Below are 89,928 nucleotides of genomic sequence, written 5' to 3'. Positions count from 1 at the left end.
AGGTCGGCCAACCGGTATGATGAGAGGTTTCCTTTGAAAGGATTCCTTATACTATCGGATTGACCGGCCTCTTTTTTTTGCACTTCGTTTTATGTCAATTTAAAAAAACTGGATCATCGAGTTATAGGAACTTTTTTTCTCAATTTATCGTATCCGGGTTTTTCGGGATTTAGCTTTCAAGGCCCAAATTTTTTGACATACCCATAAAATTGCCGTAAATTTAAACCAGATACGTTAAAAATTCCTTCCGGTAGATTTTATTCTCACGCAAAGGCGCAATGGCGCAAAAAAAGATTAAAGATCGTTAACGTCACCTTCTGCTGCCGAGTTTTAGAATTCTTCGGCAAGGGGCTTGTTTGAATGGTCTTTTTATAAATATGGTACGCCACATCAACAGCTACTTTGGCAGTCTCATTCTCAGTCATAAATCATCTTTGCGCCTTTGCGTGAGACTTTTAATAAAACCAGCTGATTGAAATTCGACTTCTGTCATCTGTCATCTGACCTCTGAACACAGGGAGAGCCTATGGAAAAGCAGCATAAATTTTCAATGTGGTACGTACTGCTCGGTATCTGGGTCGTGCTGATCATCCAGAACCTTTTATTTACCGCGATGTCCATTGAAACCATCCCCTACAGCCGGTTTCTGGAACTGCTGCGGACCCATGCGGTGACCGAGGTGGCGGTGACTGAAAACCAGATTCAGGGGAAAATGAGAACGGCCGATGATCCGGACGGCAAGGGGAAGCTGTTTAAGACCATCCGGGTGGACCCGGAAGTGTCCAGGCTCCTGCAGGAGTATAATGTAACCTTTAAAGGGGAGGTCGAGTCCACCTTTTTCCGGGATCTTTTTTCCTGGGTGTTTCCCATATTCGTGTTTGTCGGCATATGGTATTTTATGATCAAGCGCATGCAGGGCCAGCAGCCAGGGTTTATGATGATCGGCAAAAACAAGTCAAAAATTTACATGCAGGATGAAATCGGGGTCACGTTTGATGATGCCGCCGGGGTCGATGAGTCCAAACAGGAACTCATGGAGGTGATTGAATTTTTACAGGAACCGGGAAAGTTTACAGCGCTCGGGGGAAAAATTCCCCGGGGGATTTTGCTGGTGGGCCCTCCCGGCACCGGAAAGACCCTGCTGGCAAAGGCCGTAGCCGGTGAAAGCCATGTGCCCTTTTTCAGCATGAGCGGGTCGGAATTTGTGGAAATGTTTGTGGGACTGGGCGCGGCCCGGGTGAGGGATCTGTTTAACCAGGCCAAGGAAAAAGCCCCCTGCATCATCTTTATCGATGAACTGGATGCGCTGGGCAAGGCCCGGGGCCTTGGAATGAGCGGCGGCCATGATGAGCGGGAGCAGACCCTGAACCAGCTGCTGGTGGAGATGGACGGGTTTGATCCGCAGGTGGGCGTGATTTTGATGGCCGCAACCAACCGGCCGGAAATACTGGACCCGGCCCTGCTCCGGCCAGGGCGTTTTGACCGCCAGATTCTGGTGGACCGGCCCGATAAAAAGGGCAGGGAGGATATCCTGAAGGTTCACTTAAAAAATGTAAAAGCCGTACCGGATCTGGATATCGAAAAACTTTCGGCAATGACCTCGGGTATGGTGGGCGCGGATCTGGCCAATCTGGTCAATGAGGCCACCCTGCTGGCGGTCCGGAGAAAAAAGACGGTGGTCGAGATGCCCGAGTTTGAAGAATCCATTGAGCGGGTCATGGGCGGGCTTGAGAAAAAGAACCGCCTGATCAACCCGGAAGAAAAAAAGATCGTGGCCTATCATGAACTGGGCCATGCCATTGTGTCCCTGTCGCTGCCGGGTACGGACCCGGTGCAGAAAATTTCCATCATCCCCAGGGGGATTGCGGCGCTGGGCTATACCATGCAGGTGCCGACCGAGGACCGGTTTCTGATGAAAAAGACCGAACTGCTCAATAAAATCGCGGGCCTTCTGGGAGGCCGTGCCGCTGAAGAGATCATTTTCGAAGATATTTCCACCGGCGCGCATAACGATTTATCCAAAGCCACGGACATCGCCCGGAGCATGGTCAGAGAATATGGAATGAGCACAAAACTGGGGCAGGTCTATTTTGCCCATGAGAAAAGAGGGCCGTTTTTCAACACGCCCATGGAAGGCCCATCGGAGTACAGCGAAGCCACCGCCCGGCAGATCGATGATGAGATCCAGGATATTATCAGCGGCCAATACGCCGTAGCCCTGGATATATTGAAACAACGGCGGGACGTTCTCGAAAAAGCGGTCAAACTGCTGCTGGAAAAAGAAAAAATTGAAGGAGACGAGCTTCGGGAGATTATGGGGGAAGGAGCTGGGAGTAGGGAGTAGGGAGCTTAAAAAAACAGAGGTCAGAGGTCAGAGGTCGGAGGGCGGATTTTTAATAACTGGTTTATAAAATGTCTCACGCAAAGGCGCAAAGGCGCAAAAAAAGAAGTTGCACCGTCCGCTTTGTTCGAGACGCAATGAACGCAGAGCACAGAGGACGGGGAAATTGGTTATGTCAAACACCGGGGTGTTAAACGGAATTGATAGCAACAGGAACCCCGACAGGGGTTGAGTCGTATAGCCGGTGGTTTCAACCACCGGTTGAATTGATTAACGGGCATGAGTCCTGAAAGGACGACGTTAAGGAATATGTTACAATCATGGAAAGCTTTTACGCGCGCGACGCGTGAGAATGAAATAGTCAGAAGTCAGAGGTCGATAACCCTCACCCCTCGACCCTCAACCCTTTTTTACCCTGCACCCTACTGCGTACTGACTACTCACTACGCTCCCCAACCTCATCCCTCAGTCCTTCCCCCCTTCAAGATAACCAGCGTGATATCATCTTCCTGTTTCTCAGTCCGTCTGAATTCATCCAGAGCCCGGGTGACGGCGTCAATTATTTTATCGGGACGCTCCTGATGCTGCTGTCGGATAATCCGGCGAAGGCGGTCTTTGCCGAAAATTTCCTGCTCGGGATTCCGGGTTTCCCAGATTCCGTCCGTTCCGATCAGGATGATCCTGTTGCTGAGCCATTTTTCATACGTATATTCCTTATATTTCCAGGTATGATCGACCCCCAGCACGATACCCTCGCCGCGAAGTTCGGAGAATGTGTCCGAAGATATATCATATACGATCGCCGGATCATGGCCTGCCCGGACCCAGCGCAGCCGGTTTTGTTCCGAATCGATCAGGATGAAAAACAGCGACATGAAACTGCCGGTGGCGGTCGTATCCAGGTACAGGAGCCGGTTTACATCCGTGATGATATGGGACAGGCCGCCCGGTTGTGTGACTCTGCATCTGAGCAATGCCCGGATGGTTGTCATCAGAAGCGCGGCTTCAATTCCATGGCCCACGACATCGCCAACCGCAATGCCGATCCGCCCCCTGCCCATTTCGGAAAATTGAAGCAGATCGAAATAATCCCCGCCGGTTTGATCGCAATAAATGGATTTGCCGAAAATTTCAAGATTTTCAAATTTGATGGCTTTGGGTGGAAGCAGATTCTGCTGCACTTCCATGGCCAGATCCATGGCTTCCTTGAGCCGGAGCCGTTCCTCCAGCTGACCCAGCATGGTATTGAAGCTGATGGTCAGCTCCCCGACCTCATCCCGGGATTTAACCGGCAGCGGGGGGCCGAATCGGCCCTGTGCGATTTGTTCCGCGGCTCTGGACACGGTTTTGATCGATGACACCGTCCGATGGGTAACCATTCGGATCAACAAGAGAATCAAAAGGATAAAACCGGTCGAGGTGATAAAGTAGAAGGTCCGTAACCGCAGGATCGGGGACAGAATTTTTTCACCCGGCGCGATGATGACAATACTCCAGGGCGCCTCGATCAGTCTGCAGAATCCGCTGACCTCCCGGGGAGGATGGCCCGGGCCGAGCACGGTTCCATACGGGTTTTCTTTCATGGCCCGGAACGTTTCGTGCTCAATGGCGGTCTCGCAAAACTGGGTTCTTCCTCCGGGTACCGTACAGGTGAGGATTCTTCCCTTGCTGTCCACCAGAAACGCCTTATCCCCCTGCCACCAGCTGGAAGTGAGAATATGTTCAAATAAATAGGCGAAATCCAATACCACCTCAAGTCTTCCGATGGACTGTCCGGTCTCATCGACCAGGTCTGAAACAAGCGAGACGGTTTCGTGGTCCAGGATTGAATCATAGACCGGCGGGGTGATATCCAATTTGCCGGGTTTTTCCGGTGTCCCTGATTCGTCTGATTTTTCTGGACGGAAATTTTCCGGTTTTCCTGAAAGGGTTTCGTACAGACTGAATTTTACCTGCTCAACGCCCGGAGAATCTTTGAGCTGATTGATAATCGATTGCTGAATGATCAGCGCATGCGGGCTGCCCGATAATTTATGGAACATCTGCATCCATTCCTTCGGGCGTGCCAGGCGCATATCAACCTGATGCGCGGCTCGCTGGAGCTTTAAAACCGCGGCTTCCTTCCACTGGGCGATCAGACTGCTCCTTGCGTACAGAAAACCCATCGTTCCCATGGCAAACAACAATATGGCAATGGGAAACAGCAGAAAAAAATCCAGCCGTTGCTGCAGGCTTTTGGGCTGTATCATTACACCGATTCCTCATCCCCCGAGCATTACCCCGGCGTTTCAAAAGCCGGGAATGTTGCAGTTCCAGGCCGTTCAGGGGGGAAGCTGCCGTCTGCAATGCAAGCTCCCGACAACGTTGGGCAATTAAACAGTGTCCATCCAGAAATGGCTATTTTTCCCAATTTCTGCGTCAGGCTCAGATTTTAATCCTCGAAATGCTCAATGTATTCCTCCGGTTAAAATCTTCGCCTTCCTTGAACTTGAAAAAACTATCTCATTTCTGGACGGACATTAAATGGTATGGGAATTTCCATTTTTGCCTCAAACGAAGTGCTCCTCAAGCGATAGCGGTCCTCAACCCGCCCGCAAGGGCGCTATTTTAATGTGGTATCTTCAACAATAAACGGCGTGCATCGAACCCCGACTTTCAGCTTGTGTACCCATACCCGGGCCATGATAACGGTATTGCCGTCAATGTCCACAATATTAGGCAGTTCTTCCACAAAAGAGATATCTTCTGTTTTGAATTCATACCAAAATGTATTGGTACTGTATGGGTCCGCAATCAAAATGACTTTGTCATTGTCATAGGGATGTTTTATCGGGGAACCGGAAAACGGAACATGGGTTTTCCGAAGGATTTTTATATCTGTCGGTTTTCTGTAGGACTGGAGTTCAAATTTTTCGGATTCCTGAAGCAATTGAGTGATCGGCATAGGTTCGTCTCCTTGATTCTCAACGGGGGAAAATGGTCCGGCTGAGCAAGATCTCCGGGAAAAATACAATCTTCGGACAAATATTATTTTCCGCGACGCTGCTTTTTTGTGTTAAATTTATCGGGCTTGATCATAACAGCGACAGCGGCCCTCAGTCCGTCCGCAGGGCGCTGATTCAATAAAAGCTATTATCAAATTACACATTTCGAAATGTATTGTAAAGAAAAGGATGGATTGTCACAGGGGGGTTGAATCCTGAATATTTAAATCCGGAAAGAGCTGATATCAGCGTGCGGTTCATCCGGAAGGTATTTTTATTGACAAAAAATCCGTTTGAATAGTATGGTAACCCGTTAAAATGAGACATTTAATCCGTATATGGCGTGAATCGGCTCAACAGCCAGCCGGATCGGGCGGGCAACAGAACGGTTGTTCCCTCTGTTGTATGTTCAATGGATATAAAAACCATGATTCGATTCTACTTATGATAATTACAGATACCGGGTCGTTATTCAGAAAAAGAAACCGTGGTTTTATTTATTCTTAATTTCATGCCCTTTGTTCGATATTATTCGAAAATCCCCGATAGTCCGTCCTCAGGCGTTACTCATTATTCAGATAACATTAATAATTCAGCAAGATAATCGCTGAAGAAATTCGTATTCGATATAAAACGTTGAGACGCTGACTGTTGCGGCCCGTATTTGCGGTTGAATTTGCTTGTTAAATTCCGACGGGGGGTTACGATGCCCTTAATCTTTCTAAATCAGACGATCAAACAGTTAATAAACCCCTTTCAGGGCGACGGGAAATCAGGTGATGTGCCAGGGCACATGGTTTCCGAACTGCCGGTGGACGTCTGCGTTACCGATGGTGAACATGTCCATGAGCGGTTAGCACGGATTAAAGGGGACTGGCTCGTTTTATGCCATGAATGTTCTTCAAGCCTGGATGTGGCCTGGTATCTTCAAAAACAGGGGCTTTTTCCTGACTGGGCCTCTGTTCTATGCGGCTCCCAGTGGGCCGGCAGAGGCCGGATGGAGCGGGGTTGGATTTCTCCTCCGGGGAATCTTTACGCCGCCCTGAGCTGGCCTGAAACTTACGGTCCATGGGAAAATCTGATTCCCATAATGGCCGGGTATCTGATGATACGGTTTATGGCCGGGAGGGGTGTTTTTTTAAGGTTGAAATGGCCGAATGACCTGTTGCTGGAGGGGAAAAAAGTCGGCGGCATCCTTGCGGAGAAGAAAAAAGGCAAAACGATCGTAGGCATCGGGCTGAATACATTTTCCAGTCCGGAAACAGACCGGATGCGAAAAGAAAATGTATTCGCAAGTGCAAATTTAAGAGGGATAATACCCTCCGGACCTGTTGCGGGATTATGGCAGGAATTTATCAGCCATGGCCGGATTGCCTGCAATCATATAACGGAGAGGCAGGATACGTCAGATTTTTTAAGTCAGGTTGAACCGCTTCTGGCATTTAAAGACTCTCCGGTCCGGGTAATCGACAGCGAAGCGCCATTGACCGGGTATATTACAGGCCTGGCGGGTGACGGCGGCTTACGGCTTTCCCGCGGAAAATCGGAAAAGATCATTTATTCGGGCAGTATAATACCCGTGACGGACGGGTAATCGGAGGTCAGAGACCGGAGATCGGAGACCAGGAAAACCGATGCCTGACCGTGATATGTGTCAAGGCCACGCCATCATCGATGGCCCATACCCGATAAAAAATCTATGATACTAAATTAATGGAGAATATGAATTGATGGTAAAGAAAACATTTGAGCAGGTTGTTGAAGAAATCAGGGATCAGAAGATCCTGGTCGCGAACAGGGGGATACCGGCCCGACGGATTATTCGATCTATTTGTGAGGTGCTGCAGGCGGTTCCGGTATTGACGGCAACCGATATTGACAAAACCGCCCCGTTTACCAATGGCGCATATGATTTGCTGTTGCTGGGAGAAAATCACCGGGCCTATCTGGATATCGACATGATTATCTCCAAGGCAAAGGCCATGGGGATCATTGCCATTCATCCCGGCTGGGGCTTTGCTTCGGAGGATGATTCGTTTCCTGCCAAATGCGAGGAGGCCGGAATTATCTTTATCGGACCCGGGTATGATGCCATGCGGTTTCTCGGCAATAAAGTGGCGGTCCGGAATCTGGCCAGGAAGCTGGATATTCCGATCGTGCCCGGCTCGGATGGCGCCGTGACGTTTGAAGAAGCCGGAAAAATTGCGCGTGAGATGGGTTTTCCGGTCATGCTCAAGGCCGAGGGGGGAGGCGGCGGTCGGGGGATTTATGAAATATTTCGTGAAGATCAGCTTGAAGATGCGTTTTCCAAAGCGGCTGTATTTGCTCAGGCTTCCTTTGGAAACCCCAGGCTGTTCGTGGAAAAACTGCTGACATCGATCCGGCACATTGAAATCCAGGTTATTGCAGACAAATACGGCAATGTATTCGCGTTTGATGAAAGGGATTGTACGGTTCAGCGGAACCATCAGAAGCTGGTGGAAATCACCCCCTCTCCATGGCCTAAAATGACGCCGGAGCTTCGGCAGCGGCTTAAAGACTATTCTATCAAGCTTGTTAAAGCCGTGGGATATCATTCTCTGGGAACCGTTGAATTCCTGGTGGACCGGGACGGCAACCCGTATCTGATTGAAGTCAACACGCGGCTGCAGGTGGAGCACGGCATTACTGAATGCCGCTATGGCCTGGATCTGGTGGAGGAGCAGATTGCCATCTCGTTTGGATCCGAGCTCCGGTTTAATGAAGAAAATACCAGACCCTTTCTCAATGCCATGCAGGTCAGAGTCAACTGTGAAGATCCTCAGAACAATTTTTCTCCCAATGCGGGGCTCATTACCCGGTACCAGTCTTCAGTGGGCCAGGGGGTTCGGGTGGACTCCTGCATCATGGCAGGGTATGAATTCCCCTCCCAGTATGATTCGGCCGCGTCGCTGTTGATCACATACGGGAAAAGCTGGCCCAAAGTCCTTGGCATCATGGACCGGGCACTGAGGGAATATACGCTTGCCGGCCTTAAAACCACAATTCCCTTTCATCAGCAGATCATTCATCATCCCCGGTTTCGGAGCGGCGACTATGATACCAATTTTGTGGCCAATACACCGGAATTGATGAACTACCTGGATAAAGAGCCGGAACCTTTGCGCCTGGCTCACCTGGTGGCGGATTTATCTGCAAGAGGGTACAACCCGTATATTCAGCTCGGCAAATATCGTGACCGTAACGATAAGCGTATGGACGGATTTGAACCGGTCCTGCCCCGGATGGATCCGCTGGAATATGTCAGTCCCTATCCCCGGGGAAACCGGGACGAGATGCTGGATTTTGTCAGGGACTCCGGGTACGTCCATTTTACGGACACCACCACACGGGATATTACCCAGTCAAACAGCGGGAACCGCTTTCGGCTGGCTGAAGACCGGCTCATCGGCCCTTATCTGGACAACTGCGGATTTTTCTCGCTGGAGACCGGTGGCGGGGCGCATTTTCATGTGGCGATGATGGCCAATATGACCTATCCGTTTTCCGAAGCCAGGGAATGGAATCAGTTTGCTCCAAAAACCTCAAAGCAGATACTGGTCCGGTCTACCAATGTGCTGGGGTACAAACCCCAGCCCGCCAATCTGATGCGCCTGACCGGTGAGATGATCTGTGAGTACTATGATGTGATCCGGTGCTTTGACTTTTTAAATCATATCGAAAACATGAGGCCCTTTGCCGAGGTGGTTTTGAATTCAAGGGCAAATATTTTTGAGCCGGCGATAGCCGTATCTTATGCGCCCGGATTTGATGTGGCACATTATATGAAAGTTGTGGAAGAAATTATCGACATGGTGTCGAAGGTCAGCGGAGTTTCTGAAAAAAAAGCCGAAAAGATCGTAATTCTGGGTCTCAAAGATATGGCCGGAGTCTGTCCCCCGCGATTTATCCGGGAGCTGGTGAAGACGATTCGAAAAGCTTATCCTGCGCTGGTGATTCATTATCACCGGCATTCGACAGACGGGCTTTTTGTTCCGGCAGTCGGAGCCGCTGCCCAGGCGGGCGCAAATATAGTGGATACGGCAATTGGCGCCGCCGTCAGATGGTACGGTCAGGGCGAGGTGCTCTCAACGGCCGCTTACATGGAGCAGGAGCTGGGGCTCAAGACCAATCTGAACAAGGAGATGATTCAAAACTGCGGTTTTGTGCTGAAACAGATCATGCCGTATTATGACCGGTATGTGGCGCCGTATTTTCAGGGGATTGATTATGAAGTGGTCGAACACGGCATGCCGGGCGGTGCTGCCTCATCATCCCAGGAAGGGGCCATGAAACAGGGCTATATTCATCTGCTGCCCTATATGCTGAAGTTCCTGGAAGGTACCCGCAAAATTGTCCGGTATCATGACGTGACACCGGGCTCTCAGATTACTTGGAATACCGCATTTCTGGCCGTAACCAGCGTTTACAAACAGGGCGGTGAAAAAGCGGTTCGACGCATGCTCAATGTGCTGGCTACCGTTGTCAGCACGCCGGAAGCGGATCTGCCGGAGGAAATGAAACAGGAACGACTGGATTTGTACAAAGACAGCAACGATGCATTCCGGCAGCTGCTGCTGGGCCGGTTCGGCCGCCTGCCGCTTGGATTTCCGTCAGACTGGGTATATGAAAGCGCATTCGGCCCGGAATATAAAACCGCCCTGCTCACACGCATTGAAGCCTCCCCCCTGGCGGCACTGGTGGACATCGATGTTGAAGCAGAACGGAGAAACCTGGCGGATCATTTAGAACGCGACCCCAGTCGTGAAGAACTGGTCATGTACCTGAACCATCCGGCGGATGCGTTAAAAACGATCGAATTTAAAAGAAAATTCGGTGATCAGAACTGCCTGCCTCCGGAGGTGTGGTTTGAAGGGTTGAAGCGGGGGGGGGAATTGTATTTCAGAGACCTTCACGGTAAACTTCATTATTTCGTGTTGCTGCATTTGTCCCGGCCCGATGAACAGGGCATCAGCCTGGTCCGATATTCTCTGGATTCGGAAGTGTTTACCCAGTCGGTCAAGGTCGCGGAGGCGACCGGAAAAGGTGAGTCGTTGTTTGAAAAGGCTGACCCGGATAATCCCTATCATATCGGTGCCCCCGGCAACGGTGACCTGTGGATCATGTATGTGAAGGCCGGTGATATGGTCAAGGCCGGTGAGGATTTATTTAACATCTCCATCATGAAACAGGAAAAAGCGGTTCATTCACGAGTGAATGCCGTTGTAAAGCGGGTGTTAAAATTTGCCGATTATCCCGAAGATAAAAAAATGGTTCCGGTCCGTGAAGGTGAACTCCTTGTGGAACTGATGCCGACCCCCAAAGTCTGCCCGACGTGCAAACATCCCATTACTCTGGAAGAAAGCAGGTTCTGCCCCTATTGCGGACAAAAAGTCGAATCGGACCTGTAGAATTGTAGAATGAAGAAACGTATAGTCCGTCGGGGATGCCTCGGCGGGCTGGGCGACAGATGACTGATAGAGTAGGGCGTAAGCAGTAGGGAGTAAGCAGTAGGCAGTAAGCAGTAGGCAGTAAGCAGTAGGGAGCGTAAAAAAGCTGATAGCTGATGGTCAGAGATCGTTTGCCAGCGCCGCTTTGCTCTTAACTGTTTCCCGATCTCAGTATTTGATCGATCTGTTTTTCCCCTCTGTTCACTGCTTACTTCCTACTCCCTACTCCCTACTCCCCTAAGAACGCCGCCATTGCTTCTTCCTGAAGCAGTTCCCCCTGGTCGGTGTACCGGGGTGAAAAATGGAATATGGAAAATTGTCTGGCGCCTGCTTTTTTTGCGAGTGTGCCTGCCTGCCTGGCGGTCAGGTGAAATTTATCCCTGGCGATATTTTCGTGTTGATGAAGAAATGCCGCTTCGATAAACAGGTGATCCGAATCTTTCGCAAATTCGATGATTTTTTTCATATTGGATGGGGTGCCGCCTACATCCGTGATATACGTCACTTTCTGGCCAGGGGTAATCAGGGCAATCCGCTCGGTCAGGTCTTTAAGCACAAAGCGTTCAACCCGGTGAAGACCGGCGGGACCGGTTTTACAGGTTATTTCAAAAGTCGATTCGGGGTCCTGGTGGCTGTACAGCGCCTGCTTAAATTCCCTCAGCCATGGACCGATCGCCAGACCCAGCTCATCGACTTTGTCTTTCATGATATTGACATGGAATCGTTCTTTGAGAGAAAATCCCAGGCAGGGGGTACCGTGATTCAGTATGATCGAGGAAACGGCCAGTACGGGTTCTTTCAGCAGGGTCCCGTTAAATGGATGTTTTTCTTCCGGAAGGATCGGGATAAATTTGTTTCTGCACGGATATTGCTTTGAGATGATATACGCCGGATGAATTTCAGTGGCATGCAATATCAGCCGGGTATCATAATGGTCGACCAGATTCCAGCAGTAGCCGGCAAGTTTTCCTTCCAGATTGGATAAAAACCCCTGAGGGCCATAGATATAAAGGGTCTTTTCCCGACCCAGAAACAGCCGGATCAGCTGGTCAAACCCGATAAAATGGTCCATGTGGGTATGGCTGATAAATACATGACTGATTTTCAATGCGTCCCGGGCTGAAAGTGAACCGACATCCCCCAAATCGAAAAGAAAGGCCCGTTTTTCGAAAGAAAGGCTTACAAATAGTCCGGGGTCATCAAACGGTGAATTGATCAGCCGGGGATGAAGCAACGGATTCATTCCTGGGGCATGAGTTTGTTGACTTGCTTGTTTATGGTAAAGTATATTTCTTCATCCGATCCGAAAATGTCAATGACGTATTTATTATCCAGGAGCTTTTCCACTACAAATGCAGTTACATAAAGGCTGACGACATGAGGATTGGGTACCAGATTTCTCAAGGGGGCGATCTGATAATCAATATCAAAATCTTCCGCACGGGTCAGTTTGTCCAGACAGATCTGGATCTGCTCTTCAACCCCCTGCTTATTGGTTGTTTCTATGAATTTGTTTTCAATCAGCTTTGTGGCGATTGAATTGCTCAACGTCTCCATACAGTCTTTGACGTTATGGATTGCCGTTCGTCTGGCATGTTCTTTTGAAGATTCAATTTTTGACAGTATCGATGATTCTCTGTTGCTTGTGCGAAATACCTTTGCCATAAGTGCTCACCTTTTCGATATAGTTCTTTCTGACAAGTTGTAATATTTATTATTATTCTTTTTGATTATCATAATTTTAACCCATATTGATTGCAAGGGAAATGTTGAGGCACCTTTTTAAACCAGAAGGATGATTTTTTCAATAACATTATGGTTCCAGGGCCTCTTCAATGACCAGCTGAATGCTTTTTTGGCCTTTAAACTGGTTCCAGCGCAGGTGAAATGCGATCTTGTCTAAATGATCGGGAAACGGTCTGCTGATATCGGCATTGAAATAGATCGTGTTAAATGGTTTGCTTTCGGAATTTCCGGCTTTTTTCAACATTATTTTCAAATGCTTGCCCCCCACTATTCTGCTTGATAATACATCGATATGGGTTGCCATGAACAGCGGTTCCGGGTTGCCTTCGCCAAATGGTTTCAACCGCTCCAGCTCATTCATTAACGTGTCGCTGATATCTTCGAAGTCAAGGTCATAATCGATGATAATCTCCCGGGTAAAGTCTTCCGGGCAGGTCATTTCCCGGACGGTACGTTCAAAGTCCTGAGCAAACAGGTCGATATTTTCCGGTTTAATCCTAAGACCTGCCGCCATGGGATGACCCCCATATTGTTCCAGCCGGCTGGCGCACAGTGACAACATCTGATGTAAATTCACACCGGGTATGCTTCGTGCCGAGCTTTTTCCGATCCCGCTTTTGGTCGAAATCAATACGGTCGGGCGGAAAAACCGGTTGGCTAATCGAGAGGCGACAATCCCCAGGATGCCTTCATGCCAGTGAGCATCAGATAAAACCAGCGTATGCATTTTGACAAGATGGGGATTGGCATCCAGATGGTCGAGAATCTGCTGGTAGACTTTTTTTTCGGTTGTCTGCCGCTTCTCGTTCAGTCTGTCGAGCTGATGAGCGATTTGCCGTGCGGTCTCAGCCTGAAGGGTTGTGAGCAGTTCAACCGCCATGGTCGCATGATCAAGCCTGCCGGCAGCATTCAGCCGGGGGGCAAGCTTGTAGCCGATATCATCACAGTCGGCAGAATTTATTCCGATACGGCAGCATTCAATGAGGGCCTTAATCCCGCAACGGTGCTCCGAATGGATGATATCCAGACCTGATTTTGCCATGATGCGGTTTTCTTTTACCAGAGGAACTACATCGGCTACCGTACCCAGAGCGACAAGATCCATATACTGCCTCAGGTTTGGCTCCGGCCGGGTATGCCAGAAGTTGATGTCCCGTAATTTTTTTCTCAGACAGATCAACAGATAAAAGGCGACGCCAACTCCGGCAAGGTGTTCAAAACCGGCTGTGCAGTCAGATCGCTTCGGGTTGACAACTGCCAGTGCAGGAGGAAGGTCGTCTGCAATTTGATGATGGTCGGTGATGATGACATCAATTCCGTTACGATTTGCCGCAATGACCGATGCGTGGCTGCTCGATCCGCAATCTACGGTAATGATCAGATCAATGTGATGTGGCAGCGCATAATTGAAAATATGCTGTTCCTGAAGGCCGTAGCCTTCATGAATCCGGTGCGGTATGTAATATGAAACGTCAGTGCCCGTATGCCGGAAAAAATCGAGAAGCACGGCCGTGGATGTAACGCCGTCCACGTCATAGTCTCCGAAGATCAGGATATGTTCTCTGCCCAGAATTGCCTTGACAATACGCTCGGTGGCTTTATTTATATCCTTAATGGGAAAAGGCGGCCGCAGATGATTCAGGTCGGCGTTCAGATAGCGCCATGCGTGCGCTTCGTTCATTATATGTCGATTTGCAAGAATCGCAGCTGTGACGGGGCTGAAATGCAGTGTTTCACACAGTTTTTGAGTCGATTGTCTGTCAGGTTCCAATATGCGCCACTTGGTTTTCATCCTTGCGCAATATACTATTATCAGGTTCAGGACAATACTTAATTTCAGTATGTTTAAAAACATGGGGCTGGATGGATTCTCAGAATCTTCAAGGCTTCCATGCCGTGAAACCGGGAATTTGGTATTGCTATATCAAGAGGTAAAATGATATTTTACCCCTCAACGAAAAATATTTGTGGCGTGAGCTTCAGGCTTCAGTCTTAAGCTTTGAGCCGGATTCTTCCACGGTTGAAAAAAGTTCACACCGCATCCGGATAAACTGAAAGGAACCAGAAAACTTTGGAGATGATACGGAAATATTATCGCGTTGACCGGAGAGAGATATGCCTGCTGCGGTTTATTCTGGAAGGCTATGATGGTATGGCCATAATGACGACAATTGATTCCCGGCGGGGAATCGTTGTGATCCGCATTGCATCGGGATGCGAAGATGATGTGGAGATGATTCTCGAAGGCCTTGGGAAAGATATTTTAATTGAAACCCTTCATTCACAGGGAATGCCATGTTTAAAAAATGGATCTGCGGATTTATTCTACTGACGGCTTTTTTTACGCTCGGGATGGGGAATATGGGCGACAACGCGTTGCTGAACATTCCTGATCCGGGGGAAAATTATTCTGTTACGATGATCGACCAGTCCGATGTCTCAATTGATCTTGAAAAATTTTCTATGGACGGTCATACTTATGTTACGGGTAAGTTCGGCAAGGCAGACATATCCGTTGATTTTGACAGGATCGATTCGATATCGTTTTTTTCCGGCGATCAAACCCTCAAGTGCCGGCTATCTCTGAAAGACGCAAAATCGATTGAAATTTTGATGGAAAAACATACCGTATGCTTTGGCACATCTGCATTTGGTAATATCAGAATCGAACTCCGGGATATTAAACAGCTTCAAATTCATGGAAAGGTGTTGACGTCAGATTAATGAAAAATCGAAATTTGTATATCCATACTATCGGATGTCAGATGAACGTCTATGACTCCGGGCAAATGGTTAAGCAGTTGGCTTTGCAAGGTTACCGGCAGGTTTCATCTCCGGAACAGGCTGATTTGATAATATCCAATACCTGCGCGATTCGTGAAAAGGCTGAGCAGAAAGTATTCAGTTTTCTGGGCCGGCTGGCAAGTTTGAAACGGAGAAAACCTTCCCTGATCATCGCTGTGGGAGGGTGTGTGGCACAGCAGGAGGGTAAAAAAATTCTGGAGCGAATGCCGCATGTCGATCTTGTGTTCGGCACACATGCCATAAGCCGTTTGTCCGGGCTGATCCGGCAGGTTGAATTACTACGGGAGCCGGTTGTGGCTGTTGAGATGTCAGATGTGATCGATGAAAGCCACCTGGTGCTGGCTGCCGGGGATAACGAAGGGGTATCCCGGTTTGTCACCATCATGCAGGGGTGTGATAATTTCTGTACGTACTGTGTTGTGCCCTATGTGAGGGGCAGAGAAAACAGCCGGAAGCCGGATAATATTGTCAAAGAGATCCGGCAGGCAGTTGCCTCCGGAGCCAGAGAGGTGACGCTGCTGGGACAGAATGTCAACAGCTACGGCAAAAAAGAACATCTGTGCTCTTTTCCTGAGTTGCTGGAACGCGTCTGTCATATCGAGGGCCTGTCAAGGGTCAGATTCACCACCTCTCACCCGAAGGATTTATCGGCGGAGCTGATTTGTGCGTTCAGGGATCTTGACAGGTTGTGTAAACACTTTCATTTGCCGGTGCAGTCCGGCTCCAATCAGATTTTAAAGCGGATGAACCGAAAATACACCCGGGAAACATATCTTGAAAAAGTGCAAAAATTACGGGCGGTATGTCCGGATATCGCTATTTCATCGGATTTTATCGTTGGTTTTCCGGGTGAAAGCCGTGACGATTTTGAGCAGACGCTGGATTTGGTAAGAACCGTTGAATATGACAGCCTGTTTGTCTTTAAATATTCAGATCGCCCCAATGCCCCGGCTGCTGATTATCCGGATAAAATCCCGGATGACGAAAAAAATGAAAGACTGCATCGACTGCTTGAATTGCAGGAGGAGATCACGGTACGGAAACATGAAGCACTGGTCGGGACAATTCAGCAGGTACTTGTCGAAGGGCTGAGTAAAAAACAACCCCTTTCGAATTTGAAAGAGGAATTTCAGGATATTCAATGGTCGGGCCGTTCATCCGGCAACAAGATTGTCAATTTTTCGGTAAAGGACAGTTGCCGTGCCGCCGATGAAGACCTAACCGGTAAATTGATGTATATCCGTATTCAAAAGGCGTGTTCCCATTCGCTGTGGGGACAGCCGGTTGAAGAAGAACTTAAACTGACGGAAGTGGAAGGAGAAGACGGTTATTATGCTGCATAAAGCGAGCATCGCGGGGATGACCATAGATCCTGCCTCCAATACGCCGATTATCATTTTAAAACTGGACGATCAGGATGTTTCCATTCCCATCTGGATCGGACTGTTCGAAGCCACATCCATTGCAACGGTTCTTCAGAATATAAAGTTTGATCGCCCCATGACCCACGATTTGTTTAAAAATTTGATGGACAGGGTCCATATGAATGTGGACAGGGTCGAAGTCTGTGATCTTGCGGATAACACCTACTATGCGAGGATCCATTTTATGTCCGGCGAGGAGTCTTTCAGTATGGATGCCCGTCCCAGCGATGCCATCGCCATTGCCCTTCGGTTTGAAGCCCCCATTTATGTGGACGATACAGTCGTTGAGAAATCCGCATCTGAAAATAATAAAGGGGAAATCGCTGATAAAAGCGAGGAAGGGAAAAAATGGGCCGAGTACCTTTCAACCATGTCTTCAGACGATTTCGGGAAATATAAGATTTGATGGCTGACAGCCGACAGCTGTAACCGTTTTGAACGGAAAAGGGTTTTCGATATTATGATTGATCTTCATACACATTCAATTTTCAGCGATGGGGTGTTAATTCCGTCGGAGCTGGTCAGAAGAGCGCAGGTTAAGGGGATAACGATCATTGGAATTACCGATCATGGGGATCTGTCCAATATGGATTTTATTATTCCGAGAATGAGGGCAGTGGCTGAAGAACTCAACAGCGTTTTGCCGATAAAGGTCATTGCCGGTATCGAGATAACCCATGTTCCTCCCCCCCTGATTTCAAATGCTGTCCAAAAGGCCCGGCAGCTCGGGGCGTCGATAGTTGTCGTTCACGGCGAAACCATTGCGGAACCTGTGGCCCCGGGCACCAATCGTGCTGCGCTGGATGCCGGGGTCGATATATTGGCTCATCCGGGGCTGATTACCGAAGAAGAAATGGTTCTTGCCAGGGATAAAGGAATTTTTCTGGAGATATCCGCCAGAAAGGGCCATTCATTGACCAACGGGCATGTTGCCGGTCTTGCCCGAAAAGTCGGGGCAAAACTGTTAATCAATACAGATTCCCATGAACCGGGAGATCTGATCGATGACAGCCAGGCAAAACGAATCGTGCGCGGGGCAGGACTGACCGAGGATGATTTTTACCGGATGCAGAAAAATGCCGCTTTGCTCTGCGAATGACGCATGAAAACAGTAGGGAGTAGGCAGTGGGCAGTAAATAGTAAGCAGTAAGCAGTAAGCAGTAAGCAGTAGGCAGTAAGCAGTAAGCAGTAAGCAGTAGGCAGTAAGCAGTAAGCAGTAAGCAGTAAGCAGTAAGCAGTAGGCAGAAAACAGAAAACAGAAAACAGAAAACAGAAAACAGAAAACAGAAAACAGAAAGTAAGTGGCCTTTCAGCAGAACTAGTGTATCAGCTATTTACACCCTATACCCTACACCCTACACCCTACACCCTACACCTTACACCTTACACCCTACACCCTACACCCTACACCCTACACCTTGCACCCTACACCCTACACCTTACACCCTACACCTTGCACCCTACACCCTACACCCTACACCTTGCACCCTACACCTTGCACCCTACACCTTACACCCTACACCTTACACCCTTTTACTCCCTTATCGTTCCTTTTCCTCTGTAATAAGTGATCACGTTCTTCAGGATGGACTCCAAGCCGTTTTCGGGTTTGAATCCGATGGCGGCTTCAAGTTTTTCTATGTCTGGCACCCGTCGCTGCATGTCTTCAAAATCTTTGTCAAAGACATCTTCATAGGGGATCAACTGTACAGCGGATGCCGATCCGGTCATCTGAATGATTTTTTCGGCAAGGGCAGCAATCGTAATTTCTTCGGTTCCCCCGATGTTGAACACCTGCCCAAATGCAGTGTCGGTTTTCATAAGGGCCATGAACGATTTGACCACATCTTTGACATCGGTAAACGTCCGGCTTTGACGGCCGTCACCATATACGGTCAGGGGCTCATTGTTTATCGCCTGGGAAACCAGTCGGGGGATGACCATGCCGTATGCGCCGGTCTGTCTGGGGCCTACGGTATTAAACAACCTGGAGATGATCACCTGCAATCCTTTGGTACGGTAATAGGCCAGTGCGGTAAATTCATCCATCAGTTTGGAAGCGGCATAACTCCATCGGAATTTACTGGAGGGTCCGTAAATAATATTGTCTGTTTCCACTAACGGGGCATGAAGATGTTTTCCATAAACCTCGGATGAAGAAGCGATTAGCACCTTTTTTTTGAATTTTGAGCATATCTCCAATACTTTTTCTGTACCTTGAATATTCGTGGTAATCGATTCAAGCGGATGCTCCAGGATATAGCGCACACCCACGGCGGCAGCCATATGAAATACGATATCGCAAATGCCGGTCAGCTCCAGCAGGAGGTCCTGGTTGAAAATGGTGTCGATATGAACGAAAAACCGTTGATTGAAGCGCGGGTTTTTCTGGATGTGGCTGATATTATCAAGAGATCCGGTTGAAAGATCATCGATAACATACACTTCATGACCATTTTCCAGATATGCTTCGGCCAGATGCGAACCGATAAAGCCTGCCCCTCCGGTGATTAAAACTCTCATATAATATAGCCGCCTTTCAATAAAATTAAATTGCATGAATTATTTTAAAAACAGTGAATTCGGGCCAAGTGGATCGGTTGGCTGGTATGTCCTGTCCCGAGTTGGTTTTTTTGAAAAGTATTTTTTATACGATAGATGAATGATAAGCAACTTATTATTTAAATCCCTGCCCCGGAGACGGCCAGGAATATGTCTTGACAATATTAGACCGCAAAAGGTAGTTTTTAATTGTGGTCTCATCCGGTTTTCATCTTAAGGGTACAATCACAGATTGATCTTCCTGCCTTTTCCAGCAGCTAAGTTTCGCTGCTTAGTGTCCGCCCATAAATTCTGTTTTCATCGGATGGAAATTATATCAGCTCCGGGGGAATGTGGCCGGTGTAATTTGACAGTATGAAAATTTCCATTTTTTGATTAAATTTATGTCAAAGGAGGTTGCCATGGAACAAAAAAAAGAGAAAAAGGTACAGAAGAAAAAAAAAGAATCTAAAGAAGAACCCGCAAACAAACTTGATATCTGCAAAAAAGCACCTGAATGGGCGGAGCATGAACGGCTTAGCGATAAAGATGAGCCGTGTGACGATTTCAGAGGCGGGACCGACTAGCGGTTGCGGGCATGAGACGGATGGGGATCAGTTGATCAGGCATTGCTGATTAACTGATCCCCGTTTTTACCGGCTCCCTTAATACTGAAATTGTCCGTTTTCATAGATGGTGATGTTTTCCCCGGTAGCCAGATGCGCCACGACACGTTTGTTTTCCGTGTTGACCAGATCCCAGTGAAGCGCTGAATCATTAAAGCCCAGCTGCTTTTTAAGGTCTGGCGTCAGTTCCCGGGGATTGCCGTTGTAAGTGTCCGAATATGATGACCCCACGGCGATGTGGCAATTACCGTATTGGCCGCCGTAATTTTCATCATAGAGGGTATTGGCCATAAATGCGTTGATATGGGAGAAACGGTTGTCTGTCAAAGAAAATTCTCCGATTTTCTTTGCGCCGCTGTCCATGGCCAGTTGCTGCCGCACGAATTCCTCTCCTGTTCTGGCCTCGATGTTGACCGCAGATCCTTTTTTAAATTCCAGTCTCACATCCTCTACATAATTTCCGCTTCGATATGACGGCTGATTTGAAAAAAAGATACCCCTGGTTCCTCTCCAGTCCGGGGAGAGAAAAATTTCAAAACTGGGAATATTGTGACCTGAAATGCCGATCCATTGTCGTTTAGCTCCCGGTGTGATGATAAGATCGATGGTTTCGGATTCAATGTGCAGCGTGTCAATGTCCATGCGGTTTAACCATTTTTTTATGGTGACAGCCCGTTTATATATATCCCGCCATTCATCAACCGGTGAGGGTTTGTCCAGAAAGCAGGCTTGAATAATTTGAAGTGTATAATCATCTAAGGACAGTCTGGCATGATCAGCCAGTTCCTGAGTGGGACACAGACACAACGTCCATCCAAAATCACCCCGATCCTCACGCTGATCCAAAATGTCACGTATATATTTTCTGGCAATGGTTGCTTTTCCGATTTTGCGCGGATCAACCGTGCTCAGATGGGTGATGGAGTCCGGTGCATGCAGGAAAATGCTGCCGTTTAGATGACTGTATAATTCCTTGTCTCCCGGCGTCTGATAGACCAGCTGGCTGGGGGTTGCCAGGTTGAAGAAGTTTTTTTCCATTTCGGGAGTGGTGTTGAGTCGCTGTACGGAATTAAACCCCTTTGTGAGTAATTTTTCATGCAGAATTTCAGCAAACCGGAGTGCTGCAAGGTCATATCGGATCAGTATCAGGTCATTTTTTTTATAGCGTTGCGTCCGTGCGGTATTCAGTCCCCACAGGAGAACATCCGCGTAGTTGTGCAGTTGGATTTCTGTGAGCATCAGCGTACTCCTTTACTGGATGTCTTTGTCCTTTAAAAAAAGGCGGTGATATTCGGGTTCGGTAAGATGCCGCTTGAGAAGCTGACTGATCGTGTCGAAAATGTTTTCCAGCTCTTCATGCGAAAGTCGTTTGATCAGCTCCTGCAGGAGTTTGTCATCTGAAATTTTCTGGAGATAATACATGACCGTAAGCTCATCGGTCTTCCGGTCCATTCCAAATCCCACCATACCGGTGTATGTCTCGATAAATTCATGTGAATGCTTTTTCATGGCGTTAAAAAATACATTGACTTTCATTAAGGGTTCGCACATGAATAACTTCATGTTTTAAGCGCGCCCTAAGGGTTTCGGTAAAATTACCCCCGACGTTTCATCCGTCAGGGGTAAATGAAATTGACTACTCCGATCAGCTTAATGGAAAAGCCTCTTGAAATCAAGCATGATAAGTCAGAAGTCAGGGGTCGGGGAGAGTGATGAGCAGGCAGCGAAAATGCCAGGGCATGGGCGCGGGGTGCAGGCAGAGATCAGAGCATTTTTTCTCTTTCCTGATAACAGATAACAGATAATTGATAAACCCATGACTTCAGACGGTTACGGATATCTTCGCGTTGATGATAATATTTTTTTACGGTATGGATTCTGGCCTGCTGATAATTCATGTTACCGCGGCAGTATCATGGTTCTCCATGGCAGGAGAGACTTTCTTGAAAAATATGATGAGACAGTCAGAAAACTGACCCTGAGAGGTTTTGACGTATACAGTTTTGACTGGCGGGGCCAGGGATTGTCAACACGGCTTCTGCCCAACCGTCATAAGGGGCATATAAAGACTTTCGAGGATTATATCCAGGACTTGTCATGTGTTATCCGGCACGTGGTGATTGAGCATCAGGCAAGGCTTCCTCTGTTCATCCTTGCGCATTCAATGGGGGCGAACATCGCACTCAGATACATTCATGATTGTCCGGACGTTGTCAGCAAAGCGGTGTTGGTGGCCCCCATGATTGATATAGTGACATTTCCGTTTCCCAGATGGTTTGTTCGCTGCCTGGCCCGGATCAGAATAAAAACCGGCCATGAAGATGCATGGGTGCCGGGTTCGGGAGGGGGGTGCCCTGGTCATCGATTTGAAGGAAACCGGATGACATCCGATCGCTTACGGTTTATGAAAGAGAAAACCGTTATTTTACAAAATCCGGCGCTTGCCGTTTATGGCGTTACATATGCATGGCTTCAGGCAGGTTTGGATTCAATCGATATTCTCCGGAGACGTGGCTATGCGAAAGCCATTCAGGTCCCGGTTCTGGTGGCAGGGGCAGAACATGATAAAATCGTATCTGTCAGAGCCCAGAAATTGTTATGTGCTGGCAGCCGTTATTTGACATTTGTCGAAATCCCGGGAGCCCGTCACGAAATTCTGAGGGAAACCGATTCGATTCAGCAGGTGTTCTGGAATGAATTTGACAGCTTTATAGATTAATTTCCATGCCTTCCCTTGCAAAAAAAATCTCTGTGGAACCCGTGTCAGTCGGGTTGCAATATCTGCGGGTGAGTTCATCGATTTGACGGTCAGTACGGACCGGATCATGATGAAACAGCGCTACCTGTTTGACCTTGTTGCGTATTGATGATGAGATGGCATATTCAATCGAGGTGTGTCCCCAGCCGACTTTTGACGATTCATATTCATTCCGTGTATATTGCACGTCATAGACGATCAGATCGGCGTTAGAAAAAAACGCTTCCACCAGGCTGTTCGCCAGATCCGCAGCTTCCTGGCCTTCACGGGCGATAGCCTCATCATAAGAAGGATCAGCAGGGTCAGTGCAGAAAATATTTTGAAACGGTTCCGTGTCGTAAACCGTACAGAACACTTTTCCCTGGTATTCAAACCGGTAACCCAGACACAGCACCGGATGATTCAGATATTTGGCCGTCAGTTTTATACCATCGCCCAAATCGTAACAGCCTTCTTTGAGATCAATATAGGTTATATCGGAAGACAGCTCGGATTGCCGGACTGGAAAATATCGATAAGTGAACTGCCCCCCGATGACTTCTTTAATCGTGTCTTCGTATGTGACGGGGCCATAGACTCTGAGCTTTGTTGTCGGGATATAAATCGGTCCGAAAAACGGGAAGCCCATAATATGATCCCAGTGGGAGTGGCTCAGAAAAATGTCTGCGTTTACGGGGGAGTTAGAAGCCGGGTCAGACAGAAGATAATTGCCCAGTTCTCTTATTCCTGAACCGGCATCGATGATGATCCGTCTGTTGATGTCAGCAAAATAAATTTCAATGCAGGCTGTATTCCCCCCATACTTTACCGTGTTTGGACCCGGACAGGGAATAGACCCTCTTACCCCCCAGAATTTTATTTTCATTTGCCTAACCTTTTTGAATGATATCTAAAAATATTTTTGCTTTTTCGATTTCTTCAGAGACAATTCGTTTCAGGTCGGAAAATACCAGCTGGTGAACGCCTGCCTGATTTAATAACCCGTTCGGTATTTGTATTTCGAAAAAATTACCTTCAGATAAATTCTGTTTAAAAGCAATAGAAAAAATGTTGGCTATGGCTACGAAGGATACTATTGTCCGGGTTTTTTCATCTGCCTGATCCGGATCATGATGAAAAGCAAGTGAATCACTCAGCTTTTTTCCCAGTGCCCATTTGTCTGCGATGATCTGGCCAATCGTGCAGTGATGTATTCCAAATGTGGTCGTTTCATCATGACAGATTCGGGCCTGCCCGGCGATGTCGTATTCGGATAGCCGGCCATATGCTTCCGGTGAAGCTGCATGAAGAGGGATTTTCCCAAGGTCATGGAGCAATCCGGCGACAAAAAACTGCTCCCGGCTGGCGATCGGGATTTGATTCATGGCAGCCAGCGTCTTGGCGGTTACTCCGACATTCAGGGAATGAGCCCAGAATCTGTCCATAAATGCTTTGTCCGATAAATGCTTCTGCCCGGTATTTTTCAGGATGACGGAACTCAGGGCGATATTTTTTACCGTGTTGACTCCGAGCATTATAATAGCTCTTGTAAGCGATGTTGCCTCGCTTCGGAGGCCGTAGTATGCAGAATTGATCAGTTTCAGGACCTGACCGGTCAGAACCGGATCGAGTGAAATAACACGGTTCAGATCATTGGCTGAAGTTTCGGAATTGTTACAAATGGCCACCACTTTTGCCATAGTGGTGGAAAGCCTCGGCATTCGGGCAATATAATGTTCTACGGATAACGGAATGCTTTGATCTTGATGCGAAGAGGCCTGTGTCATCGTTTATATCCAATAAAAAGTACTGAGTGCTGAGGGCAGAGTAAAATATGATTGAAGATTTAATCTTATCTTTAGCCTTCATCTTTTATCTTTAGCCTTCATCTTTTATCTGTAACTTTAAAGTATCCAGTATAATATATTTGGTCCGTTCAATGATTTTTTCATAAGAAAAAGAATTGCGTTGAACATAATAGCTGATCATCATCCGGTTTCGATCCGTACAATTCGTATTTAAAAACGAATCGAGTTTAAAAGGGGAGGCAAACCGTTTGACAAAAAGTTCACCCCAGTTGTTCAGATAGACGACTCCAAAATCGTTAATATCTTTATCCCACGGTGCTTTTTCGAAGCTTACGATTACCAGTATTTTTGGGATGGATTCTTTTTTGAGAAAATTCGAGTACTCGATGGAGACGGTGTCAAAGGTGCCAAAAAAATCTCTGATGCGTTTGGACAGATTGATAATTTCCTGCAGCGTAACGCTTGACGGATTGGGATCCATATGGACTTTGTTTGAATCAAACAGATTGTTCCATACGATAAAGGCGATGGTATAGATAATGTCAGTGCCTGAGGCCAGGGGCTTTGCGTCCCGGTTGCCAACAAATACCTGCCATGTGTCCTTTTCCAGGCTCAGATGGATGGCTGACAGGTTCAACACGTCTGTGGGCTTGAGAATGGTGGGGATTTTGTCCTTTTTTTTCTGGTAAACAACTGAAAGCTTTCTGCCGATGATCGTAAGGTCCTGCTGATCTATAATGCCGGTTTCTCCCGAATGGGCAGTGGCAATTTCTTTGTAGATCCGAAGCAGCAGCTTGAAAATGCGTTTGCCCAGGTCGATCTGAGTTTCCAAATCCCACGAGGCATACTCGCTGAGAGTTTGTTTGGTTTTGGAATCAATTGGATACCGGGTGAACAGATCCTCCGCGATCTTTTTTTTCAATGTCTGACTTTTATCGTTTTCCTTGATTTTACAGCGAAGATAGGTGCAATTTTTTAAAAATGGCAGCGTGCTCTTTCGATAATGTTTGTAATAATTGAAAATGGAGACGATAGTGAACACCAGCGGGTCAGGGAACATCGGTTTATCGTGAACAGAGAGAACCTGTTTTCGAAATTCGTGGCACATCAAATGCTCCTGGGAAGCATCCAGCAGCATTTTCAACAAAATCATTTTAATGATTGATTTTAAAGGTTTTGTCAGGGCTTTATGCAGCTGCCACAGGGCAGCGCCAAAGTATTCCCGGCTTTCAATCACTTCCAGATTCCCGAAGTCAATCAGGTCGCATCCGTCATACATTTTGGCTTTTATGGCTGCCACTGTCTGATCATAATCCATATAGACTTTGTCGGTGTAGCACAACCACCATAATGGAATTTTGCCGCATATCAAAATACAGGTCCGGTAAAATTCCTCTTTCAGGACATTTTTTTGTGTGCTTCCGCAGCTTTCAGAGTCCACACTGCCAAATCGGCTGTTTTTGATGTCGCCGATATCGGATATGAAAAAATAAACCGGTATTTTATAGTTGATATCCAGCCAGTCTTTAATCAGATTGAGTTTTTGATGCAGATGCTTCAATGTGGTTTTGTTATACAGGGCTTTGTCGTAGCATACCCAGATGTCACAGTCTGATTCCGAAGTCTGGTTGATCGTTCCGATACTTCCGATGGTATACAACCCCTCTATTACGAGATAGGCTCTGGGGGGGGCTATCAGTGATTCCTGGCGGGCGATGCCGAACATGTGTTTGAATACGGGTTCGCGTTTGATGATTTCCGGCTCGTTATCGATATTGAATACCCGGAACACTTTTTTCAGATCCGGAACATATCCGGGGCAGGTAAAATGGTTGATGCTTAACAGCCAGGGAAGCAGATACAGAACCGCTTCACTTTCTTTGGGGGCCAGTTCGGAAAAAATCTGTTTTCTGAACCGGTTATATTTATAGTACGTTTTTTTGTTATAATTCAGAATTTTATTGATCATTATCTGGTTTGCAGTTTTTGAGCCTGTGTCCGTTCATAAAATCGGTTTTCACCGGATGGGTAGTAACGTGTGTTTCCAGCCCGGAACTGATCGTCTTGTAAAAGTACCCACATGCGTCATTCCCGCGGGAATGACAAATAAGGGCTGAAAACTCTGATCCTGCATAAACAGCAGGGCGCATCGTAACCGGCAGTGCAGATACACCCATTCAGCCGGCCGCTGAAAAGCGTACAATATATGATAGAAAGTGTGAATATTAGTCAAGAAAAATTTCTGTATATGAAGAATTCCCGAAGAAAACAAATGTATCATACCTGTCTCGACATGGTTCCGAAACAAAGGATATTCCGGCCCGCAGTGCCGCTTGTTTGGCATGTAATTGATTCGCGGAGGCTTTAAGCGGATGTTTTTCCGTTGAACTTATCATATCATTTGATATGTATAATAAAAACGAATTATACGCGTGCGGGTTTGACGGCTTCGTAAAAGTCCTGCCCATTTCTTACAAGCTCATCAGGCCTGGAACGAGCCCGGGTCTGAATCACAATGAATTCAGAGGTGATGTCATGCAATGGAAAGGCGTTGATGATGATGATCATGTAAATGTTGATGATGATGATCATGTAAATCTTGAATCAGACAGGGATGATTATTTTTATGAAAAAAAACGATCAGTCTGGCATAAATTCAATATCGGCAATTGGCCTTTGAGACTGGGCGGCAGGCCGGAGAGGCCGTTTATACTCATTGGTGCCGGCCTGATCGTCCTGATTATTGTGTTTATTGCGTTGATAATGAAAAATCCGGGAAAAGAGGAAAATCCATTTGAAGCGTATAAGACAAAAGTTAAATTTATCGAGGAAAAAATAGCCCGGTTGGATAAAAGTGTTGACAGAATAGCTGCGCTGGACGAAAGAGCAAAAACGATGGAGCAGCTTATTCAGCAATTGAATCGATCCAATGTGGCCGTTTCGGCACGTATAGATGCCATCGCCGGTGATATAAGACAGATGAATAAGCAGATTCCGACAGGAAAAAATGTAAAAACCGCGGCCGTGAAATCTGGGCCGGTTGCGAAAAAACAAGCCGCAACCCGGTACCATACGGTACGTTCCGGAGAGACCCTGTATCGTATCAGCCGCCGGTATAATATCGGTCTGAATGAATTAAAACTGCTGAATAAACTGGGCGCGAAAGCGCTCATTCATCCGGGGCAGAAACTGATTGTAGGGGAAAGCCTGTAAACGCAGGCAGTATGGAGCAGGCAGCCGGCAGCAAATCAAGAACCTTTCATCACCTTGGCTTTTATTACCGCTGCCTGCTGCTTACCCTCTTTTTTCTCAGTCCCCGGCACTCAGCACGGCTCTTCTTCCTTAACTCGGCACTCAGCTCTGTACTTTTCTCCCCCTGCTTCGGTCTTTACAAATTTGCGGTAACCTGTTAGCGTGTTAATCATAGATCAGCAAGGTCAGCCTCATTCCCATCCATCTTTTTGTCCATCATAAAAAAATGTTCCGGTCCGGTTCATTTTGAAATTGTATTTCATGCTATTTCGTATCCGGTCGGATCGTCCACGGAAAATATCAGATGAATGATAGTTTGAAAGAAGATTACTCAACGCTGGATCATCCGGAAATTGCCGTGTGCATGTTTTATCCCCGGCCGGAAAGTAAAATGGCTGACACCTCCGTTTTTGCACAGGATGTGTTGATTCCTGTGGATAAGGGGATCAACATCGGCGCCCGGTTTCATATGTCGAAATCCGCTGGCGGCAACGTTGTTTTTTTCCATGGCAATGGCGAAATCGTGGCGGATTATGATGAACTCGGTCCCGTCTACAACCGGATGGGGATCAACTTCATTGCGGTGGATTACCGGGGTTACGGACGATCGAACGGCACTCCCGGCGTCAGCTGGATGCTCAATGACAGTCATGCGATTTTCAGGTTTATACGGCAATGGCTGAAGACCAATGGATATACCGGGCCATTGATCATTATGGGCAGATCCATGGGAAGCGCATCAGCCCTTGAACTGGCCGCATGCTATAACCGTGATATCGGCGGGCTGATCATCGAAAGCGGATTTGCTTATACCCTTGCACTGTTGAAGGTGCTCGGTGTTCGGGTTGCATCCCTCAAATTGACGGAAGAAAACGGATTTCATCACCTGGAAAAAATTCGGGTAGTTGACAGACCCGTGTTGATTATTCATGCAGAGTGGGATCATATCATCCCGTTTCGTGATGCTCAGGCATTATATGATGCCTGCGGCGCTGAAGATAAACAATTACTTAAAATCCCCGAAGCGAATCATAATGATATTTTATCTTGCGGATTTACAGCGTATATGGGGGCCGTAAAAAAAATAACGGATAAAGCGATACATCCATAAACGGGTACTCTCATGAGAAATGAAACGAATTTGTCTGCCTTTGAAAAACAAATTCCATAAACTGATCGGTTTGCCCCTGGCAGACATTCTCAAGTTCCTTGCAGCTGCCGGTTTCATCATCTGGCTGATGTACCGCGGTACGGAGAAAACAGGTTACAACTGGCAGTGGTATCGTGTTTTCCGGTATGTCTGCTCATTTGATGATGGCCGATTTGTCATCGGACCCCTTCTTGACGGACTGATCGTAACCGTCCGCATCACGGTATATAGTTTAGTCGCAATGTTTTTTTTTGGTCTGTTATCGGCGCTGTTTCGACTCTCCGATTCGTTTCTGGCAAAAATTCTGGCCAGGGGATACATCGAACTTATCCGCAATACGCCGCTTCTGGTTCAACTGTTTTTCATTTATTTCGTCATATCACCGGTCCTCGATATCGGTCGGTTTACCTCCGCTGTGCTGGCATTGAGTCTGTTTGAGGGGGCATATGCATCTGAAATTTTTCGGGCCGGCATTGTTTCAATTCATAAAAGCCAGTGGGAGGCGGCTTACAGCCAGGGTTTTACAGGTTTTCAGACCTGCCGATTCATTATTTTTCCTCAAGCCGTTCGCAGAATTCTTCCCCCCCTGACCGGACAGAGCATATCCCTGCTTAAAGATTCTGCGCTGGTAAGTACCATTGCCATATATGACCTGACCATGCAGGGGCAGGCAATTATTTCCGAAACCTATCTGACGTTTGAAATCTGGTTTGTGCTTGCGGGAATTTATCTGGTCCTGGCCATGGTAATTTCGATGGGCGTCCAGAGGTTGGAAAAACGTTTCAAAGTCGAGACGTGACCGGTCGAGTGAAATCACATTATTTGCTTTTACCTCGACCCTAACCATCAATATATGCATACAAGGGAGGTGCCGGATGCAATCCGGGCGACAACTATCTGTGATGTTATTGATTATAGCGTTGATGGGCTGCTTTTCGGGCTGCTCGAATGAGCCAACGCCTACCGCGCCGCAAGCGGAGAGTGCGCTGGAGCGGGTGATGAAACAGGGGGTGCTTCGGGTGGGGATGTCCACGTTTGTGCCATGGGCCATGAAGGATAAAACCGGCAGGCTGATCGGGTTTGAAATCGATGTGGCTACACGACTTGCTCAGGATATGGGGGTGAATGTAGAATTCGTTCCGACCAAATGGGCCGGGATTATCCCGGCCTTGATTACCGGCAAATTTGATATCATTATCGGCGGAATGGGAATTCTCCCCAACCGTAACCTGAAGGTGAATTTCAGCATCCCTTATGATTATACCGGCATGTCTATCGTCGCCCATAAGAAGCTTGCAGAGGGATTTAATTCGCTGGAGGATTTTAATAAACCGGGCGTATCGCTGGCAGCGAGACTGGGCTCTACAGCGGTGACAGCGGCCAGACGGTTCATGCCGGATGCTACCCTGAGTCTGTTTGACGATGAGTCCCAGGCCTATCAGGAGCTTTTGAACGGCAGGGTTTACGGTGTAGTCGGATCAGCTCCCACGCCCGGTTTCCAGGCGCTCAAGTATCCGGATAAACTGTTTTTGCCCCTGTCCGATACCTTTACCAGAGAGCCCATTGGATTTGCCTTGAGAAAAGGAGATGTAGATACACTGAATTTTGTCGACAGCTGGATTCGTGTTGTTGAGGAGGAAGGCTGGTTAAAGGAACGAAAACGCTACTGGTTTGACACCCGATTGTGGGAGCCCATGATTCAATAGGCCGGATGCCCGGCAAACTCAATGAATCCAATAACCCGAATTTGCCTCCAGGACCGCTTTTGAGATACCGTAAGTATTTAATTTCAAGATTAGATATATTCATTGCGCTGCTGCTGATCGCCGCCGTGTTATATATTGGTTACAGAATCAACGTGGGACTTCATTATAAATGGAACTGGAAGATTATCCCCCAGTATTTGTTCCGGTATGATGCGGAAAATGAAAAGTGGGTGGCAAATCTGCTGATGCAGGGGCTGTTTACCACGATTCGTCTGAGTGCCTGGGGCACGGTCCTTGCGATGTTCATCGGAACGGTGATGGGATTGTGCCGTATCAGCCAAAGTCTGTTCAAAAGACTGGTGTCCGGAACCTATGTGGAGCTGATGCGAAACATTCCGCCGCTGGTTCTGATTTTTATTTTTTATTTTTTCGTCAGCGAACAGTTCCTCCCGGTGCTGGGTGTCGAAGAATTTGTCCGAAACAGTTCCTGGCCGGTTCAGTGGGTCATGGCTGTTTTATTTGCACCGCCCACGCTGCTCAATGAGTTTTTATCGGCAACCGTTACCCTGGCGGTTTTTGAGGGGGCATATATTACGGAAATTGTCAGGGCCGGCATCCAGTCTGTTGAAAAAGGGCAATGGGAAGCGGCTTGCGCTATGGGGCTGTCAAAATGGCAGCAGATGCGATACGTGGTCTTACCGCAGGCGTTTGGACGTGTTCTGCCGCCCCTGACCGGTCAGTTCATCTCGACAATTAAAGATTCGGCTATCGTTTCGGTCATCTCCATTCAGGAGCTCACTTTCCAGGGAATGGAACTGATATCGGCAACGTATTTGACATTTGAAATATGGATCACCGTAGCCCTTTTGTATCTCATGTTGACCCTGCCATGTTCGATGATCGTCGGCCGAATTGAAACGTATGTGAATCGGTTCCTTTCGGTGGGCCTGCATGATTTTGTCCGGCGAGGATGATATGTCCGGTTCCAGATACCATCACACAGAAGGCGCCGAATACAACGGCGCCATCCAATAACTTGAAGAAAGAATTCGCGGATTTAATCGAAGGGGTTTCTAAAGTCCGAACTCGGCTTTAATTTTAAACACATTTGTTGCAGGAAGATTCAGAATTTCTGTTATTCCGGTCTCCCGGGAAATATCATTCAGATATTGGTCAATTTTTTCCATGGATGATGCAATAAAAGTAAACCAGATATTAAATTCATTTTCTCTGAGATAATGGTGAGTTACCCCCGTGTAGCGGTTTACTGTCTGAGCAAAAAATTCGATTCTGTGTTCCGGGACTTTTGCTGCGCACAGTGTGCTCACATACCCCAGCTTTGCCGGAACAAAATTGGCGCCGATCCGGCGAATAATACCGCTGGCTTTCAACTGGCCGATTCGATCTAAAACTTCATTTTCAGAAAGACCGATATCGTCCGCAATCGTCTGAAAGGGCCTTGATGTGATGGGAAAATCAGACTGTATCCGATTGAGAAGTCGTTTGTCCGTATCATCCAAAGCTGACATACATGCTTCCTTCCTTTATGATGCGGGTATCAGGCGCACATGCAATTTTCTGGTGCGAGGGCCGTCAAACTCGCAAAAAAATATACCCTGCCAGGTACCTAATACCAGTTTGTTTTCTGCGATTTCAATGAGTTCGGATGCACCGACAAGGGTGGACTTTACATGCGCCGGCGAGTTTCCTTCCGCATGTCGATAGGCAGCCTTCCAGGGAACCAGCTGATTTAATACCATCAGCATATCAGACGTTACGTCCGGGTCGGCATTTTCGTTAATCGTTACAGCGGCGGTTGTGTGGGGTGTAAACAGGAAACAGATCCCGTCACGAATCCGGCTGCTTTGAATCAGATTCTGAATATCGGATGTGATATCGATCAGTTCGGTCTGATGAGCGGATTTTACAGTAAGAATCATCATTGCCCCCGCTTTATTCTAAAAAGAAAAACCCGTACCGCAGGCAGGGTTTATGTGAAGTCATGTACAGATGTTATGCGCCGGGTAAAGATCAGAGGTGCTCAGCCGTTACACACAACCGGTAGGTTTTGGCAAGCCTGCCATTTTGCACGCCCCCTTGCCGGGTCCGGAAGGGAAAAGCTCATAGATATGTTTTAATTTGAATCCGGTCACTTTCGACAATATACGAACCATCGGGGCGATACCATTTTTTTGATAATAATCCTGAAGGGTATTGATCACTTTCCAGTGATCTTCAGAAAGATCATCGATTCCTTCTTCCTTTTTTACAAATTGAACCCACTCCATGCACCAGGCCTCATAAGAATTGATAAATCCGTCTTCATCGGTGATGAATGTTTTACCTTGAAATTCAACCACTGGCATCTAAGCCCCTCCTTCTTATGTATTCCGCATAGACTTTATCAATTTAATAAACATTTAAAAAAATCTATCTTAATGATACCATGTTGTCAATAATATTTCCTGAGTGTGTGCCAGGATTGATGATTGAATATAATATAAAACCGGATAGTTAAATGATAATCACATTGTGATGGGCTGTTTGCTGCAATTCACGGGACGATGAAGAGGAACATGGACGCTGTTTTTGAAAAAATTAAAGTTGTTGTTATCTGCGGCCCCACGGGTTCCGGGAAAACGTCTTTGGCGGTTCACCTGGCGCAGGAGCTTCGTGGCGAAATAATCAGCGCCGATTCCATGCAGATCTATCGGTATATGGATATTGGAACTGCAAAACCAACGCCTTCTGAGCAGTCTCTCGTATCGCACCATTTGATAGATGTGGTGGACCCGGATGCGGCATTTGATGCGGCAAAATTTGTAAACATGGCCACAGCGATAATCCGGGAACTTGACGACAGCCGGAAAGTTCCGCTTATAGTCGGGGGGACAGGGCTTTATATCAAGGCGCTTATCCACGGCCTGTTTATGGAAGGTTTATCAAATGCAACGATTCGAAACCGCTTGAAACGGATTGCCCTCGATAAAGGTGCCGGGTTTCTTTATGACCGGCTGTGCGAATGCGATCCGGTTGCGGCAGAGAGAATACATCCGAATGATACAATAAGGATTGTCAGGGCGCTTGAGATATATGAACATACCGGTAAGACCATTTCGCAGTATCACAGAGAACATGGGTTTTCAGAGTGTCCGTTTCATGCCTTGAAAATTGGATTGACAATGCCCAGAGAGCGGCTGTATTCCAGAATCGATGACAGGGTTGATGCGATGATTGAAGCCGGGCTCCTGGACGAAGTCAAGCGCCTTCTTGATCAGGGTTACAGCCAAGCGAACAAATCCATGCTGTCGATCGGCTACCGGCATATGACCGATTATATCGGGGGGCGTGTTTCCTGGGATGAAACGATTCGAATTATGAAACGGGATACCCGTCGATATGCTAAACGCCAGATGACATGGTTTAAAGCCGATCCGGAGATTACATGGTTTGAACCCGAGCAGAAGGGATCCGTGAAACAAATGGTTCTGAATTTTTTACAGTCCGCCTGAAAATGGGGAATAGCGAAAACGCAATGGGGGGTACAGAGAAATCGAAATGCCGGCGGGGCCTGTTTTCAAGGTCCCGCCGGTTTTTTCCGAGGCCCTGACACGCAGGCCTGTGATTTTTTCCCGTCCGACTTTATGGTAACCGGCGGGGTGAATTCAGCGATTCTAAGAAATTGGGATTCTCTTTTAAACGGCAGGGACAGCAGCCAGTCCCAGTCGATAAAATCATTTTCCGAATCCGATATGCTGATATAACTGATCCCGTGTGATGTGATATTGTGAAAGAAATGAGAGCCTTGAGAGGGTTCAGCTCTCAGTGATCCGGTTTTTGTTTCAACAATGGCGGCTACGGCCGAAATGTCATTCCATTTCACGGGGATTCCAAGATGCGGGTCTGCCGAGCCCCAGCGGCCAGGTCCGATCAGTAGATATTTTTGTTTCTTCATCTGGAAGGTATGGTTTATTTTAGAGATTTCGGCCGCCATGTCGATCGTCCGGGCCGTGTCGAATTTGTCAGGTTTCACAAAGACGATGGCCGATACGGTTTGTATGCCATTGCCCAGGCTATGAGTTGAAAAACAGAGCGCCTGTGAGATGTCCTCATCTTTGATGGAAACGCGGGTATTTGTTTTTCCGGACGCCATCGGCCTGATCTGAAGCAGAGAAAATTCGGGTTTTTGGTCGGTTGGGAATGCAATATTGACCGCGAATTCGATTTCAATGGCAGATCCCATTCCCTCTTGTCCTATCTTCAGAATTTCTGATAATATTTCCGGAAGTGGCAGCACATTATATTTCAAGATGTTGGCAAAGGTGATGATGTGATGCCCCTTACTGATAAAAGAATCCCGGATTCGACGGTCTTCCGGGAAATAAGTGCTGCTGGCAAATTTAACGGCATCGTGATCTGACGCATCATGGGTATCGATTTTTTTCAGAGTAAAATCAGCGGGGGATTTGAACGAAGACGCCGATGGCCTGAGATCGAGTGCATAAAAAAACCGTTGTGAATTGTCCAGGATGTCGTTCACCAGAGAAAACTGCGGGAGTACCAGCGGATAGGCCGGGCAGAATCTTAAGCCAAATGCGTTTTCGACAACAATTGTCCCGAGTCCCAGGGCAATCTGAGCGATTCCATCTTCAGGTTTCATGTGGGATATCGGGTAAAAATTGTATGAGCGGGCCACTCCAGATATCGCCGGATAAAAACAGTCGCCGAATGGTTTGCCGACCAGCTGCTGAACGATAACGGCCATTTTTTCATCTTCTGTTCGATGGACCGTGGATTGGGACAGTAACCTGGGAATGTTCAGATAGGTCGAAGCGTAAACCAGTTTAATCGCGCTGGTTAACTGCTTCATCCGGACTTGCAGATTCTCGTGATTGTTTGGGATCATGTAGGTACTGTAGATGCCCGCGGAAGGATGAAACTGGTCATCTTCCAGAAGGCTCGAAGACCGTATGGCCAGAGGATAACAGGTTGCCTTGAGAAACAGCTCCAACTGGTTGCAAAGCCATTGCGGAAGCTCTGCGTTTAAAAAAAACAGTTTGATTTGCGCATCACTGTGGCTGCTTGTGCAAAGTGATTTTAAATTGTTTTCCGTAATAAACGAATCAAATCCTTCGGTTGAAATGACCAGGCTCCTGGGGACATTGATCGTGACATCCTGAAATTTACGTTTCAGGTCCGGGTTCTGTTTCAGCAGTGACAGCATAAATGCAAGCCCTCTGGCTTTCCCGCCCAAAGAGCCTTTCCCGACCTTTATAAAATCCGTATCCGTATCAAAGGTTAAAAAAGAAAAATCCGTTATAACGCCTGCCTGTAAATTTTTTCGCCTGTGCCTGAGACACGTGATCAGATGCTCTTTAATCGTTTGTGAGTCGGCAAAATCGTTGACATTGACATGCCGCAGTTCCGAAGCCAGCTGGATTTCAGATCTGGCCATAAACCACGTTGAAAAATGATGTCTCGAGGCATGATGATGAATGGAGTCGAGCGGGATAGACGGGAGAACTTTTTCCATCTCTCTGAGATTGGCCGCGGTAGTAATGACATTGCCGTTCGGAAGGCGAAAGATAAAATCGCCAAATCCGAGATGCTTGATTAAAAAAGAAGAAATTTCCATGTGAAGGGAAGGCGAGCTTTTGTTTAAAAACAAGGCGGGTATTTCCAGCGCTTTTTTGCGGTTGGCCTCTTCTGCACTGAAGATTAGCAACGGTATATCCGGTGATTTTTCCTTTATTTTCGAGAGAAGTGAAAAGCCGGCCTGATCGTCGATGCCGCCGTTTTTCCTGAAACGGATGTCCGATATGATGCAGAGCAAATGCTGCTTATATCCTTTGTAAAGCGACAACGCTTCCTCATAACTCTGGGCGAGAAGAATTTTGGGCCGTGCCTGCATTTTCAGAATCCGATGTTCCTCATTCAGCGAATCTTCCATCACGGCTTGTGTCTGTGCCACGATTTCTCTATACAATAACGGCAGAACCGAAGAGCAGTAATATGGAGAATCCTCGACCATGATAATCACCCTTACACTTGCTCTCCGGGTATCGAATGAGACATTCATCCGGTCTTCGACGCTCTTGATGAGCGCAATCATCAGATCGGTATTGCCGCACCATATGAAGGTTTTATCGACAAAGGGTGTATATGAATATTTTGGATCAAACAGCAGGTCCGAGGTCGCGTGAGCCAGAAGAAATAAAGGAAGATCTTTATGTTTTGATTTTAATTGTTTTCCGAATTGACGGGGTGTCATGTCCCCTTCACGGGGCATAAAGATAACCAGGTCGAATTTTTTATCAGAAAGCGCTCTGAACGCTTCCCGGCTATCAGGGACCCACGTCAGCCGCGGAGGATTGATCAGGTTGAGTCCACGATATTCATGGATGATTTTTTCTGTCAGCCGGCCGTCTTCTTCCATGATAAAGAAAAAATAGGGGCTGGACACAAGCAGGATTTCCCGGACCCGATAAGGCATCAGCTCATAATATATTTTGAATGGAACGTCCGGAATCGCCCGGTAATGATCGGTGAATGATGTCATGAATACCTCGGATATAATACTGGCCGGGGCAGTTAACGGTTGCACGGCCCAGTTTTTGAAATCAGGTGCATCTGCTGATTAAAAAGAATATATCACTGACGCATGAATGGCAAGTGGTCTTGGATTGGTGCCCATCCATAAATTGTGTATTCGAAATATGGGGGATAGCCTGAGTATCGGATCAGGTGGCTGAAATATATTTTTTCTTGACAGGAAATGAACGGCTTCGGTATCATTCAGTTATCAGCCTAACAAAAGGCAGATCGTGGCCTGCCTGATTCAGCCCTGTCTTATTATGCCATGGATCGAAGCGTTGCCTGATTCATGAAAATTTCAGCTTGAATACCATATTCGGATTCAAATTCCCAACCTTTGCCGTGTTGCATCAGAGACTGTTTTACTTGAAATTGATTCCGCCTCATTTGTCTTTTTCCAGCTTTCAGATCATCCGCATATTGTAATTGCGATGAATGCTGCCTGATACAGAAATTGTCCCTCAAGCGGTTATAATTTAAAAAAAACGGTTGGTTGATCCATCATTCCGATGCCAGGAATAATGCATTCGTAAAAAGTCATCAAAATTGAGACGGCAACGTAAAAGGTTCAAGTCCAAGGCGTCGCGAATTTCGTGGAATGATGCGTACAGATGTCCGGCGCAGTGAACACAAAATGAAGTGCAATGCACATGGACTGTTTATGAAGCCGTCAGTCAAGGACTGTTTTGCTAAAAGGAGGTGCCAATGCTGGATAAAAAACTGTTGACAGAAATCAATCTTTTTTCCCGGTTGCCTATGGACAGGCTTGAAAGGATTGCACAGGAAAGTGAGATTGTACACTTTAAAAAGGATGAGCTGGTTTTCAGTCAGGATGGGGCTGCGATCAATCTTTACGGGGTGCTGGACGGGGAAGTTGAATTAAGTCTCAATTTTAAGGACATGGTGCTGAAGGCCGATATTCGCTATGAAGAGACCAATTTTTCAAGGTTCGAATACATGGAAAGACCCATCGTCGTGGAAGTTGTCGGTGCCGGAGAGATTTTCGGATGGTCGTCCGTGATGAGTGCCGCCCGGGAAACTACAACCGCAAGGTGTTCAAAAGCCAGCAGGATTGTTTCAGTTCCGGCGGCATATCTGAAGGCGATGTTTCATAATGATCCGTCTTTGGGCTTTATTGTCATGTCCGGGATCAGTGAAATTATTTCCCGCCGGCTGCGCACTCGAACAGATAAGCTCGTTGAGGCCTGGGGGCAGGCGTTCGGAACCACTGAAATCTAAAGAAAAAGGAGGGCCTTCGGCTTTTGCCGGTTAACACAGCAAGCATACCGTACGATTTCACGGCGGGGTCGTGATCGCCGGAGATGCAGCATCTTGAAATTGACATTTAACGGTGTTTCGTGACTGAACTCAATTGATAAAAAGCCGGAGCCATTGCTTCCGGCTTTTTTATTTGGCAAAAAATTTTCCCTGCCAGGAATCCCGGGCCATCAGGATGCTGTTGATGAGTGTCAGCGTCTCTGATTTCCGCATGGACCACAGGGGCGCTATCAGCTCATCCGGATGAGGATCTCCTGTCAGTCTCTGGATAATCATATCCGGCGGGAGAAGCTCCAGCATGTCGCAAATCAATTCGGCATATTCATGCTGCTCAAGACAGGTATAGTTGTTTTGTCTGTACAACGTCTCGAGTTTTGTTCCCTTTACAACATAGAGCAGATGCAGTTTCACACCGTCAATACCCAGATCGGAAATGGCTTTTATGGTATCTAACATGTCCCGTCTGGTTTCATGGGGAAGGCCCAGTATGATGTGGGCACAAATACGAATATTCCTGTTTCGGGTTCGATTAACGGCGTCCTTGAAGCAGTTGAACGTGTGGCCGCGGTTGATAAATTCAAGCGTACGGTCATGCGCTGACTGGAGTCCGTATTCGACCCATATAAGATATTGCCGTGCATAATGTTCAAGCAGCTCCAGAACGGGTGTGCTGATGCAATCGGGTCGTGTTCCGATTGAAAGGCCTACAATATCATCGATGGATAAGGCTTCTTCATAGATGCTTCTCAGTGTGTCGATCGGCGCATAGGTGTTTGTAAACGACTGAAAATATGCTATGAATTTTTTCGCCTTATAACGTCTTTGCAGACCGCGTTTCCCCTGAAGGAGCTGGTCGGATACGGACAGCCCTTTTCCATGGGCGCCGGTCCCGGATCCGTTGCCATTGCAGAAAATGCATCCGCCGGTAGAAATGGTGCCGTCCCGGTTGGGGCAGGTCAATCCGGCATCTACTGAGATTTTCTGTACCCGGCAGTTGAATATGCCACGCAGATATGTGTTAAGATCGTTATACCTTTTTTTCATATTTCAATAACCTGTTCTTGACCTGATATTAAACGGTTTATATACTGAAAAACTTTAAATCATGCAATTTAATATGTAAAGGCAATTTGATATGACGTGTTATTCAAAAAAGTACGATGTCGTGGTGGTGGGGGCAGGGCATGCCGGTTGCGAGGCAGCACTGGCATGTGCCAGAATGGGTTGCAGTGTGCTGTTGATGACCATCGATCTGGATAAGATTGCATCGATGCCATGCAGTCCGTCTATCGGGGGAATGGCCAAAGGCCAGCTTGTCAAGGAAATAGATGCCCTGGGCGGTGAAATGGCCCGGCTGGCGGATAAGACAGCGATACAGTATAAAACGCTCAATACCAGAAAAGGCCCTGCGGTTCATTCTACACGAACGCAAAATGATAAAATCCGATATCATATGGCCATGAAGTCAGTTCTTGAGCATCAGTCAAATCTTGATCTGAAGCAGGCAATGATTGAACGCCTGGTGATTGAGGACGGCAAGGTCGCCGGGGTGGTGGATCATACCGGATTCGAATATCAGACGGATGCGGTTGTGCTGGCAACAGGAACATTTCTGAGCGGGCTGGTTCATATCGGATTTAAGTCGATTCAGGCCGGAAGGGCCGGTGAATTTGCTTCGTATTCTTTGCCCGCTCACCTGAGAGCGCTCGGGTTTGAAATCGGCAGAATGAAAACGGGAACACCGCCAAGGCTCAATAAAACGACTATTGACTTTACAAAATTTGAAAAGAATATGTCGGAAGCAGAGCCGACGCCATTTTCTTATTTTACAAAAATCATTTCTCTGCCCCAGGTTCCCAGCTATGTCGGTTTTACCAATCTCGGAAGCCACAGGATCATTCGGGACAATTTAAAAAATTCTGCATTATATGGCGGAATTGTCAAAGGGATTTCCGCAAGGTATTGCCCTTCGTTTGAAGACAAAATCGTTAAGTACCCGCTTAAGGATCGACATCAGGTGATTCTCCAGCATGAAGGTCTGGATACGGAAGAAATTTATGCCAGCGGCCTTGGAAACAGTATGCCGATGGAGATACAGATTCAGTTTGCCCGATCCATTGAGGGCCTGGAAGAGGTCGAAATTATGCGGCCTGCCTATGCCATTGAATATGATTACATCAATCCGGTTCAGCTCAACTCCACGCTTGAAACAAAACGGATTTCCGGATTATATGCGGCCGGGCAAATCAACGGAACTTCCGGCTATGAAGAGGCGGCAGCGCAGGGACTATGGGCCGGCATCAATGCGGCATGCAAGGTTCAGAAACGGCCTGAATTTATCCTGGACCGATCGCAGGCCTATATGGCGGTTATGGTCGATGACCTGGTAACCAGGGGGACCCGCGAGCCTTATCGGATATTTACTTCAAGAGCTGAATATCGGCTGATGCTGCGTGAAGATAACGCGGATTTAAGATTGATGGAGATCGGCCATGCGCTTGGATTGATCGACAACGATACGGTCAGGGATGTTAAAGAACGTAAAGAAATGATCTCCGGGGAAATAAAGAGAATAAAATCAACGGTGATGAAACCTTCATCAGAATTGAATGAATATCTGATGTCACGGGGAACGAAGCCGGTCAATGACGGGGTTTTTCTGGATCAGCTGCTAAAGCGTTCGGAGCTGGATTATGACGTCGTGGAAAAACTGGGTAAAAGTGTACATGGCATTCCTTCGAGGATTTCGCGGCAGGTGGAAATTGAGATTAAATATGAAGGCTATATAAAAAAGCAGCGTAATGAAATAGAAAAATTCAGGAACATAGAGCGGATAAAGATACCCCAAACCATAGATTACAGGGCGATACACGGCCTTTCCAACGAAATGAAGGAAAAACTGTCAGCAATCCGTCCGTCTTCTCTGGGACAAGCGTCAAGAATTGACGGGATGACCCCCGCTGCGCTTTCCGTAGTGATGGTAAGCATCCGGTCGTTAGAAAAAAACAGACAGCTTGAAGGCGTCTGAGATTGTCGAGCTTTATCAATTCAACGCGGCATCGCCTTCTGTGTTTTATCAACAAAACCCGGTCTGACATCGCAGTCTTTTGCCGAGGCCCTGAGACGTTGGCCTTGACATGGTTTGCCAGACAGATTAATTTTGAAGTATTAATGTGAGATTTATTATACCCCTGCGGGGAACGGTTTTGTCCGTCTTGACCCCGGATAGATATTCGTGATTTCGTTCGAGGCCTGACACTGCAGGTGATCCCATAGCGGTAAGGAAATAATAACTATGTCCGAGAAGGATTATTATAAAACACTTGGCGTCAAGAAGGATGCGACGGATGACGAGATTAAAAAGGCGTACCGAAAACTCGCCTTAAAGTATCATCCGGATCATGCAAAAGATGATAAAGGTGCTGAGGATAAATTTAAAGAAATCAGCGAGGCATATGCCGTTTTAAGTGATAAGGAAAAACGGAAACAATATGACGACTTTGGCTCAACCGGTTTCCAGCAGCGATATTCACAGGAAGATATTTTCAAGGGGTTTGATTTTGAAAATATATTTAAAGAGTTTGGCTTTGGCGGTCGAAGACCCTTTTCGGGCGGATATAATGAGTCATTCGGGTATCAGGGCCGGCAGCAGGCTCAGGTAAAGGGTTCTGATCTGGTATATGAATTGCCGCTGACCATTCAGGAGGTGGCGACCGGAATCACCAAAACAATTTCGTTTCAGAGCCATGGTCGCATTGAAAAACTGACCGTCAAAATTCCTGTGGGTATGATTTCCGGTAAGAAAATAAGGCTTCCGGGTAAGGGGGAGCCCAGCGCCTTTGGCGGGCCGGCAGGAGATTTGTATATTCGGTCAAAAGTAATGAATGATCCCATATACGTTGTGGATGAGTATGATTTGCATGTGAACAGAAAAATAAAGTTAACGGAGGCTGTTCTCGGAACGACAGTCAAGGTTCCTACCATCGAGGGGAAAAAATTAAATTTGAAAATTCCTCCCGGAACCAGTCACAGGACGAAAATGCGTCTTGCCGGATATGGAATTCCCCATATGAAGGGGGATAGAAAAGGGGACCTTTATGTGGAAATACTCGTATTGATGCCGGGGGCTCTTTCTGAAAAGCAGAAGGAACTGGTTGATAAATTAGCTGAAACCGGTTTGTAACAGATATAATCTATTGACATGGAATAACGATCTATGTACTTATAAAAATTAAATTTTTGTCATTCAAAACCCTGAAACGGCAATACGATTATGGTCCAGTTAATTCCTTATCTGAAAAAAGAAGAAATCGAGAATCAGATCGTCTCGATTGCAAAAAAGATTTCAGCGGATTACTCACACGGTGACCTTGTAATCGTTGGTATCTTAAAAGGGTGCTTTATATTTATATCTGATCTGGTACGTCATTTGACGGTGCCAGTGCAAATCGATTTTATATCAGTTTCAAGTTACGGCTCCGAAACAGACTCGTCCGGGGAAATCAGGATGAACAAAGAACTCCAGCTGGATATAAAAAATAAGGACGTGCTGCTGATTGATGATATTGTGGATACCGGACTGACTTTGTCGTCAATTTCGGAATATATTCGCTCTTTTGGCCCGAAATCCGTCAGGAGATGCGCTTTGATCGACAAGTCGGAACGGAGGGAGAAATCCATAGCGCTCGATTATGTCTGCTATAAGATAAAAGAGGGCTTTCTGGTAGGGTATGGGCTTGATTATGCTGAAAAATACAGAAACCTGCCGGGAATCTATCAACTGAAATTATAATTCCAATTACGGTGGAGTATGATCGTTACTTGTGAAAAATGTAAGCTCCGTTTTGAATTAAAAGACGGACTTGTTAAACCGAGTGGATCAAAAGTCCGGTGTTCAAAATGTAAACATGTATTTATGGTTTTTCCTTCTTTTTCGGAGGAGATGCAAACAAGTCCTGCCCCGGACGAAGTATCAATGCAAAGCGGTTTTGTTTCCGAATTCGGTCCGGAGGAAAAATCCGGCGGAGCTGAAGTGACAGCGGGTGATCTCGGTTTTGAACTGGACGAGGCGGCACCGGAAGGGCCAGCCGGCCCCGAGACGCCGGAAGACGATCTGGAGTTAGAGCTGGACTTTGATCTGGGTGAAGAGCAAGGGCCATCGACAGAGGTGCTTGCGAAAACCGGAGAACCTGAGTTATCGGATCTGGATCTGGATCTTGAACTGGACGAGGCGGCGCCGGAAGAGCCAGCCGGCCCCGAGACGCCGGAAGGCGATCTGGAGTTAGAGCTGGACTTTGATCTGGGTGAAGAGCAAGAAGGGCCATCGACAGAGGTGCTTGCGAAAACCGGAGAACCTGAGCTATCGGATCTGGATCTTGATCTGGATCTGGATCTTGAACTGGACGAGGCGGCACCGGAAGAGCCAGCCGGCCCCGAGACGCCGGAAGACGATTTGAAGTTAGAGCTGGACGAGCCTGTTGATGATCTTGAGCTGAATTTTGATATCGAAGGCTTTGCAAAAGATACGGATCAGACGGATCAGATGGATGAGCTTAAAGCACAAACTCTATCCGGAACTGAAGACACAAACCTGGCTTTTGAAATGGAAAGTCAGGACAAATTCGATATGGGTGTTATAGGGTCTGCCTCAGAAGATCATTCGGCCGCTTTTGGGGTTGAGGGCGATCGGAATTTTGAGGAAATGATCCGGGATAACCCTGAAAATTCCGATGCTCAGGAAGAAGAGAAACCGGAATCCGGAATATTCCTGCCGCCACGACAAAAACGCGTCGGTACGCCTGTGATCATTCTGTTGATTGTGGTGCTATTGGGTGCGGGAGTTTACGGCGGGTGGACGATGCTTGAAAAGTCAGGAATCAATGTTCCGTTTATCAGCGATTTTTTTAAACCGGATGTTCCGGATGCGGGTAACCTTAAGATGAGCACGGTGAATATAGCCAGTAAATTTTTGGAAAATTCAAAAAGTGGCAGGATATTTGTCATTACCGGGGAAGCAAAAAATGAATACCCGGGGCCTGTAGGTTTAATCCGGATTACCGGAAAGCTGTTTACGAAAGGCAAGGTGATTGCAAAATCCCAGACGGTTTATTGTGGCAATGTTCTCTCGGATCTGGATCTGTCCAATTTAGAAGTGGACGTTATTCAAAATCGGCTCTCAAACCGGTTTGGCGATAATCGTTCCAATGTCAAGCTCGAGCCGGGCAGTCTGATTCCATTTATGATCGTTTTTCCTGAACTGCCGGAAAACCTCGATGAGTTTTCTGTTGAAGTCCAGGAATCGGTACCCTATAAAGGGTGAAATTAAAAGTGAAATTAAAAAATGATATTTGAACTTGACTAACGAATGCCGACCTGCTAATTAAGGTCGGCGTTTGAGTCTGACAAAATAAGCTCTTGAATCGGGTCGGATAACAAACACATGATTTACATCATGGCGATGTAGCTCAGTTGGTCAGAGCATGCGGCTCATATCCGCAGCGTCCGGGGTTCAAATCCCTGCATCGCCACCACCGCACAATCCAGTATCATCTGATACTGTCCATGAAGGCCTGAAAAATCAGGCCTTTTCGTTTTTCTGTTGTCCAATAGAATCCAGTAATATATGATAAAATCCTAAAGGTTTGGGGGTATGTATAGGGGTATTCGGCCCTTCCCCCAACAGAGATACCCCCAAAAAAACCAAAAAAGGAGGGAAACCCTATGCCTAAAAGGATTACGCCACTTTCCGACACCAAGGTTAGAACGATCAAGCCGGCAGGAAAACCCCAGAAATTTTTTGACGGCGGGGGGCTTTTTCTTCTGGTCACTCCGACTGGCGGCAAGCTTTGGCGGCTCAAGTATCGTTTTGGGGGTACGGAGAAGCTCCTGTCCATTGGCGCATACCCCCAAACATCGCTTGCCGATGCCAGACAGAAGCGTGAGCAGGCAAGCGCCATGATCTGCAATGGTGTTGACCCCAGCGACAACAAGAAAGCACAGAAGGCGGCAGGCGCCCAAGAGACTGAGACCTTCGAGGTCATCGCCCGGGAGTGGCATGCTAAGTTTTCGGCGTCCTGGGCTGCCAGTCACAGCAACAAAATTATCCGGCGGTTCGAACTCTATGTCTTTCCCTGGTTGGGAGACAGACCGATCAAGTCCATCACGGCACTGGATCTGCTGACGGTACTTCGGAGAATTGAGGCCAAGGGCACCCTTGAGACGGCGCACCGGACCCAACAAATCTGCGGGCAGGTCTTCCGTTATGCCGTAGCCACCGGCAGGGCTGAGCGTGATCCATCCGGCGACCTTCGTGGCGCTATCCCCCCGGCCTCTGGTAAACACATGGCCACCATGACCGATCCGAAGGAAATTGCCGGCCTGCTGCGCTCCATTGACGATTACCGGGGCAGTATCGTTATCCGATGCGCACTGCAATTGGCGCCATTGTTTTTTGTTCGACCGGGTGAACTGCGGCATGCCGAGTGGTCAGAGTTCAATCTTGATGAGGCAGAATGGAGGATTCCGGCGGAGAAGATGAAGGCGGGCGTTATGCACATTGTCCCGTTATCAAGGCAAGTGCTGGATGTCCTGCGGGAGATTCACCCCTTGACCGGCCATGGCCGGTATGTCTTTCCAAGCCCCCGGACCGATTCCAGGCCGATGAGCAGCAACGCCATATTATCCGCTCTGCGGCGTATGGGATTTGCCAAGGATGAGATGAGCGGCCATGGATTCAGGAGCATGGCCAGCACGTTATTGAATGAACAGGGTTGGAACCGGGACGCAATCGAGCGGCAGCTCGCCCATGCTGAAAGAAACAGTGTGCGGGCGGCGTATAACTACGCAGAGTTCATGCCGGAGCGTAAAAAGATGATGCAGGCCTGGGCCGACTACCTGGAAGGGATTAAGTCCGGGGCCAAGATCATACAAATAAGGTCGGCGGCTGGGTGATCTGAATGTCTCCTGAGGAACGGCTCTGTTTAGTGGCCTTTTGAGAACTGATATCTCTGCTGCCAGGATAGCTGAAAAAGACGTTATGAAAAGATGGGGACTGTGTGCATCGCCGCCCTTGACGGAGCAATCGGTTAAGAAAATCTTTTGCGATGATAGGGGGTTATGTGGTATCAGTTCTCGTGTATCGAAAACTATCAAGATTATCGGATAACTAAATAGTATAGTGATTTCAGTTTTTTGATTGATTTTTCAGTAGGTTATAGGCTGAGGGTTGTTGCGATTGAGGGCGGAAGCTTTGCTGCCTTGAGGATGTTATAAGATAAAACTTTTTTGCTTCTTGTCCTTTACCTCAAACGAAGTGCCCTCTATCGATAGCGCTCCTCAGTCCGGCCGCAGGGCGCTAAGTCATTTTGGGAAAAGATGGACCGGCAATCCTTACGCATGCCAGAATATTTTTAATCTCAGGCCATTCTTCTTTTGAAGTGCCCTTCAGCCACATCTCGTAAAAGTATTAAGGAAAGACATGTCTGAACTGACCGAACAAGAGCGTAACGAATTGATCCGCCTGCTGCAGGCCGGAGAGCAGATACCCGCACAGTGGCGGGCAAAGCTGTTTCCCGGTGAATCGCAGCACGTGGAGATCGGCAAGGAATACCGGCTGGAGTATGCCGGTAAGATGAAGCGGGAGCAGGTGCTGGCGGAGACGCCGGCCGCGCCGTGGCAGCTGGTGCGCCGTTTTGCCGAGAACCGGCCTCATGACGACGGATGGCGCAATCTGCTGGTCTGGGGCGATAACCTCTTGGCACTGCGCGAACTGTTGGCCGACCAGCAGGGGCAGAACCGCTTCGGCACCCGAGGCAAGATCAAACTCATCTACATCGACCCCCCCTTTGCCACAAAACAGGATTTCATGAAGGACAAGGAGAAGGCGTATCGGGACAAGGTTATAGGGGCGCAGTTTATTGAGTTTTTGCGAAAACGGTTGGTCTTGCTTCGTGAATTGTTGGCTGATGATGGGGCAATTTATGTCCATTTGGATCAGAAGAAGGGGCATTACCTAAAAGCGGTATTGGACGAAGTTTTCGGTGAAGTATATTTCCAAAACGAAATTGTATGGAAGAGAACGCCTTTTGCAGGGAGCAGCAAAGCTCGGGCCGCAAAATATCCGATAAATCACGACAGCATATTTTTTTACACCAAGGGCGAGAACTACTTTTTCAAACATCAATATGAAGAGTATTCAACAGAATACAAGGCAAGATTTAAGTATAAGGACGATTATGGTTTTTATCGTAAAACCTCATTAAAAACATATTCAGCAGAAACAGAGGCTCGACTGCGTGAAGAAAATAAGTTTATAGAGCCTATAAAAAAAGGCGCCTACCCTTCCTATAAACAGTATTTACACGAGTCTAAAGGGAAACAAATTGAGGACATATGGATAGAACTTAATATTGACAATCCAATGGCATCAACACGTTCTATGTTTGATTATCCAACCATAAAACCAGAGCGGCTTTTAGAAAGAATAATATCAGCTTCATCTCAGAAAAATGACATCGTTTTAGACTGCTTTGCTGGCAGTGGAACTACACCGATCGTTGCAGAAAAACTTGGAAGGCGCTGGATTGCAATGGATTGCGGGAAATTGTCGATTTACATCATAGAGAAACGGCTTTTTTACCTCACAAATACTGTTGGTTCTCCAAAAACAGATAAGCGTTTATGTCATGAGCGAGTGGAAGACTGGAACGACCACCTAAAAAACCACCCCGGCCTCCTCCTCATTACCGAAAAAGCCAAAAAAGGCGAATGCGAGGTTACGCTTGAGCTGCTGGCTGACCTTGCCGCACTGATCGCAAAACACAATCTGTTCAAGAATGGCGCTCCCCTTTCCATTGCCTGCCCGGAAAAAAAGCTTCACATCCCACCCGCTCGGCTGGAAGAGGCTGACCCGGACAGCGGCCCCGGTGAAAAGTCCGTCATAGTTGATGGGCAGGAGTTCCGAATTTCCCTGATCGCGCCGAAAGAGAAGGCTGAAAAGGCCAAACCCCTGCCGCCTAAAGAATTCGCCCTTTACCGTGTCGGCCTTTACGATATGGAGGCCTTGCGGAATATGTCCTGGCAGGAATACCGCCCCTTTGTCCTCAAACTCTTTGGTGCCCGTGAAGATATCCACAGCCGCTATGGCATGCAGCTGGACGGCTACATCGGCACCCACTCGGCCCTTGTCTGGAACTACCCGGATCATCCCGCCTTGACCCTTGATTACGGCTATGCGGAAAACCTGCAGCAGATTCTGCGCGGCAGGAAGGGGGAACGGTTTTATGTTATTGCGCCGACGGTTGCCATGGATTTTGCCGAGGATGAGATCGAGCTTGGCGGTGCGACCTATGTCTTTCTCAAGGTGCCGATCTCCGTCATCATGCGGCTGATCCAGCAGCACGAGCCGGGTGCTCTCAAGCAGCCGATGCGAGAGGCGGACGTGAACGAGGTGATCGACGCCATAGGTTTTGACTTTATCTCCCAGCCGCTGGTGCAACACAAGTCACGGAAGGGGAGCCGGGACGGGGGGATGTTTCCTGAACTTGTGGTGGAGTTGAGCGAATTTCGTTCCAGGACCTTGACCACCGATCCGGAGGATTTTGCTAATTTCGAGACCTTCTCCATGGCCATGGTTGACTGCAATTATGACGGTGATGTCTTCCGCCTTGATCAGGTTTTCTGGGGCGAGGAACTGTTGAAAGAGGCGGGGGGGCTGGAAAAAGCCAAGGCACTGGAGATCCGTATTCCGGAGAAGGCGCTGAAAGGAGAGAAAATGATGCTCATCCTCTGTGATCGTTACGGGAATGAAAAGACGCTGGTTTTTGACAAGGGGGATTTTCAATGAGTGTTACGTACCGCATCAGTGATCAGATCCTGAAACTGGATGATGCCACTACCGCCCCCGAGGAGGTGGTGCATAAGTACGATGCTTTCCTGAACCTGCTTGCCACGGAAGATTATGCATATCAGCGCAGCGCCCTCCGCGAAATCCTCCGGTTTTTTGTTTCTGCAAAGTATCCGGATCTGGAGCGGCTGGCACGGGAAAACTGGAACAGCAGACCGGTGCTGGCTCAGCGCCATGCCTCTATTGACGCTTTGCTGGGAAAAATGCCCCTGCGTGATCGGAAAGCGGCCAGTATTGATATTGCCACCGGTGGTGGGAAAAGTTTTTTGATGTATGGCCTTGCCGCCATTGCCCTGGCTGAAGGGCTGGTGGACCGGGTGCTGGTGCTCTGCCCGTCCCTGACCATTGAAGAAGGTCTGCTGGAAAAGTTTAACACGCTCGCCGGCAATCAGAATCTGACGGCGATCATGAAGGAGCTGGGCGCTGTCGTGGCCATACCCGGGATCAAGCGGGGGAATGAAACGATCCAGTCGGGTGATATCTGCATTGAAAATATCCATGCGGTCTATAGCAATGCCGGTTCTTCCATTGCCGACAGCTTCAAGGGGCACGGGGCGCGGACATTGGTGTTGAACGATGAGGCGCACCATTTGTTCAGCCCCGACGACAGTGACGAATCGTCCATGAAAAAGTGGCTGCAGTTCCTGGTCAGCCCTGAGTACGGTTTCCGCTATGTGATCAATGTCACAGGCACGCCTTACATCGGAAACGACTATTTCCCGGACGTAATCTATCGGTTCGGGTTGAAGCAGGCCATTGAGGCGAAGGTCATCAAAAAGCCTGATTATGTGCTGACAGAAACCCATAAAAAACAGAGCTGGGACAAGATATACGCTGTTCATGAAAAAAACAGGCAGGAGTATGGCGCCAAACTTCGCCCCATTTCCATCGTCATCACCAGGGATATTGCCGAATGCGTGGAGCAGTGGAAGCTGCTGGTGGATTATCTGGTAAAGAAGGAGGGTGTTACCCGCGCCGAGGCGGAGAAGAAGGCAATCTGGGTTACTTCCGGCATTCCTTCGGCCAAGGCGTCCAAGGCGCGAGTGGAAGCGGCCTACCGTCCGCGAGACAGCAAGGACTCTCCCGAAAAAAGGCGCAAGGAAAATCTGGCGACGTTAAAAAACGTGGACGATCCGGTCAGCCCGGTGGAGTGGATCGTTTCTGTCAGCATGCTGACCGAGGGGTGGGATGTAAAAAATGTTTTTCAGATTGTGCCCCATGATTCACGGGCCTTCGGCTCCAAGCTTCTCATTGCCCAGGTTCTCGGGCGCGGTCTGCGCGTACCCTCGTCTCTGGAGACGCAACCGCTGGTGAAGGTGACAAACCACGAGGCATGGACCGATGAAATCGCCAACCTGCTCAAAGATGTGCTTGAGGTGGACAATACCTTGTCCTGGGGGTTTGACAATAGAAGGGAGGCGTTCGTTTTTCCACTCCACAACCTGAGCTATGAGCTGACCGAACAGACGGTGGAAACCAAGCGGCAGAAGGCTGTTGCAATCAAACTGGTTCTCAAGCCCCAGAGCCGCAAGAGCACCGAATATGTCACCTTTTCCGAAAGCGGCATGCTATCAATGGATGTGCTGCATAACGATATTGTTGAAATCGACTACGCGGCAAGTATGCTGCATGATTTTATCTCAGCCAAGGACAAGTACATCGGAGAACAATGGTCGATCAGCCGGATCAGAAAGCTGATCAAGGAGGCGCTCCAGGCAGGCGGTTACGATGACACCTTTTTAAGCCGGGAAAACCTCACCCTGGTACAGCAAGCCTTTGGTCCCTTGTTTCGTGACGTTGACAAGGAACATCCGCGCATGGCTCAAAAGGCGAAGGAGCTCGTTCGCGTCGATTACCGCGAGGCCATGCATCAATCTTTCTCGGAAAGCAAGGTCAGGGAGAGCGGCGCGATCTACTATGTGGACGGAGACGCCAACCCGTTCGACAAGGAAGAAACACATCTCTGGGATCAGTACTGCAAGTGGGTGAAGGCAGCCAAGGAATTGGGAGATGACACACCTGTTAACATCCTCGAGATCGTCCGGTGCTTACATACAGTCGATGTTACCAAATTCAAGACTCCCATTAACGCGCTGTATGCCAGCCATAAGCCAGAGCGGCAGTTCTGCGACCTGTTGTTCGTGAACAGCGAGTTTATCGAGGCATTCATCAAACCGCCGGATCGGGGGTGCTACTCCTTCCCCTACTCTTATAAGCCTGCCAGGACCGGCAAAAGCCACCCGGTCAATGAATTCTTCAATCCAGACTTTTTTATTCGCGTCAAGGAATCCGATGATGTGCTGGTTGTGGAGATCAAACAGGACGGCGACGATTCCAACCGAAACAAGGCCAAGTTTCGTGATGGCAAGGCCCACTTCGAGCGGTTGAATGTTGCTTTGAAAGAGTCGGGCGAACCGTGGAGGTATCACTTCTACTTTCTTTCTCCAGAGGATTATACGGGATTTTTCGACCGGATAAGGGACCGGAAATACACGGGATGGATTTCGAGCTTAATGGTTGAGTTAGGGGCTTGATTCTTCTTAAACCTTGGAGGGCACATGATGCAAGCGCAATTTATCCAACAGAGGCGGGGGCCGACGGGTGCGATGACCGAAGACGGCCAGCCGAAATGGTTTAATTCGTCGGTGAGTTTTCATAAGGGCAACTTGCAGCAGATCCGTTCCTTTGTGCCGGAATTTGAACGGCGGGCCTTTGCCCTTACCCAGCCGGGCAATGAACGTTCCCGGATAAATGAGCGGCTCGATACGATTGTCCGCAGACCGTTCGGGGATGACCACAGCTTCATCCCTGTCGGCGTGGTCTCCAAGGGATACGCCCTGGTGCCGCATCTGGCCGTGCTTGACGTGGCGGAAAAGGCTCTTGATGAAGCGAAGATTGCTCCCGAGGAAGTAAAGGCAGAACTGAACATCACCGAATACGGTGAGCGGATGGCCCTGAGTCTTTATTTGCCGGAGAAGTTTTCTTTCGATCCAGGTGACAACCATCCGCTTTCGATGCGCCTGGAGTGTTTTAATTCTGTGGACGGCAGCACCCGGTTCCGGGCATTGATGGGCTGGTTCCGCTTTGTTTGCAGCAATGGCATGGTTATCGGCGTCACCCGTTCCGATGTGCGGCGGCGGCATGTAGGGGATTTGGGCCTTGATGACGTGCAGGCGGTGTTGACTTCGGGTATTCAGGAATCGGAAAAAGAGCAGCAAAATTTTGAGCAATGGCGCAAGAAACCAATCACCCCGAATGGCCTTGTCCCCTGGGTCAACAAAGAGCTGAAAAAGGGCTGGGGTTTCAAGGCGGCGGCTCGGGTGTATCATATTTCCCGTACCGGGCATGATGCGGAAATTGTCGGACCTTACAAGGATAATACCCCGGCCACTATCCCAGTTTGTATGGCGAAAAGAGTGCCTGGAGCGCCGTCGGAATGCCGTAATCTTTATGATGTGAGCCAGTCGCTGGCCTGGCTGGCCAAGGAAAGAAGGGATGTGCAGGAACAGCTTGCCTGGCGGGAAGGCATTCATGATTTGCTCACGCCGCTGGTGCAGTGAATAAATACTTGAGACAGGAAAGACTATAATCATAATCAACCTTTCTGGAACGAAGTTGACAAGGTGACGCCGGATTTTTTTAGCAGGCGGACTGGCTCAAACGGTATGGTGCAGTGCAGGGTTAATGGATTATGCCAAAGTGGGCTTTGCCTGAACGGCTGGAACCAAAAGGATCGATCCTGATGGTTTGATTTTGTTGCATAAGGAGGGAAAACATGGCGCGGCACTATTTTTCCAAAGACTTTTTCCGTCAGATACCGAATGCCCTGCTTGCCCGCTACTTCCAGGGGCGGGGATTGTTTGTGGATATGGACTTTTCCACCATGAAGGAAACCAAGCCGGATGAGCTGTTTGCCGCCTGGCTGATTCTGCCTGATGACCTGCGCAATGGGATGGATGCGGAGTTTCGGGACATTTTCGACATGAGCTGCGAAAAGGGATTTCGGGCCATTATTGACGAGGCGAGCTGGCAGTTGCGGGAAACCCCGGACGCACTTACCTCTTTTGTTGAAATGCTGTCGGCTTTGCCCAATCATTATGAACGGGCGATGAACACCTTCCTGGATTACAATACTTTCTGGAGAGGGGCGACCCGTTTCTACCATGCGGATACGCTGCCATACTGGCGTAAGCGTAAAAATTTGTCGCATCAGACAGCAGCGGTGGACGAGGCCAGCATTCATCAGCTTGCAGAACTAGTCCGCAACTACTTTCATCACACCGAGGGCCGGGGCAAAAACTGCGTGGTGGAGCCTTTTTGCAGGGGCGATCTGGATTATTTTTTTGCTTATCCTGAAGACTATTCACAGCAAAGCATCGAATGGGTGAATGGCGAGTTTGACCGGCGGCCGCATAATCCCGCCTTTGAGGTTATTTATGTTTACTCGAAAACGGAGGGCTCGCTCGATCTGAACTTTCGCGGTTCCCATAAGGCCATTGAGCCCCTGCAGGGGATGTTCACAACGGCGATTCTCAAACTCGAAGAACTGCCGCCTGATCCAAAGGATGCGCGCATCTACGATCTGGCTCCGCTGCTTCAGAAGAGTTTTAATTTCCTCCCTGCGGTTGGCAGCGGTATCGAAAACGTGACCGTGAAGAAACTTCGGCTTTCTTCGCGGATGAAAAAAGGCGACCGCATTACGCTGGAAGCCGATGCGTCCGAAAATCCTGATGCCGTCTATGATTTGCTCGACCAGGTCCGAAAATCCATGCCGCTGAATATGTACAACGTCACCCAGGTGGAGCTTGCGGCTTCGATTGTGGTGGACGCGGACAAGCCGGCAAAGCGGGTGACGATCCGCATTACCCATCCCAACTCCTGCTCGCTCAAGTACGACGAGATAGGTCTGAAACTGCGCGACATGCTGGAAGCATCCGGAATCGAACCCAAGGAACTGGAAGAAAGTGCCGAGGCACTTGTGCCGGTTGAAGCGTGATGCCTCAAGCCGCACTGATCGAGCTATTGGGGCGCGTGGGTGCCAGCCAGGGCGGTGCGGTTCTGGTCAATGGCGAAGAGTTGAGCCAATGGCCGAGCGAAGCTGTTAAGGCCATGAAATCACAGCGGCTGATTGCGAAGGCGCGCCCGGCCGCCAGCGTTATATGCCCAGGGTGCGAGCGCGATTGTGTGATGCCGGTGCACACCCTGCCCGCAACGGCAGGTGCCCCGGCATCGTTCATCGTCTGTGACAAGCGGTGTGATATCAACCGGGTTCAGGTTCCCATCGAACGGTTGAACCAGTGGCAGTGTAGCCCAGATTCCGTGTGCGGGTTTGTGTCGGCCAGCCTTGGGTTACGCCGCAGCGACAAGCAAGGGGATAGCGCTGGTTTGTGGGAGATTGGAATTGCCTTCGGAAACAAGCGAAGCCAGATGCTCTGTCTGCAAGGCAACGGCGTGTTGGTCTTGGTCGCTGGAAGCAATATGGTGCCCTTGGCTGAGTTGATTAAATATCACGACGGCGCATATTCTCTTGATGGCGCCATGATCCGCCGGCTGGTAGATGCCGCGACCACGGCAGATAACCGCTATACGCCAAGCAACGCCAAGCGCGAAGTGCGCAAACTGGATACACAAGCTATGTACGAAAGTTGGAAAAAAGCCTACCGCAACCTGAGGAAAAAACGCCGGGACATGTCCGATGTCTGGTACTCGCAACAGATTGCCAGGACGGACGTTGCCCATGGCCGTGATGCTGAAACCATCCGTAAACATATGAAGAAATAAAAAAGTTGGGCGGAATTTTTTCGCCCAAATCCACCACCTGACAACCGTTCGATTTTTAGCGATCCTCCGCGCTCTAACCTGCGTTTCACCAACCCCGGCGTAGCCGTCCCCAAAAAACTCAACAATCTGAATTATATGGAAATATCTCAGTAAACCTGAGCCTTGTCCGGGTATTGTACCGCCCAAATCGCCCAATTATGCTTCGTCTTAACAATCCACTACCATTTAAGGAGATTTTAAGATGACGCATACCATGCTGAGGATTCCTACCGTTAAAATTCAATCCGGGCTTTCCCGTTCCACGATCTATCTGCGCATTGCTCAAGGGCTATGGACAAAGCCGGTGAGCCTCGGGGCGCGGGCGGTGGGGTGGCCCTCCGACGAAGTAGCGGCGATCAACGCGGCACGCATTGCCGGGAAAACCGACGAAGAAGTTCGAGCCCTGGTTGCGAAGCTGGAAGCGGCTCGCAAAGCAGCGAAATAAGGGGGTGGCAATGAACGTGTCTGAGACAGTTTTTCCGCACGGTGCGGTGAAAACCGACATAACCGATGAAACCTACCTTGTCGGCAATGGTGAATTTCTGCTGGCAGTTTTTGGTGAAGATCTTGAAGCGGCGAGGCCGTTGGTGGTCAGCTTCACGGGCAACCCCGCAAGCGTACCCGGAAAGAAATGGTCCGGCAGACCGTGGCAGGGCAGTGCCGACATGACAGCCGCCCTGCGGGCGGACGCCAATAATTATTTCAGCCTGGCGGTATTCAAGTCTGACGAGTCTGGGCAATATCGACGGCTGAAGACTCGCTTTCATGCCCTCCATGCGGTGATGCTTGATGATGTGGGCAGTAAGGTTTCCATGGAGCGACTGACTTTGCGGCCGTCATGGTTGTTGGAAACATCTTCGGGGAACTGTCAGGCTGGGTATCTGCTTCGTGAACCCCTCACCGACGGACTTATTGCGGACCGCCTGATGAATGCCATTATCGCTGCCGGCTTGTGCGATCCTGGTGCCAATGGGCCAAGGGCACGGCTGGCAAGGCTGCCGGTGGCGGCTAACGGCAAACATACACCGCCGTTTGCATGCCGAATGCTGGCGTGGTCTCCCGAGTTACGTTATTCGGTTGAGGATCTGGTGGATGGCCTTCAACTCGAAATGGCGCGGGCGGAGCGATCCAGGCGGCAGGGAATGTGTCCGGCGCAGGAGCGCCCGGCCGATGGCGATCCTGTGTGGATTCCGCGCCCGGACGAAAATGCGGTCCTGGTCGCACTGCGCAACCGTGGCCTTTATAAGGTGCCTTTGGGTGAGGGTAAACACGACATCACCTGTCCCTGGGTAAAAGAGCACACGGGGCAAACGGACGGTGGCACGGCCTACTTCGAGCCAGACGACCGCTGGCCTGTCGGTGGCTTCAAGTGTCAACACGGCCACTGTGTCGACCGGCATATCCGCGATTTATTGAGGGTGCTCGACATCGAGGCCAGTGCGGCGCGTATGAAGCCGACTATTCGCGTCATGGCGGGGGAAATGAATCGTGTGGTGGATGCGGCCGAGCGAGAACTGGCACACTCGGGCAGACACTACCAGCGCGGCGGGCTGATTGTGATCGTGGTGACAGACCCCGGCACCCGCGAAACCCGTGTGGATAACATCAGCCAACCGGCCTTGGTGCGGGCGTTGTCGGGTGCTGTGACCTGGGAACGCTTTGATGGCCGTAGCAAGGATTGGGTGCGTAGCGACCCTCCAGCCCGTCATACCTCCGTGCTGTTCGATTCGGCCAGCTATCCGCATTTGCCGGTATTAAACGGCCTGGCGCGTCAGCCGTATTTGCGACCCGATGGCAGCTTGATGACAGCGGCGGGTTATGATCCGGCTACCGGCATGTTCGGTGTTTTCGATGCGCGGGCGTTCTGTGTCCCTGAGACCCCGACTCGTTCACAGGCCAAAGCGGCACTGACGCTATTGAAAGATTTGCTCGTGGAGTTCAGTTTCGCCAGTGAATCTGATCTGGCGGCCTCCCTGGTGGCGATGCTTTCCGCCACCATCCGGCCCAGCCTCGCCCATGCGCCGATGTTCCATGTCCGGGCGCACATGGTCGGCTCCGGCAAGTCCTACTTATGTGAATTGATTGCGGCCTTTGCAACCCCACAGCGCAGTACTCCATCCACCTTTCCGGCTGACGACGAGGAGTGCAGAAAGATGCTGCTCGCCGGGCTGATGCTGTCGCCGGCCGTGGTCGAGTTCGACAATCTTACCGGCGATCTGCTGGCACACAAGAGCCTGTGTACGGTGCTGACTTCGGAGTTCATGAGCGGCCGCATTCTGGGTGTTTCCAAGACCGCCACCGTCAGTACGCGCACTTTGTTTCTTTCCAGCGGCAATAACGTCGGACCGGTTCAGGATATGACACGGCGCTGTATATCAATCCTCCTTAATCCTGGCTGCGAGACACCGGCGGCCCGAAGTTTCACGCGACCTGATCTGGTGCGCGAAGTATTGCGGGAACGAGGGCGCTATGTTTCGGCAGCCTTGACCATTGTGCGCGCATGGATCGTCGCTGGCAGGCCGAAGACCATCTGCAAGTCGCTTGCGGGGTATGGCGACTGGTCGGACCTTTGCCGGCAGCCGCTTTTGTGGCTTAACTGCGCCGACCCGACCGTATCTGTGTTTGAGGCAATGTCAGATGACCCGGATCGGGAGACGTTAGGACGCCTGCTGACGGCCTGGCAATCGGTATTCGGTAAGACACCGGCCATGGTGCGAGACGCCGTGAAGCAGGCGTTGGAATCCTATGATGAGCATGTTGATTTGCGTGAGGTTCTTCGCGACATTGCCGACGAGCGGGGTGAAATGAACCGCCGGAAGTTGGGGTGGTGGATCAGGCGACACTCTGGCCGCATTGTCGAAGGCCGGCGTTTTGTCCGCGCCAGCGGTAACCGTTCGGCGGAGGCATGGCAGGTGGAGGTTGTGGAATCGGTTTTGCCGGTTTCATCGGTTTCCATTCTGTCGAACGGGAAAAGTGTCAACGGAGTTCGGGGAGGTAAACGATGAGAAAACGCCATCCCAACCACCGCCTTGTTAAAATTCACCGCAGCTACACGGTAGAAGAAATCGCTAATTTATTCGGTATTCATAAAAATACCGTCCGCCGATGGGTCAAGACCGGACTTGCAACCAGCGATGACAAACGCCCCATGCTGATTCTCGGTCATGAGCTGGCGGCATTTCTTCAGGCTCGCCGGGTAAAAAATAAGCAACCCTGCAGGCCGGGGGAAATCTATTGCGTTCGATGTCGCGCTCCGAAATTTCCTGCGGGCGACATGGCAGAATATTCACCCATTACCGAGAAGTTTGGCAATCTGATAGCGATTTGTCCGGACTGCAATTCCATCATGAACCGGCGTGTCAGTCTGGCCAAAATCTGGCAAGTCCGGGGAAAAATGGACATCACGTTTCCGCAAGCAATACAACACATAGTCAGTAGCCCGAGGCAGGACGTTCAGGACCTTCAGTCCACCATCGGGCAAGTCGGGGCGCAGGCAAAAGAGAACCGTGGTATTCAGGAGAAAAAACAACTCTCAGAGGCAGCTTATAAATTGTATCAGAGCAATAATTTTACCCCTGAAGGTTTACAGCAGTTCGCGCAGGCCAACGGATACGATAACAATGTGATGATGAAGCTGGTCCCCCTGATCCGTGAGTTTAAAACTTGGAAGGATAAAGGGGCGCTGGATAAACTTGACGCTACCCAAAAGGCACGGACGTTTGAATCTGATCAAGCTTTGAATGCCTTACGGATGGAAAATGCAAAGCTTCAGCAGGAGACAGTGAAGCTCAACCAGATTGCGGCAGAGCGCGAGGCAAAAGGTATTTTGACCAAGGCTGAACAGGCAAAAATCGACCGGGACATTGCCGAACATAAAAAGAAAATTGCCTATTATGATTCATTGATTGCCAAGTCTCAGAATGGCGGTACAGCCAATACCCCTACCGCAGCAGAAAAAAAGCTCACAGAGACCAACGCCAGAAAAGACCTCGAGGCAAAGCTCACAGCAGCAGGCTTTCCGCTGGATGAATTTGGAACAACCATAATCCCGTCGGATAAAGACGGGGTTATTGATCCGAAGTTTAAAGCTATTTTAAACAGCAGCGGGTTTAATATTTATCCAAGTGATGCACAAAAAACCGAATCAAATTTGTTCTTCAAGGATAAGTGGGGCCGGGGGTATACCATCGGTAGCTATAAGGGGCAGGACGCGCAACCGGCCGATAGTGCAGCCGCAAACGAGGCAGCCACAAAAACCGACCCGGCCCTTATATTGGATAAAAACCAACTCGACAGCCTGACAGTCACGCCAGAGCAGACGCAAACCCCGGCTAAAACCGGCGCACTGTCAAACTTGAAGACTGAACCTACTGTCGAAACTCAGCAGCAGGACGCGGCGGTAAAAGCTAAAGACATGACCGGAAAGCGAATAAACCCGGAAACTCGAAAGCCTTATTCTTATGAGGAAAATCTGGAGTATGTCATGCAGGAGATGGGGATTTGGGACAAGGTGGCAGCGGCCAGAGAGCGGCTCAAGGCAAGGCAGAAATCCGGCATGGACAGGGTTAAGGCGCGGGCGATGACAGAAAAAGAGTTCGGGGTTAAACTTTAAAGAGGAGTAATTAATGGCGTTTTCATTCGCTCAGTTCAGGGCCGCAAATCCGCAGTTTGCCGATATGGATACTAACACTCTGGCGCAGGAGATCTACCGGAATAATCCAAGTATCGGGCAGCGGGGAATCAGTTTTGAGGGGTTTCTTGCTCAGACCGATTATCAGGAAGACGCAAAGGCAACAGCACCCCCGAGAGAGTCCCCGGGTTTTGGTGGTTCCGCTGTGCGCGGATTAGATGAGTTGCAGGGAACCGGGTACGGCATGTTAGGGCTCTTAGGTTCAGCAGCAGAGAAGACTATAGGAGTTGGCGCGGGCCTTCGTGATTGGGGGATGAAGGGCTATCAAAGGAACATGGCCGAGGCGCAGGAAAACGCGGCTACTGTTTCCTTTAAGGATCTGGCTGATGATTTTACTCTCGGCAAGTTTGGCACATGGTTAACTGAAACCGGCGGCTCTCTGGTTCCCTCAATGGTGGAGGCGGCAGTTGGCGTAGCAACCGGAACGGGCCTTGCAGGGATAGCCTTAAAAAAAGGTATTGCCAAAGGCAGCCAGAAATATTTGACCGAATCCGTTTTAAAAAAGAGCATCGAGAAAACCCTTGAAAAAGGAATTGCTACCGAAGCCGGTAAAAAGCTGGTCAGTGAAGTTGGCAAAGCTGAAGCCAAGAAACAGCTCAGAGACGAAGTAACCAAGGGTGTTATCAAGCGTTTCGGCGGGCAGGTCGGCATGGGTGCGGCAGTTCTCCCGATGGAGGCAGGCGGGAATTATGGTCAGCTCATGGATGAACATGGCGTAGATGCCCCATTCTCCTCTCTGGCTACAGGAACAGTTTCAACCGCCCTTGAATATCTTGGCGGTAATATCGGCTGGCTGGATAAGGTGATCCCCGGTGCAGGCGGCAAGATCATGCGGGCTATCAGCTCCAAAAACGGGAATCTGCTCAAACGTACCGCAAAAGAGATCGCTACAAGCATGCCTGCTGAAATGGGCCAGGAAGCTGGCCAGGGCCTTATGTCCATCCTGAATACCGTTGCCAATACCGACGAGAAGCTTTTCACAGAAAAGAATATGTGGGAGGTTCTTGAGAATGCGGCAGCCGGTGGCGTGGGCGGCGGCTTTGGTGGTGTGGCACAAGGGCTTACTTCTTCCCGGCAAACGGCAGAACCTAAAATAGATCCAGTGCAACCCGCAACCGAACCCGTTCCGCTACGTCCGTCTGGTTCAACGGCCTCCAGCCCAACAGGTAAACTATTTTCTTTAAATGCCATTGCCCGGAAAATAGCCAACGAGGACGCCGGTATCCGTCCAAGAAGCGAGATAGCCGAATATGGTCAAGCCAGCGGTGAACTCGGCCTTGAGCCAAATATGCCAAACGCACCGGGGCAATTTGGCTATCCCGAGATTGAAGGCCAGCAAAACAAAGCTATGCCCCAACGTCCCACAGCATTCAAAGCTATGCCCCAACGTCCCACAGCATTTCATGGCGAAGTTGATCGTCTGGCGCAGATGCCAACTCCCGCCTTTATTCAGGACGCCAGGGCTAAGATAGATCTCGAAGAGGAACAAGCCGGATACAGAGACCGACGCTCAGAAGACCGGATGACCGTTGAAAAACTTCGAGATATTAAGCTTACGGCCATTGATGCGGCAAGACGGTTGAATATTGCCAAGATTCCGTATCGTAACACGCAACTGACCGAACAGGAAACCGCAGAGCTTGAACAGATTATCAAAGCGGCGGAACAAGCAGAGGCGGATTTTCTCCGGGCTCCGGGCAGTCAGACGCCGCACGAAGAACAAAACCGTGGATTTGCTCAAGATATCCTAAACCCGCTTAAAAGGGCCGGCTCTTGGGAGATGCCCACTGTAGAGATGTCAACGATAGGCCAAGCTCAACCCGGCCTATTAAACACCCTGCAAACCGCACCAAACCAAGGGGCCACTATCCCGATGTCCCCTTCAGCACCCCAAGCCCCATATGATCCATTGATTGACGAGGCCCGGCCTTCAGTGGTTGAAATGCCACTGGAAGAACCGGCACAAACCCAACAACCAGTAAAAGCAGAACCCACTCAAACCAAAAAACAAAAAGCCGAGGCAGACTACAACACATTCGTAGGCACCCTTTCAGATGAACAAATCCAGTCCGTAAAAGGCCTGATCGTTGAAAATCCATCGTCACCCGGTAGCCAAAAGCTCAAAATCCAAAAGGCACTGGCGAAGGTCAAAACCAAACCCTCAGTAGAGGAAAGATTCACCAAGGCCATTTCCGCCCTTCAGACCAAAGAGGGCAAAGTCGATCTAAAAAAACTTCATGCAAAGGCGTTTATTCCGAAAGAGGATTTTACCAGACTTGTTTCAACCCTCACCGCAGAGGGCAAAATCGTTTCGGTAGACAAAAACACTGTCACCTACCAACCTGAAGGCTCTAAACCCGCTGATACCAAGGCTTTACAGGCCGACTCTCTGAGAGGCTCTACATTGGACGATCAGGGGGCGGGTAAGGTGGTAGGTCGGGTGGAAAATGCTGTAGAGGCTGAAATTACTCCGAAAACCGAACCAGCCACAAAAGCACCGGAGAAAAGTTCCGACCCTTGGGAGATGACGCGAGAGGAGATCCTTCAAGAGGCCATGGCCCATAATGAGGCATTTCTTGGCGGCGGTTTATCGAGCGAGGAGTTTAGCAGCAGAGGCGAAAGAAAATCTTTGCTTAGGAAGGAATGGGCCAAACGGTTTGAAGACGAAAGTCTTGATGAGGCAGCAAAAAAATATGCCCCTGTTCGGCGCGTAAAAGAAATACAAAAAGATATAGCTGCACTGCAAAAACGAATTGATAAGATAAACGAAAATAGAAAAGCCCCTCTCAGCGGCGGGACAAGAGCCAAAACGACAACCGCGAATGCAAATGCAGGCAAGCTGATAGATAATTTGAAGGTGTTGAAACAAGAGCTTCTGGAAGCTGAGAATCAGCTCAAATCCGATCAGCCAAGCGACGATAGACAGGCCAAGAAAATTGACCAACAACCAATGCTCAACTCCCTAAATCCCACTGGAGGTATTTTTGAGGGGTATACTCCACAGGTAAGAATGACCGCTAAGCTTGGAGATAATATTACGACGCTTGATAAAACGTCGGGAAAATCTCCAGATGAAATGATAACGATTTATAGGGGCGCTCCAAAAACACAAAAGAGTATAAATGCTGGTGATTATGTTACTACAAATTTGCAGCTTGCCAAAGATTATGGTGGCGGAAAAGTAATATCCCTAAAAGTAAAAATGTCTGATGTTCTTGACGATAGAACAGAACCATTGGGAGAAGAATATATTTACAGACCTGTTTCAGCCAAAACGGAGACGGCTGAGACGCCTTCAGCTAAACCTGGCAAGATAACAACTCTCCCGACCGAATCATTAAGCGTCGATCCGGAACGGTTCCAATATAAACGGTATATGGGTCAGGGTGGGGCCGGGTCTAAATTGCGGGAAGTGAAAAAATATAATCCTGAGTTGGGCGGGATTATATCGGTGTGGAAAGATCCTGCTGACGGTAAAACCTATGTTGTAAACGGGCATCATCGGTATGAATTGGCCTCAAGAGCTGGATACCCGGAGCTTGTTGTCAGATATTTGGATGCGAAAACGGCAGAACAGGCAAAGCTCAAGGGCGCACTGATTAACATCGCTGAAGGGCAGGGAAGTCCAGAGGATGCGGCGGTTGTATTCCGTAAATCCGATATGACTCCGGAAAAACTTCAACAAAAATATGGCGTATCAGTTAAGGGTGAGATTGCAAAGCAGGGAATGGGCCTGTCTCAGCTGGACGAGTCTATCTTTAAAAAGGTTGAAGTTGGAGATTTGCCCCGCGCCTGGGGAGTTATTATCGGGGAGAAGTTGCCGGATCACGAGGCACAAAAGGCATTGGTTCAACTACTTGAAAAGGAATCCAAGCGTCGAAAGAATATCAGCACAAGTCTTATTGAGCAGTTGATTAACGATGTGGCGGGAGTTGAAACAAAGGCAGAGGTGCAGGCTTCATTGTTTGGCGATGTGATAAAAACAAGGCCACTGCTTATGGAACGTGCCGAACTCAGGGACTATGCAATTAAAACCCTGTCAGCAGATAAGCGATTGTTTGGCGTGGCTGGCGATTCCTCAAAAGGAAAGCGTTTACAACAGGCGGGAAATAGGCTAAACTTAAAAAAAAATAAACAAATATCAGAAAACGCCGGGAAAACTGCCGACATTATAAACCGACTGTCCGGGCACAAAGGGCCGGTAAGCGATGCGCTGAACCAGCACGCAAAGGAGTTGTCAGATGCAAAATCAATCTCAGAAAAAAACGCCGTCAAATCCAGATTCCTCGAAGCGGTCAGAGGCGCCGCCGAGATGGAAATCGGAGGAAGAACAGGACGAGTTTCTGAAGGAAATAACCGATATGATAGAGGACGGGAGTTTGATTCCGGAACCCCCGAAGGACTTGCCGAACCAATAGACCTGTTCGGGAATACTGCCCCGGGCCAGCAGAATTTATTCGGAGATGAGAGTGGAAAACAGCAAAAACCAAAACAAGCCAGTGCCAGGCGGGGAGGGAAACAGCCTCTCCGCCAAAAGCAACGTAGTTTATTTGTCGAACCGGCAGAAGCGATCCAACCGGAATTGTTCCCGGCCTTCTTTGAAAAACGGAAGCCAGTGTTCAAGCCTGCTCCGGTTCCCCGTAATTTACAGGCTCCCGGCAGAACCCGAATGGCTACTACCGGATACATCGGACATAACAGCCTTGTGGCAAAAAACGCCGCCGAAGTCGCCTCTCTCTTAGCTCACATCCGTAAATCCGCACAAGAACACGTTTTTACCGTCACCACAGATAAAAACGGAACCATCCTTGAAATCCATAGATATTCAAAGGGGCTGAGAAATAGTTCACAGATCAGTCCGATTGAACTTGCTGGACATGTTTTGAATGTGCCAGGGGCAAGCAAGACTTATTTTGTCCATAACCATCCGTCAGAAAATCCGAAGCCGAGTAACGAAGATGTGTCTATGGTGGATAAAATCGGGCATATCTTAAAGACGCGGGATATCGAGCTTGAGGCACTTGTTATTGCTGGGCAAAAATACAGAGACATCACGTCATGGATGAACAACTCAGATGAGGCCATCCCTCCAAACGCTCGTACCGTAAAGCTCCCGGTTAAAGAACGGTTTTTGGTCAGCAAGAAAAACAATATATCTATAAACAACCCCGATAAAGCCACCGCCGCATTTCAGAAGCATGAGGCTAAAGACGGGATTTTGTTTTTAGACTCACAGCTTCACGAGGTGGGTTTTATGCCGTGGCCTGCCGGGGAATCCAAAAAAACTGCAACCGGGGATATCATCGCAGCGTTAGAAAAAGCCAACGCCCATACATATATTTTAAAATCCGACAAGCCGTTAACCTCAACCGATAGAGGCGCGTATGTTGAAAATCTTATTGCAGATTTAAGGGTAATGGGGATCAACCCTCTTGATATTGTTGAGCAAGGGATCTCATTTCAGGACAGCGGCAGGATAGACTTTATCGGCAGAGAGCGTAACGCGAATTTTGACGGATTGCTGTCTGAGGATATTCTTTATTCCTATGTAGGCCAAAAATCCAAAACCGCTGATAAATCCGCCCTTGCCCAGGCTGTTGAGATGGAACAGGCCGGGGAGGATATGGAGGCTATCCGGCAGGAGACCGGATGGTTTTTGGGTATGGATGATTTTTGGCGGTACGAAATAGATGATTCTAAAATGAAGATAGATTTTGGAATTAAACCGCATGGTGGGTATGCTATTGGCGTAGGGCTTGAGGCTAAACGTCAGAAGCTTGACCGCCCCTTGAAGCTGCCGGATATTTTAGAGCATAAGGAGCTTTTTAAGGCATATCCGTTCTTATCTGATGTCGGTGTTTCGGATCGGCAGATGACGGACAGGTCTGGCGAATGGAATGAAAAGGGCAACGGAATAATATGGTTAAATACAGATCTACATTATTACGAAAATGCAGAAGCGGTACTGCTCCATGAAATCCAGCACGCCATTCAGGGTTATGAAGGGTTTGCTTCTGGGGGGAGCCCAGAGGAAGCGTATCAAGGCACGGAGCGGGCAGATTATATCCAAGAGACTTTTAAAAGGCTAAGAAAAAATCCAGGCAATAAAGAATATTCAGACAGCGAAGTAAGAAAGCATGCTGAAAAAATAGTTGATTCAGAGCATGGTAGAATGAAGCATTACAAGCATCTTGCCGGAGAAATAGAATCAAGAGACACATCTGCAAGGATGGGTTTAACCGCAGAGCAACGAAAGCAAACCGCCCCGTATTCGTCTCAAGGTATCTCAAAACAAGACGCCATCATCAAATTTAAATCTGACGGCACCTCAATGTCAACTCAACTGACCGCCGCAATAACCAAAGCAGCCATAAAATCCATGCCAATAGCCAAAACATGGAAGATCACCGAGAAAGACGGCAAGCTCTACATCCAAACCCGAAAAGGCTACGGTTTCACCATCGAGGCCGTGGATTCAGTAACAGAAAACAAAATCGCCTTTCGTGCCGGTTACGGACGCGCCAAACGAGCCGATGAGGTCATAGAAGGCGCTTATCAACACGACAATAGAAGCATAAGCATTGTAAAGGGAGTAGGCGACAAATGGACAGTGGGCCATGAATTTACCCATTTTCTTGAGAAGTCCGGTATTTTATCCCCGTTCGACGTAAAAGCGTTGGAACAGCGCATTAAAGCCCTGACCAAGCAAGGCAAATTCAAACCCGAATCAGAAACGAATATCGGCGGTGAAGAAGACCGGGCGCGGTTTGTTGCATCGGCATTGTATGACCGTGGGCAGCCGGGTGTAATCCGAAACATCATGCGGCGGATCGCTGATATTATTGACGGGTTTGTTAATCTGTTCAAGAGGACTTCGCGCGGGGTGATTCGAGATATTGAATCTGGACGGATCATGGATTCCAAGGGCGGTGTAGCTGTGGGCGGTACTGCTGTGGCATATCAAGTCTCCGGCTGGCATGGAAGCCCAAACGATATAACCAAATCCAAAGAGGGCAAGTTCTCTACCAATCATATTGGAGAAGGTGAGGGCAATCAGGCTTTCGGATGGGGATTATATTATACGGAGTCCGAAGCTGTTGCTCGTGGGTATGCGGATACGCTTGGTGGGAACAAATATTATTTTGATAATAAGGAGCTTAAAGCTATTGTCCGAAAATATATACCGGGTGCAACAACAAGCGATGTGGCTCAAATAGCCAGTGTTTTTAAAGACGGCATACCCCGAAAGCATATAGCCTATAGGAGCACAGCTGCAAGGCAGGCGTTAAGTAATGCCGAGATAAATAAAATGGCAGATGAAATAGAGGCGCTTCCTGGCGCCCGTAACCTCTACAAAGTCACCATCAACAAAGGCAAGCAGGAGAGTGAATATACTTTTTTGGATTGGGATAAGCCGTTTCCTGCTGATAAAATAGACGCCGTAAAAAGCGAGTTGCAGAAAGCCGATCTACCGCCTGAAATGCACGGGGTATGGACGTCTAAAAGTTTTAACACCGGGAGGGCGATTTATCATAAAATTACGGGGCTTTTTATGGACGGGGAAACGTCTGAAACTGAGGCCGAGAAGCAAGCGTCATTGCTCCTGCTAAGAGCAGGCATAGACGGAATCCGCTACCCAGTAGGCTCCCTTTCCGGCATGAAATCAGACAAGCACAATTATGTGGTGTTTGACGAAAATGCGGTTACTGTTGAGGAGCATATCCAATACTCAACAAGAAACATAACCCCAGCCCTAAGCCTGCTATCCGACCTGAAAGCCAAACACCCATCAAGCCGGGTAATCCAGATCGTACAAGGTCATATCGACAACGGCGGGATGCGATACCTCAAGCGTGACGTTCAAGAGGGTGCCTTTGACGGCCTGCTTCGACCTGAAGAAATCAAGATTCTAACCTCCGTGGCCGATTCAGACAAAGACCTTGCCAAGTATCGGGCGATGGACCCGGTTCAGTATTCAGTCCGGGCGCTGGAAAAAGAGCGGATGGGGGAGGATAAAATTGGATGGTGGGATATGGTAAAAGGCATATTCACCGATACCGCAGACCGATACCAAGAGGGCAAAACAGACTTTTCAGCAGCTTCAAAGATTTTCTCTCCCCCGCTTCATCACTTTGACAAGATTGAGGCGGGCGGCCGGATGTATAAGCACACTGTCGGCTCCAAGGATGATTTTTACCTTAAAACTGATGAGATGTTTGCTGACGGGCAGGGCGGTTCATACTATGGAGATATGGAAGCCCTTGCCAAGGCCAATCCTAAAGAGTTTAAAAAGCTCAATCAGCGTTGGGTGGACGATGATATGAACGGTAACGGGTACGGAATGCGGTACTCTGACGGCAAATGGCGCGTGTTTGGCAAGAATAAAAAACAGGTAGCCGAGTTTGACTCTGAAGAAGAAGCCCACTCCTTCCGCCGCGGCAAAGAGCTTGAAGACCTTCGAGAGGAAGGCTATTCAGAGGATGCTATTAAAGTCCATGCCGGGAAGAACACTATTCTTGACCGCGGCTTTGAAACCCTGATGAAACCCATGCGGGATCTGATCGCCAGAGCCAAAGAGGAACTTGCAGAAAAACACCTGGGCGTTAAAAAAGGCGTCAATGGTAAATGGGTGGTTTACAACACGATGAACGGACAGCTCCAGGGCGGCAGTTTCGATTCTGAAGCCGAGGCGTGGGATTCGGTTCTGGATATGCCGGCAGTCATTGAGGAGGATAAAACCACCGGCCAGAAACGAGTCGGCTTTTCCGTGGCACTGGCTCAGATGGGCGATTTAAGGGGGCATTACTTCCCCAGGGTCAGAAAATCAGGGGCCTACGTTTTGACGGCTACCAAGAAAGGGGCAAACACTGAACGACATCATTTTGACATACCGGCAGGCGTGAAAATCGGCAACAGAATGATAAATCTTCCCGCACCGATGCAGATTAAAACCCGTCAGCTTGAAGCTAAAGGGTACAAGGTTACATGGAAGAAATCCGAGTCCATGCCTGAATCCATTTTTGATTTGATCGGACAGCGGTTGGGATTCTTTGAAATGATTAGCAAGGGTCTTGAGGGTGTGGGCGTGGATGCCATATCAACATTGCGGGATATGGGCCTTCAAGGGAAGTGGGTGGATAAGGAAGATTCGAGAGATTATATTTTAACCGGCGAATCTGCTTACCGGGAGCGGTATCTTGATATTTTTCAGGAGTTCGGGGGCAAGTTCCGCTATGTCGAGAGGCATATCCGAAACGGTAAAATCGGATACGGTGAATGGACCTTTGAGGATGCCAAAGGCGATATTGAGCAGAAAATCGCACAACGGATCTTCGAAGTTGAGGCAATCAACCCGGACTTTGTAGCGAAGTTTCAGACCGAAATAGCTACTCAAATCGGAAACATCTTCAAGGCCCGAGGCGCACGAAGTCACATGATACAGCGTTCTGAAGCTACCGGGAAAGATGTCGTTATCGGTTATGAGACTGATGCCATTCAATCTATCGGGCAATATATCCGGGGCATTGCGGCAGGTGAGGCAAAGCGGGATCTGGCTATTAACCTAATTAAGGATTTTACCGGCACTTGGGAAAGCTGGACTGAATACAAGGAACGAGCCGGAGAGGGCGCAGATTGGAACGATTACAAAGAGCTTTGCAATGAACGAAGGATTGACCCAACCCGGCAGAAAAACGCTCATAATGAGTTGTTGACGTTCATGAAAGACGTGTTAAGGAATCAGGAGCAGGTTGACCGGATCGTTGGAACTATGACCGGCGCGGCTGTACTGAAATACTTGGCCGGCAGAGTGGCGGCTCCCTTGGTGAACTTAACGGCGCTGCCAACGGCTCTGGTTGGAACCATGCACGGAATCGCTAATGTGCCCTTTGCTAAATCATTTGCAAACATCACACGGGCTATCAAGTTTTATCGCACCTATCGGTGGGGTGATAAAGAAACGCTCCCCGCAGATATTAAGCGGCTGTTTGAAGACATCGACAAAAAAGGCTGGTTGGTTGCGCAGTATGACCGGGAAGCCTTGACCGTACTCCACAGCAAAGTCGGCAGGGGATATAATAAACTCATTGATTTGGGCATGTCCATGTTCGCCGTCACTGAGCAAATCAACCGGGCGGCTTCCATTGCAGGAACCTATCTTTCTGTAAAAGATCAGATGGGCCATGACGAAGCGCTTGAACTTTCAAAGGAAGTTTCTGACAAGGCCAATGGTGAGTACTCCAAAGGTAATAGAATGCACTGGACCCGAGGCGGAGGGCTTGCGGCAAATAGTTGAGAGCACCAAACCCACCGTAAACAGTGTCTTGAGATAGGGGCTATAAAACCATGAAAAAGCACAGTGCAGATAATGAACGTATCAAGCGTAAATATTTTGCCTATTTAAAGGAAGCCAAGCGGCATAGTGAGCCAACCGTTGATGCGGCAGTCATATTTTGTAAATCCGGCATGACTCAGGAAAGGCTTCAGCAGAAATATGGCATATCGGTGAAAGGAGATATTGCAAAACAGGGCCTCGGGCTGTCCCGATTGGATGAGTTTATCTCAGCAAAAGGAAAGCGTTTACAGCAAGAAGGAAATGTATTAGCCTTAGAAAGAAATAAAAAGATATCAGAAAATGCTGGAAAAATTGCTGATATTATCAACCGCCTGGCCGGCCATATGGGGCCGATCAGCGATGCACTGAACCAGTACGCAAAGGAGTTGTCGGATGCAAAGTCAACAGCCGAAAAAAACGACATCACGACCCGTTTCCTACAGGCAGCAAGAAAAGCCGCTGAAATGGAAATCCAGGGAACATCAGCGCAGGTTTCTGAAAGAGATAACCGATATGATCGAGGACGGGAGTCTGATCCCGGAACCGCCGAAGGACTCGCAGAGCCGGTAGACCTGTTTGGTTCAGAGACTGGTTCAGCAAAAGCGCCCAAGACCGGAACGAAGAAAGAAAAGGCGTATTTTGAGGCTGGAGTTGGTGGAGATATAAAATTTTCCGTCAAATTCGTAAAGCCGTGGTCTGAAAATTTTCCCAATATCGCCGTCCACACAACTGCCGGCAGGGTTTCACAGCACGAAGATTACGCGGCGGCCAAGGCGGACGACTCAACCTTGCTTGCGATTACCCTTCAAACCCTTACCCATTTAAGGAAAAAATTCAATGTCAACCAGCTTGAAAAAATCCTCAGAAAATTTAACATCGTCGGAAATATCGAAGCCCTCACCAACTCAGAGGGAAGATATATTCTCAAATTCAAGAATGTTAACGCCTTCAGAAATAGAATCCTTGCGGAAGCTGAGAAAAGAGTGGAGCAAAATCTCTTCAGCATATTTCAGGGAGAAGTTCGGGAAAACGAACTAACCCCTCCAGAGCATACCCCCCGCACCGCAATAACCAAAGCCGCCATAAAATCCATGCCAATCGCCAAAGCATGGAAAATCATCGAGCAAAACGGCAAACTCTTTATCCGCACCCGTGGAAATTACGGATTCACCATCGAAGCCGTGGATTCGATCACGGAAGACGAGATTGCCTTCCGTGCTGGATATAATCGCGCCAAACGAGCTGACGAGGCCGTGTGGCGGGATCGTATGAGCACAGCGCAAGGAAGGCATCGTCAAAGGCGTAGGCGATTAGTTGAGAGCACCAAACCCACCGTGAACAGTGACCTGAGATAGGGGCTATAAAACCATGAAAAAACACAGTGCAGATAATGAACGTATCAAACGCAAGTATTTCGCCTATTTGAAGGAAGCCAAGCGGCACAGTGAGCCAACCGTTGATGCGGCTGCGAAGGCTTTAAGTCGATTTGAGGGTTATACCAGATATCGAGATTTCAAGGCATTTCACTTTGAACAGGCAATTGGGTTCAAGAAGCACCTTGCCGAACAGAAAGGTCAGCAATCCGGAGAGAAGCTGAGTAAGGCGACCTTGCATGCGACACTTACGCAACTCAAACGATTTTTCCAGTGGCTTGTGTGGCAACCTGGCTACAAGTCGCGTTTGCAGTATTCCGATGCCGAGTATTTCAATCTGTCTGACAAGGACGTGCGGGTAGCTACGGCGCAACGGGAACAAAAAGTCCCGACATTGGAACAAATCAAACATGTCATTAATATAATGCCGGCCGATACCGATATAGAACGCCGTAACCGCGCCCTTGTGGCATTTACGCTGCTGACTGGTGCGAGGGACAGCGCCATTGCCTCGATGAAGCTAAAACATGTCGATCTGATTTCGAACAGCGTCAACCAGGATGCACGGGAAGTTAAGACGAAATTCAGCAACACCTTCAACACCTTCGTTTGCCCGGTGGGCGAGGAAGTGCGCGGGATTGTGTCATCGTGGGTGTCATATCTACGGGATGAGAAGCTTTGGGGCAATGATGATCCACTATTTCCGGCAACATGCATTGCGCTGGGGGCTGCTCATCAATTTGAAGCGGCAGGACTGGCGCGGGATCATTGGAGCACTGCCTCGCCTATTCGTACAATATTTCGTGAAGCATTTGTCCGAGCTGGCCTGCCGTATTTCAACCCGCATAGCTTCAGAAATACCCTTGTCCGACTCGGCCAGGATGTCTGTACGACACCCGAACAGTTCAAAGCGTGGAGTCAGAATCTCGGGCATGAAAAAGTTTTGACGACTTTTCTGAGCTATGGCGAGGTTGCGTGCCAGCGCCAGGGGGAAATCATACGCGGTTTGGCGACACCACAACAGGCCATTCAACCGGATGCCAACGAAATAGCCGATGCAGTGTTTAAAAGATTGCGTGCCTCTGGTGTTGACATGCAGGGCAAGTGACGTGTCTTGCTAAAGGTCTGGTGTAATAACCTTCCGATCACCGAATTTGCAGAAAAGCATCTTCTGACTTGGTCCGTTCGAAGACAAACGGACGACCATTTTTTTCTGACGCGGACAGGGGGCACTTTAAATTTTGGGGGTGTTTTTGGGGGTATATTAATTTTTTAATTCGTAAATATTTATTAAAATCAGTTGTTTGAAGTATGTGTTTAATGGACTGCATCGCCACCAGTCGCATATAAAGCCCCTCAGACAATCTGTATGAGGGGCTTTTTTTATTCTCAAAAACACGGCCGCTCCTGATTCCCCTGTCCCGGTTGTTGAACCACGTTACATCGGTCTGTTTTCTGTAAAAAGGAATAAATTGGTCTGATATTGTATATTTGCTTGAATCTATAATGGATATTGTATAATAAAATAAAAACACTGAAACAGATGGCCGCCTGTAAATATTCAAATGCATTTTCGGTAAGGGTATGCGTCTGATCGAACTGTTTTTTAAAACGCTGGAGGGGATAACCATTTTCCAGAGATCGTTTCATGATGCAGGGTTTCGAAAAAATAATTGAGCAGAGAATACAAAAGGCGCAACGGGATGGAAAGTTCGATAACCTTCATGGGGCGGGAAAGCCGCTTGTAATTGAAGATGATCGTCATATTCCCGAAGAGCTCCGGCTGGCCTATAAAATCCTGAAAAATGAGGACTTTATACCGCCGGAAATCGAGTTGAAGAAAGAAATTAAAAAAACCGAGGATTTGCTGGTCGGAATGCCGGATACCGCTGCGAAGTATAAGATGCTAAAGAAACTTAACTTTCTTATTATGAAGTTGAATTCGTTTCGCAAAGGAACGGTGGCCTTTGATATGCCACAGCATTATCTGCACAAACTGGTTGATCGGGTTGAGGCATCTGCCGGAAACAGCGGGAAATAAGTCGTAAAAGAATTAAACATATGGATTGTGTATATCATGGTAAAATCGAAGAAACAAAAAGAAGGCAACGGAGTTGTTAAAAGTGTATTGACGGCCTATTTCATTATTCTGTTGCATCTGGTTCTCATCATGATCGTAGGATTGCTCGTTCTTTTCTTCCGTGGGATTGTCAATTACATGATCTGGGTTCTTCTGGGGGGGATTGCCATCGTTCTGGGTGTTATCTATTATTTTTTCAGACGGTTAAAATCCGAGGGGAAAGCAATTCGTGAAACACTGAATTCACCTGTATTCAGTAACCGAAATGTTGAAGTCAGTTTTCTGGGTGGTCTGGCATCCTGCAGAATCGGTCAGCCGCGTGATGATATGCCGACGCTGGATAGAGGACAGGCGAGATCTGTTATGCAATTGGAAGATCCTGAAACAATGCGCATCCGCCAACTCACGGAGCTCGGGCGAATGCTTGAGAAAAATTTCATCACGATCGAGGAGTTTAATAAGGCGAAAAATAAAATTTTACATTCCGATGAAACGATTGCATAAACATCTTCGTTCCGATATGAGCTGCTGACGGCCAATACCTGTAAGGGTATTGCCATTCTTGTCATTATCTGATTGAATCATCCACACCGTTTTTATATGGAGCAAGTCCTGACATCCGGGCGAATGCAGCGGGTGGGTAATTCGTATATCGGCATTGGGCCCATACCACAATATGGATTAAGATTATTTTAACGGACACCGAGAAGGTTATTATGAGAAAACGAACGGTTGCGCTTCTTTCCGGGGGGATATCTTCTGAACGGGAAGTATCATTAAAAAGCGGGGATCAGGTCTGCGAGGCGTTGGATAAAGAAAAATATGATGTGCGGCGGTATGATCCCGAATGCGACCTCAAGCGACTGGTTGATGAAGCGGCGCGTATCGATGTCGCGCTGATCATATTGCACGGTGAATTTGGCGAGGACGGGAGAATCCAGGGCCTGCTTGATCTTCTGAACATTCCGTATCAGGGCAGCGGTGTTCTGGGAAGTGCGACGGCAATGAATAAGCTTGTCTCAAAGCAGCTGTATGAGAAGGCAGGACTGCCGGTTCCCTCTTTTATCGCCTTTAATCGCGGTGACAGGGTTGAGCCTGAAGCCGTCATAAAGCAACTGGGGCTTCCCGTGGTCGTAAAGCCGGCCAGCAACGGGTCCAGTATCGGTATGTCAATTGCCAGAGCCGTCGATGATATTGTTCAGGCAGTGGAAAAGGCCTTTGAATATGATGAACTGATACTGCTTGAATCTTTTATCGAGGGCATTGAACTGACATGCGGGGTTATCGGTAATGACGCTGTAGAAGCGCTTCCGGTTATTGAAATTGTTCCGAAGCAGGGGCATGATTTTTTTGATTACCATGCCAAATATACCGCGGGAGAAACCAGCGAAATCTGTCCGGCCCGGATTGATGATGCGGTGGCTGAAAAGACAAAACAATATGCCGTAGCCGCTCATCAGGCGCTTTTTTGTTCCGGATACAGCCGAACAGATATGATCCTCAAGGGAGAGGATGTCTATGTGCTGGAAACAAATACCATTCCCGGCATGACAAAGACGAGCCTGTTTCCGTTAGCTGCGCAGGCCGGCGGGATATCGTTCGCTGATCTTCTTGACAAATTGATAGAACTTGGTATTCAAAGGCACGAAAGCATCCGGCAATTGAAACGATAACAGACTGCCATGCAGGCCTCGGGAACATGCTTGATGATGGAGCTCATTTGAAAAGGCCGGAACCGACGGCAATGGCCATTCATCAAAATAATGATTCCAGTTGAAATCCGATACTGAATTCAAAGGCCGGTTTTAGAAAGGGACATTTCATGAAAATCTTGATTATAGGTGGCGGTGGCAGGGAACATGCGCTGGCCTGGAAAATATCTCAAAGCCCCAGGGTGTCAAAAATTTACTGCGCCCCCGGAAATGCAGGGATCGCCGCTCTGGCCGAGTGCGTCCCCATAGGCGCCGATGATATTGACGGTCTGTTGGCATTTGCCGGGAAAAAACGTATCGACTTGACCATCGTGGGCCCGGAAGCACCGCTTTCAAGGGGTATAGTGGATATATTCGAAGAAAACGGCTTGAAAATTTTCGGGGCTTCCCGGAAAGCGGCCGAAATTGAATCCAGCAAATCCTTTGCCAAAAATCTGATGAATAAGTATGGTATCCCGACTGCCGAAGGACGGACGTTTACGCGTTATGAAGAGGCATATGCCTATATAACCGAGGTGGACTGGCCTGTAGTGGTCAAGGCGGACGGGCTGGCTGCGGGCAAGGGCGTGATCGTCTGCGATACAAAAGAAGAGGCCATTGTTGCACTGAATGAGATCATGAAGCATCACGCATTTGGTGATGCCGGTAACAAAGTGGTGATCGAAGAACGTTTAATGGGTGAAGAAGCCTCGTTTCTGGCGTTTACCGATGGGAAAACCGTTTTGGCCCTTCCGTCATCTCAGGATCATAAACCGGCATTTGATGATGATCTGGGCCCCAATACCGGCGGAATGGGGGCCTATTCTCCGGCACCGGTTGTCGATGCCTACATGCATAAAATCGTCATGAACGAAGTGATGATTCCGACGGTGAGGGCCATGGCTGCCGAAGGTCGCCCCTATAAGGGCGTACTATATGCCGGTTTGATGATCCATAACGACCGGTTGAAGGTCCTGGAATTTAACGGCCGGTTTGGAGATCCGGAGGCACAACCCCTGCTGATGCGGATGAAAACCGATCTGGTACCGGTCATGGAAGCCGTCATTGAAGAGCGGCTGGATCAGTGCACGCTTGAGATTGATGATCGTGCCTCTGTGTGCGTGGTCATGGCATCGGAGGGATATCCCGGTTCCTATCCGAAAGGGATTCGGATTTCGGGACTTGATAAGGCCGCGCAGTTGAAAGATGTTGTTGTTTTTCATGCAGGTACCGATTCAAAGGATGGTTCGATTGTAACCAGCGGCGGTCGGGTCCTGGGCGTGACCGCCCTGGGCGATACCATAGCGATGGCGATTGACCGGGCCTATGAGGCGGTAGCCGATATCCGCTGGGAAAATGTCCATTACCGGAATGATATCGGGAAAAAAGCATTGCGGCGCCTTGAAACAGCCCCGCAGGTGGGTATCGTCATGGGCAGTGACTCGGATCTGGACATTATGGAAGAGGCTGCGGGAATATTAAAACGATTCGCAATTCCCTATTCAATGACAATTGCCTCGGCGCACAGAAGTCCTGAAAAGGCCATGACGTTTGCCTCTGGTGCGCGAAAACGCGGTATGAAGGTGATTATCGCAGGCGCCGGCCATGCGGCTCATCTTGCCGGTGTGATGGCGGCAAAGACGACGCTGCCGGTTATCGGCGTTCCCATTGATTCGTCATGCCTGAACGGGATGGATTCGCTTTTGTCCACGGTTCAGATGCCCCCGGGAATCCCGGTGGCCACGGTTTCCATCGGCAGGCCGGGTGCCAGAAATGCAGCGCTTCTGGCCGTGCAGATGCTCTCTCTTTCGGATCCCGAGCTTGAGCGTCAGCTGGACGCCTACAAACAGGAAATGGCCGCGGAAGTTGAACGAAAAGATAAAAAACTTAACACCTGCATTTAATGTGAAAGATGTCAATCCCAGGCTGATCCGGCCGGAACTGATCCGGGAGGCAGCCGCCATGATCAAAGATGGCAGGGTCGTTGTGTTCCCGACCACCGGGCTGTACGGCCTGGGGGCAGATGCGTTAAATCCGGAAGCGGTCGATAAGGTCTTTAACATCAAGCTTCGACCGTATCAGAATCCGATACTGGTGCTGATCGAGAAACGATGCGATCTTGACCGGCTGGTTCAGAAGGTGCCGCCAGCTGCCGTCCGGTTGATGGATTATTTCTGGCCCGGCGCGGTTACCATCGTATTCGGGGCTAAAGAAAATCTGCCGGCGAATCTGACCGCCGGAACCGGCAGAATCGGGGTGCGCATGCCCGGACATCCGGTGGCCTTTGAGCTGGTAAAAGCAGTCGGAGGCCCCATCACCGGAACCAGCGCGAATATTTCCGGCCAGCCGGGCTGTTCAGATATTTTGCAGCTGGCCCCGTCTATCGCTGAACGGGTGGACCTGATTCTGGATGCCGGAGCGCTTGCCGGCGGGAAAGGATCTACCGTGATCGATGTCACCGAACACGAGCCCCGGGTTCTGAGAGAAGGTGCCGTATCGGAAAGAGATGTTTTTGTTGTTTTAAACCAAAATCAAACTCAATTATATTGACAACAACCGGAAATTTTGGTTATAGGTTAAAAATTAACGCCGGAGTGGTGGAATTGGTAGACGCAGAGGACTCAAAATCCTCCGCCAGCAATGGTGTGCGAGTTCAAGTCTCGCCTCCGGCACCAGCAAATATAAGGGGTTAGCCGTTCTGGCTAATCCCTTTTTTAGTTATACACAGTCGAGAGCCGAGCTGGCATCACTACAACCGCATTCATGTCATATCTTTTACCACGGAACACACGGAAAATTCAGCGGTGCAGCATTCTTTCGTCCGCTGAGGTGCCTTGGGCAATACAGATTCAGCCAAATATTGTGTATCAGCCAGAAGCTGCTTCGAAAATTACTGGATGGATTGACCTGCCTTTTTCCCATGGGGCCTGTATCAATAATTTTTTGGTATTTTGAACCTTTTTAAGTGCTTCTTCTGGTGAATAACCAAGTGCGGAACGCCATGGAGGTCAAAAATTTCGCTCATATACCCACCGGCTTCTTTTGAATAAAAATATGGGCTTGATCATAACTGCGGCCACTATGTCACGGAGTCTGTCCCGCCCCTTGCCGGCTTCTCCAGCACGATCCGGGGGATGCCGGCCCCATGAATCTAAAGCGCAAAAACTCGGCACGCCTCAAAACGCCTCAAACAGTTTGCGCTTCTTAACGCTTCATGGTCCCGACATCTTTTCCCCGGATCGCGCCATGTCGTACGCCGGCAACGGGCGGGACTTCGAGGCTATGCACAGCAAAATATGGCCGCAGTTATGATCAAGTCCTAAAAAAATATATATATGATAATTTCGCATTAGTCTTTCTCTCCCCAAAACTGATGAATCTGTTCGCTGTTGTAAACGATTAAATATTGATTTAAACTGGCCATAGTGTCCCTGACTGATTCATAGCCTTTGATATATACCCCTCTCTTCGTATTTGACGCTTCGCCAGAGACGTTTGACCATGACGTTGTCAAGTGCTCGGCCCTTGCCGTCCATGCCGAGTGCGATCTTATTATTTTCCAAAATAGACGTAAATTCAGTACGGGTGAACCCGGTTCCCTGATCGGTATTGAATATATCGGGTTTCCCCTGGCATAAGGGCCCCGGAAAAAATAAATCCCACAGAGTCTTGTTTGCCTTTTCGGAGGCTCACATACCCGCTTGTCTGTCCGTCTCCTGCGTTGCATCAAAGAGCACGTACAAACTGAAATAATAAAGTTTTAGTATGGCTGATAAAATTAAACTGGACATCATCTCAGATGTCGTTAGTCCCTGGTGTATTATTGGATTCAAATGTTTGGGAAAAGCCTTCTCCGAAATGGGAATACAAGACATGGCTGAGCTTAAATGACAGCTCTTGGGAACTCAATCCAAATATGCCTGCAGAAGGAGAAGCTATGCCTGATCATTGAGTCGATAAATATGGCACGACTCCGGACGACAATATCCGCACATAGCTGATATGACTGATTTTGGCGTAGAATTTTGATTTAATTCTGAATTTTTGGGTGTGATGTAAATATTAAAGGAGGAATGAATTTATGGCAATTTCTCTTGCATTCGATGTATACGGAACAATGATAGACACCTCAGGGATTGCCACAGCCTTAGAGAGGATCATTGGTGACCCGGCCAGTGCTTTATCGCAGGTCTGGCGTGAAAAACAGCTCGAATACTCATTCAGGCGCGGACTTATGCAGAACTACCAGGACTTTTCGGTCTGTACGGAACAGGCGCTTGACTATGCATGTCTATTATTTGGAATAAAAATTACACTGAACCAAAAAAAGAGCCTTATGGATGGCTATAAAATTTTGCCACCTCATTCTGATGTTGAAGAAGGCTTGTCGAGGTTGAAATCTGCTGGATTCCGGATGTTCGCATTTTCAAATGGTCGCGCAGATGATGTTCATATTTTGCTTAAAAATGCTCATATCGAAGGCTATTTTGAAGGCATCGTCAGCACAGACGATATTAAAAGCTACAAACCAAATCCAGGTGTTTATGCACATTTTCTGCGTCAATCCAAATCAATTGGTTCCGAGGCATGGTTAATTTCAAGTAATCCTTTTGATGTTATCGGGGCGATTTCTGCCGGAATGCGCGCAGCGTGGGTCAAACGGTCCCCCAAAGTCATATTTGACCCGTGGGGGATTGAACCAACGATCACTGTGGGTGGAATAATTGACCTTTATGAATTTCTAAGCCACTCAGGCAATCCGGTCTGACATCAAAACCGAATGTATCTGAAGTTTTGGGATATTGGGTTAGAAGCAAGTGTCCCGCTGCTTTTATCGCCGGCTGCGTCCCGCCCCTTGCCGGCTTCTCCAGCACGATCCGGGGGCTGCCGGAACGATGAAGCTGAAGCGCAAAAGCTCGGCGCGCCTCAAACAGCTTGTGCTTCTTAACGCGTCATAGTTCCAGCATCTTTTCCCCGGATCGCGCAATTTCGTACGCCGGGAACGGGCGGGACTCCGCAGTTGCATTTCAGGGCTATGGCCGAAATTATGATCGAGCCCAATAAAGGGCTTGATCATAACTGCGGCCATAAGGTCGTGAGGAACGTCCCGGCCGTTTCCGGCTTCTCCAGCACGATACGGGGGGATGCTGGTGCCATGAAGCTGAAGCGCAAAAACTCGGCAAGCCTCAAACAGTTTGCGCTTCTTAACGCTTGATGGCCCCGGCATCTTTTCCCCCGATCGCGCCATGTCGTACGCCGGCAACAGCCGGGACTTCGAAACTACACGTAAGAGAATATGGCCGCAGTTATGATCAAGCCCTAAAAGGAAACTATTTGCTTAGGGGACATCTCTCCTGACACAGGGGGTGGCCGCTTTTATGACCAACCCCAAGAAATTGAAATAAGTTCGATTTTGAAAATAACCCCATAGTAACCTCAAAATAAAAAAACCCGGCCCTGATATATTATATCAGGGCCGGGTTTTTGCGGTTTAAACGATACCATTTAAAACCGGCATCCCCTGAATTGTCTGAACGTCATATCCAGAACAACGAGGATTGAAACTCAATATTAATCAGTATTTATTTAAAATTAATACGATTACTCTTTATTCATTCGATCGTTTAAATACAGCACATATTCGATCATGGCCGAATATCCGTTTCGAATGCTTTTAAATGGGGTCTTTTTACCGTTTGAACTGATGGCATTGTTCCCCTTGTTGGCGGTCTGTCTTACTGTCTTACGCATTGCTTGTCTTACGCTCCTGATTGTTTTGATGTTTAAATTTATTTTAATGAGTGTTTATTTACCCATACTTAGAAAATATAATCATTTTTTTCAATATTGCAATTGTTGCTTACATATATTCACCCCGAACGACTCTTTTCGTGGGTCTGAACGTCATATCCAGAAAAACAAGGATTGAAACTCAATATTAATCAGTATTTGTTTAAAATTAATACGGCTACTCTTTATTCATTCGATCGTTTAAATACAGCACATATTCGATCATGGCCGAATATCCGTTTCGAATGCTTTTAAATGGAGTCTTTTTACCGTTTGAACTGATGGCATTGTTCCCCTTGTTGGCGGTCTGTCTTACTGTCTTACGCATTGCTTGTCTTACGCTCCTGATTGTTTTGATGTTTAAATTTATTTTAATGAGTGTTTATTTACCCACATTTTGGAAATATAATCATTTTTTTCAATATTGCAATTGTTGCTTACATATATTTCATCACCGAACGACTCTTTTCGTGGGTCTGAACGTCATATCCAGAAAAACAAGGATCGAAAATTCAGTTTGTGGCTTATATACCTCGGTTAACTCATCGTCAAGACAAAAATTGAGTTTTTTTAGGTGTATTTTTAAGCTGAGAAATAGCCTGCAATAGGAAGAAATTACAAAAGCAGGTTGATTGTGCAATCCATCTATGATCTGCGTATCGAGTGAAGCATCCGCGTACGATAAGTGGAGCGCGGAGCGGCTCACTTATCAGGTGGGGAAGAGTATTATGCAGAACTGGCACGAGCCTGTCGTGTTACGCAACAATTATATACACATGGCATTTGTTCCGATGGCCGAAACTGACCGCATATCCGATTAAAAGACGCCGCATCAGTACAGCAAGTCCGCAAGGGATTTGATGTATCACGTACATCCGGGCAATAAAGCAGTGCTTCGGTAACTGAAAATTTGCGCGTGCCATTAAATTTTTTCTTCGAATCAATTGCTGATCCGGATGTTAGTCGATACTTTCTGAAAGCCGCTTGAGGGAATACATCCCGGAAAGCCCCTTCACGGGTTTTGGTTTTTTTCATTTTTCGATTGAAACAGGTGCCTGAAATTCTGGTAGTGCCGCAAGACAAACTCGCGGGAGCCGATGATACCAGAATCGGTAAAATACCGGGTCCGATAGCAAAAACGGGGCTTGATCATAACTGCGGCCATATTTTGCTGTGCGTAGTCTCTGAGTCCCGCCCATTGCCGGCATCCCCCGGATCGTGCTGGAGAAGTCGGCAATGGGCGGGACGGACCCCGTGACATTGTGGCCGCACTTATGACCAACCCCCATTTTTTCATAATTATCCTTTTTCAGCGTTTAATATCTATCAGGTGCTCTGGCATCCTTTTTCCCGGATTGTGCAATGTCGGATGCCTGGAACGGACGGGACTTCGAAATTACACGTAAGAGAATATGACCGCAGTTATGATCAAACCCGATTTTTCTTAAATGGAACATACCGGAATTTATTTTTTTTTTTTAAATCTGTGAAAATCTGTGGACAAGATTTTTAATCTGCACTCATGGTTGCGGTTTTCTCATAAGGTTTTTAAGGTGATGGTAACTGCAAAGCCTTTGGGCTTCAGGTTGCGGGCAGAGACCGTTCCCTGGCAGGTTTCAACGCAGGTTTTCACGATTGCCAGTCCAAGGCCGACACCACCGGAATTCCGATCTCGGGAAGGTTCGGGGCGGAAGAAAGGCTCGAAAAGTTGATCAAGCAGATCTTCGGCAACACCGGGGCCGGTGTCCCTCACCTCTATTGCGATCTCATCTTTGTTCTTTTCGGCGGAAATATAAATCGCTCCGGCATCTCCGGCATATTTGACGGCATTTCTTATAAGATTGGCAAGTGCCCGGGTCAACAGCTCGGCGGATGCAACAACGCGGATTTCGGGATCTACGTTTGCGATGATTTTAACCTCCGGCAGGTTCTCCCGCTTTACCGCCTCTTGAACCACAGGAAGCAGATCGATTGATTCCAGCAGGATCGTTCTCGTTTTCATTTCTGCCCGCGAAAAGGCGAGCAGCTCGTTGACCAGTTTGGACATGTGGTCAACATCCTCCATTACCTCAACCACCCGCTGTCGGTTATCCCCCTGCACGCGCTGTTCCAGTGCACCGAGGCCGAATTGAATCCGGGCGATGGGAGAGCCCAGTTCATGGGCTACATCGCCTAAAAATCGTTTCTGGCCCTTCACGAAATCGGACAACCGTGAGGTCATGTGGTTTATCGCTTTTGCCAGACGTCCGATTTCATCGCCCCGGGGTTCGTGGATAGCCACATCAAAGCGTCCTTTGGCAATTTCTTCGGTTGCGCGGGTCATGCGGGTCAGGGGCCGAGTGATGTTTTTGACCATCGGAATCCAAAACAGAACCGAAATCAGTATCACCGTTCCTGCGACGATCATCCAGGGAAGGGGGTCGAAAAAAAAACCATTTCCCGTTATGGAATCTGAAACAGCCAACAGCAGTGCCGGGGCAGGATGGCGCAATGGACCAGGTGACACCGGAATGCCAATTCCTGTCCAGTAACGGGTCGGATGCTTTGTCCGCATCGTCAAACGGGGCCTTTGATCAAGCTCAACGGCGCGTAAGGGTGGATTTTTCTTGGTGATTTTTTTTAGAAATTCATCGTCACCATCAACCTTGTGCTGTTTCAGATGCCTTGGAGGATCGTCGATCAAAGAGGGCGGGGGAAACCGGCCAGGGTGAGGGGAGCGTTGCAAAGCGCCCGTCACTCTTGCAGTTATTTCTTCAGGCAGCTGCATATCTTTTGAAAAGAAGCGGGAACCATCTTCAAGAATAAGCGCAAAATCCACCTGGTGGATCTGTGAATGCCTGGCAAGTATATCCGGCCAGTTCGCCGGCAGCGTCTGGTTCAGATCATGGGAAATCAACATTCCGGCGGTGCGCAGGCGATTGGAGCCCTGTTTTCCGAAAATCGCATGCAGATCCACCTGGGGCTGGAAGGCAAAAAATAACGATAGGGCCGCGATTACCAGAATCAGGTTTAAAAAGAACCAGGACAGAATTTTTGCAAATAAAGAGGACACTGGTTTCATGATTTCTCATCTCCCGGATAATTGAACATATATCCGGCGGTCCGAACCGTCTGGATGAATCCGGGCTTGCGGGGATCTTCTCCAAGCTTGCGTCGCAACGAGGAGATGTGGACATCGATGGAGCGGTCAAAAACATCGTAGCTCCTGCCGGCCACGGCATCCAGGAGCTGATCCCGGGTCAGAACCCGGCCGGGGGATCTGGCCAGGCTGGTCAACAGATCGTATTCAACCGGCGTCAAGTTCAGTGGGGTTGTCCCTAAACGGGCCGTTCGGGAGCCAGGGTCGATTTTTAGCTCCCCGAATATCAAGCTTTTATCCGCTGGCGCTGTCTCAGCCTGATGTCCGGATGTGGTATGGCGGCGGGTAACGGCGCGAAGGCGTGCTAAAAGTTCACGTGAGGAGAAGGTTTTGGGAAGATAATCATCTGCCCCCATCTCAAGGCCTACGATTCTGTCGGTTTCTTCACCCAGCGCACTGAGCATCAGAACCGGTATGTTTGATTCTCTGCGCAACCGTTTTAAAACCTCAAATCCGTCCATACCGGGCATCATAACATCGAGAATCACCGCTTGATAGTCACCGGCCTGGATCATTTCCAGCCCCCGGGCTCCCGTGTGGGCCGCCTCTACATCGTAGCCCATGGGCTCCAGATAGTCTGCCACAAGCCGACACAGCTTTTGGTCATCATCAATGATTAATATTTTCAGTTTTGTCAGTAAAGTGTCCGGATGCGTCATGATTATCCCCGCTTTATTTATTCAACTCAATGATCTCAATTATTTACAGCATTTATAACACCAAGGCAATCCACTTTACAAACTCTTTACAATTTTGTCCCTGAACCACAAACTTTCTTTACATTCGTCGGCTATTTTAATTTTAAATCCGAAGCTATACGGATGAAAATGTGGCCGAAGATATGATCAAGCCCGAAAAATATTATGGTGACAACAGAAAAGAAAAATCAGGGGTGGGTTCGTTTGAGAAATAGCAGGATGGAAATCAGAAACGAAAATACTTTAAGGTGCGCTGAGCCGTCGATTGGGCGGTCGTGGGCCCGGGTGGTGCTGATAGTTATGATGGTGGCGTTGGCCTCGGGTTGCAGCCCGGTGATTCATTCGCTCAAGACACCGGTTGCGGTTCCGGAACAGTTCTCCGAATCCGGCACTTCGCCGTTGTCTGACAAGTGGTGGAAATCCTTTGATGATCCGGTGCTGAGCGGGCTCATCGATCAAGCGTTGATAAATAACTTCGATCTTAAGACTGCCTGGGATCGCCTCCGTCAGGCCCAGGCCCTGGCGCGCAGTGCCGGGGCGGATCTTTTCCCGTCGCTCGATGTCGAGGTCGAGAACTCGCGAAACCGTTTCCGCGAATACGGCGAGACAGATGAAGGCCACAGCTATTCCCTGGGGCTTGCCGCCAGTTACGAGCTGGACCTGTGGGGACGGATCCAATCCAGTCGCGATGCTGCCGCATTTGAAGCACAAGCCAACGCGCAGGACCTCCGGGCAGCGGCCCTGACCCTCTCAGCCCAGGTAGCCGGTACCTGGTATCAGTTGGTCGAACAGTACGGGCAACTGGAACTGCTGGATGCGCAGATTGTTACCAATGAAAAGGTTCTCGAGCTGGTGACGTTGCAGTTCCACACCGGCCAGGTCGGCATCGCCGATATGCTGCAACAGCGGCAACTGGTAGAGGCCAACCAGGGAGAAAAAGCCCAGGCGCTGGCCCAGGCCACGGTTTTGGAGCACCAATTGGCAATCCTGCTCGGATATCCGCCCCGGCAGAAAGTGGCGCCGCAGGTTGCAGCGTTGATAAACCTGCCGCCAATGCCACAATCGGGTCTGCCTTCCGAATTGATACAACGCCGTCCGGATATCCGCAGCGCTTATTTTAGTGTTCTGGCGGCTGACAGCGACCTGGCTGCGGCCATTGCCGACCGCTTTCCCACGCTGAGCCTCACCGCCGGGGTAGACACCTCGGGTGTGCACACCCGGGATCTGTTTGACAACTGGCTGGCAACGCTGGCCGCCAATCTGGTGTCCCCGATTATCGATGGGGGCTTGCGCAAGGCCGAGGTCGACCGGACCCGTGCCGTCGCCGCCGAAGCGCTGCATACCTACGGCCAAACCATTCTCGATGCTCTGGGAGAGGTGGAGGACGCTCTGGTTCAGGAACAGCGCCGGCGCGATCTCATCGCCAGCATCGACAAGCAGCTGACGCTGGCCGGTCAGGTTATTGAGCGGGTGCAGGACAGATATCTCCAGGGGACGGTGGAGTACCAGCGGGTGCTTGATGCGCTGCTCTCCCGGCAGACCCTTCAGCGGAGCCTTTTGACCGCCAAACGGGATCTGGTGCAGGATCGTATCGATCTGTGCCGGGCTCTCGGTACGGGGTGGGCGCTGGAGCGGCCGGAACAGAATTAGTCCAACGCTTATACAACTATAGATAAATAACGCCCGTTCACTTGACGGAAGAACGTCCGAGTAAAGAGAAAAGGCAAAAGGTGAAACAGATGCTGTCAGAACAAGAAATATTAATTCCCAATAATCATAAAATACCCGGGGCGGGGACTGAAAGCCGCCGCCAGCGGCGCTGGAAAAACATTGTTTTCCGTGGTCTGCTGCCGCTGGTGGTAATCGCCGCATCCGTGGCCGTCTCCCTCTGGCTGATGGAAACCGGGCCTCAGGCAAAATCGGGACCCCGGACGCGAAACGCGACCCTGGTGTCAATCAGGACTGTGGATTACGGTCCCCAGCAGACGGTTATTTCCGGCATGGGGACCGTTGCCGCCGCCTGCAGTGTTGAATTGAAGCCGCAGGTTAATGGCGAGATCATCGAATTGAACGGTAATCTGGTGCCCGGCGGCCATTTTCGTAAGGACGAGATGCTGCTCAAGATCGATCCCACCGACTACCGTCTGACCGTGCGGGAACTTGCCACCGATGTGGCCAAAGTCGAGTCAGACCTGCAGTTGGAGCAGGGCAATCAGCTTATCGCTCAAAAAGAATACAACCTGTTGGGTGAAACAGTCAGCGACCAGGAAAGGGCTTTGATGCTGCGCCGGCCACAGTTGGAAAATCTGCGGGCCACCCTGGAAGCGGCCCGGGCAAAGCTTGATCAGGCCCGGGTTAATCTTGCACGCACCGAGATCAAGGCCCCGTTCAATGCCGTGGTCCAGTCACGAGAGGTAAATCAGGGTACCCGGGTTAGCGAATCCACCGTACTGGCTACCCTGGTCGGCACCGATGCCTACTGGGTGGAAGTATCGGTGACGGTGAGTCAATTGCGCTGGATCCGCATTCCGCAAACCGAGAAGGATCCGGGGTCGCTGGTAAAAATTTATGACTCGGCTGCCTGGGGCGACGGGGTCTATCGGCAAGGCCGGGTGATTCGGCTGGAAGCGGGCCTGGAGGAGCAGGGGCGTATGGCGCGACTGCTGGTCCAGGTGGAAGATCCCCTGAGTCTGCAGGCAGATAGTGCGGGCCAGCCCCGCATGTTGATCGGCGCTTACGTACGGGTGGAGATTCAGGGTCAGGCGGTGCCCCTGGCTGCGGCCATCGAGCGTGAGTTCATCCGTAACGGCAGCAGCGTATGGGTCATGGATGCCGAAGGGCGCCTTGCGATCCGCCCGGTTAAGATCGCCTTTCGGGGAATGGATCGATTATTGATCACCGGTGGCATTGAGCCGGGGGAACGACTGGTCATCACCGACCTGGCCGCGCCTGTGGAAGGGATGTCCCTGCGTACCGCGGATGACACAGCCGGCCGGGCCGCAACAAGGCTTACGGACATACAGGAGGACCGGTCATGAGTGACAGTCGAATTTCGCAAGCCCGTGGTCCTATCTCCTGGATGGTGCATAACCGGGTCACACCGAACCTGCTGATGATTTTCCTGCTGCTGGGCGGACTGTTCATGACCACCCGCATCAAACAGGAAGTTTATCCCGAGTTTGACCTGGACATGGTGACGATCAGCGTCGCCTACTCGGGGGCCAGCCCCGAAGAAGTCGAGCAGGGGATCATCCTGGCCGTGGAGGAGGCCATCCGTGCCATCGACGGGGTCAAAGAACTGACCGCCACTGCTACCGAGGGCAACGGAACGGTCAATGCCGAGCTGGAAGAGGGGGGTGACCAGCAGAAAATCTACCAGGAAATTAAACAGGAGATCGATCGGATCACCACGTTTCCCGAAGATGCCGATGAGCCACAGGTCTCCCTTGCCACTCATCTTCGGGAGGTGCTTGCCATCGATCTTTATGGTGATGTACCGGAAATGGCACTGCGCGGGACGGCTGATCAGGTGCGTGACCGGTTGTTGCAAAATTCGGATATCACCCAGGTCGAGCTGGCCGGGGCTCGGGACTATGAAATTCTGGTTGAAGTGCCTCAGGAGCGTTTGCGGGCTTACGGTCTGACCCTGACCGGGATCGCCCAGACCATTGATAGCGCATCGACCGATATTCCCGGCGGTTCGGTTGATACGGCCGGCGGGGATATCCTGCTGCGGATGAAAGACCGTCGCGACTGGGCCGTTGAGTTTGCCCGGATTCCGATCGTTACCACTGCCGACGGCAGCGTGGTGTATCTGGAAGATATCGCAGATGTGCGTGAAGATTTCGAGGACAGCGACCGGTCCGCCGCTTACGACGGACATCCCTGTATCGGTATTGATGTTTACCGGGTCGGAGACCAGACTCCCATGGGCGTTGCCGGGGCGGTTCGCACAACCATGCGTGAAATCGAGCAGGACCTGCCCGCCGGTATCGAGTGGCACATCAGCCGCGATCAATCCGAGGTCTACCAGCAGCGTCTGGAACTGCTGCTGAAAAACGCCTTCATGGGATTGTCGCTGGTACTCGTGATGCTCGGGATTTTTCTGGAATTCAGGCTGGCCTTCTGGGTCACCATGGGCATCCCCACCGCCTTTCTCGGCAGCCTGCTCTTTTTGCCTGCCATGGGGGTGTCGATCAACATGATCTCCATGTTTGCCTTTATCGTTGCACTGGGGATTGTGGTGGATGATGCCATCGTTGCCGGCGAGAATATCTACGAGTACCAGCAGCAGGGAATGAGCTTTGCGCAGGCTGCAGTTCTCGGGGCCCGGGATGTGGCGGTGCCCATTGCCTTTTCCATTCTGACCAACGTGGTGGCTTTTCTGCCCCTTTTTTTTATTCCCGGGGAAATGGGAAAGGTCTGGAAAGTTATTCCCCTGGTGGTTATTACTGTTTTTCTTATTTCCTGGATCGAATCACTGCTGATTCTGCCGGGCCACCTGGCCCACGTCAAGCGCCGTTTGTCCAGTCAGCGGACCCATCGCCTGCAACGCTGGCAGCAGGGGTTCACCCGGCAGGTGGCCCGTTTCATCGACAGGGCCTACGGCCCCTTTCTGGATCTTTGCATCCGCTGGCGGACCCTGACTGTGGCCCTCGGTCTGGCAGCGCTGATCGTGGTGATCAGCTACGCGCTCAGCGGCCGCATTGGCTTGATCATGATGTCACGGGTCGAGTCGGATACGGCCAAGGTGACTGCCGTTCTCCCTGTGGGAAGTCCTATGGGCAAGGTCGTGGCCGTTCAGGACAGGCTGGCCAACGCCATGGAAGCGGTGGCCACCGAAAACGGGGGCGATCGACTGCTTAAGGGGGTGTCTTCCAGGATCAAAGAAAACCAGGTGGAAGTAAGGGCCTACCTCACTGTTTCCGGGGTCCGCCTTTTGAACACCAGC

62 protein-coding genes, 2 tRNA genes and 1 pseudogene are annotated in these 89,928 nt (G+C 49.0%); 44 read left to right on the top strand and 21 right to left on the bottom strand.

What is annotated here, in order from left to right:
• Positions 1–526 precede the first annotated feature (526 nt).
• Positions 527–2,344, top strand: a complete 1,818-nt coding sequence (gene ftsH, locus PHQ97_06120; protein ID MDD4392309.1) for an ATP-dependent zinc metalloprotease FtsH — start codon at positions 527–529, stop codon at positions 2,342–2,344.
• Positions 2,345–2,799: 455 nt separating this feature from the next.
• Here ftsH and PHQ97_06115 read toward each other — a convergent pair whose 3' ends face one another.
• Both PHQ97_06115 and PHQ97_06110 read right to left on the bottom strand, forming a co-directional pair.
• Positions 2,800–4,590 carry a SpoIIE family protein phosphatase gene (locus tag PHQ97_06115; GenBank protein ID MDD4392308.1) on the bottom strand — a complete coding sequence of 597 codons (1,791 nt, stop codon included), beginning with the start codon at positions 4,588–4,590 and terminating at the stop codon, positions 2,800–2,802.
• Positions 4,591–4,943: 353 nt separating this feature from the next.
• Complete coding sequence (locus PHQ97_06110; GenBank protein MDD4392307.1) at positions 4,944–5,285, bottom strand: inorganic pyrophosphatase Ppa; 342 nt, start codon at positions 5,283–5,285, stop codon at positions 4,944–4,946.
• 746 nt (positions 5,286–6,031) lie between these two features.
• On the opposite strand from PHQ97_06110, the gene PHQ97_06105 reads away from it, so the two are divergent.
• Together PHQ97_06105 and PHQ97_06100 are read left to right on the top strand one after the other, a co-directional pair.
• Positions 6,032–6,919 carry a biotin--[acetyl-CoA-carboxylase] ligase gene (locus PHQ97_06105; GenBank protein ID MDD4392306.1) on the top strand — a complete coding sequence of 296 codons (888 nt, stop codon included), beginning with the start codon at positions 6,032–6,034 and terminating at the stop codon, positions 6,917–6,919.
• A gap of 136 nt (positions 6,920–7,055) precedes the next feature.
• Positions 7,056–10,754, top strand: coding sequence for a pyruvate carboxylase (locus PHQ97_06100; GenBank protein ID MDD4392305.1), 3,699 nt, complete (start codon positions 7,056–7,058; stop codon positions 10,752–10,754).
• Between the two features lie 268 nt (positions 10,755–11,022).
• Here the strand turns inward: PHQ97_06100 and PHQ97_06095 are convergent, their stop codons facing one another.
• From PHQ97_06095 to recJ, 3 genes are all read right to left on the bottom strand, one after another.
• The gene (locus PHQ97_06095; protein ID MDD4392304.1) at positions 11,023–12,036 is read right to left on the bottom strand and encodes an MBL fold metallo-hydrolase; all 1,014 of its coding nucleotides are present in this window, start codon (positions 12,034–12,036) and stop codon (positions 11,023–11,025) included.
• Complete coding sequence (locus PHQ97_06090) at positions 12,033–12,458, bottom strand: hypothetical protein (GenBank protein ID MDD4392303.1); 426 nt, start codon at positions 12,456–12,458, stop codon at positions 12,033–12,035. The genes PHQ97_06095 and PHQ97_06090 overlap by 4 nt, the downstream gene beginning before the upstream one ends.
• A 148-nt stretch (positions 12,459–12,606) precedes the next feature.
• The gene (gene recJ, locus PHQ97_06085) at positions 12,607–14,331 is read right to left on the bottom strand and encodes a single-stranded-DNA-specific exonuclease RecJ (protein MDD4392302.1); all 1,725 of its coding nucleotides are present in this window, start codon (positions 14,329–14,331) and stop codon (positions 12,607–12,609) included.
• Between the two features lie 285 nt (positions 14,332–14,616).
• On the opposite strand from recJ, the gene PHQ97_06080 reads away from it, so the two are divergent.
• From PHQ97_06080 to PHQ97_06060, 5 genes are read left to right on the top strand one after another with little or no spacing between them, the layout of a single operon-like run.
• Positions 14,617–14,871, top strand: a complete 255-nt coding sequence (locus tag PHQ97_06080; protein ID MDD4392301.1) for a DUF4911 domain-containing protein — start codon at positions 14,617–14,619, stop codon at positions 14,869–14,871.
• Positions 14,835–15,263 carry a hypothetical protein gene (locus tag PHQ97_06075; protein MDD4392300.1) on the top strand — a complete coding sequence of 143 codons (429 nt, stop codon included), beginning with the start codon at positions 14,835–14,837 and terminating at the stop codon, positions 15,261–15,263. The genes PHQ97_06080 and PHQ97_06075 overlap by 37 nt, the downstream gene beginning before the upstream one ends.
• Positions 15,263–16,687: a tRNA (N6-isopentenyl adenosine(37)-C2)-methylthiotransferase MiaB gene (gene miaB / locus PHQ97_06070; protein MDD4392299.1), complete on the top strand. Its 1,425-nt coding sequence runs from the start codon at positions 15,263–15,265 to the stop codon at positions 16,685–16,687. The genes PHQ97_06075 and miaB overlap by 1 nt, the downstream gene beginning before the upstream one ends.
• Positions 16,677–17,174: a bifunctional nuclease family protein gene (locus PHQ97_06065; protein MDD4392298.1), complete on the top strand. Its 498-nt coding sequence runs from the start codon at positions 16,677–16,679 to the stop codon at positions 17,172–17,174. Before miaB ends, PHQ97_06065 begins: the two co-directional genes overlap by 11 nt.
• A 54-nt stretch (positions 17,175–17,228) precedes the next feature.
• Positions 17,229–17,867, top strand: a complete 639-nt coding sequence (locus PHQ97_06060) for a histidinol phosphate phosphatase domain-containing protein (protein MDD4392297.1) — start codon at positions 17,229–17,231, stop codon at positions 17,865–17,867.
• A 434-nt stretch (positions 17,868–18,301) separates the two neighbouring features.
• Here PHQ97_06060 and PHQ97_06055 read toward each other — a convergent pair whose 3' ends face one another.
• The gene (locus PHQ97_06055) at positions 18,302–19,291 is read right to left on the bottom strand and encodes a GDP-mannose 4,6-dehydratase (GenBank protein ID MDD4392296.1); all 990 of its coding nucleotides are present in this window, start codon (positions 19,289–19,291) and stop codon (positions 18,302–18,304) included.
• Positions 19,292–19,731: 440 nt separating this feature from the next.
• On the opposite strand from PHQ97_06055, the gene PHQ97_06050 reads away from it, so the two are divergent.
• A complete protein-coding gene (locus PHQ97_06050; GenBank protein MDD4392295.1) occupies positions 19,732–19,896 on the top strand; it encodes a hypothetical protein in 165 nt (54 codons plus the stop codon).
• A gap of 78 nt (positions 19,897–19,974) precedes the next feature.
• Here PHQ97_06050 and PHQ97_06045 read toward each other — a convergent pair whose 3' ends face one another.
• Both PHQ97_06045 and PHQ97_06040 read right to left on the bottom strand, forming a co-directional pair.
• Positions 19,975–21,174 (bottom strand): aminopeptidase, encoded by a 1,200-nt coding sequence (locus PHQ97_06045; protein MDD4392294.1) that lies wholly within the window; start codon positions 21,172–21,174, stop codon positions 19,975–19,977.
• Positions 21,175–21,186: 12 nt separating this feature from the next.
• Positions 21,187–21,486, bottom strand: coding sequence for a cytoplasmic protein (locus PHQ97_06040; protein ID MDD4392293.1), 300 nt, complete (start codon positions 21,484–21,486; stop codon positions 21,187–21,189).
• 265 nt (positions 21,487–21,751) lie between these two features.
• Between PHQ97_06040 and PHQ97_06035 the strand changes: the two genes are divergently transcribed.
• Positions 21,752–22,654: an alpha/beta hydrolase gene (locus tag PHQ97_06035; protein ID MDD4392292.1), complete on the top strand. Its 903-nt coding sequence runs from the start codon at positions 21,752–21,754 to the stop codon at positions 22,652–22,654.
• Here the strand turns inward: PHQ97_06035 and PHQ97_06030 are convergent.
• The 3 genes from PHQ97_06030 to PHQ97_06020 form a co-directional block, all read right to left on the bottom strand.
• The gene (locus PHQ97_06030; GenBank protein ID MDD4392291.1) at positions 22,644–23,558 is read right to left on the bottom strand and encodes an MBL fold metallo-hydrolase; all 915 of its coding nucleotides are present in this window, start codon (positions 23,556–23,558) and stop codon (positions 22,644–22,646) included. The genes PHQ97_06035 and PHQ97_06030 overlap by 11 nt on opposite strands.
• A gap of 4 nt (positions 23,559–23,562) precedes the next feature.
• Entirely contained in the window at positions 23,563–24,459 is an 897-nt protein-coding gene (locus tag PHQ97_06025) for an HDOD domain-containing protein (GenBank protein ID MDD4392290.1), read from the bottom strand.
• A gap of 91 nt (positions 24,460–24,550) precedes the next feature.
• The gene (locus PHQ97_06020; protein MDD4392289.1) at positions 24,551–26,449 is read right to left on the bottom strand and encodes a class I adenylate cyclase; all 1,899 of its coding nucleotides are present in this window, start codon (positions 26,447–26,449) and stop codon (positions 24,551–24,553) included.
• A 566-nt stretch (positions 26,450–27,015) separates the two neighbouring features.
• Here PHQ97_06020 and PHQ97_06015 point away from each other — a divergent pair.
• The 5 genes from PHQ97_06015 (at position 27,016) to PHQ97_05995 (ending at position 31,562) form a co-directional block, all read left to right on the top strand.
• On the top strand, positions 27,016–27,693 hold the full coding sequence (locus tag PHQ97_06015) for a LysM peptidoglycan-binding domain-containing protein (GenBank protein MDD4392288.1): 678 nt from the start codon (positions 27,016–27,018) through the stop codon (positions 27,691–27,693).
• Positions 27,694–28,036: 343 nt separating this feature from the next.
• Entirely contained in the window at positions 28,037–28,843 is an 807-nt protein-coding gene (locus PHQ97_06010) for an alpha/beta fold hydrolase (protein ID MDD4392287.1), read from the top strand.
• 19 nt (positions 28,844–28,862) lie between these two features.
• A complete protein-coding gene (locus PHQ97_06005) occupies positions 28,863–29,681 on the top strand; it encodes an amino acid ABC transporter permease (protein MDD4392286.1) in 819 nt (272 codons plus the stop codon).
• A gap of 103 nt (positions 29,682–29,784) precedes the next feature.
• On the top strand, positions 29,785–30,588 hold the full coding sequence (locus PHQ97_06000) for a transporter substrate-binding domain-containing protein (protein MDD4392285.1): 804 nt from the start codon (positions 29,785–29,787) through the stop codon (positions 30,586–30,588).
• A 59-nt stretch (positions 30,589–30,647) separates the two neighbouring features.
• Positions 30,648–31,562: an amino acid ABC transporter permease gene (locus tag PHQ97_05995; protein MDD4392284.1), complete on the top strand. Its 915-nt coding sequence runs from the start codon at positions 30,648–30,650 to the stop codon at positions 31,560–31,562.
• 99 nt (positions 31,563–31,661) lie between these two features.
• Here the strand turns inward: PHQ97_05995 and PHQ97_05990 are convergent, their stop codons facing one another.
• The 3 genes from PHQ97_05990 to PHQ97_05980 form a co-directional block, all read right to left on the bottom strand.
• A complete protein-coding gene (locus PHQ97_05990) occupies positions 31,662–32,117 on the bottom strand; it encodes an AsnC family transcriptional regulator (GenBank protein ID MDD4392283.1) in 456 nt (151 codons plus the stop codon).
• 15 nt (positions 32,118–32,132) lie between these two features.
• Positions 32,133–32,528 carry a secondary thiamine-phosphate synthase enzyme YjbQ gene (locus tag PHQ97_05985; GenBank protein ID MDD4392282.1) on the bottom strand — a complete coding sequence of 132 codons (396 nt, stop codon included), beginning with the start codon at positions 32,526–32,528 and terminating at the stop codon, positions 32,133–32,135.
• A 108-nt stretch (positions 32,529–32,636) separates the two neighbouring features.
• Complete coding sequence (locus PHQ97_05980) at positions 32,637–32,954, bottom strand: TusE/DsrC/DsvC family sulfur relay protein (GenBank protein ID MDD4392281.1); 318 nt, start codon at positions 32,952–32,954, stop codon at positions 32,637–32,639.
• A gap of 210 nt (positions 32,955–33,164) precedes the next feature.
• Here PHQ97_05980 and miaA point away from each other — a divergent pair, with 210 nt between their 5' ends.
• The gene (miaA, locus tag PHQ97_05975) at positions 33,165–34,100 is read left to right on the top strand and encodes a tRNA (adenosine(37)-N6)-dimethylallyltransferase MiaA (protein ID MDD4392280.1); all 936 of its coding nucleotides are present in this window, start codon (positions 33,165–33,167) and stop codon (positions 34,098–34,100) included.
• 65 nt (positions 34,101–34,165) lie between these two features.
• Here the strand turns inward: miaA and PHQ97_05970 are convergent, their stop codons facing one another.
• Complete coding sequence (locus PHQ97_05970) at positions 34,166–37,147, bottom strand: PEP/pyruvate-binding domain-containing protein (protein ID MDD4392279.1); 2,982 nt, start codon at positions 37,145–37,147, stop codon at positions 34,166–34,168.
• 740 nt (positions 37,148–37,887) lie between these two features.
• Between PHQ97_05970 and PHQ97_05965 the strand changes: the two genes are divergently transcribed.
• Entirely contained in the window at positions 37,888–38,421 is a 534-nt protein-coding gene (locus PHQ97_05965) for a cyclic nucleotide-binding domain-containing protein (protein ID MDD4392278.1), read from the top strand.
• Between the two features lie 168 nt (positions 38,422–38,589).
• On the opposite strand, the gene PHQ97_05960 is transcribed toward PHQ97_05965, so the two are convergent.
• Positions 38,590–39,504, bottom strand: a complete 915-nt coding sequence (locus PHQ97_05960; GenBank protein ID MDD4392277.1) for a TIGR01212 family radical SAM protein — start codon at positions 39,502–39,504, stop codon at positions 38,590–38,592.
• Between the two features lie 91 nt (positions 39,505–39,595).
• Between PHQ97_05960 and mnmG the strand changes: the two genes are divergently transcribed.
• The 23 genes from mnmG (at position 39,596) to PHQ97_05845 (ending at position 78,025) form a co-directional block, all read left to right on the top strand.
• Complete coding sequence (mnmG, locus tag PHQ97_05955) at positions 39,596–41,488, top strand: tRNA uridine-5-carboxymethylaminomethyl(34) synthesis enzyme MnmG (GenBank protein MDD4392276.1); 1,893 nt, start codon at positions 39,596–39,598, stop codon at positions 41,486–41,488.
• 267 nt (positions 41,489–41,755) lie between these two features.
• Complete coding sequence (locus tag PHQ97_05950) at positions 41,756–42,643, top strand: DnaJ C-terminal domain-containing protein (protein MDD4392275.1); 888 nt, start codon at positions 41,756–41,758, stop codon at positions 42,641–42,643.
• A gap of 90 nt (positions 42,644–42,733) precedes the next feature.
• A complete protein-coding gene (gene hpt, locus PHQ97_05945) occupies positions 42,734–43,252 on the top strand; it encodes a hypoxanthine phosphoribosyltransferase (protein MDD4392274.1) in 519 nt (172 codons plus the stop codon).
• Positions 43,253–43,402: 150 nt separating this feature from the next.
• Positions 43,403–44,779: a DUF3426 domain-containing protein gene (locus PHQ97_05940; protein ID MDD4392273.1), complete on the top strand. Its 1,377-nt coding sequence runs from the start codon at positions 43,403–43,405 to the stop codon at positions 44,777–44,779.
• Between the two features lie 134 nt (positions 44,780–44,913).
• Positions 44,914–44,990, top strand: a tRNA-Met gene (locus tag PHQ97_05935).
• A gap of 190 nt (positions 44,991–45,180) precedes the next feature.
• Positions 45,181–46,410, top strand: a complete 1,230-nt coding sequence (locus PHQ97_05930; GenBank protein ID MDD4392272.1) for an integrase arm-type DNA-binding domain-containing protein — start codon at positions 45,181–45,183, stop codon at positions 46,408–46,410.
• Positions 46,411–46,936: 526 nt separating this feature from the next.
• Complete coding sequence (locus PHQ97_05925) at positions 46,937–49,303, top strand: site-specific DNA-methyltransferase (GenBank protein ID MDD4392271.1); 2,367 nt, start codon at positions 46,937–46,939, stop codon at positions 49,301–49,303.
• Positions 49,300–51,897: a DEAD/DEAH box helicase family protein gene (locus PHQ97_05920; GenBank protein MDD4392270.1), complete on the top strand. Its 2,598-nt coding sequence runs from the start codon at positions 49,300–49,302 to the stop codon at positions 51,895–51,897. Before PHQ97_05925 ends, PHQ97_05920 begins: the two co-directional genes overlap by 4 nt.
• A 24-nt stretch (positions 51,898–51,921) precedes the next feature.
• Complete coding sequence (locus tag PHQ97_05915) at positions 51,922–52,923, top strand: DUF932 domain-containing protein (GenBank protein ID MDD4392269.1); 1,002 nt, start codon at positions 51,922–51,924, stop codon at positions 52,921–52,923.
• A 215-nt stretch (positions 52,924–53,138) separates the two neighbouring features.
• Positions 53,139–54,359, top strand: coding sequence for a hypothetical protein (locus tag PHQ97_05910; protein MDD4392268.1), 1,221 nt, complete (start codon positions 53,139–53,141; stop codon positions 54,357–54,359).
• Positions 54,359–55,144: a hypothetical protein gene (locus PHQ97_05905; protein ID MDD4392267.1), complete on the top strand. Its 786-nt coding sequence runs from the start codon at positions 54,359–54,361 to the stop codon at positions 55,142–55,144. Before PHQ97_05910 ends, PHQ97_05905 begins: the two co-directional genes overlap by 1 nt.
• Before the next feature lie 241 nt (positions 55,145–55,385).
• On the top strand, positions 55,386–55,628 hold the full coding sequence (locus tag PHQ97_05900) for an AlpA family phage regulatory protein (protein MDD4392266.1): 243 nt from the start codon (positions 55,386–55,388) through the stop codon (positions 55,626–55,628).
• Positions 55,629–55,638: 10 nt separating this feature from the next.
• Positions 55,639–58,188: a hypothetical protein gene (locus PHQ97_05895; protein MDD4392265.1), complete on the top strand. Its 2,550-nt coding sequence runs from the start codon at positions 55,639–55,641 to the stop codon at positions 58,186–58,188.
• The gene (locus tag PHQ97_05890) at positions 58,185–59,795 is read left to right on the top strand and encodes a helix-turn-helix domain-containing protein (GenBank protein MDD4392264.1); all 1,611 of its coding nucleotides are present in this window, start codon (positions 58,185–58,187) and stop codon (positions 59,793–59,795) included. The genes PHQ97_05895 and PHQ97_05890 overlap by 4 nt, the downstream gene beginning before the upstream one ends.
• Before the next feature lie 262 nt (positions 59,796–60,057).
• Positions 60,058–70,167, top strand: a complete 10,110-nt coding sequence (locus tag PHQ97_05885) for a JAB domain-containing protein (protein MDD4392263.1) — start codon at positions 60,058–60,060, stop codon at positions 70,165–70,167.
• Between the two features lie 251 nt (positions 70,168–70,418).
• Positions 70,419–71,561, top strand: coding sequence for a hypothetical protein (locus PHQ97_05880; GenBank protein MDD4392262.1), 1,143 nt, complete (start codon positions 70,419–70,421; stop codon positions 71,559–71,561).
• A 13-nt stretch (positions 71,562–71,574) separates the two neighbouring features.
• The gene (locus PHQ97_05875; GenBank protein MDD4392261.1) at positions 71,575–72,687 is read left to right on the top strand and encodes a tyrosine-type recombinase/integrase; all 1,113 of its coding nucleotides are present in this window, start codon (positions 71,575–71,577) and stop codon (positions 72,685–72,687) included.
• A gap of 540 nt (positions 72,688–73,227) precedes the next feature.
• Positions 73,228–73,620, top strand: a complete 393-nt coding sequence (locus PHQ97_05870; GenBank protein ID MDD4392260.1) for a DUF1992 domain-containing protein — start codon at positions 73,228–73,230, stop codon at positions 73,618–73,620.
• A 36-nt stretch (positions 73,621–73,656) separates the two neighbouring features.
• Positions 73,657–74,163: a hypothetical protein gene (locus PHQ97_05865; protein MDD4392259.1), complete on the top strand. Its 507-nt coding sequence runs from the start codon at positions 73,657–73,659 to the stop codon at positions 74,161–74,163.
• 212 nt (positions 74,164–74,375) lie between these two features.
• A complete protein-coding gene (locus PHQ97_05860; protein MDD4392258.1) occupies positions 74,376–75,332 on the top strand; it encodes a D-alanine--D-alanine ligase in 957 nt (318 codons plus the stop codon).
• A 149-nt stretch (positions 75,333–75,481) separates the two neighbouring features.
• The gene (gene purD, locus PHQ97_05855; GenBank protein MDD4392257.1) at positions 75,482–77,254 is read left to right on the top strand and encodes a phosphoribosylamine--glycine ligase; all 1,773 of its coding nucleotides are present in this window, start codon (positions 75,482–75,484) and stop codon (positions 77,252–77,254) included.
• A complete protein-coding gene (locus tag PHQ97_05850; protein ID MDD4392256.1) occupies positions 77,217–77,900 on the top strand; it encodes an L-threonylcarbamoyladenylate synthase in 684 nt (227 codons plus the stop codon). The genes purD and PHQ97_05850 overlap by 38 nt, the downstream gene beginning before the upstream one ends.
• 38 nt (positions 77,901–77,938) lie before the next feature.
• A tRNA-Leu gene (locus PHQ97_05845) sits at positions 77,939–78,025 on the top strand.
• Between the two features lie 752 nt (positions 78,026–78,777).
• Here the strand turns inward: PHQ97_05845 and PHQ97_05840 are convergent.
• Positions 78,778–78,979, bottom strand: a pseudogene (locus tag PHQ97_05840) (IS3 family transposase).
• Positions 78,980–79,431: 452 nt separating this feature from the next.
• Here PHQ97_05840 and PHQ97_05835 point away from each other — a divergent pair.
• On the top strand, positions 79,432–80,118 hold the full coding sequence (locus PHQ97_05835) for a haloacid dehalogenase type II (GenBank protein ID MDD4392255.1): 687 nt from the start codon (positions 79,432–79,434) through the stop codon (positions 80,116–80,118).
• Positions 80,119–80,951: 833 nt separating this feature from the next.
• On the opposite strand, the gene PHQ97_05830 is transcribed toward PHQ97_05835, so the two are convergent.
• The 4 genes from PHQ97_05830 to PHQ97_05815 all read right to left on the bottom strand — a co-directional run bounded on the left by PHQ97_05830 (position 80,952) and on the right by PHQ97_05815 (position 84,938).
• A complete protein-coding gene (locus PHQ97_05830) occupies positions 80,952–81,101 on the bottom strand; it encodes a hypothetical protein (protein MDD4392254.1) in 150 nt (49 codons plus the stop codon).
• A 217-nt stretch (positions 81,102–81,318) separates the two neighbouring features.
• Positions 81,319–81,468 carry a hypothetical protein gene (locus PHQ97_05825; GenBank protein ID MDD4392253.1) on the bottom strand — a complete coding sequence of 50 codons (150 nt, stop codon included), beginning with the start codon at positions 81,466–81,468 and terminating at the stop codon, positions 81,319–81,321.
• A 1,209-nt stretch (positions 81,469–82,677) separates the two neighbouring features.
• Positions 82,678–84,201, bottom strand: coding sequence for a HAMP domain-containing sensor histidine kinase (locus tag PHQ97_05820; GenBank protein MDD4392252.1), 1,524 nt, complete (start codon positions 84,199–84,201; stop codon positions 82,678–82,680).
• Positions 84,198–84,938, bottom strand: a complete 741-nt coding sequence (locus PHQ97_05815) for a response regulator transcription factor (GenBank protein ID MDD4392251.1) — start codon at positions 84,936–84,938, stop codon at positions 84,198–84,200. Before PHQ97_05815 ends, PHQ97_05820 begins: the two co-directional genes overlap by 4 nt.
• Before the next feature lie 339 nt (positions 84,939–85,277).
• On the opposite strand from PHQ97_05815, the gene PHQ97_05810 reads away from it, so the two are divergent.
• The 3 genes from PHQ97_05810 to PHQ97_05800 all read left to right on the top strand — a co-directional run.
• Positions 85,278–86,627, top strand: coding sequence for an efflux transporter outer membrane subunit (locus PHQ97_05810; protein ID MDD4392250.1), 1,350 nt, complete (start codon positions 85,278–85,280; stop codon positions 86,625–86,627).
• A gap of 89 nt (positions 86,628–86,716) precedes the next feature.
• The gene (locus PHQ97_05805) at positions 86,717–88,015 is read left to right on the top strand and encodes an efflux RND transporter periplasmic adaptor subunit (GenBank protein ID MDD4392249.1); all 1,299 of its coding nucleotides are present in this window, start codon (positions 86,717–86,719) and stop codon (positions 88,013–88,015) included.
• A partial coding sequence (locus PHQ97_05800; GenBank protein ID MDD4392248.1) for an efflux RND transporter permease subunit occupies positions 88,012–89,928 on the top strand: 1,917 nt, incomplete at its 3' end. The genes PHQ97_05805 and PHQ97_05800, both read left to right, overlap by 4 nt.

This window comes from Desulfobacterales bacterium, assembly GCA_028704555.1.
Lineage (GTDB): Bacteria > Desulfobacterota > Desulfobacteria > Desulfobacterales > JAQWFD01 > JAQWFD01.
Note: the sequence above shows the minus strand (reverse complement) of the source record. Positions and strands in the feature narration are given on the sequence as shown.

What these genes read in the sequence shown, in the direction of transcription:
- PHQ97_05885 (MDD4392263.1), top strand. Translation starts at nt 60,058, where the DNA reads ATGTTAGGGCTCTTAGGTTCAGCAGCAGAGAAGACTATAGGAGTTGGC.
- miaA (MDD4392280.1), top strand. Translation starts at nt 33,165, where the DNA reads ATGGACGCTGTTTTTGAAAAAATTAAAGTTGTTGTTATCTGCGGCCCC.
- PHQ97_05890 (MDD4392264.1), top strand. Translation starts at nt 58,185, where the DNA reads ATGAGAAAACGCCATCCCAACCACCGCCTTGTTAAAATTCACCGCAGC.
- PHQ97_05905 (MDD4392267.1), top strand. Translation starts at nt 54,359, where the DNA reads ATGCCTCAAGCCGCACTGATCGAGCTATTGGGGCGCGTGGGTGCCAGC.
- PHQ97_06040 (MDD4392293.1), bottom strand. Translation starts at nt 21,486, where the DNA reads ATGTGCGAACCCTTAATGAAAGTCAATGTATTTTTTAACGCCATGAAA.
- PHQ97_05980 (MDD4392281.1), bottom strand. Translation starts at nt 32,954, where the DNA reads ATGCCAGTGGTTGAATTTCAAGGTAAAACATTCATCACCGATGAAGAC.
- PHQ97_06115 (MDD4392308.1), bottom strand. Translation starts at nt 4,590, where the DNA reads ATGATACAGCCCAAAAGCCTGCAGCAACGGCTGGATTTTTTTCTGCTG.
- PHQ97_05815 (MDD4392251.1), bottom strand. Translation starts at nt 84,938, where the DNA reads ATGACGCATCCGGACACTTTACTGACAAAACTGAAAATATTAATCATT.
- PHQ97_05920 (MDD4392270.1), top strand. Translation starts at nt 49,300, where the DNA reads ATGAGTGTTACGTACCGCATCAGTGATCAGATCCTGAAACTGGATGAT.
- hpt (MDD4392274.1), top strand. Translation starts at nt 42,734, where the DNA reads ATGGTCCAGTTAATTCCTTATCTGAAAAAAGAAGAAATCGAGAATCAG.
- PHQ97_06020 (MDD4392289.1), bottom strand. Translation starts at nt 26,449, where the DNA reads ATGATCAATAAAATTCTGAATTATAACAAAAAAACGTACTATAAATAT.
- PHQ97_05860 (MDD4392258.1), top strand. Translation starts at nt 74,376, where the DNA reads ATGAGAAAACGAACGGTTGCGCTTCTTTCCGGGGGGATATCTTCTGAA.
- PHQ97_05830 (MDD4392254.1), bottom strand. Translation starts at nt 81,101, where the DNA reads ATGCGTAAGACAGTAAGACAGACCGCCAACAAGGGGAACAATGCCATC.
- PHQ97_05985 (MDD4392282.1), bottom strand. Translation starts at nt 32,528, where the DNA reads ATGATTCTTACTGTAAAATCCGCTCATCAGACCGAACTGATCGATATC.
- PHQ97_05960 (MDD4392277.1), bottom strand. Translation starts at nt 39,504, where the DNA reads ATGAAAAAAAGGTATAACGATCTTAACACATATCTGCGTGGCATATTC.
- PHQ97_05865 (MDD4392259.1), top strand. Translation starts at nt 73,657, where the DNA reads ATGGTAAAATCGAAGAAACAAAAAGAAGGCAACGGAGTTGTTAAAAGT.
- PHQ97_06025 (MDD4392290.1), bottom strand. Translation starts at nt 24,459, where the DNA reads ATGACACAGGCCTCTTCGCATCAAGATCAAAGCATTCCGTTATCCGTA.
- PHQ97_05950 (MDD4392275.1), top strand. Translation starts at nt 41,756, where the DNA reads ATGTCCGAGAAGGATTATTATAAAACACTTGGCGTCAAGAAGGATGCG.
- PHQ97_05990 (MDD4392283.1), bottom strand. Translation starts at nt 32,117, where the DNA reads ATGTCAGCTTTGGATGATACGGACAAACGACTTCTCAATCGGATACAG.
- PHQ97_06065 (MDD4392298.1), top strand. Translation starts at nt 16,677, where the DNA reads ATGCTGCATAAAGCGAGCATCGCGGGGATGACCATAGATCCTGCCTCC.
- PHQ97_05825 (MDD4392253.1), bottom strand. Translation starts at nt 81,468, where the DNA reads ATGCGTAAGACAGTAAGACAGACCGCCAACAAGGGGAACAATGCCATC.
- PHQ97_05970 (MDD4392279.1), bottom strand. Translation starts at nt 37,147, where the DNA reads ATGACATCATTCACCGATCATTACCGGGCGATTCCGGACGTTCCATTC.
- PHQ97_05930 (MDD4392272.1), top strand. Translation starts at nt 45,181, where the DNA reads ATGCCTAAAAGGATTACGCCACTTTCCGACACCAAGGTTAGAACGATC.
- mnmG (MDD4392276.1), top strand. Translation starts at nt 39,596, where the DNA reads ATGACGTGTTATTCAAAAAAGTACGATGTCGTGGTGGTGGGGGCAGGG.
- PHQ97_06055 (MDD4392296.1), bottom strand. Translation starts at nt 19,291, where the DNA reads ATGAGAGTTTTAATCACCGGAGGGGCAGGCTTTATCGGTTCGCATCTG.
- PHQ97_06080 (MDD4392301.1), top strand. Translation starts at nt 14,617, where the DNA reads ATGATACGGAAATATTATCGCGTTGACCGGAGAGAGATATGCCTGCTG.
- PHQ97_06060 (MDD4392297.1), top strand. Translation starts at nt 17,229, where the DNA reads ATGATTGATCTTCATACACATTCAATTTTCAGCGATGGGGTGTTAATT.
- recJ (MDD4392302.1), bottom strand. Translation starts at nt 14,331, where the DNA reads ATGAAAACCAAGTGGCGCATATTGGAACCTGACAGACAATCGACTCAA.
- PHQ97_06005 (MDD4392286.1), top strand. Translation starts at nt 28,863, where the DNA reads ATGAAACGAATTTGTCTGCCTTTGAAAAACAAATTCCATAAACTGATC.
- PHQ97_06100 (MDD4392305.1), top strand. Translation starts at nt 7,056, where the DNA reads ATGGTAAAGAAAACATTTGAGCAGGTTGTTGAAGAAATCAGGGATCAG.
- ftsH (MDD4392309.1), top strand. Translation starts at nt 527, where the DNA reads ATGGAAAAGCAGCATAAATTTTCAATGTGGTACGTACTGCTCGGTATC.
- PHQ97_06045 (MDD4392294.1), bottom strand. Translation starts at nt 21,174, where the DNA reads ATGCTCACAGAAATCCAACTGCACAACTACGCGGATGTTCTCCTGTGG.
- PHQ97_06010 (MDD4392287.1), top strand. Translation starts at nt 28,037, where the DNA reads ATGAATGATAGTTTGAAAGAAGATTACTCAACGCTGGATCATCCGGAA.
- PHQ97_06050 (MDD4392295.1), top strand. Translation starts at nt 19,732, where the DNA reads ATGGAACAAAAAAAAGAGAAAAAGGTACAGAAGAAAAAAAAAGAATCT.
- PHQ97_05835 (MDD4392255.1), top strand. Translation starts at nt 79,432, where the DNA reads ATGGCAATTTCTCTTGCATTCGATGTATACGGAACAATGATAGACACC.
- PHQ97_06035 (MDD4392292.1), top strand. Translation starts at nt 21,752, where the DNA reads ATGACTTCAGACGGTTACGGATATCTTCGCGTTGATGATAATATTTTT.
- PHQ97_05910 (MDD4392268.1), top strand. Translation starts at nt 53,139, where the DNA reads ATGGCGCGGCACTATTTTTCCAAAGACTTTTTCCGTCAGATACCGAAT.
- PHQ97_05915 (MDD4392269.1), top strand. Translation starts at nt 51,922, where the DNA reads ATGATGCAAGCGCAATTTATCCAACAGAGGCGGGGGCCGACGGGTGCG.
- PHQ97_05925 (MDD4392271.1), top strand. Translation starts at nt 46,937, where the DNA reads ATGTCTGAACTGACCGAACAAGAGCGTAACGAATTGATCCGCCTGCTG.
- PHQ97_06095 (MDD4392304.1), bottom strand. Translation starts at nt 12,036, where the DNA reads ATGAATCCGTTGCTTCATCCCCGGCTGATCAATTCACCGTTTGATGAC.
- PHQ97_05805 (MDD4392249.1), top strand. Translation starts at nt 86,717, where the DNA reads ATGCTGTCAGAACAAGAAATATTAATTCCCAATAATCATAAAATACCC.
- PHQ97_05810 (MDD4392250.1), top strand. Translation starts at nt 85,278, where the DNA reads ATGATGGTGGCGTTGGCCTCGGGTTGCAGCCCGGTGATTCATTCGCTC.
- purD (MDD4392257.1), top strand. Translation starts at nt 75,482, where the DNA reads ATGAAAATCTTGATTATAGGTGGCGGTGGCAGGGAACATGCGCTGGCC.
- PHQ97_05870 (MDD4392260.1), top strand. Translation starts at nt 73,228, where the DNA reads ATGATGCAGGGTTTCGAAAAAATAATTGAGCAGAGAATACAAAAGGCG.
- PHQ97_06090 (MDD4392303.1), bottom strand. Translation starts at nt 12,458, where the DNA reads ATGGCAAAGGTATTTCGCACAAGCAACAGAGAATCATCGATACTGTCA.
- PHQ97_06000 (MDD4392285.1), top strand. Translation starts at nt 29,785, where the DNA reads ATGTTATTGATTATAGCGTTGATGGGCTGCTTTTCGGGCTGCTCGAAT.
- miaB (MDD4392299.1), top strand. Translation starts at nt 15,263, where the DNA reads ATGAAAAATCGAAATTTGTATATCCATACTATCGGATGTCAGATGAAC.
- PHQ97_05875 (MDD4392261.1), top strand. Translation starts at nt 71,575, where the DNA reads ATGAAAAAACACAGTGCAGATAATGAACGTATCAAACGCAAGTATTTC.
- PHQ97_06105 (MDD4392306.1), top strand. Translation starts at nt 6,032, where the DNA reads ATGCCCTTAATCTTTCTAAATCAGACGATCAAACAGTTAATAAACCCC.
- PHQ97_06015 (MDD4392288.1), top strand. Translation starts at nt 27,016, where the DNA reads ATGCAATGGAAAGGCGTTGATGATGATGATCATGTAAATGTTGATGAT.
- PHQ97_05895 (MDD4392265.1), top strand. Translation starts at nt 55,639, where the DNA reads ATGAACGTGTCTGAGACAGTTTTTCCGCACGGTGCGGTGAAAACCGAC.
- PHQ97_05965 (MDD4392278.1), top strand. Translation starts at nt 37,888, where the DNA reads ATGCTGGATAAAAAACTGTTGACAGAAATCAATCTTTTTTCCCGGTTG.
- PHQ97_06075 (MDD4392300.1), top strand. Translation starts at nt 14,835, where the DNA reads ATGTTTAAAAAATGGATCTGCGGATTTATTCTACTGACGGCTTTTTTT.
- PHQ97_05900 (MDD4392266.1), top strand. Translation starts at nt 55,386, where the DNA reads ATGACGCATACCATGCTGAGGATTCCTACCGTTAAAATTCAATCCGGG.
- PHQ97_05820 (MDD4392252.1), bottom strand. Translation starts at nt 84,201, where the DNA reads ATGAAACCAGTGTCCTCTTTATTTGCAAAAATTCTGTCCTGGTTCTTT.
- PHQ97_06110 (MDD4392307.1), bottom strand. Translation starts at nt 5,285, where the DNA reads ATGCCGATCACTCAATTGCTTCAGGAATCCGAAAAATTTGAACTCCAG.
- PHQ97_06030 (MDD4392291.1), bottom strand. Translation starts at nt 23,558, where the DNA reads ATGAAAATAAAATTCTGGGGGGTAAGAGGGTCTATTCCCTGTCCGGGT.
- PHQ97_05940 (MDD4392273.1), top strand. Translation starts at nt 43,403, where the DNA reads ATGCAAACAAGTCCTGCCCCGGACGAAGTATCAATGCAAAGCGGTTTT.